Consider the following 114,003-nt stretch of genomic DNA (forward strand, 5'->3'; position numbering starts at 1 on the left):
TGGAGCCGAGGTTGACGGTGAGCGGTGAGTGCGTGGTGAGAGTCATGGTGAAGTCCTAGTTCTTGTCTGCTGCGGAGTCTGCGGGCTCGGGGGCCACTTGCGAGGTTAGGGAGGCCGTGGGGAGCATGGGGATGCGGACGCCGCGTTCCTTGGCGACTTCAACGGCGCGGTCGTAGCCGGCGTCGACGTGGCGGATGACACCCATCCCGGGGTCGTTGGTGAGCAGGCGTTCGAGTTTCTGCGCGGCAAGGTCGGTGCCGTCGGCGACCGAAACCTGGCCGGCGTGGATGGAGCGGCCGATGCCGACGCCGCCGCCGTGGTGGATGGAGACCCAGGTGGCGCCGGAGGCGGTGTTGAGCAGGGCGTTGAGCAGCGGCCAGTCGGCCACGGCGTCCGAGCCGTCGGCCATGGCCTCGGTCTCGCGGTACGGCGAGGCGACGGAGCCGGAGTCGAGGTGGTCGCGGCCGATCACGATGGGCGCCTTGACCTTGCCGTCCCTGACCAGTTGGTTGAACAGCAGCCCGGCCTTGGCGCGGTCGCCGTAGCCCAGCCAGCAGATCCGGGCCGGCAGGCCCTCGAACTCGACGCGCTCGGCGGCGGCGTCGATCCAGCGGTGCAGGTGCTTGTTGTCGGGAAACAGTTCCTTGATGGCCTTGTCCGTGACGGCGATGTCCTCCGGGTCGCCGGAGAGCGCCACCCAGCGGAACGGGCCGAGGCCCTCGCAGAACAGCGGCCGGATGTACGCCGGGACGAATCCGGGGAACTCGAAGGCGCGGTTGTAGCCGCCCTTGCGGGCCTCGTCCCGGATGGAGTTGCCGTAGTCGAACACCTCGGCGCCGGCGTCCTGGAACTCGACCATGGCCTGGACGTGCTTGGCCATCGAGGCCTGGGCCTTTTTGGTGAAGCCCTCCGGGTCGGCGGCGGCCTCGCGGTGCCATTCCGCGACGGTGATGCCTTCGGGCAGGTAGCTCAGTGGATCGTGTGCGGAGGTCTGGTCGGTGACGATGTCGACGGTAAGCTCCCCGGCGTTGTGCCGGCGGAGGATTTCGGGGAAGACGGTGGCGGCGTTGCCGACGTAGCCCACGGACCAGCCGCGGCGTTCTTCCTTGGCCTTCATGACCTTGGCGATGGCGGTGTCGAGGTCGGTTTCGACCTCGTCGAGGTAGCGCTTGCCGAGGCGGCGGCGCAGGTGGCTTTCGTCGACGTCGACGATCAGGCAGGCGCCGTCGTTGAGGGTGACGGCGAGCGGCTGGGCCCCGCCCATGCCGCCGCAGCCCCCGGTGAGGGTCAGGGTGCCGGCAAGGGTGCCGTTCTCGTCCCCGGTGAGCTTGCGGGCGATCGCGGCGAACGTCTCGAACGTGCCTTGGAGGATGCCCTGGGTGCCGATGTAGATCCAGGACCCGGCGGTCATCTGCCCGTACATCATCAGGCCCTCGGCCTCGAGCCGGCGGAATTCGGGCCAGTTGGCCCAGTCGCCGACGAGGTTGGAGTTGGCCAGCAGCACGCGCGGCGCCCACTCGTTGGTGCGGAACACGCCGACGGGCTTGCCGGACTGGACCAGCAGGGTCTCGTCCTTTTCCATGGTCTCCAGCGTGCGGGTGATCGCGTCGAACGCCGCCCAGGACCGGACGGCGCGGCCGGTGCCGCCGTAGACGACGAGGTCATCGGGGCGTTCGGCGACCTCGGGGTCCAGGTTGTTCATGAGCATGCGCAGCGGTGCTTCCGTCTGCCAGCTCTTGGCGGTGAGCACGGTGCCGCGGGCTGCTTTGACCGGGCGGGCACCGGTGGTGAAATCGGCGGGTGCCATGAGGGGCTCCTTCGTGTACTGGTTGGTCAAGCAAGGGCTTGAGGGAAATGAGGTCCTGTATCAACTAAAGCCTGTCGGCGGCCCCGGAAACAGGGCCTGCCGGCGGGTGCTGTCCGGGATTCCAGACGCGCCCGCAGCCTCCCCTCCCCCCTCCCCCCACGTTGCGCTGTCACTTCCGGTTGCCAAAACGCGCCGGTGGGCACCATAAGTGATAGCGCAACCGGGGGGACGCCGGGGGAGGCGGGGGGTGGCCGGTCAGTTGGGCTGGGGCCGGCCGTGGATCCGGACCGAGAGTTCGTCCGCGACCTTCTGCACCCGGGCGGCCAGGGCGGGCCATTCCTCCGCCGGCAGCTTGTCCTCCAGGAAGGTCACGGCGACGGCGGCAGTCGGCCAGCCCACGTGGTCGGTGACCGCGGCGGCAATCGAGCCGAAGCCCGGCGTGACCTCCCCGTGTTCGGTGGCGTAGCCGCGCTGCCGGACCTGGTCCAGATGCGAGGACAGCGCCGAATACTTCATGATCGGCGACTCCGTCTCGTGCCGGGCAGTGAAAGCCGCCGCGTTCGGGTACAGCGCCCGGACCTGCGACTTCGGCAGCGCCGCGAGGATGGCCCGCCCGCTCGCGGTGAGGTGGCTCGGCAGCCGCACGCCGACGTCGGTCACCAGCGAGGGGCGGTTCTTGGCCCGCTCCTCAACGATGTAGAGCACATCGCGGCCGTGCAGCACGGCGAGGTGTGCACTTTCGCCGATCACATCCACCAGCGAGGCGAGCATCGGCCGGCCCAGGCGGGAGAGCGGCTCCTGCCGCGAATACGCCGAGCTGAGCTCGAAGGCGCTGATCCCCAGCCCGTAGCGCTGCTCCTCGTGCAGGTGCAGCACAAAGCCGTTGGCCTCCATCACGCCAAGCAGGTGATAAACGCTGGAGCGCGGCAGCCCCAGCGCGGTGGCAATGTTCGACGCCGCCATCGGCCCCCGCTTCGAGGCCAGCAGCTTGAGGATGCGCAGGGTGTTTTCCGCCGCCGGCACCTTGGAGGCCACCTTGGCCGGGGTGGCTTTGGGCGCCGCTGCGGCGGCCGGCGGGGTGGTGCTGGTGGCAGGCATCGATCCTCTTCAAATAGCGCGTGTCCGGTATCCCGTACTTAAGCATGCGCCCGGTCCGGCGTCACGGACAGCCCGGGCCGCCCCGCAATGTCTGGAATACCGGACAATTGCCCCGGTCTTTCCCTGGCTTCCGCCGCCGGAAGCGGAAATGCTTCTGCGGCGGAGGCGGAAACGGCCCAGCCCGGGGGGGCTTCCGCCCCTTGCCGCACCACAGCGGCGGTGCTTGCATGGACGCGTCGGCCGGGAAACCAGGCTGGGACGCAAGGAGGGCCGCCATGCGCTGGATTGCGGGGTTGTTCGTGATTGCCCACGGCCTGGTGCATCTGGCCATCTGGCTGCCGAAGCCGGACGAGAAGGCGCCGTTCGACGTCGGCCATTCGCCGTTTGCCGGCGACGTCCGCCGGCTGGCGTCCGTGCTGGCGATGGCAGCCGCCGTGATACTCGGGCTGGGCGGCCTGGGACTGATCGGGGGCGCATCCTGGTGGATTCCGGTGACGGTCGCAGGCGCCCTCGTCTCGGCCGGACTGCTGCTCCTGACCTTCAACCGCTGGTGGCTTATCGGGCTCGGGATCAACGTCGCGATCATTGTCCTTGCGCTGCAGCAGGCCGGCTGAGCCCATGGCGAGGTCGCCCTGCGCGACAACGCCGCCTACCTGGCGGACCGTGACCGGCTGGCCGGCGGCGGGTCCGCACAGTGCGAACCCGCGAAGGGCCCCCGCGCCGGTGTCCGGGACGGCCCCCGGGACGGCCGATCGCCCGGCCGGCGCCCGAGCCGGCGTGCGCACGGCCGCCTCAGACCGTCACGACCACCTTGCCGCGGGCGCGGCCCTCGTGCATGTACCGGATGGCTTCCGGAGCGTCGCCCAGCGGATAGCTCCTATCGATGACGGGTGTGACGGAGCCGGCGTCGATGAGCTGGGCGAGAAAACGAAGGTCCTCCTGCCGCTCCGCTGCCATCAGGCCCTTGAGCTTCTGGCCACCGAAAAGGGACAGTATCGGGGCCCGGAGGGAGCGCTCAAATCCCCCGGTCCATCGGCCGCCGCCTTCGCCTCCAACGATCACCAGGGTTCCCCGGGGCTTAAGCGCCCGCCGCAGGACCGAGAGAGGCCGGTTGCCGGCCGTGTCCAGAATGAGGTCGAATTGCCTCGCCCCGTCTGCGAAGTCGTCGTGTTTGTAATCGATGACATGATCGGCGCCGATTGACCGGACCAGCTCCAGCTTCCCGGTGCTGCACACTCCGGTGACCTGCGCTCCGAGCGCCTTGGCGAGCTGAACGGCAAAGGAGCCCACCCCGCCGCCGGCGCCAATGATCAGGACGTCCTGCCCGGGCTGGAGCCGGCCGCTGTCACGGAGGCCCTGCAGCGCCGTGGTGGCGGAGATGGGAACGACGGCGGCCTGCTCGAAGCTGGCGCCCACCGGCTTCAGGGCGATCCTGGCTTCCTTGGCGCACACAAATTCGGCGAAGGTTCCCTCGGCCGTCCCGAAGACCTCATCCCCCGGACGGAACCCGACGACGTTCCGCCCCACCGCCTCCACCCGGCCCGCGACTTCCCGGCCGCGGATCGGGTTCCTGGGTGCCTTGAGCCCAAAGAAAGCACGCGTCAGATACGGCAATCCGGTCATGAGGTGCCAGACCCCCTGCTCGACGCCGGCCGCACGCACCCGGATCAGCACGTCGTCGTCGCCGGGCACCGGAGTGCCGACGTCGCGCAGCTCCAGCACATCCGCAGAGCCGTACACGTCCTGGACGATGGCTTTCATGATGCATCACCTTTACTGTCGGATGGAGTTTCAGGCCCGGGTCGGTTCTACCACGCCCGCAAGCCCATCCGTTAGGACCACGCCCCCCTGCGCGGTGCGGGTCTGTCTGAAATCGATGACACCGGACGGCGCTGTGGGTCCGCGGCCACGGCCGGGTCCGGTCCGAACCGCCGATGACACCTCGCGGCTCCCCCGGATTCCGGCAGGAGCGTAGGGGCGCCGGCGGCACTGCCGGCGGCTGCCCGGCGGAGTTAAACTCAGTTATGGTCCCCGCTCCCAACCTGCTGGCCTTTGCCCTCGCGGCCCTCCTCCTGATCGCGGTTCCTGGCCCCAGCGTGCTTTTCGTGATCGGACGGACGCTCGCCCTGGGACGCAGGGGAGGGCTTCTGAGCGTGCTGGGCAACGCCGCCGGGGAGCTGCTGCAGATCGCCGCGGTGGCGCTGGGGGTGGGAGTCGTGCTGGCCCAGTCCGTAATGCTCTTCAGCTTGGTCAAGTTCACCGGTGCGGCCTATCTCATCTACCTTGGGATCCAGGCCGTCCGGCACCGCGGCCAGTTCCCGACGGCGGCAAGGGAACCGCGCCCGGCGACGGCCTGGCAGATCCTGCGCCAAGGATTCATCGTCGGGGCCACCAACCCCAAATCGATTGTCTTCTTCGTCGCCGTGCTGCCCCAGTTCGCGGACTACTCGGCCGGCGGCATTCCGCTGCAGCTCGCAACGCTGGGTGCCCTGTTCCTCGCGATCGCGCTGGCCTCGGACAGCGGCTGGGCCCTGATCGCGGGGACGGCGCGGCACTGGTTTGCCAACTCGCCCCGTCGGATCGCCGCGCTGGGCACGACCGGCGGCATGATGATGGTTGCACTCGGGGGGACGCTTGCCTTCGTCGGAAACGGCGCGGAACCTCCGTCCGGCAAGTAGTCCGCGGTGCCTCCCAAGTGGTGCCCGGTCCAGCAGGGGTAGAACGTTACTCGTGTGACGAAAGGGGCTGGCGGCTACAGTTGCTTCACGGCGGTATCGGAACGGCCGGGGACACTGGCTGGGGAGCCCTCCCAAGGCTGGTCCGGAACCGCCCACAGTCCGAGTGGCACAGTTCCGAAGGAGTGGTTCCGATGGGGTCCCCAGTATCTCCGCAGGCACAACACCAGCGACGCCGCATGGCCCGCCTACTCTCGAACACGGTGAGCCTCGTCAGAACGCCGCGGGTCCCGTTCCGGGTGGGCGAAGTGTTGATTGGGGATGATCCATTCAACGGCCGGCACCTCGGCACGGTGGCAGTGATCGAGACCCCCTTCGTTGGCATCCGGACAGCCGGCAGCAGCCCCGGGCGCGTCGTCTTCTACGACTACCGGCAACTCCGGTACCCAGAATAGTGGACGGGCCCGAAGACATGAGCTCAGCGAATGTGTCCTCCCATTTCCTGACCATCGCGGAAGTCGCCGCTGCAATGCGGGTGTCCAAGATGACCGTCTACCGGCTGGTGAAAGCGCACGCCATCGCGGCCGTCCGGGTGGGCCGTTCGTTCCGGGTTCCCGAGGAAGCTGTCAACGACTACATCCGCCGCTCCACCGAGCCGGCCACCCAGGACCAGGACCACCAGGACCAGGGCGACGACAAGCCAAGCGATTGATCAGCGGCTGGTCACCGTGCGGACCAGCCGCCGTCCATCGTGTAGCTAGCGCCGGTGACCATGCCGGCATCGCCGGAGGCCAGCCAGGCCACCAGTGAAGCGACCTCCTCCGGCTCGACGAGGCGCTTCACGGCGGCCTCGGTCAGCATGATCTTGCTGAGCACCTCGAATTCCGGGATCCCGTGCACTTTGGCCTGGTCCGCGATCTGGGACTCGACCAGCGGTGTCCGGACGTAGCCGGGGTTAATGCAGTTGGACGTGACGCCGTGCGCGCCGCCCTCCAGGGCCGTGACTTTGCTCAGGCCTTCCAGGCCATGCTTGGCCGAGACGTAGGCACTCTTGAACGGCGAGGCGCGGAGTCCGTGCACGGATGACAGATTGATGATCCGGCCGAAGTTGTTCGCGTACATGTGCGGCAGCGCGGCGCGGATGAGCAGGAACGGCGCTTCCAGCATCAGCGTGATGATGCGGCGGAAGTCGGCCGGGTCGAACTCCTCGATCGGGCTGATCCGCTGGATGCCCGCGTTGTTGACGAGGATGTCGCAGTCCAGGCTGACGGTCTCGAGTGACTCGACGTCGAGCAGGTTGACCGCCCAGGAGGTGCCGCCGACCTCGTCGGCGAGTGCTGCCGCCGCGGCCTCATCCACATCCGCGATCACCACCTTGGCACCCCGGGCCGCGAGCGCGCGCACGCTGGCCGCGCCGATTCCGCCGGCTCCGCCGGTCACCAGGGCCTTGCGCCCGTTCAAGCTGCTCTCCATGTCTGCACTCCTCGAGTTCGCGGTCGTCAACAGCCCAGAGGAGGTGCGATGCACAGCACTGAGCAACTCCACTGAGTATTGCCGCACAAAGTTGGCGATTCAATGGTCAAAGCGGCACCCCGTATGTGCAGAATTGCAGATATGAACGCAAACCCGGATGACCTCCTTGTGCTCCTGGCCGTGTCCCGCTCCGCGAAGTTCACTACGGCCGCGCAATCCCTGGGGCTCAACCACACCACTGTGTCGCGCCGGATAGCGGCGCTGGAGAAGGCCCTGGGCGGGCGGGTATTGTCCCGCGCCTCGGGCGGCTGGGAGCTCACGGAACTGGGTGAGGAAGCCGTGCAAGTGGCCGAACGGGTTGAAGCCGCGATCCGGACCCTCGAAGAGCCGGGCCGGGTCCCGGACCCGATCGCCGGCGTCGTTCGGATGACTGCAACGGACGGCTTCAGCGCCTACATCGCAGCCCCCGCGGTGGCCAGGCTGCGCCGGGACCACCCCGGCCTCAGCGTCGAGATCATCACCGTGACGCGGCGGGCGCTCCAACAGCGTTCCGGACTGGACATCGAAGTGGTGGTTGGTGAACCGCAGGTGCACCGGGCCGCTGCGGCCCGGCTCGGCGAATACATGCTGGGCATGTATGCCTCCCGCGATTACCTGGCCGAGTACGGCACCCCCACAACTGTCGAGGAACTGACCACCCATTCGCTGGTCTACTTCGTGGATTCCATGCTTCAGGTGGACGATCTGGATGCCCCGCGCCGTCTGGTGCCGACCATGCGGGACGGCCTGAGTTCCACCAATGTCTTCGTCCACGTGGAGGCGACCCGCGCCGGCGCCGGGATCGGTTTCCTGCCGTGCTTCGCGGCGGACCTGCATCCGGACCTTGTCAGGCTGCTGCCGGAGGAGTTCGCCGAACTGCTGCCCTACTGGATGGTGCTGCGGCCCGACTCCATGCGACGCCCCGCCGTCGCGGCAGTGGTGCAGGCCCTGCGCGAACAGACGAAGGCCCACCGCGAGGCACTCCTGGGTTGGGGTTCAGCCCGCGGGTAGAACCTCCGGGTCATGGCGGACCGGGGCACCGGCAGCAAAGGCCCGGACCTTGGCGTCATTCCAGATGTGGGCGGGGACGCCGCCGCCCAGTAGGCGCCGCGCCAGCCCGGGGTCGTCGTCGAACGGGATGTCGCTGCCGGCCATGATCATGTTCCCGTAGCGCCGGCCCTTAAGCATGGCCGGATCCGCGATGATCACGGTGTGCTTGAAAGCGTCCGCGATGGTGGCGGCATCCTCGCGGGCGTTCCTCAGGTCCGGCGCGTCACCGGAATTCACCACGTATATCCCCCCGGGAGCCAGGACGCGCTTGGCGTGCTCGTTGAACTCCCTCGTGGTCAGCGGCCGCGGCGTCAGCGAGCCCGCAAAAACGTCGCGGATGATCAGGTCCCGGGTCTGCGGGGTCAGGCTTTCAGTCACCTCGCGGGCCTCCCCCACGCGCAGGCGCATCAGCGGCGCCTTTGGCAGGTCAAACCAGCCTCGGACGTATTCCGCCAGCTTGCCGTCGAGTTCCACAACCACCTGGCGGGCCTCCGGGTAGGCGGCGTGGAAGTAGCGCGCCAGTGAGCATGCCCCGCCGCCAAGGTGCAGGGCGCGCAGCTTCGGCCTGGATTCCCGCGGCCAGCGCGACTCCACCAGGGCCGAGATCCAGCGCATGTACTCGAAGTCGAGGAACAACGGATCCGCCAGGTCGATGTGCGAACTCATTACACCGTTGATCCGCAGCAGCCAGCCGTTGGAGTTGTCCTGGTCAGCGATCAGCTCGCAGTCACCGGTGTCGATGTAGTAGACGCCCTCCACTGGCCCCTCGGGACGGCTGCCCTTCGGCAGATCCACCACTCCGGCGGTCCTTTCGGTGGCGCTCCGGCTGGCAGCCCTGCCCCGCTTCGCCATCAGCCACCGACCGTTTTGTTCATGTTTCAAGCCTAGTTCACCGGCCGGGCGGGCTTCACCCGCAGCTGGGCCTTGGCACCGGGGCTCGAGCGGCGCGGGCCTGCGTCGTTCGCGTCGCGCGGGCAGATCAGGGCGCACCGGCGTCGCGCATCCGCCCTGACCTGCCCACCGGGTGAAGGCCGGGCGGCTGGCGTGCAGTGGGGCCCAGCCGCCGACACGTGAGCTGGCCCGTCGGAAGTAATCGCCGAAAAAAATAAAGCCAAGGGTACTTACTATCTTTAGTAATCATGCTTACTATTAACTCTCCAGTTATTGCTGGTTGTGATCAGCAGCCGATCTTGAAAAGAGAGCGAAGATGACAGAGAACACATGGCCCCAGGACGGAAGCTACGGCACGCCCACGGCCACCCAGCAGACTCCCCTCCGGCCGGCAACCACGTTCCCGCCGACACCGAACGGCGGCGCCCACGGCGCTTCCACCATCTCCCCCGACGGCGGGTCCTCAAAGACCGACGCAGCCAAGGATGAGGCAGCCGACGTGACGCGCCAGGCCGCGGATTCCGCCCAGAACGTGGCCGAGACGGCCAAGACCGAAGTCGCCAATGTGGCGGCGGAGGTCAAGACGAACGCCCGCGATCTGCTGCACCAGGCGAAATCCGACCTCACCGACCAGGCCGGCACGCAGCAGCAGAAGGTCGCCGAGGGTCTGCGCTCCATTTCCACGGAACTGCACACCATGGCCGCAGCCTCCGATCAGCCCGGAGTTGCCACCGACCTCGTGCGCCAGGCCGCCGAGCGGTCTTCCGCCGTCGCCGGCTGGCTGGACGGCCGCGATCCCGGTTCGCTGCTGACCGAAGTGAAATCCTTCGCCCGCCAGCGCCCTGGCACGTTCCTGCTGCTCGCGGCCGGAGCCGGCATCCTGGCAGGGCGGCTCAGCCGCAGCCTCAGCGCAGGCGCCCCGGAGCCCACACCCGCCGCAACCGCCGGCACAGGCATGCCGACCACCCGGGTCCCCGACACCGGAATGGCCGTTCCGCCGCCGCCGGTGCAGATGCCGGCCCCGGAAACCACGACCGCGGGCTTCGTGGACACCTACCCGCCCAATCCGCTCGACGCCGACCCGCTGGCCGGCGGCAACCGGCAGGACCGCTGGGAATCTGAGCCCGTGGTGACCGACCCGCTCCGGCAGGACCCGTTCCGCGATGACCCGTTTGACGGCGGCCGTCGATGACCAGCGAAATGCCCCAGACCGCCGCGCACGCCAAGGCCGAAACCTCGTCCCTTGGCGATCTCCTGGGCGAGGTCACGCGGGACATGTCCACCCTGATGCGGCAGGAAGTCGAACTGGCGAAGGTCGAGCTCAAGCAGTCCGCGACCCGCGCCGGTAAGGGCGGCGGAATGCTCGCCGGCGCCGGAGTCGCAGGCCACTTCGTCCTGCTGTTCCTGTCCCTGGCGCTCTGGTGGGCGCTCGGGAACGTTATGGGGATGGGATGGTCAGGTGTCGTTGTCGCCATCATCTGGGGAATCGTCGCCGCAGTTCTGGCCGCCATGGGCCGCAAGGAACTCAACGCGATCAAGGGCATGCCCCAGACCGCAGAGACGCTTCAGGAAATCCCGCCCACGCTCAAGCCCACCCCCTAAATACAGCGAGGAAACACGATGAGTGAAAACCCGGATGTCATCCGAGCAGATATCGAAGCAACCCGCGCGCGGCTGGGCACGAATGTCGATGCCGTAGCGGACAAGGTCACCCCGTCCCACATCGTCCAGCGGCAAACCGACAGAGTCAAAGAAAACGTGAAAGACGCCGTTTTTGGAGTGAAGGAGAAAGTCATGGGAGCTGCCGACCACACCGCCGGCAATGTCCACTCGGCCACCGGCAGTGCCGGGTCGCACCTCAGCGACGCCGGGGCAGCTATCGGGGATGCCCCCACGCAGGTCAAGGTGAAGACACGGGGGAACCCGCTGGCGGCAGGTCTGATTGCATTCGGGGCCGGCATGCTGGTCTCCTCCCTGATTCCTGCCAGCCAGAAGGAACGCGAAGCCGCAGATTCCCTGAAGACTGCTGCCGAGCCGCTCACGACGGAACTCACGGAGGCCGCCAAGCACGTGGCTGAAGGACTCAGGGAGCCCGCCCAGGCTGCGGTGGAGAACGTCAAGGCCACAGCCACGGTCGCCACCGAGCACGTCAAGGCCGAAGGCCAGGGCGCCGTGGCGGGCGTCAAGGATCGGACCGTCGAGGCCAAGGACAACGTCCAGCAGGTCTGATCCCGTTCGAACCCGGCCGGCCGTCCTGCGCTCACGCGCCGGACGGCCGGCCGTTGCACTTAACCCCAAAGGAAGAATTCCCATGGCCAAGAACCCCGCCCCGGCAGACACCACCGCCGACGCCGAAACCCAGGAAAGCAGCACCGCCAAGGCCCGCACGGCCCCCGACCCGGACGATTCCCGCAAGCCGGACAGCCCCACCGAGGTGACCAAGCCGTCCTGGAAGTACATCGCCAGAAAGACGCTGCGCGAATTCACCAAGGACCAGTGCCCGGACCTCGCTGCGGCCCTGACCTACTACTCCGTACTCTCCATTTTCCCGGCCCTGCTGGCCCTCGTGTCCCTGCTGGGCATCTTCGGGCAGGCCGGGAAGACCACGGCCGCGCTCCTGGACATTGTCCAGGGCTTCGCGCCCGCAGAAACGGTCGATGCCATCCGCCAACCGGTCGAGCAGCTCAGTAACTCCTCCGCTGCCGGGCTCACGCTGGTGCTCGGCATCCTCACCGCCCTCTGGTCCGCGTCCGGCTACGTCGGGGCATTTGGCCGGGCCATGAACCGGATCTACGAAATCGACGAAGGCCGGCCGTTCATCAAACTGCGCGGCACCATGCTCGCCGTCACCATCGCCACCGTGCTGATCGTCCTGCTACTGGCCGCCATGCTGGTCCTGAGCGGGCCGGTGGCCGAGGCCGTCGGCAACGCCATCGGTCTGGGCGGGACTGTCCTCGTTGTCTGGAACATCGCCAAGTGGCCCGTCATCCTGCTGCTCGTGGTGCTCGCGATCGCCATCCTGTACTACGCCACGCCCAATGTGAAGCAGCCCAGGTTCCGCTGGATGAGCCTTGGCTCCTTCATTGCCCTGGCGGTCTTCCTGCTGTCCTCCGTGGCCTTCGCGTTCTACGTAGCCAACTTCAGCAGCTACAACAAGACCTATGGCACGATCGGCGGCGTCATCATCTCGCTGCTGTGGCTCTGGATCCTGAACATGTCGCTGCTCTTCGGCGCCGAATTCGACGCCGAAATGGAACGCGGCCGCCAGCTCCAGACCGGCATCGAAGCCGAGGAAACCATCCAGCTGCCGCCCCGCGACACCAAACAGAGCGACAAGCTGCAGGCCCGTGAGGAGGAAGACATCCAGCGCGGCCGCGAACTGCGTGAGCGGAGCGGCGAAGCTGACGCGGGAGCCGCGGCGCGCTCCGGGCGGACTCAGGACGCGGATCCGCGCAACCCGCGGGACCAAAGCCCCTAGCCCTTTCCTGCCCGCCGCGTTCTACTGGGGGCAAAGTACCGCCCGGAGGCGGACACAGCTGACGGGGAGGACGAATGACGGCACCCGCGGCAGGGCCCGAACGCACCACGGTAGCCGTGGGCTACGACGGGTCAGAGGCAGCGAAAGAGGCCGTCCGGTGGGCCGCGCAGTACGCAGCCGCCGGACATTACCGCCTCCGCGTGGTCCATGCCTGGGTCTGGCCGATGTTCACCAAGAAGCTCGGCCCGGTCAAAGGCGTGGAAGGCAGCGGACTGCGGCACTCAGCCGAGGCGATCCTTGCCGAAGGCGTCGACCTGGCACGCGCGGCCCTCGCGGCTGCTCGAACCCCGGGCGCAACCACGGCTCCGGAGGCCGCACCCGCCGGACCCGGGCCCGCACCCGAGGCCGCCCCCGCCGGACCCGCGGCCGGAACCGGGCCCGACGTCGAGGGCGTCATGGAAACAGGGCTCCCGGCGGCGGTGCTGCGCGACGCAGCGCAGGATGCACGCCTGCTGGTGGTCAGCAGCCGCGGGCTCGGCGGCGTGCTGGGGCAGCTAGCCGGGTCGGTCTGTCTCGACCTGGCCGGTTCCTCCCCGTGTCCGCTGATGGTGATCCGCCGGCTGCGCGGTCCCGGGGAAGCGGCGGGCCCCGTCGTGGTGGGCATCGACGGGACGTCCCGGAGCTCCGCGGCGCTGGCCGGCGCCGCACGGCTGGCGGGAGTGCTCGGCACAACCCTGCAGATCGTCACCATAGACCAGAGCCGTGGCGGAACCCGTGAAATGCATGGACGGCACGGCCCGATGCAGGGCCAGGAACTCCTGGACCACGCGCTGGAGGAGGCCCGGAACCTTGCCCCGCATCTGTCGATCTCAGTCGTCTTGCGGGAAGGCCACGCGGCGTCCAAAGAACTGCTGGCGGCCGCCGGCGGGGCCGAGGTACTGGTCATTGGAACCCACAACCGTGAGGGAGGCCCGGGCAACACCGTCACGGCCGTCCTGAACAAGGCGCGCTGCAATGTCCTGATAACGCGCTGACCCGCTCCACCGGAGCACCGCCTTCAGGGGGAGCTGGAGGTCCTAGCAGAGGAGGACACCCGTGCGAGCCTGGCGGGTCGGACAACCCGGGCCGATGAAGAGCGGCCCGCTCGTGGCAGGCGAGTGCCCGGACCCCCGGCCGGGCCCCGGCGAGGTGCTGTTGCGGGTCCACGTGTGCGGAGTCTGCCGGACCGACCTGCACCTGGCCGAGGGCGACCTCCGCCCGCGGCGCCCCGGCGTCATCCCCGGCCACGAGGTCGTCGGCGACGTCATTGCGTGCGGATCCCGCGCCACGCGGTTCTCCCCCGGAGAACGGATCGGGGTCGCTTGGCTCGGCAGGACCTGCGGCTCCTGCCGCTTCTGCCTGCGCGGAGCGGAGAACCTGTGCCTGACCCCCGTGTTCACGGGCTGGGACCGTGACGGCGGCTACGCCGAACTCATCACGGTGTCCGAGAACTTCGCCTACCGGCTACCGTCAAACTTCTCGGACGAGGAGGCCGCCCCCCTGCTCTGCGCAGGGATCATCGGTTACCGCGCGCTCTCCCGGGCCGAGCTGCCCATCGGCGGACGGCTGGGGATCTACGGCTTCGGCGGATCCGCCCATCTGGCCGCACAGATCGCACTGTTCCAGGGCGCGCGAGTGTACGTCATGACGCGGTCTGCGGAAGCGCGCGCCCTGGCCCTCGAGCTGGGCGCAACCTTTGCCGGCGGCGCCGATGAGCAACCGCCGGATCCGCTGGACTCCGCCATCCTCTTCGCTCCGGCCGGCACCCTGGTACCGGCGGCCCTGCGTGCCCTGGACCGGGGCGGCACCCTCGCCGTCGCCGGCATCCACCTCAGCGACATCCCGCCGCTGCACTACGCCACGGAGCTGTTCCAGGAACGCCAGCTGCGCAGTGTCACCGCCAACACCCGGGCCGACGGCGAGGAGTTCTTCCGCATCGCCGCGGAGATCCCGCTGCGCCCCACCACGGTCTCCTATCCGTTCTCGGCCGCGGACCAGGCGCTGCTGGACCTGTCGGAGGACCGGGTCACGGGCGCGGCCGTGCTCCGGATGGACGCCCCGTAGCCGGCGCTGGGCGCCGGCGGGTTCAGTCGTCCTGCCGCAGGAACACATGGTCCTGGCCGGCCCGGAGCAGCACCCGCCGGGTACCTACCCGCACCAGCACCGGGGCGGCGTCGCCCGGGGCCGCCGACACCGACAGCCGGTCGCGTTCCAGATGGACGGCGAGCATCTGGTCCCGGTAGCGGACCTGGAAGCGCACGCGGCTGAGCTCGACCGGCAGCCGGGGAGCGAAGTCGAGGGCATCGCGGGTGATCCGCAGCCCGGCGAAGCTGCGCTGGACGACGTCGATCGTCCCGGCCATCGCGCCCAGATGGATGCCGGAACTGGTGGTTCCACCCTGGGTGTCATCCAGGTCCGCGTCCAGGGCCTCACGGAACACCGCCCACGCCCGCTCGGGATCCCGCTGCGCCAATACCGATGCGTGGGCCACCCGGCTGAGCGTGGAGCCGTGCGCCGTCCTGGCCAGGTAGAAGTCCACCGTCGCGGCCATCTGCGCTGAGGTGACCGTGTAGCCCATCCGGGCCAGGAACGCGATGAGCTGGTCCTCGCCCAGGACGTACAGCAGCATCAGGACGTCGGCCTGCTTGGCCAGCCGGTAGTGGTTCGCACTGTCCCCCTCCGCTTCCAGGATCAGGTCCAGTCGCTCGATAAGCCCGTAGGTCCGGCGGTAGTGCTTCCAGTCGAGTTCCCGGAGCGCGCTGTAGCCGTCGAACTGGCTGATGACGCCGTCGTCGTGGAACGGAACGAACATGCGGCGGCTGAGGTGTTCCCAGGCCTCGATTTCGGCGGCAGTGACCAGCAGCCGGACACGCAGTTCGTCCATGTCGAACCCCCGGACCGAGTGCATGATCCAGACGGCCTGGTCGAACACCCAGGCCGCCATGATGTTGGTGTAGGCGTTGTCGTTCAGTCCGCCGCCGGGGTCGCCAGGGTTTCCGGTGTGGTATTCATCCGGACCCATGACGCCGCGGAGGTGGAAGCGGTCCTCTTCCGGGTCCCACTCCGCCATCGATGCGAACAACCGGGCGACGTCGACGATGATTTCCGCACCGTGCTCGGTCAGCCACCCGCGGTCCTGGGTGGCCTCGAAGTACTGCCAGGCGTTGTAGGCGACGGCGAGGCCGACATGACGCTGGAGCCGGGAATGGTCCTGCATCCAGTGCCCGGACCGCCGGTTGAACAGCAGCCGCGGCGTCTGTTCCGTGCCGTCGCTGCCGCTCTGCCAGGGGAACATCGCCCCTTTCAGCCCCGCGGCCCGGGCCGCGTCCCGCGCCGCGCCAAGCCGCCGCCACCGGTAATCGACCAGCTCCCGCGCGACGGACGGCAGCCTGGAGTTCAGCAGCGGAAGAACGAAGAGTTCATCCCAGAAGACGTGTCCCCGGTAGCCCTCGCCGTGCAGCCCGCGGGCCGGCACGCCCGCGTCCAGTTCCGCGGTGTGGGTGGTGAGTGCCTGCAGCAGATGAAAGACGTGCAGGTTCAGGATGAGCTGCGCCTGCGAGCCGTCGTCGAGCTCGATGACGAAGGGTTTGAGCAGGATCGCCCACGCGGCCTCGTGCTCGGCCTGCAGCGCCCCGAAACTGCCCGGGGCCCGGGCCAGGGCGGTCCGGGCCGCCGTCAGCGGGGCGGCGATGGCGTGGTCGCGCGAGGAAGCCACGGCCACGGTCTTGAGAACCGTCAGCGGCTCCCCCGCAGCCACGGAAATCTCGAAGCGGTGCGAGTGCAGCCCGCCCAGCACTTCGGGGACTGCCGCACCCTGCGGCCCGCCGGGCGCGCAGACTTCCGTCCGGAGCGCCAGGGCAATCCCGATCCCGCTGGTGACGGTCCGGACTTCCACGGTGAGGCCGGCGACCCCGGGGCCGGGCTCGGAGGCGGCAACCTCCACGGACCCCAGATGCCGGCTGGACAGCGCCGCGTCCTCGGGGACGTTGGAGTTAGTGACGTCCGTGTCGCAGCCGCTGCGGATGCTGACGCCGCCGTCCCAGCCGACAGCCGTGATGACGGTTTCCAGGGCGGCCAGGTTCGGCGTTGCCATCGACACGAGGCGGCGCTGCAGCAGCTGGAGCCGCCGGCCGTCGCTGTCCTCCAGCAGCGCCTCGCGGGTGAGCACCGCACGCTTCAGGTCCAGGGTGCGCCGCTCGCTGCGGAGGGCAAGGCCGCCCTCGGACCACCACGCGCCGTCGCCGATCCGGAGGTCCAGCGGCAGCCAGTCCGGGATGTTGACCATGTGCTCGTCGACCGTTTCCTGGTCCATCACCACACTGCGCAGGCTGTTGTAGACGCCGGCCAGATAGCTGCCCGGATAGTGCACCGCGCCGGCGCGGTGTTCGGGGGCGGCGCCGCGGGTGGCCAGGTACCCGTTGCCCAGGGTGGTGAGGGCCTCACGGTGGCCCTCGTGCGCCGGGTCAAAGCCCTCATAGACCAGCAGCCACGGGTGCGTGATGACGAGCCCGATGTCCAGCTGGCTGACATCTTCGACGACGACGTCGGCGCCCGCCGCTTCCAGCGGATCCCGGCGCCCGGCCCGGTCGATCCCCACGACCAGCCCGAAACCGCCGCGCCGGCCTGCCTCCACGCCGGTCACTGATTCCTCGATGACCATCGCCCGGGCGGGCGCGATCTCGAGCCTGCGCACCGCTTCCAGGGGCAGGGCGGGGGCCGGTTTGCCCGCGACGCCGCGGTCCAGGGCCGTCTGCCCGTCGATGATGTGGTCGAAGACGTCCCCGAGCCCGGCGGCGGAGAGCAGCGCGCCCGCGTTCCGGGCCGAGGTGGCAAGCACCACAGGAATCCGGCCCGCCTTCAGCCGGCCGAGCAGGTCGGCGGTGCCGGGGAAGGCCCGGACCGGGTTGTCGCTGAGCAGCTTTTCGAACACTTCGTGGTGGCGGGCCGCGAGCCCGAAAGCGGTCCAGTCCCCGGAGCCGTCCGACGGTCCGCCGACCGGGATGGCACCGCCGCGGGATTCGAGAAAGGTTATCACCGCGTCCTCCCAGGTCCGGCCCGCGACCAGGTCCTTGTAGTCCTCGGTGCTGAACGGGTCCCGGCGGGTCCCGGCAGGAAGCCGCGGGTCCTGGAGGACTTCGTCGAAGAGTTGCTTCCAGGCCGCCGCGCGAAGCTCCACCGTGTCCGTGACCACGCCGTCAAGGTCGAAGATCACCGCATCGACGGGCGCCAGGGCTGCGGCAAGGGTGGGCGACTCCGTCATGCCCTAGTCGTATCAGGCATTCGGGCGCCGCGACAGTGGCGGCCCTGCGCAATGTCCGGCCGGTCCGGGATTCGAAGGGCGGACATCAGCGCAGCAGCGCGTCGAGGGTGGTGAAGCCGTAGCCGGCCTGGCGGATCCGTTCGATCATCCCGGGGAGGGCGTCGGCGTCGAGGGTGGTCCGGTCATCGGGGTTGGAGCCGATGTGCATCAGCACAATCTCCCCCGGCCGAAGCCCGGCGAGCACCCGGTCCGCCACGATTTGCGCGGTGATGCCTCCGCTGCTGCCCTTCCAGCCCAGGGTGTCCACGCTCCAGCGGACGGGAAGGTAGCCGTAGGCGTTGACGGCGGCGATGGTCCGGGCGTCGCGTTCGCCGAAGGGGAAGCGGAACAGCGGCCGCGGATCCCCGCCGCCGGCCCGGATGGCCTGCTCGGCCCCCGACAGTTGCTGCCCGATCGCGGCGTCCGAGAGCCCGGTGAAGCCCGGATGTGTCATCGAATGGTTGCCCAGCCGGTGGCCACCCGCGACGATCCCGGCGACCCCTGCAGGGTTGGCGGCGGCCCAGTTGCCGGTCAGGAAGAAAGTGCCGCGGACGCCGGTGGCGGCGAGGGTCTGCAGGATGCTCGGCAGCCCTGCCGCGTTGGCTCCGGCGTCGAACGTCAGCGCCACCACTGCCCCGGCCCCCGGGATCACCTCGACGTCACGTCCGGCGAGGGCGGCGGGGAACGGGACGGCGGGTGCCGGGGCCGGCGGTTCCGGAGCGGGCGGTTCCGGAGCGGGGCGTGCTGGGGCCGGGACGGTCGGTGCCGGCCCGGCCGGAACCGTTTCGCTGGGGTTCGGGACCGGGGTGTCCGACGGCGGCACACCCGGCGCCGGGCTGTCCGACGGGCCGGCCGTGGCCGGGCCCGACGCCGAGGAGGGCGCCGGGACCGTCGTCGACGCCGTCGGGCCTGCCGACGGCGGGCCTGCCGAAAAGACGACCGCCAGCACCACGGCGGCGGCCAGCAACAGCACCGCGGCCGCGGCAGGCAGCCAGCGGCGCCGGTCGGAAAAGATCGACCACATGCTTCACTGTGGCACCACCGGCCACAGTCGAACTAGGGCTGAAGTGCCCAGTATCCGCCAACCCCCAAGCAACGCGGGGTCAGATCGCGCCCATGACGACCCCTGGGATGGGCGCGGTCTGACCCCGCGTTGTTAGGCTGAGGCGGAGGGGGCTGCCGCCCCAACATGCGGGCCGGTCAGGCCTGGACGGTCCTGCCCCGCCCCGCTCCAGCGTCTCACGCCCGCGCGGGGGCCGCCCGCCGTTGACCGCGCAACCTGTGCGCCGGGCCGCCCACCAGCGGTGCCCGCGTAATCTGGCCCCGGGCTGCCCTCCCTGAGAGGGCGCCGCAGTAGGATGAAATAGTGAAAGACGCGTAAAGATAACGCGAATGCTAAGGCAGGATATCCGTGAAACTTTTGCTCCGGTATCCGCTTGTTGCGGGCACAATCGCTGCCCTGCTCGCGGTGCTCATACTGCTACTGTCCGGGCAGCCCTTGATTGCCCAGCTCGCGGCCAGCGCCTATGCCCTGGCGGTGGCCGTCTACCTGGGCGTTGGCATGGTCCGGCGCCTGATCGACGGCCAATGGGGCATCGATATCCTGGCCGTCACCGCGATCGTCAGCACCGTGCTGGTGGGCGAGTTCATCGCCTCCATGATCATTGTCCTGATGATGGCCGGCGGCACAGCACTCGAGGACTATGCGGCCGGCCGGGCCAAGAAGGAACTGACTTCCCTGCTGGAGCGCGTCCCGCAGACGGCCCACCGGGAGCGCGGCGGCAACCATGAGGACGGCCAGCACGAGGATGTTGCCGCCACCGCTGTCGAGATCGGTGACATCCTGCTGGTGCGGCCGGGTGAAGTGGTGCCGCTGGACGGCGTCCTGCTCTCTGAGTCCGGCAGTTTCGACGAGTCCTCGCTCACCGGGGAGAGCCTTCCGGTGGAGCGGGTGGCCGGAGACGGGCTGATGAGCGGCTCCCTTAACGGCGAGGCCGCGGTCCGGATGCAGGTCACGGCCCGGATGGAGGATTCGCAGTACAGCCGCATCGTCGCCCTGGTCAAGGAAGCCTCAGAGAGCAAAGCGCCGATGGTGCGGCTCGCTGACCGGTACGCCGTTCCGTTCACGGCCCTCGCCTACATTCTTGGCGCGGTCGGCTGGATCGTCAGCGGCAGCCCGGCCCGGTTCGCGGAAGTGCTGGTGGTGGCCACCCCGTGCCCGCTGCTGATCGCCGCCCCCGTGGCTTTCCTGGGCGGCATGAGCCGCGCCGCCCGGGGAGGCATCATCGTCAAATACGCCGGTGTCCTGGAACAACTGAGCCGGATCAAAACGGTCGCCTTCGACAAGACCGGCACACTGACTTATGGCCGCCCCGCCCTCGTCGGGGTCCGGGCGTCGGGGTCTTTCACCGAGGACGAGGTGCTCGGGCTGGCGGCCTCCGCCGAACAGTATTCCTCCCATGTGCTTGCCGCCTCGGTGATGGACGCCGCGCGGACCCGCGGGCTGGTCTTCGAATCCGCCACGGAGGCCACCGAATTCGCCACCCACGGCGTCCGGGCGCGCTTCGACGGCCGCGACGTGGTGGTCGGCAAGCCCAATTTCGTGGCGGAATCGGCCGTCGGCGTCGAGGAAACGGAGCTGGCCAGCGGCGAACTCGGCATCTACGTGGGCGTGGCCGGCAAATTCGCCGGGTCCCTCGTCATGAGCGACCCGATCCGCCGGGAAACCCGCCGCACCCTGGCAGAGCTCCAGGAACTCGGCGTCACGGAGACGGTCATGCTGACCGGCGATGCGCTCGGCACCGCCCAGCACATCGCGGCCGAGGCCGGGCTCACGGATGTCCGCGCCGAGTGCCTGCCGCCGGACAAGGTCGAAGCCGTCCGGTCCCTGCCGCTGCGCCCGGTCATGATGGTCGGCGACGGCGTCAACGACGCCCCCGTCCTGGCCGTCGCCGACGTCGGGATCGCGATGGGGGCGCGCGGCTCGACGGCGGCCGGCGAGTCGGCCGACGTCGTGATCATCCTCGACGACTTGTCCAAGGTGGCCTCCGCCGTGCGGGTGGGCCAGCGCACCGTCAAGGTGGCGCTGCAGAGCATCTGGATCGGGATCGCGCTGAGTGTGGCGCTGATGGTCGCTGCCGCGGCCGGCTACATCCCGGCGATCGCCGGCGCCCTCTCCCAGGAACTCGTGGACCTGGCCACCATCCTCAATGCGCTGCGCGCGCTCAGCCCGGGAAAGCGGGCCGGAACCAGGGCGCCGGGGCAGAAGGCTGCCGGCGGGGCTACCGGGCCGCAGCCTGTTTCTCGGCTTCCGCGATCCGCGGAACGGTCCTGAGGTAGCTGTCCGGGTTCAGGGAGATCGAGTCGATGCCCTCGCCGACCAGGAACGCCGCGAACTCGGGGTGGTTGCTGGGGCCCTGGCCGCAGATGCCGATCTTGATCCCGGCGGCGTGGGCCTTGCGGATGGCCTCGCTGATCATCGCCATGACGGCCTCGTCCCGCTCATCGAAGAGTGAGGCGAGGTGCGCCGAATCCCGATCCACGCCCAGGACCAGCTGGGTGAGGTCGTTGGAGCCGATGGAGAAGCCGTCGAAACGGGTGGCGAACTTTTCGGCGAGGACAACGTTGGACGGGATCTCACACATCATGTAGACCTGCAGTCCGTTCTCACCCCGGACCAGGCCGTTCTCCGCCATCACAGCCAGCACGTGGTCCGCTTCCTGCGGGGTCCGGCAGAACGGGACCATCACGATGATATTGCCGAACCCGAGCTTTTCCCGGACCCGTTTGAGGGCCACACACTCCAGCGCGAAGCCCTCGCGGTAGCGCTCGTCGTAGTAGCGGGAGGCGCCGCGGAAGCCGAGCATGGGGTTCTCCTCCGGCTCCTCGAAGGCCGAACCGCCGATCAGGTGCGCGTACTCGTTGGTCTTGAAGTCGCTGAGCCGGACGATCACCGGCCGCGGGTGGTAGGGCGCGGCGATCTTGGCGATGCCGAGGGCCAGGGCGTCCACGAAGTAGTCCTTCGGGTCTGCGTAGCCGCTGGTCAGGGCGCGGATCTGCTCGGCTTCCCCGGGATCGGTGACCCGCTCGGGGTGGACCAGCGCCATCGGGTGGACCCGGATCAGGGTGCTGATGATGAATTCCATCCGGGCCAGCCCGACGCCGTCTGCCGGCAGCCGCCACCATTGGAACGCGGCCGCGGGGCTGGCGATGTTGACCATGACTTTGGTGCGCGTCTCCGGCAGCTCCCCGAGGTCCACCTCCTCGGTTTCAAACGCGAGGCTGCCCCGGTACACGCGGCCTTCATCGCCCTCGGCGCATGAGATCGTCACGGCCAGGCCCTCCGCCAGGACGGTGGTGGCGTTGCCGGTGCCGACGACGGCGGGGACCCCGAGTTCGCGGCTCACGATGGCCGCGTGGCTGGTGGGGCCGCCGTGGTCGGTCACGATGCCGGCCGCCCGCTTCATGATGGGAACCCAGTCCGGGTCGGTCATCTCGGTGACGAGGATGGCGCCGTCGCGGAAGTTTTCGATGTCCGCCGCGCTCCTGATCACACACGCCGTGCCCTGCGCGATGGAGTCGCCGATCGCGGCGCCGCGCGCCAGCACGGTGCCGGTTTCCAGCAGGTGGTGCAGGATGAACCGGGAGCCCGACTTCCGCGACTGGACCGTCTCCGGCCGGGCCTGGACCATAAACAGCTCCCCGGTCACGCCGTCTTTGGCCCATTCCATGTCCATTGCCCGGGCGTAGTGCTCCTCGACGCTCACGGCCCAGCGCGCCAGCGCGAGGATCTCGGCGTCGTCCAGGACAAACGCGCGGCGTTCGGCCTCCGAGGTGTCCACCATCTTCGTGCGTGCGTGGCCGCCCCGGCTGTAAACCATTTTCCGGTCCTTGGAACCGAGGGTCTTTTCGATGATCGGCGTGAACTCCGGCTCCGCCAGGAGCGGCTTGAACACGAGGTATTTGTCCGGGTTGATGGTCCCCTGGACCACGGTTTCGCCCAGGCCCCAGGCGGCGCTGACCACGGCCACGCGGGGGAAGCCGGAGTCCGTGTCGATGGAGAACATCACGCCGGAGGCCCCGACGTCGGAGCGCACCATCCGCTGCACCCCGATCGAGAGCGCGACGTCGAGGTGGTCAAAACCCTTGACCTCGCGGTAGCTGATGGCCCGGTCGGTGAACAGCGAGGCGTAGCAGCGGCGGCAGGCGTCCAGGAGTTCGCGTTCCCCGGCGATGTTCAGGAACGTCTCCTGCTGCCCGGCGAAGCTCGCGTCGGGCAGGTCCTCGGCGGTGGCGCTGCTGCGGACCGCGACCGAGAGCCGCTCCAGTCCGGCGCGCTGCCCCAGTTCCCGGTAGTGCGCGCGGATGGACGCTGCGATGTCCTCGGGGAATTCACTGTCCAGGAACAGCTCCCGGATGGCTTCCCCGGTGGCGCGCAGCGAGGTTTCGCCGGAACGGTAGGCCTTGATCCGCGAGCGCATCGCGGATTCGATCCCGTTGGCCTCGATGAACCGGCGGTACGCATCCGCGGTGGTGGCAAAGCCGTCCGGCACCCGCACGCCTTGGGCTTTGAGGGACTGGATGAGTTCGCCGAGGGAGGCATTCTTGCCGCCCACCTGCGGGACATCGCCCATCCCGATCTCTTCAAACCACAGCACCGTGGATTCAGCCATGTCGCAGCTCCTGCTTTCGGCAATAGGAAGGAACGCACCGGACACGGTGGTTACCGCCCGGAGCCCGGCGCCTCTGGACCCATCCTGTGGCGGCGGCCCGTCCGATGAAAGAGGCTTTAGACCTTGGTGGCCGGCGCGGCCTTCGCGACCCGGCGGTGGCGGACGATCTTGTACAGCCAGTCCGCGAGCAGCACCCCGGGAATGGCGGCGAGGGCGACGGCCAGGCCGCCGGGCGACGGCGGCGCGTGGCCCAGCAGGGTGGCGAGCGGGCCGAGGAACAGGAACACCGCCAGCAGACCCAGTTCCGCCAGCACGGCCCAGACCAGCAGCCGGTTGCTGAACCAGCCGAGCCGCCACGGTGGTACGGAGGCGCTGCGGCAGGCGAAGGCGTTGGCCAGCTGGGCCAGGACCACGGTGGTGAACGCAGCACCGGAGGCAGCCATCAGCACGTCCGACGCCGGCAGTTCCGCCCCGGGGGTCCAGCCGGCACCGAGGAGCACCGCCGTGTACGCCGTCATTTCGAAAAGTGCCTCGACCGGGCCCAGCAGACCGAACACCCGGATGATCAGCGCCCGGTCCATCAGGTGCCTGCGCTCCGGCGGCCGTTTCAGCGTTCCCTTGCTCGGGGCCTCGCTGCCCAGCGCCAGCGCGGGGAGCAGGTCGGTGCCGATGTCGAGGGCGAGGATCTGCAGCACGCTCAGCGCCAGCGGGAACCGGCCGCCGGAAAGCGCCCAGATCACAAAGGGGGTGAGCTCGGCGACGTTGTCCGTCAGGTGGTACGTCAGGAATCGCCGGATGTTCGCGTACGTGGCGCGGCCCTGCTCCACCGCCGCGATGATGGTGGCGAAATCGTCGTCCAGCAGCACAAGGTCGGCCGCCTCACGGGCCACGTCCGTGCCGCTCAGCCCCATGGCTACGCCGATGTCGGCCTGCTGCAGGGCCGGCCCGTCGTTGACGCCGTCGCCGGTCATTGCCACCACATGGCCGCGGCGCTGGAGCAGGCGGGCCACCCGCAGTTTCTGTTCCGGGGTGACCCGGCTGACCACCACACCGTCGCGGTCCAGCAGCGCGGTCAGGACGGCGTCGTCCTCGGGCAGGTTGTGTCCCTCCAGCACCAGTTCGGGCGATCCGATCAGCCCGGTTTCCCGGGCGATGGCCGCCGCGGTGAAGGCATGGTCGCCGGTGACCATGGCCACTTTGATGCCGGCGTCGCGGGCCGCTTCGAGTGCCACCCGCACCTCGGCCCGGGGCGGGTCGTGCAGGCCGATCAGCCCCAGCAGCGTCAGTCCGCTCTCAACGTCCTCAAGCTTGAAGCTGGCGCCGGGCGGGCCGGGCAGGCTCCGCTCGGCCACGGCCAGGACCCGCAGCCCGTGGGAGGCCATCTCATCCACCATCCGCAGGGCGCGGCCGGCGCCGTCCTCGCCACACAGCGGGATCACGGACTCCGGGGCACCCTTGACATACAGGGTGGTCCCGACGATGGCGGACTCCCGCAGCCGGCGGGGATCGAAGGCAAAGCGGTGCGAGACCTCCAGCTCCCCGGGGCCTTGCCCGGGGTCCGCCAGCCGGGCGGCCAGGGCGTGGATGGCGGCCTCCATCGGGTCGCCCTCGGCGACCCACTTGCCCTCGTGGAGCACGGCACGGCCCACGGAGGCGGCGAGCGCGGCGGTGCTGAGGTGCTGCGCCTCCACGGTTCCCTTCCCGGTAACCTCCGCCTCCGGGCTGTAGCCTGCGCCGATGATGCTGAGCACCCCGGACGGGGTCCAGACCTCGACGGCATTCATCCTGTTCTGGGTGAGGGTGCCGGTCTTGTCCGTGCAGATGTAGGTGGTGGAGCCGAGGGTTTCCACCGCTTCGAGGTTGCGGACGAGTGCGTTGCGCTGCGCCATCCGTTGCGCCCCGACGGCAAGGGACAGGGTGACCGTGGGCAGCAGGCCCTCGGGCACCAGCGCCACCATCACACCGATGGCAAAAAGAAACGCGTCCCGCCACGAGATCCCGACGAGGAGCGAGAGCACGAAGAACAGCGCGCCGATCCCCAGTGCCATCGCGGCGGTGATGCGGACGATCCGTTGCAGTTCCCGGGCCAGCGGGCTGGGCGGCGCCTCGACCTTTCCCGTCAGGGCCGCGATTTCGGCGAGCCGGGTCTGACCGCCGGTGCTCGCGACAATGCCTTCGGCCTGGCCGTTGACCAGGAAAGTCCCGCCAAAAACGGTGTCGCCGGGAACCTTGGCAAGGGCCTCGCTTTCACCGGTGAGCATTGATTCGTCCACTGAACAGCTCGCCGCGACCGCCAGCCGCAGATCCGCCGGAACCCGGTCACCGGCAACCAGCACGACGGCGTCGTCCGGGACCAGCTCGGTGGTGTGGACCTTGATGACGCGGTTGTCCCGGCGGACCGAGACCATTGCCGGGAGCAGCTCGCGGAGCTTCGCGGCGGCATGCTGGGCGCGTTCCTGCTGGATGTAGGCGAACACCCCGTTCACCAGGATCACGATGACGATCGCGATGGCCAGCTGCGGCATGCCGGCCAGGTAGGCGAGCACGGAGGCACACCAGAGCAGGATGGCGAAGAAGTGGGTCAGTTCGGCAAGCAGCCTCCGCCAGCCGGGGACCGTGCCGGCCTCCGGCAGCTTGTTCGCCCCGACCTGTTCGAGCCGCCGCGCCGCCTCCGCGGAGCTCAGCCCGGGAGCGGCCCGGAGGGCCTCGGCGCTTTGCCCCCCGGCGGGGGCCTCGGGCGTCACGGCCGGCCGCGGCCGCTTAGGCGCAACACCGTGGACCGGCCCTGGTCAGGTAGCTCATGGATTGAGGGTGCGCCTTCACCGTCGGCCCACGTTAGGGCCAAAGGTCACGGCGGCGTGCCGTCCCGGCCTATCCGAGGGCCAGCGCTACGGCTGGTGGACCGCCACGGGGCAGCTCACCGCCGGCAGGTTCCGCTGGATCTGGCCGATCCCCCCGGTTCCGGCCGCTTTCGCGCTCGGCGCGGCCATGCAATCGGCATCGCCGTGCTCGGCGCACTCCCCGTGTCCACCCCGTAGTGCGCGGCCCGCGGTGGCGAGGCTGGCGAGTCGGCTTTCTGGCCGCACCAGTCTTTATTCGTTGTAGCGTGATGGGATGGTCGAGGACGAGCAGGAACTGACGGGCGGAAATGCGTCCGAAAGTGTTGTGCGCGTTGGTCACAACGTACGAAAACCCTGGTTGGAAAACTCTCCCGTCGTACAGAACTACCTTGCTCCGGTCATCCGGCGTGGATGTTCCGGAGCCGCTGGGCAGGGACGCCAACGGCCGACACGTAGTCGAGTACGTTGAAGGCGAACTCGCGCTGGATCAATCCCCGCTCGGGCCTGACAGCTTGCTACGGGCGGGCCGAATGATTCGACAAATCCACGACGCGAGCGAAACAGTCGTGATTTCTAACCCGGGCGACTGGAAGATGCTGCTGCCAGCTGAAAATCCGAACCTGATGTGCCACAACGACCTCGCTCCGTGGAACCTCATCAGCGAAGGTTGCACCGTTGGTGGCCAGGACATACTCGTTGTCCTGGCGGCAGGCCGGGCCAGTACTGAGCCACGAAGCCCTCAGCCGGCTGATAGGCCGCACGTAGTTCTGCGCCATTCCGTGCGTGGATACTTGGATGATGAATTCGACCAGTCCCTCCCACGGAGTAACTACCGACACGGAATCGATGTTGCATCTGCCTGCCCAGATCAGGGCTGTGCTCAACGGCATTCCGGCCATGGTGGGGTATTGGGACAAAGACCTGCGCAACCGCCTCGCTAACGATGCGTACGGGGAATGGTTCAGCGTCGACCCGCGCGAGATGCACGGATTGCACATCCGTGAGTTGCTGGGCGAGGAACTGTTCGCGCTAAACCGGGTGTACATCGAGAAGGTTCTCGAGGGAACGCCGCAGCTTTTTGACCGGACCCTGGTCGATGCCAGCGGCAACACCCGCTATACCCAGGCCTCTTACGTGCCTGACCTGCAGGGTTCCGATGTTCAGGGGTTTTTTGTTCTGGTTACTGACATCACGGAACGGGTGCTCTCCGAACAGCGCCAACGACATGACATGGACCGTTACAGGGCGCTTGCGCGCAGCATACCGGGGGTGTTCGTCCTCCTGTTCGATGCCGATTTGCGGTACCTCATCGCAGAGGGCCAAGAGCTGGAGAGATTCGGGTACCGCCGGGAGGAGATGGAGGGCCGGCTGATACACGATGTCCTCCGAGACGGGTTGGCGGACGAGCTGGAGCCCCGCTATCGCGCGGCTCTGGCGGGTAAGGAAGTCTCCTGGAGCCGCCGGATAAAGGACCGCACGTACCGGCTGACGGCCGGCCCGGTTGCCTCTGACGGAGAGACCGCCGGGATGGTGGTGGCTGTCGACGTGACAGAACGCCAAAGGCAAGAAAAGACGTGGGCCGGGCTGCACAACATCTCTTCGGCAATCGCCCGCAACGCGTCGCCGGACGACGTCGCCGAGCAGGTCGCGTCCGTGGTGCGCTCAATCTTTGATGTGGATTCGGCGGCGGTCACCCGCTTCACCGGCCCTCTGGCTGCAGAAATCGTGGCGATGGCGCCAGCGCTCCCGTCGACCCTGAGCCGCCGGCAGGCCTATACGCCAACGGATGCCCCCGCGAGCGTGCGAGTGGCCATGACGGGCAAGCCTGCCCTGGCGGTTTACCTCCCGGGAGGGGGCCTGGCCGCGGAACAACTGCTGGAAGCTGGATTCCGGTCCTCGGCAGCAGCTCCGGTCCGGGTGTCCGGCTCGCTCTGGGGCGCTGTGGCGCTCACCTCCAAGTCGGAGACCAACCTCACCGCGGCGGTCCTCGATCAGCTCTCCCAGTTTGCTGAACTCGTGGAGATTGCCATCGGCAACGCCGAGGCCCGTACGAGTCTTGAGCTTCAGGCCAGCACCGACGTCCTAAGCGGCCTGCCCAATCGCCGGGTCCTCGAAGACAGACTTGCCAGGGAAACCGAGCTCGCCGCCGCCCGTGGATCCAGGCTGAGCGCCGTGGTTCTCGACATCGACCATTTCAAGATGGTCAACGATTCGTTCGGCCATCTGGCCGGAGACAAGGTGCTGGCGGAGGTCGCGGCGCGGCTTCGGGACGTTGCCCGGCAGGGCGAGATTCTTGCCCGTTTCGGTGGTGAAGAGTTCGTCTGGTTATTGCCCGGCAGCAGCAGCGAAGAGGCCTTGCAGGCTGCTGAGCGCGCCCGGCTGGCGGTGGCCTCCCGGCCCTTCGATGGCGTCGGAACCATTACGCTGTCCGCTGGCGTTTGTGAACTGCAAGACGCCGGAACGCATGCGTTACTCGCTTGTGCGGACAACGCCCTGTACGCATCAAAACACGCCGGCCGGAACCGCAGCAGCCGTTACGGAGCTGCCACGGAACCTGATCGGGCCCTTGTGCCTTAGCCCTGGGACCCCCAGCGGCGTGGCAACCCCAGAGCTGCCGGGTTGACGCGGCAGCGTCCTGCGCCAACGGCGGGCGGTGCCATCCGGACTTAGCGAGACCTCGCAACGCTTCGCTGCTAGGGCCCGATTTTGGCTCACTCGTTGGCAGCCGCACTGCTTCTAGTCAGCCGGATACGGTGCCGTCGACTTCGCCGGGCCGGCCCCCGCACCTCCGAGGTTGACCGCTCATGAACTTCGGTTCACCGTGTGGCAGAGCCTCGGCCGACTGCTCAGTTGCGCCTTCGATCGTGTTGAGGAAGTCATATTGATCTGCAGTTGCCATGCTTGCCCGCAGCCCTCCAATGCCGAACGATTCAAACCTCCCCGGTAACCTCGCGTCCGCTGCCGCGTCGAGCGAGAGTTTTTTGCGCGCGAATACCGCCAGTTCCGCAGCTTCAAGAGACTCTTCCAGGGAACTTGGCATCTCCGAAGCCTAGCCCGCGGGCGCGGACCGGACCGGCGCCTCCCCCGGGTCAGTCGACCGCAGTTGGCCGGTGCCGTCCCAGGGTCCGGAGGTACGCGCCGAAGCCGTGCGGCGCCCGGGCGTGGATCCGGCCCGAGGTCAGCACGCGCATGCTGTCCGTGGCGGTGACGGTGAAAGCGCGGTTCCGGAGGCTTTGCACCAGGGTCCGGTCCTCGTGCGAGGCGAGCTTCGGGAAACCTCCGGCGGCCAGGTAGGCAGAGGCCCTGACGCCGAAATTGGCCCCGTAGATGTGCGGGTGGTCCTCCTCGAAGGGGTGGCGTTCCAGCCAGCGCCGGAGCAGCTCCGGGTCCATTCCGGCTGGGTCCGGTTCCACCGAGCCCAGCACGGCGTCGGCGCCGGCTTCGGCGAATTCCAGCTGGCGGACGAGCCAGTTTTCCGGAACCTGCGAGTCCGCGTCCGTGTTGGCCAGCCAGGTCCGTCCGGCCCACGGCGGCGGGGTCCACCGCTTGCCGGGCGGCCTGTTCCGGGATGTTCCGACGCCGGCGGCCCGGATTCCGGCCGCGCGGCTGGCCCCGGTGTTGCGGACGGCCACTTCGAGGGCGCTGAACCGCTGGTCCGCCGCGACGTAGCGGGCCGTGATGCCGGCGGACCCGTCGGTGCAGCTGTCCAGCACCACGGTGACCCGGGCGTCCACGTCGGGTCGGATCCGGTGCAGGGCGTCGGCGGCACGCTGCACCGCATTCAGGGCCCGGCCCAGGTGCTCGTCCTCGTTGTGGGCCGGGATCACGACGGCGATCCGGTCAATGCTGTGTCCGCGGGGCAGCGGCAGGGCCAGTGCGGCCATTCCGCTCAGCTTTCCGGGCCGGGCGCGGTGGTGGCTGCCGGCCGCGGGTCCCCGCCGGACGCGGGGGCGATCAGGACCTCGAGGATGAAGTCGCGTTCCCGGTAGAGCCCGGCGTCGGCCCAGCCGAGCTGGCGGCGCGCGGCGGCGTGGACGGAATCGCCGTCGAGCTCCCATCCGGAGATGGGGTGGCGCCAGTGGCACAGGGCCAGGGTGCCGCCGGGCAGGAGTGCGGCCTCGACCCGCTCAAACAGCTCAGCCAGCTCCCCGGGGGCGAGGTAGTAGCCCACCTCGGACACCACGATCAGGTCGAATCGGCCCTCCGGCCAGTCCTGCGGGACGGTGAGGTGGCGGGTCCGGGCGTCGGGCAGGTGGTTGAGGCGCCGTGCGGCGTGGGCCAGTGCGGCACTGCTGGCGTCGACGGCCAGGAAGCTGGCGCAGCGCTGCGCGAGGTCCACGCTGAGGGTCCCGATCGAACAGCCGATTTCGAGTCCTGCTGTGTAGTTCAGGCCGGGCAGCGCCGCGAGGGTGAGCGCGCGTTTGCGGTGCTCGTACCAGCTGGTGGTGTACTGCCAGGGGTCGTCGGTTCCGGTGTGGACTGCGTCGAAGACACCTTCCGCGTCGGCGGCGGCGTAGGAACTGGCGCCGGTGCCCCGGGCGGCCGGGCGCTGCCATGCGAAGGTCTCGAACGGCCGTTCAAAGTGTTCCAGGAAGGCCGGCGGGAGCAGCACCTCGTCCCCCGGCCGGGAGGACAGGGCCCGGACTTGAGTGGTGTGGGAGGCCAAGGCCGAAGCCTTGGCCTGCCGTTCGGCGGGCTCCAGCGGTAGCCGCAGCCAGGACTGCCAGGCCGGGTCCGCGGCGTCCGCCCAGAGCCAGTACCAGATGGGGTACTCCAGCAGCCCGTGGCCGCCCGCGCCAGCGGCCTCGGCGGCGGCGGAGCCCAGTGCCTCGTGGTCGGTGTGGCCGTCGTGCCGGTAGGGCGCCACGAGGGTGATGCGCTCCGCCGGCAGTCCCGAAGCGGCCGCTTCGGCGATCGCGAGCTGCAGCGCCGCGTGCACCTCCGCCCGGTGGTCGGCGAGCCTGCCGTCCGGCAGGGCGAGGAACCGCCAGTCCGGGTCCTGGAGCAACTGCGTGAGCGCGCCGCCGAATTCCTGGAGCCGCACAGCCGCGAGTAGTTCCGGCGTCGTGGTGGGTGAGTCCGGGTGGGAGGCCTCCCCTGCCGTGCACAACAGCACCGTGACGCGGGCCCCGAGCCTCCGCAGCCGGGCCATCAGCCCGCCGGCCCCGAGGGATTCGTCGTCCGGGTGTGCGGCCAGGACGATGAACGCCTGCCCGGCGAGTTCCCCGGCGTCGAGCGGGAGCTCCGGGAGGGCCGCCAGTCCGCTGGCTGCCCAGTCGTCCTCGCTGGTTCCGGTGTCCTGGTGGGTGAAGCTCACCACGGGTGGTCCCCCTTGAGTGTGAGGGCACCGAGCTGGGCGTCGTCGCGCATGCCGTGGTGCTGGCGGATATAGAGCGAGAGGTCGGCCATGCGTTTTCCGTAGACGGGGTCGAAGGCGAGCGGGCCGGGGCCGAGGTTCTGGCTGACCAGCGTCTGGATGCGTTCGACGGCGGTGGCGACGTTGCCGCGGACGCGGAGGGCCTCGCTCCAGGCCCCGGTGCCGGAGAGTTCCCCGGCATCGATCCGCGCGGCGGTCCCGGCGAGGTATCCGGTCAGGGCAGCCAGTGTGCGGTCGATCTCGCCCAGGTGGGCAAGCGCCAGCTGGTCCGGTTCGCGGCCGCCGCTGGCCGCTTTGCGCAGGGAATCCTTGAACCCGCGGGCCACCGCGACGGCGCCGCCCAGCCAGCAGGCCGCCACGCCCATGCCGCCCCAGGCGAAGCCGGGCCGGCGGTAGTACCAGCCGGAGCCGCCCAGCGGCACGGCCGGAACGGCGTCGAAGTGCACGGTGCCGCTGGGGATTTCCGTGAGTCCCCGGCTGGTCCACTGCGGATCCTCGAAGCTGACACCGTGGTCATGGAGGTCGACGGCGAAGGCGGCGCGGCCCCCGTCCTCCAGATGGGCGGTCACGACGGCGTGGTCCAGCTGGGCGGCCAGGGAGCACCAGGGTTTGGACCCGTGCAGCAGGAAACAGCCGTCCGCCGGCTTGGCCTCGAGCCGCAGGCCTGCGGCTTCTGCGGCAAACACACCCCAGGCGCCGTCGAAGTGGACGCCGTCAACGTCCGGGCTGTCCCCGCCGTTCAGGACCGCCTGCCCGGTGGCCTGGGCGAGGATTGCGGAGGCATCCAGGTGGGGTTCGATGGCCCGGCCCGCGGCGACGTCAATGGCCGTGACGGACGCCAGGATTTCCCACAGGAACGCGGTCCGGCCCCCGCCGGGATTCGGGGCGGCTGCTGCGGCGGTTTTGGCCAGCTCCAGCAGTGCCGGGACGTCGCCGACGGCGGACGCGGCCGCCGCGAGCAGGGGGCTGAGCCCGGCCAGGTGATCCGGTGCGGAGCTGATCCGCACGGCGAGGGGCCGCTGGGAATCGGGGGTCCGGTTCATGTGGTGGCCTGTTCTCCTTCGAGGTGCGTCTGCTGCTGTCGGCGTCCATGCCTGCGGCCGGGCCACTGCCGGGTAGTTCCAGGCCGCTCCATAAATCTAAGCACACTTAGCACTTTTGGGATTCCGCTCGCAGCTCCTGCGCCGACGCGATGCCCGCCACGCGGCTACACCACCCGCGCCAGGGCGAAGCCGTCCCAGCCTTTGGAGCCCACGGTCTGGATCACGGTGCCGTCCAGCCGGGGGTCCTCGCCCAGCATTTTCACGGCGCTGATGATGCCCGGGGCGTTGACGGCGTCCAGTGCGGGGTCCAGCACGGCTCCTTCCCAGACCACGTTGTCCATCACGACGGCGGTGCCCGGCCTGCCGAGGCGGATGGCCCAGTCGAGGTAGTGCGGGTTGTTTTCCTTGTCCGCGTCGATGAAGACGAAATCGAAGGGCTCGGCACCCTCGTCGGCGAGCGCCTGCAGGGTTTCGAGTGCCGCTCCGACCCGGATCTCAACGCGGTGCCCCATCCCGGCGAAGTCGACGTTGGCGCGGGCCACGGCGGCGTGTTTGGGGAGGTATTCGCACGTGATCAGCCGGCCGCCGTCGGGCAGCCCCTGGGCCATCCAGATGGTGCTGAACCCGGCCAGCGTCCCGATTTCCAGCACCCGGCGGGCACCGGTGAGCTGGACGAGGAGTTTGAGCAGTTTGCCGGCGGTGGGTGCGACTTCGATGGGCGGCATGCCTGCCTCGAGGGCGGTGCTGACGGCGCGTTTCAGGGTGCTGTCAGGGCGTACCACAACCTCTGACAGGAAATCTTCGACGGCGGTCCAGCGTTCGGTGGGCTGATGCTCGAACATGCCCCAAGTCTTACAGCTGACCCGTCCGGGCGGTAGGCCGCCGGCCCCCGGGGGTGGTTAGCCCCGGCCTTCCATCTTGGCCTTGAGCAGGTGCATCCACTGCACGCCCAGCCGGTCCACCACCCATTCCGCGACCTTGCCAACCAGGGGGATCCGCTCGATCCGGAACTCGTCGCGCTCATCGACCACCGTCAGCACCATCCCCGAACCCACCGGCTCGAACAGGAAGGTTTCGGTCTCCGGGGCTTCGCCCATGCGCCCTGTCATGCGCCAGACCAGGCGACGGTTGGGAATGGCCTCGATGTACTCACATGTGCCTGCCATGTCTGGCACCCCGGGCATCTTGCCCACATACGAGAAAGTCGTGCCCGTCAGCTCCGGTGTGAGCACCATGTCCGTGTATTCGGTGTGCAGCCACGACGGTTCAATCTCGGTCATGTTCCGCGGGTCCTTGTAGAAGTCAAAGACCTTCTCGACCGGGGCGTCGATGTAGATGCTGTCCGTGGTCCGGATCATGGCAAGTCCTCTCGTCGGGACTACCAGTCCAGTCCCAGCGCCGGCCGCCTACCAGAGCCGAACGTCCCGCGGCACTGCCGGACTAATCGCCGAGGGCCTGTTCCAGGCGGTCCAGCTTCCCGGTGAGTTCTCCCGTGTAGCCCGGGCGGATGTCTGCCTTGATGACGAGGGAGACCCTGCTGCCGTAGCGGCCCACTGCCTCGGTGGCCCGTTTCACGACGTCGAAGACTTCATCCCACTCCCCCTCAATCGTGGTGAACATCGAGTCGGTGTGGTTCGGCAGGCCGGATTCACGGACGATCCGGACGGCTTCGGCGACGGCGTCGTGGACCGAGGCCTCGTCCGCCGCTATGGCCGCCGAACCGGCGGGTGCGTCATCGGCCTGGCGCGCGGGACGGCCTGAGGGTGCGACAGAAAATGCAAGCAACATGTCACCAGTCTTTCACGTCCTCCCAGTTCGTGGCGGTGTGAAACGGGCCCGGATCTGTCCTGGGCCCGGTCCGGACGCGGCCTGGAGCACACCGCGGAATCCGTCACATTAGTCACTACCCGGGAGTAATCTCCCGGCCCCGCCCGTGCGTTGCTAACCTAGGCAAATGAACCGGGTAGCAGACCGCAGGCCGCTCCGCGCCGATGCCGCGCGGAACGTGGACAAAATCATCACGGCCGCCCGCCAGTGCTTCCGGGAGCACGGCCCCGAGGTCCCGCTGCAGACCATCGCCGTGACCGCCGGAGTGGGACCGGCCACGCTGTTCAGAAACTTCGCTGACAAGGAAGAACTGGTCCTCGCGGCACTGCACCGGCAGCTCGGGCTGATCGTCGATCCGGTCATCGAGGAGGCCCTCGCCGGACCGGACGCCGCCGATGGCCTGTTCCGCGTCATTGATGCGCTCATGGGCGTGGCCAGCGAAGAAGCCAACCTCTTGGGAGCCGTCGCCGGCCGGCGCGGGCTGCTGACCGGCATCACGGGCGACCTGATCGAATCCGTGGCTGTGCTCCTGGGCCGCGGACAGGGCCAGGGCACCCTGCGCAGCGACATTTCGATGACGGACCTGATCCGATTGCTGGCCATGCTGATCGGCGTCGTGGACACGATGGAGGCAGGTTCGGATGCCTGGCGCCGTCCGGTCGCCCTCGTCGAGGACGCCATCCGCACGGAGCGTCCGCACCGTCCGCTGCCGCCCCAGGCGCCGCTGCCGGGCACCGCCTTCGACGCTGTCCTCGGCTAGAGACCGGTGTTCTGGGAAACGATGGCCGGCGTGGTCGGCGGCCTGCTGCTGGTCTATGCCGTCCTCCTGCTCCTCCTGTGGGGCTATGCGCGCAGGCATCCGGAAACGGTGACGATGAAGGATGCGCTGCGGTTGCTGCCGGACCTGTTGAGGCTCCTGCGGCGGCTGGTCGCTGACCGGACCCTGGGCGCCGGGGTGCGGATCCGGCTTGCCCTGCTCCTGGCCTACCTGCTCTCACCGATCGACCTTGTCCCGGATTTCCTGCCCGTGATCGGGTACGCCGGCGATGTGATCATTGTGGCGTTCGTCTTGCGCGCTGTGATCGCACGGGCGGGCGGGGATGCCCTGCGCCGGCACTGGCCGGGAACGCCCGACGGGCTGCAGCTCATCCTCAGGCTCGCCGGGCTCGGGGCACCGCTGTAGGAGTAGGAATGCAGGCGCTGCGGGACGTCAGGCGCTGAAGGCCGTTGCCGCGGGACCGCCGTCGAACCTGCGCAGGATCTCCTCGGCCACGATCCGGAGCTTGACGTTCCTCGTGTTCGAGACCTTGGCCAGCAACGCAAACGCTTCCGACTGCGAACAGCGGCTCTGCGCCATGAGGATGCCGGTGGCCAGGTTGATCTCGGTCCGCGACCGCATGGCCATCAGCAGGTCACGGTTCACCGCCCGGGCGGCGTCGAACCGGATGGCCAGCCTCGTCACTCTGGCGGCGCGGACGGCGAACGCCCCGCAGGCTGCCACGGCGCCGTCGTCGAAAGCCTCGGGGGATGTCGAAAGGAAGGTCAGGGTGGCCGCTGCGTCCGCGTCCGCAAGCAGCGCAACGGCAAAAATGCTGCGGTTCCCGCGCTGGGCAGCCGCCCGCTGGTAGCGCCTCCAGCGGGGATCCATCGTCGTGTCCGGCACCAGCGCCGCCAGCCCGGTCCGCTGCGCCTCCAGCCCGGGGCCCTCCCCGACCTCGTCCTGCAGCCGGTCCAGCACCCGGGCGTCGGTGTCACCGGCGGCCAGGGCCAGCGGCCTGCGCCTCCGGGCCACCCGCACCGAACAGACCACCGGGCGCCCGGTTTCAGCTGCGGCGCACTCGGCCGCAAGGTCGGACAACTGACGGAGGAAATCCTCCAGGACGTCACTGTCCAGCAACAGATCCTGCAGGTGCTCCGAGAGCCGGGTTCCCAGCATCAATCCTCCGCGGGCTTCTCTTTGGCTTCCAGCAGGTGGTGCTGCAGCTTCTCCTCAGCCTCCCGCCGGCGCCGTGCCATCTCCCTTAGCTCGCGGGTGGACTCGGCCCCCGGCGGGACGAACGGTTCGTGCGGCTTGGAGTGCTGGCCTTTGCCGGGCGCAGGGGTAGCCGGATCGTCGTTGTCGCTCATATCCGAATGCTCCCACGGGGATTCGGCGGCAAGTAGGGACTAAAGACCGTTACGGAGCGGTACGGCAGAAGGTGGCGGGCTGCTAGCCCCAGCCAAGCAGCCGGAGCCCGGCTGCCGCGCCGGCGCCGGCGAGGACAACCACCAGGAAAGGCGCCCGGAAGACCAGGGCGATGCCGGCCGCGGCCAGTGCCCCGAGGCGCGCATCCAGTGCCAGCGTCTGCCCCGACGCCACGGTGTTCACGATCGTCAGGGACGCCAGCAGCCCGATGGTCATGGTCCCGGCGATCCGCGACATCCGCGGGTCACGGAGCACGCTGGCGGGGACCAGGTAGCCCAGCAGTTTCCAGGCGTAGGCCAGCAGGCAGGAGAGCAGCAGCCACATCCACAGCGTCATGAGGCCTCCCCGGAGGGCCGTGCAGGCTGGTGCGGGTGTTCGGCGTAGGGGTCCATGTCCGGTTCCAGTCCCTCGTCACTGCGGCCATGGCTGAACCAGCCGATGGCTGCCGCAACCACCGCGGCCACCAGGATCGGCACCCCGGCCGGAACGAAGGGTACAGCGAGCACGGTGGCGAGGGCGCAGACGACGGCGATCGCCACCGGTTCGCGGCCCTTGAGCCGGGGCCAGAGCAGGCCCAGGAACGCCGCAACCGCGGCCCCGTCGAGGCCCCACTGCTTGGGATCGCCCAAGGCCGCGCCGGCCAGCGCGCCCACTGCGGTAAACAGGTTCCACAGGACGAAGATGCCCAGGCCGGCGGTCCAGAAGCCGCGCTTCTGCTCGGACGGGTCCGTCTGTCCGGTGCTCGTGGCGGTGGACTCGTCGATGGTGACGTGGGCTGCCGCGAACCGCAACCAGCCCTTCGGCTGCAGCAGTGCGTTGACCTGCATTCCGTAAATGCCGTTGCGCATGCCCAGCAGTGTGGCTGCGCCCATCGCGGCGACACCGGATCCGCCCCCGGCCACCACGCCGATGAAGGCGAACTGCGAGCCGCCGCTGAACAGCAGCAGGCTCAAAGCCATGGTCTGCCAGAAGTCGAGCCCGGAGGTGACGGACAGGGCACCGAAGGAGACGCCATAGAGGCCGGTGGCGATGCTGATGGAAAGCCCGACCCGCACCGCCGGGGACTGCAGGAGTCTCATTGCCGGACCGGCTGCCGCGGGTGCGGCGTCCCCGGAACGAGGTTCCGCAGGCTCCAGGCCCAGGCAATGAGCGGTGCCTGCAGCGGCAGCCGCAGGGTGTGCGCGCGTCGCTGGCCGGGGGTCCCCTCCGGGCCGTAGGCCTTGCGCAGCGCGTCGATGTGTCCGGCGAGGAAGAGGGTGAACATGACCGCGGTGCAGCCCGCGGCCGCGCGGCGGGTCGCCGGGATCAGGAGTCCGACGGCGGCTCCCGCCTCGAGCAGGCCGCTGAGCGCCACCCATTCCTCCCGGGACAGCACCGCGAGCGGGCTGTTGGACTGCTCCCCGGTGTCATCGCGGCAGAGGAAGTCCGGAACCACCGGGCTGAAGAGGCCGGGGTCGGAGAAGTGCTTCGCGGCGCTCGCCAGGAGCAGGGCGCTCATCGCCACGGCGGATAGGGTCTGGGTGTCCCGGCCGGACCAGCGAAATGGCATGGAACAACTCAATCACAGCCACGGACCCTCCGCTAACCGCGGCTGGCGTGCGGAAACGGGACTTTCCGCAGGGGTCACCGTCCGCCGATCGGCGTACCTTGATGACTATGAGCGGTGTCGTGGAAATGACGGGTGTCGTGAAGCGTTTCGGGGCCGTGACAGCCCTGGACGGACTGGATTTCGAGGTGGCCGCCGGCGAGGTGCACGGCTTCCTCGGCCCGAACGGGTCCGGGAAGTCCACCACCTTGCGCCTGCTGCTGGGTCTCCTGCGCTCCGATGCGGGTTCCATCAGGGTGCTCGGGCTGGACCCGTGGCGCGACGTCGCGACGCTGCACCGCCGGCTCGCCTACGTCCCCGGGGACGTGGCCCTCTGGCCCAACCTGACGGGCGGCGAGGTGATCGAGCTGCTGGGCCGGCTGCAGGGCGGCCAGGACCGCGCGCGGCGGGACCGCCTGCTGGAACTGTTCGAGCTCGACCCCACCAAGAAGGCGCGCACCTACTCCAAGGGAAACCGGCAGAAAGTGGCCCTCGTTGCGGCCCTGGCCACCGACGCCGAGCTGTTCCTGCTGGACGAGCCAACGAGCGGGCTGGACCCGCTGATGGAGGACGCGTTCCGCGGCTGTGTCCGCGAACTGCGCGCGCAGGGGCGCACCGTCGTGCTGAGCAGCCATATCCTCAGCGAAGCCGAGGCGCTCTCCGACCGGGTCAGCATCATCCGCTCCGGGAAGGTGGTGGAGACCGGCCCGCTTGAGCAGCTGCGGCACCTGACCCGCATCTCGGTCACGGCCGACGTCGCGGCGGTCCCTCCGGGGCTGGAGCTGCTGCCCGGCGTCCACGACGTCGTCATCACCAACCACCGGGTCAACGCCCAGGTCGACCCCGCCGGCCTGAACCACCTGATGCAGGCGCTGACGACGGCGGGACTGAAGTCCCTCACGAGCCATCCGCCCACGCTGGAGGACCTGTTCCTGCGCCATTACGGTGACATCCCCGCGGGGGTTCCTGCCGCGGCCGTCGGCTCTTCCCCGGGCCGGTCCACCGTTCCGGGTCCGGGCGGGCGGAGGCCCGGCGGTGTCTGAGACCCTGGCCGGAACGGGCATCCTGATCAGGCTCGGACTGCGGCGGGACCGCTGGCTGCTGCCGCTCTGGATCGCCGGGTTCGCCCTGATCGCCTATTCGACGGCGCTGGCCGGAACGGAGCTCTACCCCGATGTGGCGAGCCGCGTCGAGGCCGCCACCGCCCTGAACGCGACCGCCTCGATGGTGGCGCTCTTCGGACGGATCTACGATCCGACGTCCATCGGCGCCCTCTCGCTGATCAAATACACCGCGTTCATGACCGCCATCCTCGCCGTCCTCATGGTCATCCTCGCCATCCGGCACACCCGCAGCGATGAGGAGAGCGGACGCCTGGAACTGCTTGGCGGCGGGAGGCTGGGCCGGGACGCCCCACTGGCGTCCGCCCTCACGATCAGCCTCGGCGCCAACGTGCTGCTCGGGTTACTCTCGGCGGCCGCGCTGGCCGCCGGCGGGTTACCGGCTGCCGGCTCCCTCGCGTTTGGGCTGGGCTGGGCCGCCACGGGCATGGCGTTCAGCGCCGTGGCCGGGCTGGCGGCCCAGCTGACCGCCAGCGCCCGGGCCGCCACCGGACTCAGCATCGGCGTCGTCGCCGTCACGTACGCGTTGCGCGCAGTCGGAGACCTCGCCGAACCGGGGCCCTCGGTGTTTTCCTGGCTCTCGCCCATCGGGTGGAACCAGCAGATCCGGGCGTTCGCCGGGGACCACTGGTGGGTGCTGGCGCTGCCCGTGAGCCTGTGCCTGGTGCTGGTCCCGGCCGCTTTTGCGCTCCGCGCCCGGCGCGATCTTGGCGCTGGCCTCCGCGCTGAACGCCCGGGCGCGGCCGTCGGTTCGCTCTCCGGGGTCTGGGACCTGGCGGTGCGCCTGCAGTACCGCGTCCTGCTGGCCTGGGCCGTCGCCTTCCTCGTTTTCGGCGTCGTCATCGGATCCCTGGTCAGCAACGTGGCTGAGCTGCTGAGTTCACCGAACGCCCAGGACCTGATCAAGATGCTGGGCGGCCGGCAGGCCCTGACGGATGCTTTCCTGGCCGCCGAGATCAGCATCATGGGGCTGCTGGCCGCCGCCTACGGGGTGTCCTCGGCCGGCCATCTGCGCAGCGAGGAGGCCGCGGGCCACACCGAAGCCCTGCTGGGCACAGCCACCACCCGGATCCGCTGGGCGAGCAGCCACTTCACGTTCGCCCTGGCCGGCGTGGCCCTGCTGCTCCTGCTGGCGGGGGTCTCGATCGGCGTCGGCGCCGCCTTCGCCGTCAACGATGCGGCGCTGGTGGGCAGCAGCACCGTGGCCGCCGTGGCCCAGATCCCGGCCGCGTGGGTGGTGACCAGCGCAGTGCTTGCGGTGTTTGGCTGGGCGCCCCGGCTGGCCGGGGCGGTCTGGGGCCTCCTGCTGGCTTTCGTTGCCCTGGGCGAATTCGGGGTGCTCTGGAACGCCCCGGACTGGATCATGGGCCTTTCGCCGTTCCGTCACTCCCCGTTGCTTCCGCTGGGCTCCGGGAGCGTGCCGGAGCTGGCCGGGCTCACCGTGGCGGCTGCGGTCCTCGCGGCGGTGGGCTACGCCGGCTGGCGGCGCCGCGACCTGGCAGCCTAGGGGGCGACGCTGCCTGTCTAGTGGAGGCTCCGGGATCCGGCCGCCAGCTGGGCGAGGACCTGCGCGGGCCGGTTCGTGGTGATCTCGTGGATCCCGAGCTGCTGGCAGAAGGCCACATCGTTTTCCGAGTCGACGGTCCACACCCGGAAGCGGCGGCCGGAGTCGAGCCAGCGCCGGATGGTGCGGGAATGCCCGCGGACGTAGTCGATGCCCGGGCCGGCCAGGCCCGTCTCGCGGTCGTCCAGGATCCGCTCGGCTTCGGTTTGCGCGGCCTTCATCACGTTCGCCAGCGCCGCGCCGGTGAGCGCCCCCAGGCCGAGTTCCTCCCGGATCTCCTCGACGTTGACGTCGTCCACGAGCTGGCACACGGCGGACGCCGGGACTTTCTTCAGCAGGTGCTTCACCGAGTCCGGGCTGAAGCTCATGAACGACACCGTGATGTTGCCCAGCCGGGACGTCGCCGGGTCCCAGCCTTCGGACTGGAGGACTTCAAGGACGCGGTCCTCCAGCTTGAGCTGGAAGGGGCTGGGGTGTTTGAGCTCAATCGCCAGCCCGACCTCCCGCCCTGCGGCGCGCAGCAGTACCAACAGCTCCGGCAGTGTCAGCAACTGGGTGGACCGGGCGCCGTATATCTCCGGAATCCTGGCGCCTTTCCAGGAGGAGAAGTCCAATTCCCGGAGCTCCTCGAGGGTCCGGTCCGCCACCGGGCCGGTCCCGTCCGAGGTGCGATCCAGGTTCGAGTCGTGCAGCAGCACCGCGTGCTGGTCCCGGGTGAGGTGGATGTCGCACTCGACGCCGTCGGCGCCGTCGGCGAGGGCCTGCAGGTAGGCGGCGCGGGTGTGCTCGGCGAAGGCCTCGCTTGAGCCGCGGTGGGCGTAGACCAGCGGGCGGGCTGCGGCGGACAGGTCAGGCGTCACGCTGCCACGTTAGCCGACAGCCGATACCAAACCGGGGCTAGGCTGGGCACATGCAGGTGAATACTGAGCCAAATACCCGTTCGGAGCGCCCCGGCGGCGCCGGGGCAGCCGCGGACGACCGTCCCGGCCCCCGCCAGACCGTGGCCACCGGCGACGCCGCGAAGGCGGCCGCGCTGCGGAAGATGAAGCTGCTGGCGCTCTCGCTGCTGATCCTGATGGCGATCATCTTTGTGGTCGCCTTCGCCTTGCAGAAGCAGTACCCCTGGCTCGAATACGTCCGGGCCGCGGCTGAGGGCGGCATGGTCGGCGCCCTCGCCGACTGGTTCGCCGTGACGGCCCTGTTCAAGTACCCGATGGGCCTCAAGATCCCGCACACCGCCATTATTCCCCAGCGCAAGGACCAGATCGGCGCCTCGCTGGGCGAATTCGTGGAAACCAATTTCCTGTCCGAGCAGGTTGTCCAGGAAAAACTGGCCTCCGTTGACATCGCCCGCAAGGCCGGCGTGTGGCTCTCCGGGCCCGGCGGCGCCGAACGTGTCGCCCGGGAGGGCGCCGCCGTCATCCGCGGAGCCTTCACGGTTCTCAACGACGACGACGTCCAGGCCGTGATCGAAGGCATGGTCCGCCGTCATCTGCTCGCCCCGCCGTGGGGCCCTCCGGTGGGACGGGTCGCCCAGCGGATCTTCGAGGACGGGCACCACCACGCCCTGGTGGACGTGCTCGTGGACCGCACGGTGGACTGGGTCCGGGACAACCAGGACACGGTCAACCGGCTGGTCACCGACCGTTCCCCGACGTGGGTGCCGTCGTTCGTGGACGGGCTCGTGGGCGACAAAGTCTATGTGGAGATCCTGAAGTTCACCCGGGCCGTGCAGTCCGATCCGCAGCACCAGGTCCGCCGGTCGATCGACAAGTACCTCAAGGACCTCGCCCAGGACCTGCAGCATGACCCGGTGATGATCGCCCGGGCCGAGGGAATCAAGGCCCAGGTCCTCGGCGACCCCGAGATCCGCGAACTCGCGTCCCGCACCTGGGGCACCATCAAGGCCGCGCTGCTCTCCGCCGTCGACGATCCGCACAGCGAACTGACCGTCAGGTTCAAAGCAGCCGTCCACGACTTCGGCACCCGGCTGGTGGTTGACCCCGAGCTGGCCGGCAAAGTGAACAAATGGATCGGCGACGCCGCCGGGTACCTCGTCAAGACGTACCGCTCGGACATCGCGGGCGTCATCACCGATACCGTGGCCCGCTGGGACGCCGAGGAGACCTCGCAGAAAATCGAACTCCAGATCGGCAAGGACCTGCAGTTCATCCGGATCAACGGCACCGTGGTGGGTGCCCTCGCCGGGCTGGCGATCTTTACGGTGGCGCATCTGGCCTTCGGCTAGCAGTCCGGCGGTCCGCGGTTCCGGCTAGGCGGCCGCGACCTCCGCCTTCGCCCGGCCCGGCATGACAAAGACGGTGAAGGCCAGCGCGGCAAGCGCCGTGACCACAAGCAGCATCAGCCCGATCGAGTAGCTGTGCGTGGCGGCGTCATACGTCGCTCCCATGACCAGCGGCGGAAAATAGCCGCCCAGTCCCCCGGCCGCGCTGACCACGCCGCTGATGCTGCCGACTTTCCCGGGAGGGGCGAGCACACCGACCCAAGCGAACACCCCGCCCGTTCCGAGTCCCAGGGCCGCCGCCATGGCGACGAACGTCAGCCCGGCGGGGACTTCCCCGTCGGGCTGCAGGTTCACCGCCCAAGCGAGGACCGCGACGCCCGTCAGTGAGGTGATCACGACGGGTTTGGGACCGAACCTGTCCGCGAGCACGCCGCCCACGGGCCGTGCCAGCACGGCCGCCAGTGCGAAGCCGGCGGTGCGCGCCCCGGCGCCGCTTGGATCGAAGCTGTAGACGTCCCTGAGGTAGGTGGGCAGGTAGGTGGCGAAAGAGACGAAGCCGCCGAAGACCACGGCGTAGAGGAAGCACATTTTCCAGGTGACCGGGGTCTTCGCGGCGTCAACCAGTTTGGGCAGGACGGGGAGGCTGTTGCGGGTCCAGCCAGGGGCTTCCTTCATTCGGAACCAGACCAGGGCCGCCATGCCGGCCAGGATCGCGGCGATCAGCAGGTGAGTGGGGAAGTATCCGATCGCCGCGACCAGCCGCGGGTTCAGGAACGCGGCCAGCGCCGTGCCGCCCATCCCGGCGCCGAAGACGCCGGTGGCGAAGCCGCGCCGGGACGGCTCATACCAGGCGCTGACAAAGGGGATCCCGACGGCGAAGACCGTTCCGGCGACGCCCAGCAGCAGCGCGGAGGACAGCACCAGGGCGAAGGAGCGCATGGTGCCGCCGACCGCCACGAGCAGGATCGGCACGATGGACGCCAGCAGCACGAAGGTGAACATCGCCCGGCCTCCGTATTTGTCCGTCAGGGCGCCGACGACGATCCTGCCCAGCGAGCCGACGAACACCGGCATGGCGACGAGCACGCCGGTGGTGGCCGGATTCAGCTGCAGGTTCTGTGTGTAGAAGGCTCCGAGGGTGGCCACGGAGTTCCAGGCCCAGAACCCCACCACCGACGCCGAAGTGGCGAGGACGAGGTTGAGTGTCCGCCCGGCGGGGGCGGCCGAATGAAGGGGCACGGATCCGGCCACAGGTTTCCTTTCAGCTCGACGTTCTCTGGGGCGGGCTTCCGCCCGGTTCAGCGGTTCCGGGTGTCCCGGTCGCGGGTTCCGACGGCAGACCAGCCGCGGCGGGCGGCGGTGCCGGAGGACCGCGCCGCCGCGGCGCCTGCCCGGCTGCCGTCCCGGTCCCTGTCACGGGAACGGTAGACGATGTAGGGACGGAAGAGGTAGTGGAACGGGGCGGTGAAGGCATGGACCAGCCGGGTGAAGGGCCAGATCACGAAGAGCGCCATGCCCACCAGGGTGTGCAGATGGAAGGAGAACGGCGCGGCCGCCATCGCCCCAAGATCCGGCTGGAACACGAACAGGGAACGGAACCACGGGGCGACGGTCTCGCGGTAGTTGTGCCCGTGCTCGCCCTCGAAGACACTGGCCAGGGTGGTCCACAGGCCGAACACAATGGCTGCGGTGAGCACCACGTACATGGTCTTGTCGTTCCTGGTGGTGGCCATGAAGACCGGCCCGGTGGTGCGGCGGCGGTAGATCAGCAGGAGGATCCCGCCCAGGGTCCCCACCCCCGCGATCCCGCCCACCAAGAGCGCGTTGAAGTGGTAGAACTCCTGGCTCATCCCCACGGCCTGGGTCCAGGCCATCGGAATGACCAGGCCGAAGAAGTGGCCCGCGATCACGGCGAGGAGGCCAAAGTGGAACAGCGGTGAGGCGATCCGCAGCAGCCGGGACTCGTAGAGCTGGGAGGATCTGGTGGTCCAGCCGAACTGGTCGTATTTGTAGCGCCAGAGAAGCCCGCCGACCAGGACAACGACCATCACGTACGGGAGCACGCCCCAGAGCACGATGTCCAGTGCGGAGATGTCGAGGACCGATCCGGACGCGGCTTCGGATGCGAGCATGGTCAGGCCCCCTTCACGGGCAGCAGGCGCGGATCATAAGGGTCCAGGCCCACCGCTTCGGTGGGTGGGCCGTAGCCGGCCATCCGCATCACGGCCTGCTCGTCGGCCGGGGATTTCCCGGGCAGGGTGGCGCAGACCGCCTGCAGGATGCGGGCGTGCGGAAGCCCGTCCCGGAGCAGCCCGAAGCGGAGCATTTCCAGACTGGCCCGGAAGCGGGTCAGCAGCTCGCGGCCGGCGGCGAGGTCCACCCGGGCGGCATATTCGAGGACCATCGGCAGGTAGTCGGGCAGTTCCCCGTGCGTGTCCACCAGGATGTCGCTTTGCCGGTAGGTCTTCTTGAAGTTGCCCAGGACTTCGCCGCGGCGCCGCGTGTCCCCGTCCGTCCAGTAGGACAGGTGCAGGGCGTGGCGTTTGCCGAGGTCGAACTCGCGCACGTAGTGGGCCTGGCTGTCCATCGGCGGGGTGGATTCCAGCGCGCCCAGCACCTCCCGGAAGTCCTCGACGGCGCCGGGGAACTCGCCGAGCGCCGCGCGCATGAGCGGCACCCGTTCGATGAGGTCCTCGTCCGGGTAGGACAGGCACCAGGCGGCCGCGAGGTAGATGACCTGTTCGCGCCGGCTCACGGCTGGTCCCCTGGCCGGCTGCGTGGAGCAGGAGCGGGGGCGGCCGGCGTCCCCGGGAGGACGGCCTTCTCCGGGAACAATCCCGGCGGCGCCCCGGTGCCGTCCCAGTTCAACAGGTTAACGCGTCCCCGGAGGGTTGTTTCGCCGGGAGCCTCGTCTGAGGTCTGCCGGTCCCGGAGGGCGTTGAAGGTTTCCACCGCCACCGGGACAGGCCTGCCGCTGGCCTCGCCGAACGGGGAGGAATCCTGCATTCCCGGGCCGCCCTCGAAGTCCAGCGAGCAGCCCATTTCCTCCAGGTCATGGGCCTGTTCCACATGGGCTTTGGGGATGACGTAGCGCTCCTCGTACTTCGCGATCGCCATTAGCCGGTACATCTCGTACATGGTCTGCCCGTCCATGCCCACGGCTTCGGGGATGGAATCGTCGGGGTCGTTGCCCATGGTGATGCCGCGCATGTAGGAGCGCATCGCCGCGAGTTTCTTCAGCACCGTGGTGACCCGGTCCGCGTCCCCGGCGGTGAAAAGCTCCGCAAGGTATTCCACCGGGATGCGCAGCGCGTCGATGGCGCCGAAGAGGTTGCCGGCGTCCTCGCCGTCGTGCCCCTGGTCCCGCAGCAGGTCCACCACGGGTGAGAGCGGCGGCACGTACCAGACCATCGGCATGGTCCGGTATTCGGGGTGCAGCGGCAGGGCGACCTTGTAGACCTTGGCCAGGGCGTAGACCGGCGAGCGCCGGGCGGCGTCGATCCAGTCCTCCGGGATGCCCTGGGCCCGGGCGTCGGCCTGGACGGCGGGGTCGTTCGGGTCCAGCAGCACATCCATCTGGGCGTCGTAGAGTTCCTGGGGATCAGTGACGGCGGCCGCAGCGGTGACGGCGTCGGCGTCGTACAGGAACAGCCCCAGGTACCGCAGCCGGCCCACGCAGGTTTCCGAGCAGACCGTCGGCAGCCCCACCTCCACCCGCGGGTAGCAGAAGGTGCACTTCTCGGCCTTCCCGGTCTTGTGGTTAAAGTAGATCTTCTTGTAGGGGCAGCCGGTGACGCACTGCCGCCAGCCGCGGCACTTGTCCTGGTCCACCAGCACGATCCCGTCCTCCACCCGCTTGTAGATCGCGCCGGAGGGGCAGGAGGCCATGCAGGACGGGTTCAGGCAGTGCTCGCAGATCCGCGGCAGGTAGAACATAAAAGTCTGCTCGTAGGCGAACTTGATCTTGTCCTCGGACTCCCGCCGGACCTTCTCCACAATCGGGTCCAGGTGGCCGTACTCGGCGGAGCCGCCCAGATCGTCGTCCCAGTTCGCCGACCAGGTGATTTTGGTGTCCTCGCCGGTGATCAGGGACTTGGGCCGGGCCACGGGGAAATCGTCGCCCAGCGGCGCGTCCACGAGCGTCTTGTAATCGTAGGTCCACGGCTCGTAGTAGTCCTTGAGCTCGGGCTGGACCGGGCTGGCGAAGATCCCGAAGAGCTTCTTGACCCGGCCGCCCGCCTTGAGTACCAGTTTGCCGCGCTTGTTCAGCACCCAGCCGCCCCGCCACTTGTCCTGGTCCTCGTAGCGGCGCGGATATCCCTGCCCGGGGCGGGTTTCGACGTTGTTGAACCAGACGTATTCGGTGCCCGCACGGTTGGTCCAGGCCTGCTTGCAGGTCACGGAACAGGTGTGGCAGCCGATGCATTTGTCCAGGTTCATGACCATGCCCATTTGAGCCATTACACGCATCAGTACTGCACCTCCTGGGAACGACGGCGGACGGTGGCAACCATGTCGCGCTGGTTTCCGGTGGGGCCAAGGTAGTTGAACGCGTAGGCCAGCTGGGCGTAGCCGCCGATCAGGTGCGAGGGTTTGACCAGCAGCCGGGTGACGGAGTTGTGGATGCCGCCGCGCCGGCCGGTCGCCTCGGACTTCGGCACGTCGATGGTGCGTTCCTGCGCGTGGTGGACGTAGACCACGCCGGCCGGCATCCGGTGGCTGACGATCGCCCGGGCCACCAGGACGCCGTTGGTGTTCAGGCATTCCACCCAGTCGTTGTCCCTGACCTTGATGGCTTCGGCGTCAGCGGGGCTCATCCAGACCGTCGGGCCGCCGCGGGACAGCGAGAGCATCAGCAGGTTGTCCTGGTATTCGGAGTGGATGGACCATTTGGAGTGCGGTGTCAGGTAGCGGACCACCACCTCCAGCTGCCCGTCCCGGCCGAGTTTGGGTTCGCCGAAGAGCCGGTGCATGTCCAGCGGCGGCCGGTAGATCGGCAGCGACTCGCCGATGTCGATCATCCAGTCGTGGTCAAGGAAGAAGTGCATCCGCCCGGTCAGGGTGTGCCAGGGCTTGAGCCGCTCCACGTTGATGGTGAAGGGGGCGTAGCGCCGGCCGCCCGTTTCGGAGCCGGACCACTCCGGCGAGGTGATGACCGGGACCGGGCCGGCCTGGGTCTGGGCAAAGGTGATGAACTTTTCCTCGGACCCTTCGGAGAGGTCCGCCAGCTTCCGGCCGGTGCGGACCTCCAGGTCCTTGAAGCCCTGCACGGAGAGCGCGCCGTTGGTGGTGCCGGAGAACGCCAGGATGGCCTCCGCCATTTTCGCGTCGGTGTCGATCGCGGGACGGCCGTCCGCGGCGCCGCCGAGCATCACGCCGTTGGAGCGGCTGAGCCGGTTCAGCGGGCCGGCGAGTTTGTAAGTGACGTTCTTGACCGTGAAGCCCAGCTTGTCGGCCAGCGGCCCGACGGCGGCCAGCTTGTCCGCGATGGCGGTGTAGTCCCGCTCCACCACGGAAAAGATGGGCATGTTCCGTCCCGGCACCGCGGGGATGGACGTGTCCCGCCAGTCCCGCACGATCCCGCCGGGCTGGGCGAGTTGTCCGGGGGTGTCGTGCTGCAGGGGCACGCTGACCAGGTCGCGGCGGACGCCCAGGTGGGTCTTGGCCTGCCGGGAGAACTCCTGGGCCAGCAGGTGGAACATGTCGAAGTCTGTTTTGGTCTCCCAGGGCGGGTCGATCGCCGGGGTGAAGGCGTGCACAAACGGGTGCATGTCGGTGGAGGACAGGTCGTGCTTCTCGTACCAGGTGGCAGCCGGGAACACGACGTCGGAGAGCAGCGTGGTGGAGGTCATCCGGAAGTCGGCGGAGACCAGCAGGTCCAGTTTTCCTTCCGGCGCCTGTTCGTGCCATTTCACATCGCGGGGCTTGAGGCCCTCGGCGTGGTCCTTGCCCAGGACGTTGTTGTGGGTGCCCAGCAGGTTCCGGAGGAAGTACTCGTTGCCCTTGGCCGAGGAGCCGAACAGGTTGGAGCGCCACAGCACGAGGGTCCGCGGCCAGTTCTCCGGGGCGTCCACGTCCTCGATTGCCGGGTTCAGGGTGCGGTTCTTGAGCGCGTCCGCGATGTAGCTGGGGGTGTCTTCCGCGGTTCCGGCGGCGACGGCGGCCTCCGCCTCGTCGGCGAGGTCCAGCGGGTTGCGGTCGAACTGCGGGTAGAACGGCATCCAGCCCAGCCGGGCCGACTGGGCCAGTGCGTCCGCGGTGTGCATGCCGTCCAGGGCTCCGGTGGACAGCGGTGACTTGAGTGCGTCCGCGGAGTAGCCGTCCTGCCGCCACTGGTCCGTGTGCATGTACCAGTAGCCGGTGCCGATCATGGTCCGCGGCGGGCGGGACCAGTCCAGCGCATTGGCCAGCGACACCCAGCCGGTGGCCGGCCGGGTCTTTTCCTGCCCGACGTAGTGCGCCCAGCCGCCGCCGTTGCGGCCCATGCAGCCGGTCAGCATCACGAGCGCCAGGACCGCCCGGTAGGTGGCGTCGCCGTGGAACCACTGGCAGATCCCGGCGCCCATGATGATCATGGAGCGGCCCTTGGACTCCTCGGCGTTCCGGGCGAACTCCCGCGCCACCCGGATGCAGGCCTGGGCGGGGACGGACGTGATCTCGGCCTGCCAGGCCGGGGTATAGGGCGTCGCGGCGTCGTCATAGCCGGCGGCCCACTCCCCCGGGAGCCCGTCCCGTCCCACACCGTACTGGGCCAGCATGAGGTCGAACACGGTGGTGACCAGCTGGCCCTCCACCTCGATGACAGGCACCCCGCGCCGGAGCACACTGCCGGTGCCGTCCGCCTGCTCGAAGCACGGAAGCAGGATCTCGGCGCTCGCCGCGGAGACCTCGCGCAGCGACAGCGCCGGCTCGATCCCTTCGAGGTCCAGGTTCCATTTGCCCTCGCCGCTGCCGGAATAGCGGAATCCCATGGAGCCGTTGGGCACGGCCGGACGCCCGGCCTTCTTGTCGAACAGCACGGTGCGGAACGCCGCGTCCTCGGCCAGGGACTCGGCGGGGATGTACTGGGCGGTGAGGAACTTCGACGGGGTGAGGGAGCCGTCGTCGCGCCGTTCCAGCCGGACCAGGAACGGCAGGTCCGTGTACTGGCGGACGTAGTCGGAGAAGAACGGGACCTCGCGGTCGACGAAGAATTCCTTGAGCATGACGTGCCCCATCGCCATGGCCAGCGCGGCGTCCGTTCCGGCCTGGGCGGGGAGCCATTCGTCGGCGAATTTCGTGTTGTCAGCGTAGTCCGGGCTGACCGTGACCACCTTGGTGCCGCGGTACCGCACCTCGGCCATCCAGTGCGCATCCGGGGTCCGGGTGACGGGGACGTTGGAACCCCACATCATGAGGTAGCCGGCGTCCCACCAGTCGCCGGATTCCGGGACGTCGGTCTGGTCCCCGAAGACCTGCGGGCTGGCCACGGGCAGATCCGCGTACCAGTCGTAGAAGGAGGTCATCACCCCGCCGATCAGCTGGATGAAGCGGGCCCCGACCGCGTGCGAGACCATGGACATCGCGGGAATCGGCGAGAAGCCGGCGCAGCGGTCCGGCCCGTAGGTCTTGATGGTGTTCACGTGGGCGGCGGCCGCGATCTCGATCGCTTCCTGCCAGGACACCCGCACCAGGCCGCCTTTGCCGCGGGCCTGCTGGTAGCGGCGGCGGCGTTCCGGGTCCCCCGCGACGTCGGCAAAGGCCAGCACCGGGTCGCCAAGCCGGGCCTTGGCCTCGCGGTACATCTCGACGAGGACACCCCGCGCGTACGGGAACCGGACGCGCGTGGGCGAGTAGGTGTACCAGGAAAAGGCCGCCCCGCGCGGGCAGCCTCTCGGTTCGTATTCCGGGCTGTCCGGACCCACTGAGGGATAGTCCGTCTGCTGGGATTCCCAGGTGATGATGCCGTCCTTGACGTACACCTTCCAGGAACATGAGCCGGTGCAGTTCACCCCGTGGGTGGAGCGGACCACCTTGTCGTGGCTCCACCGGTCCCGGTAGAAGATATCGCCCTTGCGGCCACCCTCCCGGAACACCGCCCTGCCGTCCTCGGTCTGGTCCCATTTCGTGAAGAAACGGCCCAGCTTCAACATTGCGTCCGAGGCGGGTCCATCTAACCCCGCGGGGCCTCCGGCAGTCATGCCCTCAAGCTATGGGCCATACTTGGGCCCCGATAGGGCCTTACGGCACTGGGCAGGAGCCGTGCGGGCGGAGTAACTTAACGCGCTGGTCAGGCGGGGCTCAGACGGGGCTCAGGCGAAGCTCTCCAGCTCCACACCTGCGCTCTCGAGGGCCGCGCGGATAGCGGCGGCGCTGGCGACGGAACCGGGAGCGTCGCCGTGGATGCACAGCGAGTGCGGTTCGATCCGGAGTACGGTCCCGTCCACGGCCTCGACTTCGCCTTTAGTCGCAAGGCGCACGGCGCGTTCGGTGATCTGGCCGACGTCGTGCAGCTGGGCGCCGTCCTGCGAGCGCGGCATCAGGGTGCCGTCGGGCAGGTAGGCGCGGTCGGCGAAGGCTTCGGCGAAGACCGGGTGGCCGGCCTCCTGGGCGATGCCGAGCAGGGCGGAGCCCGGGAAGCCCAGCACGGGAAGTCCCGGATCGTAGGCCTGGATGGCGGCGACGACGGCGGAGGCCTGCTCGGCGTCGCGCACTGTCCGGTCGTAGAGCGCCCCGTGCAGTTTGATGTAGTCCACCGAGGCCCCGACGGCGTGCGCCACCCCGTCCAGGGCGCCGAGCTGGTACAGCACGGCGCCGAAGAGATCGTCGAAGGTGATGTCCATGGCCCGGAGGCCGAACCCGGCGAGGTCCGGGTAGCCGAGATGCGCGCCCACGCGGACGTCGAGCTCGTAGGCCGCCCGGCAGGTGTCCAGCATGGTCACCGGGTCCCCGGCGTGCAGCCCGCAGGCCACGCTGGCGCTTGTGACCAGCGGGAACATCGCGGCGTCGTCGCCCATGGTCCAGGTCCCGAAGGACTCACCCAGGTCAGCGTTCAGATCCAAAACGTGCCGCCTGCGTTTGCTTTTTTGTCTTTGGCGTCCTTGGGGTCCCGGCCGTGCACTGCCGCCGGGGATTCGGCCTCCGCCATGGCCCCCAGTTCTCCGGGGATAATCAGCGGCATCGGGCCGAAGGCCTCCTTGGCGTTCGCGACCACGGCGCGGCCCATGATCCGGTTGCCCACGCCGCCGACGACGGCGCCGATGCCGAACGGCAGCGCACGCCCCAGCAGGGCCGTACCCTGCTTTTTCAGCAGGGTCCGCAGGAACATCGTCTGCATCCGTTCCCGCACGGAACCAAAGCCGGCCAGCGGGGCCCGGCGGGCGAAGAGCGAACCCCAGGCCTGCGTGGGGCCCTTGCCCTGCCCCGCGGCCTGCCCGCTCAGCGAGCTCAACAGTGCGGTGCCCTCCTCGCCCAGCATGATCGCCATGACCAGGGTGCTGGCCCGCTCGGGATCCACCATCCGGACGCCGTGGAGTTCCGCGAGGGACGTTGAGAAGAGGGCGGTGGCTTCGAGGAAGCCAACGGTGGCGGCCGCCGAGAGGCCGAGCGCTGCTGCCGTCCCGACGCCGGGAATCACGGCCGCTCCGCCCACGAGTGCGCCGCCGCCGGTGACGGCGATGATGTAGTCCCGCTCCAGCGTCGCGGCGAGCTGCGCCGCTGTGGCGTTCGGGTGCTTCCGCTGGAGCCTGCGAAGATTCGCGAGCACCAGCGGGCGCTGGACTTCAACAGCCCGGAGCAGCACGTTGTGGACGCCCGGCTTGGGCTTGCCCTGGGCGTCGAACATCGCGTTGTGTGCTGACTGCTGGGCAATTCGCATTGCCGGGTTGCTTCGCTTGGCCATCATCGCCTTTCCCTGAACCGTAAGTGTGCTGAGCTTCATCCTGGGTTAACACTAGGGCACGGGCCCGCCCGCCCGCTCCCGGGCAGGCACGGGAGCGGGCGGTTGGGGGCGGACGAGCGTCGCGCATTCACCCCCAACTGCCCGCAGGATCCCGCCTTATTTAGCGCGGGGTCCGGATGAGCTTCTTGTTGACGAACTCATTCATGCCGAACCGTGCCAGCTCGCGCCCGACGCCGGAGCGCTTAACTCCGCCGAACGGCAGGTCCGCCTGGGTTTCGGCCACGGAGTTGATGAACACCATGCCCGTGTCCAGCCGGTCCGCCACGGCCTTGGCCTTCTCGGTATCGGTGCTGAAGACCGCGCCGCCGAGGCCGTACGGGGAGCCGTTGGCCAGCTCGATGGCTTCCTCCACGCTGGCGACCTTGTAGATGACCGCCGCCGGGCCGAACAGTTCTTCCGAGAACGCCCGCATTCCCGGGGTCACATCGGTCAGCACGGTGGGCTCGACGTAGGCGCCGGGGCCCTCCACGTGGTGTCCGCCGGTCCGCAGGGTGGCGCCCTTGTCCACGGCGTCCTGGATCTGTTCGACCAGGCCGTCGGCGGCGCTCTGCGAGGAGAGCGGGCCGAACCGCGTGTCAGCCAGCAGCGGGTCGCCGGGCTTGATCGCGGACATCCTGGCGGTGAACTTCTCCACGAACGAGTCATAGAGGTCCTCGAGGATGATGAAGCGTTTCGAGGCCGTGCAGGCCTGCCCGGCGTTTCCCATCCGCCCGCTGACCGCCGCCTTGACGGTGGCGTCGAGGTCACCGGAGTCCAGGACGATGAAGGGATCGCTTCCACCGAGTTCCAGCACGTACTTCTTCAGGTTCCGGCCGGCCACCTCGGCAACCGCCGAGCCGGCCCGCTCGCTGCCGGTCAGTGAGACACCCTGGACGCGGTCATCAGCGATGACCTCGGCAACCTGCTCATTGCTCAGGAACAGGTTGATGTAGGCGCCCTCGGGGAGTCCGGCATCCTTGAAGATCTGCTCGATGGCGAGGGCAGACTGCGGGCAGCTGCCGGCGTGCTTGAGCAGGATGGTGTTGCCGAGGATCAGGTTGGGGGCCGCGAACCGCGCCACCTGGTAGTAGGGGTAGTTCCACGGCATGATGCCCAGGAGCGGCCCCACCGGCGCGGAGCGGACAATGGCCTCTCCGCCGCCCTTGACGTTGAGCACTTCGTCCTGGAGGAAGGCCGGGCCTTCTTCCGCGTAGTACGAGTAGATGTCGGCCACGAGGCCCACTTCGCCCCGGGACTGGGCGAGGGGCTTGCCCATCTCCGTGGCAATCAGCCGGGCCAGTTCGTCGCGGCGTTCCCGGTACAGTTCGGCCACGCGGGCGATTACCTTGGCCCGCGCCTCCACCGGCGCCGTCTGCCAGTCCCGGAAGGCATTCTTCGAGGCCGCGAGCGCGTGCTCGACCTCGCCCGCGGTAGCGAGCGGGAATTCCTTCAACGTTTCTCCGGTCGCGGGGTTCACTGTCTTGTAGGCAGTCATTAATCCACCATCTCCGATTCTGGGTAGTCGAGCTCAATCAGGCCGGCGGCCGCCGCCGCGTGGTGGCGGCAAGGCGACTTTCCGGGCCCAGTACGTCGGAACGGGCTGCCCCGATAAGGTGGCCCGTCCCACTAGGCGGCAACCCGGACGCCCCGCCGCCTATTCCATCGGACGCTCCGCGGCGGGAAAACCAACGCGGGGTCACCAAGCGCCCATGCCGGTGTGGATCATGGGCGCTAGGTGACCCCGCGTTGGTCTGGCGGAGGTTAGACCGCGGCGCGCACGATCGGGATCGACGCCGTCGGAAGTCCGCTCGGGAAGATGGTCGGCTCCGGTGTCGCCACCGGTGCCAGCTGAACCCGCACCGTGTCGCCGTCGACCGTGAGCAGCTCGCCGCGCACATCGACCTCCAGCGGTGCGCCCTTCCGCACGGTCAGGCTGATGGCGCCCTGTTCGAGGTCGAGCTCCAGCAGCCGGCCCTGGATCTTCAGGTGGAAGGACAGCCCGTCCCATTCGGAGGGCAGCCGCGGGTCGAAGTACGGCACCGCACCCTGGTCGCGCAGGCCCGCGAAGCCGCTGACCAGCGAGCTCCACACGCCGCCGGTGGAGGCGATGTGCACGCCGTCGATCGTGTTGCCGTGGGTGTCGTCCAGGTCGATGAAGAGCGCGTGCGTGAAGTGCCCCAGCGCCGCGTCCGCGTAGCCGACCTCAGCGGCCATGATGCCCTGCACGCAGGCGGACAGGGTGGAATCGCCGGTGGTGATCGGATCGTAGAAGTCGAACGCGCGGCGCTTTTCCTCGGCGGTGAAGTCCTGCCACTGCAGGAACATGGCCAGCACGCTGTCCGCCTGCTTGAGGACCTGGTGGCGGTAGATCACCAGCGGGTGGAAGTGCAGCAGCAGCGGGTACTTCGAACGGGGCGTGGCCCAGTCCCACGGTTCCAGGGTCATGAAGTCGTTGTCCTGCGAGTACACCTGGAGGTCCTCGTCGTAGGGCAGCTGCATCCGGTTGGCGGCCTGCTCCCAGAGCTGGCGTTCGGCGTCGTCGATCCCCACATGGTCCAGGGCAGCCGCCGCGCGCAGGTTAAACCGGGCCATGACGTTGGTGTACAGGTTGTCATTGACGACGGCGGTGTACTCGTCCGGGCCGGTCACGCCGTGGATGTGAAAGAGGCCGTCCTTGCCGAAGAAGCCCAGGGAGACCCACATCCGTGCGGTCTCGATCAGCAGTTCGGAGCCCAGGGATTCCTGGAATGCATGGTCGCCGGTGGCCCAGATGTAGCGGTTGGTGGCGAAAGCGATGGCGGCGGCGATGTGGAACTGCGCCGTGCCGGCGGCGTAGTAGGCGCTGGCTTCGAGTCCGTTGATGGTGCGCCACGGGAAGAGGGCGCCGTCCACGCTGAGTTCCTCGGCGCGGACCTTGGCCTCGGGGAGCATGTCGTGGCGGAACTCAAGGACCTGGCGGGCGTTGCCCGGGCTGGTGTACGTCAGGTACGGCATCAGGTACACCTCCTGGTCCCAGAAGTAGTGCCCGTCGTAGCCCGAGCCGCTGACGCCCTTGGCCGGGATGCCGGCAACGTCGGCGCAGGCCGTGGCCTGGGCCAGCTGGAAGAGGTTCCAGCGGACGGCCTGCTGGAGTTCGGTCTGGCCGGCCAGGACGATGTCGCTCGTGGTCCAGTACTCGCGGTAGTGCGCCGCGCTTTCGGCGAAGATCTCCGCGAGCGGCCTAAGGCCTGCCTCCGCGTCGTCGGCGAGGTCCTCGGATGACTGCCCGACGGCGTAGCTGACGCTCTTCTCGAGGAGGAACGGCTCGTCGGCGCCGACGGCCAGGACGTAGCGGACGCTGCTGTCGTCCTCGTGCACCTGGGTGTCGAAGGGCTGCACCCCGGCGTTCGTCCAGTGGTCCACGGCCAGGCCGATGCGCTGCTTGGATTCCGCGGTCTCCCAGGACAGGCGCAGCGAGCCGTCGCCGCCGTCGAGCCGGATGGGAAGCAGCACCCGGCCGGCGTGCCGGCCGGCACGGCGCGGGTCATGGGCCGAGTGGTCATCCACCGCCTGGTCCTGGCGGTTGATCACCGAGGAGGTCACATCCGCGGAGATGTCACGGTCCGCGGCGAGTTCCAGCGAGATGCCGAGCGCACCGCGGGACTCGTAGCCGACGGCGCGGCGTTCGGTGGTGGTGACGGTGGCGCCGGAACGGCACAGCCAGGTGATCCGGCATTCGTAGACGCCGGTGGCGAAGTCGACGCTGCGCCGGTAGTCCAACACGGTGGATTCGTCCAGGCTGAGGGTCTCGCCGTCGATGACCACGGTGAAGTTGTTGGCATCCGGGATATAGAGGATCCGCTGGCCGGTGCGGGCAAAGCCATAGGCGTTCTCCGCGTGTTTGATGTCCCAGGTCTCATGGAAGCCGTTGATGAAGCTGCCCGGAAGATCGGCGTCGGCGGCCGACCAGTGGGCGCCGCGGATTCCGAGGTGGCCGTTGCCCAGGCTGAAGAGCGTCTCCAGCGTGCCGGCGTTGCCGGGGAGGTGGACGGTCTCGACCAGCTGCCAGGGGTCGTTGGGGAACCGTGCTCGGTCCGAGGTGATAAGAGCCATGGTGGGGTTTCCTTCAGGCGGTAAAGTCTTGCGGTGAAAAGCGTTCGCTGGGGGCAGTGCGGGCGGAAGCCGGGCTAGAGGAGCTCGTCGAGGTCATTGACCACGAGGGTGGCACCGGCGTCCAGCAGGGTCTGCCGGCCCGCGCCGCGGTCCACGCCGATCACCGAGTGGAAGCTCCCGGCACGTCCGGCATGGACCCCCGAGACCGCGTCCTCGATGACGACGCAGTCCTCGCTGGGCAGGCCCAGGAGCCGGGCCGCGTACTCGTAGGTCGCCGGGCTGGGCTTGCCGGGCAGCCCCTCGGCGACGGCGACGACGCCGTCGACCACCACCGGGAAGTAGTCGGAGAGTCCTGCGGCCTTGAGGACGGCCGGGGCGTTGCGGGAGGAGGAGACGACGGCGACCTTGAGTCCGCGGGCCAGTGCGGCATCGATGAAGCGCACGGAGCCTTCGTAGGGTTTGACGCCGCCGGCCTCGACGATGTCATTGAAGACCTTGTTCTTGCGGTTGCCCAGGCCGTGGACGGTGTTGTGCGCCGGGTCATCATCCAGCGGGCCCTCCGGCAGGACGATGTTCCGGGAGGCCAGGAAGTCGCGGACGCCGTCGAAGCGCGGCTTCCCGTCGATGTGGTCGAAATAGTCGCTTTCCCGGTAGCCGGGTACCCCGGGCACGGTCGCGAGGAATCCGTCGAAGAGTTCCTGCCAGGCGCGCTCGTGCACGATTGCGGTGGGGGTCAGGACGCCGTCGAGGTCAAAGAGGATAGCGGCGGCCCCGGTCCAGCTCGACGGGGTGCTGTTGGGAAGCTCAGTCATGGATCGGTTGTCCTTTCAGACAGCGGTAGCGAAGTGGGCGGGGCGCGTGGGCGGGCCGGCGGCGGGAGGCGCAGCGGAGCGGGGCAGCCCCGGAGGTTTCCGGGCCGCGGGAGTGCCGCGGCCACCGGGCCGGGCGCTGTTCAACGCCGGCGGCGGGTGTTCCTGCGATCAGCCTGTTTGGTCTCCAGCACGTGGCTGGATGGGGGATGTGGAAGTCCGTGGCCGTGGAGTCTTTCAATCAGCAATCTGGGTGCAATCGCGCCTTGCTGGGCGGCTGGCCGGGAGACGTTCGGCGGGTTCCGGAGGGGCCGGGAGATGGTGTTCCGGAGGGGCCGGGGGACGGTGCAGATGGATAGTGCGGCGGCCTCCTGAATGGTGGCACGCGGCGTCCTGGCCTGCAGCACGGGCTCAGCCCTTTCTTCCCCCTGAAGTAGTGGGCCGTGAACATGGCCAACGTCAATTCTAAACGCTGACAAAATCGGCGCGCAACTGGATAAAAAAACCGGGGCCCTTCGACCCTGTCTCGCGGGCTCGCCGCGGGCTAGGGCCCCTGCCTGTTCAGCCGTTCTGGCGCAGCACGTAATGGCGGAGGAAGGCGCCGACGTCCACCAGTTCGGCCGCCGAGATGGCGTGGCCCATTCCGGGGTAGGTCCGCGCCGTGAGCTGCGTGTGCTCGTGGAGCCATTCCTCGGTGTGGTCCGTGGCGGCGTCGTTGATCACCAAGTCCTCCCGGTCCCGGCCCCAGAAGAAGGGCGGCCGGGAGTCGAACGATTCGCTCATCGCCAGGAGTTCGTTCTCCAGGACAAACCCGGACAGCCCCACGACGGCCTGGAACTGCGCCGGCCGCAGCCGCAGCAGGGTGGTGGCCATGGCCATGCCCTGGGAGTAGCCGAGCAGGCTGACGCTGCTGTGCTGGGCTTTGACGGATTCGATCCAGTTGAAGACCGCGTTGGTGGAGGAGATGACGTCGGCGAAGTCATGGGTCAGGAAGTAGTCCAGCAGGAACCAGCCGTAGCCGTCCCCGATCACCTTGGGGCCGCGCAGCGCGGCGCAACTGAACCCGGCGGGCAGGCGGTCGAAGAGTTTCACCATCCGGGATTCATCCCGGCCGTAGCCGTGCATCATCACCAGCAGCGGAGTGCCGGCGCGTTCGTGTTCCGGCTTGGACCAGACGACTGTCTCCATCGGGACAGCCTAGCTTTCGGTGATCACCAGCGCGGTGCTGTGGCCGCCGAATCCGAAGGCATTGGTGATGCCCGCCCGGGCCGGCTGGCTCTCAACAGTCCTGTGGAGGAGGTTGAGGTCGATCCCGTCGTCCGGCCGGTCCAGGTTGCTGATGCCGGGAACCGCCCCGGTCTTCAGGGCCTGGATCATGACGATGGCTCCGAGCGCACCGGCGCCGCCGAGGAGGTGCCCGGTGAGGGATTTCGTGGACGTGACAGGAACCTGGGTGCCGAGCACGGCCTTGATCGCTTCCGCTTCCAGGCGGTCGCCGACCGGCGTGGAGGTTGCGTGCGCGTGGACCAAACCGATGTCGGCAGCACCCAGGCCAGCGGCCGCGATCGCTTTTTCCATCACCCGGCGCTGGGTGGCCGGATCGGCAGCGACGATGTCGACGGCGTCGGACGTCACCGCGGTCCCGGCCACGACGCCCAGGATTTCGGCCCCGCGGGCGCGGGCGTGGTCTTCACGTTCCAGGACCAGGACCGCGGCGCCTTCGGCCAGCACGAATCCGTCCCGGTCCCGGTCGAAGGGCCGGGAGGCGGCCTGCGGGTCCCCGTTGCGGGTGGACAGGGCCCTGATTTGCGCGAACCCGCTGACAATCAGGCCGTTGATGCAGGAATCCACGCCGCCGGCGATCACGACGTCCGCGGCGCCGGAACGGATCATGTCCGCCGCCTGCGAGATGGCTTCGGCCCCGGAGGCGCAGGCGCTCACCGGGGTGCGCGCACCGCCTTTGGCGCCGACGTCGATGGAGACCCAGGCCGCGGGGCCGTTGGCCATGATCCGGGTGAGGGTGTGCGGGGAGACCCTGCGCGGACCGCTGGCATCCAGCGTCCGGGTCTGCTCCAGGGTGGTGTCCAGGCCGCCGTAACCGGATCCGATCACCACCGCCAGGCGCTCCGGGTCAGGCTCCGGCCGGCCGGCCTGCGCCCACGCTTCACGGGCTGCGATCAGGGCCAGTTGCCCGCACCGGTCCATCCTCTTGTATTCGGGGATGGACAGGAGCGATGCGACGTCAACGCTCACGCGGCCGGCCATGCGGACGGGCAGCGGCTGGGCCCAGTCGTCGTCGAGGGGCACGATTCCGGAGCGCCCGGCCAGCAGCGCGGCCCGGGTCTCGGCCGCGGTGCCGCCAACTGGGGTCACCGCCCCCAGTCCGGTGACAACGACTCTGGGTGAACCTTCAGGCATGGGTAACCGGTATTTCTGTGAGACCTGCCGCGGACCCGCGGGATGTGCGGGGCGGGAAGGGTGCGGGAGCGGGCGGGGATGCGGGGTGCGGGCGGGGATGCGGGGGTGCGGGGGGGCTACAGCCGGGGCGGGGGCGGGGTGAGGTGCATGGAGCGCTACCGCGCTGCCCTCTTAAGAATACGTGCGATCGGCCGCGTCTGGCGGCCCGAAGGCGCGAGGTTAAGCCCCGGGCCGGGCAAGACTGACCGGTGTGGCGGCGCCCAGATCGTTGAAACAACACACACCGGGCTGTAGCGTGACGCTGGACAGCATGCTTAGTAATACCTATCCGTCATACCGGACACAAGGAGCAAGTCATGAGAATCGGTTCCGCCATCTTCCTCATCGCCCTCGGCGCCATCCTGGCGTGGGCCGTCACCCCCGGACTGATCCCCAATGTTGACCAGACCATGATCGGCTACATCCTGATGGCGGTGGGCGTGATCGGACTGATTGCATCCCTGGTCCTGGCCTCCCCGGGTCGCAGCCGCACCCGCCGGGTCAGCGAAACCCGCTCCGTCGTCGATCCCAACACCGGCGAGACCATCACCCGCAATGAGAGCCGCGACGCCGGCATCTAGTTCCACGGCGCCACAATGCACCGCGGCGCGCCGCCGCACGAACGACCCGGACGCCGGGCCGGACCCAGGGTCTGGCCCGGCGTCTGCCATGTGGGCAGCCCGGCCTTCCGCGCGGGCCCCCGGCCGCAACCCCGGAGAGCGCATGCCCAGCCCACGGAGCCGCGGCTGGACATAGTCCCAATATGCCCACTCCCCGGCGCGGACACTGGACATGCCCCCCGGCCTAGGGGCCCCCAGCACGCGCACGCTCCCCCGGCCGCAACCCCCCGAGAGCGCATGCCCAGCCCGCGGAGCCGCGGCCGGGCATAATCCCAATATGCCCACTCCCCGGCGCAAAGACTGGACATGTCCAGCAGCTCACCAGCCGCCCGCCCGCGCATGCCCAGCCCGCGGAGCCGCGGCTGGACATAGTCCCAATATGCCCACTCCTCACCCTGAACACTGGGCATGTCCCCCGGGAGGGGATGTGACTTTTCTGCGTTCATGTTGTTTTCCATTGACAAAGCCACAAATGCAAAGATAAAGTCAATCAACTCCACCATCTGTGATGGCAATCACGGGAGTGGCAGGAAGGCCCGCTGTACTGACGCAAGGGAGAGCCAGTGTTCGCCGAAGAACGCCAACAGCTGATCGTTGGGCTCATCACCGCCAGCGGCCGGGCCAGCGTCACGGACCTCGCCGAGCGTTTCAGCATCACCACCGAGACCGTCCGCCGGGACCTCGCAGCCCTCGAAGCCGCCGGCAGTGTGCGCCGGGTCCACGGCGGCGCCGTGTCCCCGGACCGCTTCAGCACCAACGAGGAAAGCATCCTGGTCCGGACCGACCAGCACCAGCCGGAAAAAACCCGGATCGCCGAAGCCGCCCTGGCGCTCATCCCGCAGGACCGGACCGGCAGCATCCTGATCGACGCCGGTTCCACCACCGAGTACCTCGCGGAGCTCCTCGCAGCCCGGACGGCAGCAACGGCGGCCATTTCAGGACCGGCTGCGGAACTCGTGGTCATCACCCACTCGCTGCCCGTCGCGGCCAGACTGTCCGGCGAACCCGGCATCGCCCTGCACCTGCTGGGCGGGAAGGTCCGCGGAATCACGCAGGCCGCCGTTGGCCAGTCCACCGTGGAAGCCGCCCGCCGGATCCGCCCGGACATCGCCTTCATCGGCACCAACGGCATCCACGCAGCCTTCGGGCTGAGCACACCCGATCCTGAAGAAGGCGCTGTCAAGGCTGCCTTCGTCCAATCAGCGCGCCGCATTGTGGTGCTGGCTGATGCCTCCAAGCTGGACACCGAAACACTGGTCCAGTTCGCCTCGTTGAAAGATCTGGACACCTTGATCACTGACACGAAACCCAGCCAGGAGCTGGCCGACGCCCTCGCAGATGCCGGAGTGGAGGTGGTGGTCGCATGATTGTCACCCTGACCGCCAACCCAAGCCTGGACCGCACCGTGGCGCTGCCCGGCCCGCTGCTCCGCGGCGAAGTCCAGCGGGCCGTCTCGGTCCGGCAGGAATCCGGCGGCAAGGGAGTCAACGTCTCCCGCGCCCTCGTCGCCTCCGGCCTGAAAACGGTCGCCGTCCTGCCCGGAGCCGAGGCGGACCCGGTCCTTGCCGGGCTCCGGGAAGGCGACGTCCCGTTTGCCGCCCTCCCGATTGGCGCGCCGCTGCGCAGCAATGTGGCGCTCACCGAGCCCGGGGGCGTCACCACCAAAATCAACGAACCCGGCCCGGTGCTGAGTGCGGACCAGCAGGAAGCCCTGATCGGGCTGCTGCTGGACCACTCCCGCGGCGCCAGCTGGGTTGTCCTGGCCGGCTCGCTCCCACCCGGGGTCCCGGCCGACTTCTACGCCACCGTCACCCGGCGGCTGCGCTCCATGGATCACGGCAACGAGGTCCCCCTCATCGCCGTCGATTCCTCCGGCGAACCGCTCGCCGCCGCGATCTCCGGCGACGCGCTGGGGAAACCGGACCTCCTCAAACCCAACGCCGAGGAACTGGTGGAACTGGCTGCCGCAGCCGGGTTCGCCACGCACAAATCCGCCGAGGAACTCGAAGCGGATCCGGAGGCTGCCGCGGTGGCCGCCGCCGCCGTCGTGCGGTCCGGAGTGGGTGCCGTGCTCGCAACGCTCGGCTCCAGGGGTGCGGTGCTTGTAACGGCCGACGGCGCGTGGCTGGCCACGCATCCGCCGGTTACTGCGGTGAGCACGGTGGGCGCCGGCGATTCCTCGCTGGCCGGCTACCTGCTCGCCTCCAGCCAGGGCGCCGCCCCGGCCGATTGCCTCCGACAGGCTGTGGCCCATGGTGCCGCCGCCGCTTCGCTGCCGGGCTCCACAGTCCCGGCGGTCCACCAAACCACCCCCGACGCCGTAACCATCACGGCCCTCCGGAAGGATTGACAGTGACTGAGCTCATTACTACCGACCTGGTCGAGCTCGACCAGAACCTGGGCAGCTCGCCCGAGGACGTGATCCGGCACCTGGCAGGCAAAGTTGCCGCCAACGGACGCGCCACCGAAGTCGAGGGCCTCTTCGCGGACGCCTTCGCCCGGGAACAGAAGACTGCCACGGGTGTGCCCGGCGGCATCGCCATTCCGCACTGCCGCTCGACGGCGGTCACGGAACCGACGCTCGTGATGGCCAGGCTTTCCCAGCCGGTCGACTTTGGCGCCAAGGACGGGCCTGCGGACCTGATCTTCTTCATCGCGGCCCCCGAAGGCGCGGACCAGGAGCACCTCAAGCTGCTCTCCAGGCTCGCCCGGTCGCTGATCAAGAAGGACTTCACCGCGTCCCTGCGCGCCGCCCGCTCAGAGGCCGAGGTCGTCGAGCTCGTCGAAGGCGCCCTCGCGGACAAGCCCGCAGCCCACTCCGCCGCTGCCCCGGAAGCCGCCGGCGCTGCTGCTGACTCCGGTTCAACTGCGGCCGGCGCGGCCGCCAAACCGGAGACCGCCGGGGCGCCCCGCCCCAAGCGCCTCGTCGCTGTGACCGCCTGCCCCACCGGCATCGCCCACACCTATATGGCCGCCGATTCGCTCGTGGCAGCCGCCAGGGAAGCCGGCATCGACCTCCAGGTGGAAACGCAGGGGTCCTCCGGCGCCAAGCCGCTTGATCCCGCCGTGATCGCCGCCGCCGACGCGGTGATCTTCGCCGTCGACGTGGACGTGCGCGGCAAGGAGCGCTTCGCCGGCATGCCCGTCATCAACGCCCCGGTCAAGCGCGGCATTGACGAGCCGGACAAGATGGTCCAGGAGGCCCTCGCCGCCGCGGACAATCCCAACGCCCGCCGGGTCCCGCATTACGGTGAAGAACAGGCGCAGCAGGAGGCCGAGGAAAAGGGCGAGCACCTCGGCACGAAGCTGAAGAAGGCCCTGCTCACGGGTGTCAGCTACATGATCCCGTTCGTGGCAGGCGGCGGTCTGCTGATCGCCCTTGGCTTCCTGCTGGGCGGCTATGACATCACCGGTTACGCGGACAAGATCCTGGCGTCGAACGGCCTCTTCAACCTGCCGACGGAATACCCGGAGCTCGCCTGGGGCCCGCTGGGCGCCTACTTCGGCGCAGTGCTCTTCAAGATCGGGGCGCTGTCCCTGGGCTTCCTGGTCCCGGCGCTGGCCGGCTACATCGCTTTCGCCATCGCCGACCGGCCGGGCATCGCCCCGGGCTTCGTTGCCGGCGCGGTTGCCGGGTTCATGGGCGCCGGCTTCCTGGGCGGCATCGTGGGCGGCCTGCTGGCCGGCTATGTGGCACATTCGATCGGCCGGCTCAGCGTTCCCCGTTGGCTGCGCGGCCTGATGCCGGTGGTCATTATTCCGCTCGTGGCATCCCTGGTGGCCTCCGGCCTGATGTTCGTGGTCCTGGGCGGCCCGATCGCCGCCATCACCGTGGGCCTCAACAGCTGGCTGTCCAGCCTCACCGGCGCCAGCGCCATCGCCCTCGGCGTCATCCTCGGCCTGATGATGTGCTTCGACCTCGGCGGCCCGGTCAACAAGGTCGCCTACGCCTTCGCCGTCGCCGGCCTCGGCGCAGCCTCCGTCACGAACCAGGCACCGTGGCAGATCATGGCGGCCGTCATGGCCGCCGGCATGGTCCCGCCGCTGGCCATGGCCCTCGCCTCCACTGTTCTCAACAAGCGGCTCTTCAGCCTGGCGGAGCAGGAAAACGGCAAGGCCGCCTGGCTGCTGGGTGCCTCCTTCATCTCCGAAGGCGCCATCCCCTTCGCCGCGGCCGACCCGCTGCGCGTCATCCCCGCGTGCATGCTCGGCGGGGCCGTGACGGGTGCCATCTCGATGGCAGCTGGGGTGGGATCGAAGGCCCCGCACGGCGGAATCTTCGTCTTCTTCGCGATCGACAACTTCCTGATGTTCGTCGTCGCCATCGCAGTGGGCACCGTCATCTCTGCCTTCGCCGTCATCGGGCTCAAGCGCTGGGCAGTCAAGAAGCCGGTTGATACGGTGGAGGCGGTTCCCGTAGCCGCCTGAGCCGTCCAGGAAGACCTTTCCTAGCTGATATTCCGCACGCTGAAACCAAGGAGCAACAATGACCGAACGTAACGCCACCATTGCCAGCCGCGTCGGGCTGCACGCCCGCCCGGCCGCCATCTTTGCCGAGGCTGCAGGCGAGTTCGATCTCGAAATCACCATTGCCCGGCTGGGCGAACCCGTCGACGAGGCCATGGATGCCGCCAGCATCCTGTCCCTCATGAGCCTGGGCGCGTCCCACGGCGAAGTTGTGGTCCTGCGCGCCGAGGGCGACGGCGCCGACGCCGCCCTCGAACGCCTGGTCCAGATCCTCGAAACGGACCACGACGCCGAGTAGCATCACCTCCCGGCGGCCCTGCCGCCGGGACGACGAGGCCCGGCCGCACCCTGGAAAGGGTGCGGCCGGGCTTTCGCGTTAAGTGCAGGCGGCGCCGCCTCAGACACCCCGCCCTGGCACTTCTGCTGGTCGCGCTGTTCAACGCCACCCCTGCCGGCGTGGTCTGGGTGCTTGCCGTGTACAACGCCAGCGGCTTCGTCGCCTCGCTGCTGGTGCCGGCCTACGCCGACCGCACCGGGGACTGCCTGCGGCCCGGCCGGTGCTCGTGTCCGACGTCGGCGGCTCGGGGCCATCGCATCCGGGCCGATCATCGGTTTCGCGGCCGTGACGGCGCTGGGTATATCACGGCGTTTTCGCTGCCTGCGCCGTGCTCACCGTTCTCGCGCTGGCAGTCATCGAGCTGACGGGATGGCGTGCCCGCCGAGTGCAGCGTGGGGGCACTGCTGCTGTCGCGGCGGGTGATCCGGCGGGCAACGATGCCGTACCGACCCGCCGCTAAGCATCCTTAGTAAATGCTTGTCATGGCCCGGCGTCGCCGCTAGTTTGGAAAACGCGGCACCGCCAACGGCGGTTGCCGCAGGACGGATTCCCGGCAGAAGGAGCAAGCCCCGTGGCAAGCGTGCAGGAAAGCATCGAAGTCGACGTCCCGGTGTCCACCGCGTACAACCAGTGGACGCAGTTTGAGACGTTCCCGGAGTTCATGAAGGGGGTCGAGGCCGTGGAGCAGATCGACGAGACCTCCCTCCAGTTCCGCACGGACATCGCCGGCGTCCGGCGCGAATACCTCGCCCAGATCACCGAGCAGACCCCGGACCGGACGATCGCCTGGGTCAGCACGGACAAGCCCCGCAACGCGGGCACCGTGACGTTCGAACCCCTCGGCACCGAACGGGCCCGGGTCAGCGTGGATCTGGAGTGGGAGCCCGAGGGGGTCGTGGAAAAGGCTGGCTCGGCCGTGGGTGCGGACAGCCGTCAGGTCACCGCGGACCTCGGCCGCTTCAAGCAGTTCATCGAATCCCGCGGGATCGAAACCGGCGAATGGCGGTCCTCAGTCGACCGGGGCGAAGTGGACGACACAGCCGGGCCCGCCAACACCGAGCGTCCGAGGTAGCCATGCCCACCAAGAAGAATTCCCGGCGCGGTTCCGAAAGCCCCAGCATCAAGGACCCTGAACTCTACGAAGAGCTACTGGACGACGGTGCGTCGAAGCAGAAAGCCGCCCGCATCTCCAACGCGGCCGCAAAGAGAGGCCGGTCGGCCGTTGGCCGCAAGGGCGGAAAGGCCGGCGACTACGAGGACTGGACCGTCCCCCAGCTCAGGGAACGCGCCAGGGAGATCGGCCTGCGGGGCTGCTCGGGGAAGAAGAAAAGCGAGCTCATTTCCGCCCTCAGGAATTCCTGATCCCGGTGGCCGCCGGCCGGAGAACCGACTGCTCAGGCCTCCTTCCGCGCGCGCCGGACCGGGGCCTTCGCGGCAGCTGTCGTCGGGGCGGTCTTCACAGTGGTCTTCGGGGCGCTGGTCTTGGGCGCGGCCTTGGCAGCAGTCTTGGGCGCGGCCTTGGCAGCAGTCCGGGAAGCCGCCTTCGGGGCCGCCTTGGCCGCGGCTGGCTTAGCAGCGGGCTTGGCGGCGGACGTGTCGCCCGCGGACGAGGCCCCTGCCCCGCGCTTCTTCTCCAGGCTCCGTTTCAGGGCCTCCATCAGGTCGATCACCTCGCCGCTGCCGGCCTCGGCGGCCGGAACGCCAAAGGTTTCCTCGGTGTCCAGCGATTCACCCTTCTCCAGCTTCGCCTCGATGAGCTGGCGCAGCTGCAGCTGGTAGTCGTCGGTGAACTGGTCCGGTTCGAAGTCCGCTGCCATCGAATCAACCAGCGCAGCGGACATCTCGCGCTCCTGGGCGGAGATGCGGACGGGGGTTTCGAGCGCGGGAAAGCTGGCCTCCCGCACCTCGTCGGCCCAGAGCAGAGCCTGCAGCACCAGCACGTCGCCGCGGATCCGCAGGGCACCCAGCCGGGTTTTGTCCCGCAGCGCGAACTGGACTACGGCCACCCGGTCGGTGTCCTCCAGCGCCCGGCGCAGCAGGACATAGGCCTTGGGCGATTTGGAGTCCGGCTCCAGGTAATAGCTCTTTTCGAACATCATCGGGTCCAGCTGGTCGGCCGGCACAAACTGCACCACGTCGATCTCGTGGCTGTTCTCAGCCGGGATGGACTTGAGCTCCTCGCGGCTGAGGACCACCGTGCGGCCGTCGTCCTCGTAGGCCTTGTCGATGTCCTCATAGTCCACGATCTCGCTGCAGACCTCGCAGCGGCGCTGGTAGCGGATCCGGCCGCCGTCGGCGTTGTGGACCTGGTGCAGGCTGATGTCGTGGTCTTCGGTCGCGCTGTAGACCTTGACGGGCACGTTGACCAGCCCGAACGCTATTGCGCCTTTCCAGATGGCTCTCATGGATCAAGTGAACAGCACAGTTGGGCGGAGGTGAAGCCCCTTGGCTGAAAGGACACCGGCCAGGAGCAGGGAGCGCGTCCGGGTCGGCGGCCGCGAACTGGTGGTCACCAATCTGGACAAGGTCATGTATCCGGAGACCGGAACCACCAAGGCCGACGTGCTGGCCTACTACGCCGCAGTGGCGCCCGTGCTGATCCCGGCCGCAGCGAACCGCCCGGCCACCCGGAAACGCTGGGTGCACGGGGTCGGGACGGCCGATGCCCCCGGCGAAATGTTCTTCCAGAAGAACCTGGACCATTCGACGCCGGGCTGGGTGCCGCGGGCCTCCATCACGCACAAGGAGCGGACCATCCAGTACCCGCTGGTCAACGATCCGGCCACCCTCGCCTGGCTCGCGCAGATCGCGGCCCTGGAGATCCATGTGCCGCAGTGGCGCGTTGATTCCCACGGCAACCAGTTGCCTCCGGACCGGCTGGTGCTGGACCTGGATCCCGGCGAGGGGGCCGGGCTGGCCGACTGCGTGGAGGTGGCGAAGCTCGCCCGCACCATCCTGCAGGACGTGGGGCTGGACCCGGTGCCCGTGACCAGCGGCAGCAAGGGCATCCATCTGTACGCTGCCCTCGACGGGACGCAGAGCTCGGAGCAGATCTCTGAATTCGCCCATGAACTGGCACGCTCGCTGGAAGCCGACCACCCGGAGCTGGCCGTGAGCGACATGAAGAAGGCGCTGCGCAGCGGAAAGGTCCTGGTGGACTGGAGCCAGAACAGTGCCGCGAAGACCACCATCGTCCCCTATTCCCTGCGCGGGCGGCTCCGGCCAATGGTGGCGGCACCCCGGACCTGGCGCGAACTCAACTCACCGTCCCTGCACCAGCTGGACTACCTGGAGGTCCTGAAACGGGTGAGGTCCGGCAAGGATCCTTTCGCCGCCATCTCCGGCGGCAGGCGCCCGCCAGCCCAGCCGGACGGCCCGCCGGGCGGCGCGGCCGCCGGAGCAGCGCACGCCGGAGAAATGAACGCCGACGGCGGCGACACCGACCCGCGGCTGGAAGAGTACCGCGCCAAGCGGGACGCGGCCTCGACCCCGGAACCGTTCACCGCGGAACGCCACCGCGCGGGGACGGCAGCGGCGACAGAAAGCGGCACGCTCCGGGAGAAGTTCGTCATCCAGGAACACCACGCCAGCCGGCTGCACTATGACTTCCGGCTGGAGCGCGACGGCGTGCTGGTGTCCTGGGCGCTGCCCAAGGGGGTGCCCACCAGCAAAACGAGGAACCACCTGGCGGTCCAGACCGAGGACCACCCGATGGACTATGCGGCCTTCGAAGGCACCATTCCCAAGGGCGAGTACGGCGCCGGGACCGTCAGCATCTGGGACCACGGCTCCTATGAGTGCGAAAAGTGGATCGCGGGCAAGGAGGTCATTGCCACCCTCACCGGCCAGGACGACGGCGGCCTGGGCGGCGTCCGCAGGTTCGCGCTGATCCACACGGGCCGGGGCGACGACCAGTGGCTCATCCACCTGATGGACCCGCACGACGGGAGGAAGCGGCCGGCCCCGGCGGAGGCGCCAACGCCGGAGCCGGAGAGCGCCGTACCCGAACCGGCGGACTTCAGGCCGATGCTGGCCAGCGCCGGAACCGCTGCGGAGCTGCCGGGCAAGGACTGGCAGTTTGAGCTCAAGTGGGACGGCGTGCGGGCCCTCGTCGTCGGGGACGCGGAGAAGATCCGCCTGGTCAGCCGGAACGGCAACGACATGTCCGCGACGTACCCGGAACTGACGGACCGCTCCTGCTGGCCGGAGCAGGATTTCATCGCCGACGGCGAGGTCATCGCCGTCGGCGTCTCGGGACGGCCCGACTTTGGGCTGCTGCAGGGGCGGATGAAGCTCACCCGGGCCCTGGACGTCGCGAAGGCACAGTCCACGACGCCCGTCCGGCTGATGCTGTTCGACCTCCTGTCCGAGAATGGCCAGGACCTGCGCCGCCTGCCGCTGCGCAAACGCCGGGCCAGGCTGGAAGCGTTCTTCACTCCCTCCGGCTGCCCGGCGGAGCTTTCCCCGCTGATCGAGGGCGATGTCCGGCACATCCTGGAAAGCGCGGAGGAGCTGGGGCTGGAGGGCGTGATGGCCAAGCGCACGGGCGGCCGGTACGTCGGGCAGCGCAGCAGGTCCTGGCTCAAGCTGAAGTTCGAACGCACCCAGGAGGTGGTGGTCGGCGGCTGGCGGCCGGGCAAGGGCGAGCGCGGGCAGTCCGTGGGCTCGCTCCTGCTGGGGATCCCGGACGGTTCCAAGCTGCGTTACGTCGGGCGCGTCGGCAGCGGCTTCAGCACCCGCGAGCTCCAGGAACTCCGCGAGAAACTCGATGCCCTCCCGCGGAAGACCTCGCCGTTCGAGGAGGTGCCCGCTGCCGATGCCTCGGACGCCCACTGGGTGAGCGCCAGGCTGGTCGGGGAGGTCACCTACGGGGAATGGACGGGCAGCGGCAAGCTCCGGCACCCGGTCTGGCGCGGCTGGAGGCTGGACAAAAAGCCTGAAGACGTGGTGCTCGAATAGGGCCGGGCCGGACTCAGCGCCGGCCCGGCCGCACTCTCATTTGTCGCGGTGCGGGATATCCGGGCGGCTGGTCCGGTGCTCCGCGGCCTCCACAACCTGCTGGCTCTGCAGTCCGCGGACCTCATCGCGGTCCTTCGGGTGGCGGTGTTTGCCGCTGCCATCCGGCCAGGAATGCCCCTCGGATGCGGGGGGCGGGAGGTGATGCACCGGCTCGGGACCGGGAGCCTCATCCATGGACTCAGCCAAGTGGCTGGCCACCTCGGGCTCGATCTCTTCTCCTGAGTGATGATCTGCCATTGCTCTTCCTTTCCCTGTGCAATTACCGCTGTGAAATGAAGTGTTCACCCATCGTAGGTCGGCCGGCTTGCGATGTCTGTAGGGCTACCAGCGGACTTTCTTCTCGGCCGGGCCCTGCTTGCCGCTGACGTGCGTGGGCTTGTGGCTGTGGCCGACGCTCTGCGAGGCGGCCCCGCCCCGCGACTTGCTGGCGAGCATCTCCTTCTGGGCGTCGGTGAGGCGGGACTTAATGCCTTTCCCTTCCTCCTGCTTGGCCCGGGACTTGTCGTCCGCCTCGGCTCCGCTGCCGCTGCTCTTCTTGCTCTCTTTGCCGGTCATGGGCTGTTCTCCTCGTGTGGCTTGTGATCAGCACTCCGCTGGATTCAACCCTAAGCGCTTTCCGGATCCCTTGGGTACCCCCTTCTGCGCGGTCCCGCGGGGCCTCATTGCGGGTGAACGGCGCCGCCCCAAAAGGCTGATTCCGGCCGAAAAAACGGCTGCCGGCCGGGTTTGCGGGAAAAAGTTTGCGCAGGCTCCGGCGGACGCGGGGTTTCCCAACGTTGGCGCGGTGAAACAGCGGAAAAGAAAGCCGCCAATCCGGCCCGATCGGGGCCGAATCACCGGATCATACGGCACCAAACTCCGAAACACCATAGAAATCGCGTAAAATTGGAGGTCTGCCCAGAGCGGGGCAGCTACAAGTCGCAAGCAAATGACCTCCATAGGAGCGGCCCAAATGCCCAAAGACCGAAGCACGACCGACTCTTCAGCAGGCGTTATGAACGCCAGCGGAACCAACCAAATTGCACCCACGGGTGTGAGAAAACCAAAGCTACGGACGCGCCGTCGACTCAAAGAGTCCGACGTCAACGTCGTCGACAAGCCGATGCTCAAGAAAGCACTCGGCGGCACCATCGTGGGTAACACCATGGAGTGGTACGACGTCGGCGTGTTCGGCTATCTAATCACCACCATGGGACCTGTGTTCCTGCCCGAGGCGGACAAGTCCGTTCAGACCCTGTTCCTGCTGGGAACTTTCGCCGCCACCTTTATTGCACGTCCCCTCGGCGGAGTCATCTTCGGCTGGTTCGGCGACAAGGTCGGCCGCCAGAAGGTTCTGGCCACCACCCTGATGCTGATGGCCGCGAGCACGTTCGCGATCGGCCTCCTGCCCGGCTATGCGCAGATCGGCATGTGGGCTGCTGCCCTGCTGGTGCTGCTCAAGGTGGTTCAGGGTTTCTCCACCGGCGGCGAATACGCCGGCGCCACGACCTTCGTGAGCGAATACTCCCCGGACAAGCGCCGCGGGTTCTTCGCCAGCTTCCTGGACATGGGCAGCTATCTCGGCTTCGCCCTCGGTGCCGCCCTCGTCTCCGTACTCCAGCTGACCCTGGGTCAGGGCGCCATGGAGGAGTGGGGCTGGAGGATCCCGTTCCTGCTTGCCGGCCCGCTGGGCCTGATCGCGGTCTACTTCCGAAGCAAGATCGAGGAATCCCCGCAGTTCCAGGCCACCCTTGATGCCCAGGAGAACCTCTCCAAGGACGCCGCGTCCACAGACTCCAGCGCGTCCAAGAGCCCCATCGGCATCGTGAAGGCCTACTGGCGTTCACTCATCGTTGCCATGATCCTGGTGGCAGCCGCGAACACGGCCGGTTACGCCCTGACGTCCTACATGCCGACCTACCTCACCGAGTCCAAGGGCTACGACCCCGTGCACGGCACCCTGCTGACGATCCCGGTGCTGGTCATCATGAGCCTCTGCATTCCGCTGACCGGAAAGCTGTCCGACCGGATCGGCCGCCGTCCCGTGCTGTGGATCGGCGCACTCAGCACCGTGGTCCTGGCCGCACCGGCGTTTATGCTGATCGGCGTCGGCGAAATCTGGTCCACCCTTCTGGGTCTCGGCATGATCGCCTTCCCGGTCACGTTCTACGTGGCCAACCTGGCCTCGGCGCTGCCGGCGCAGTTCCCGACGGCGAGCCGTTACGGCGCCATGGGCATCGCGTACAACTTCTCCGTGGCAATCTTCGGCGGCACCACGCCGTTCATCGTCGCGGCCCTCATCGGCGCGACCGGCGATGACATGATGCCGGCGTACTACCTGATGGCCACCTCGGCGATCGGTGCCGTGGCGATCTACTTCCTCAAGGAATCGGCCCAGCGCCCCCTGCCGGGTTCCATGCCCAGCGTGGACACCCAGGCGGAAGCCAAGGAGCTTGTTGCCAACCAGGACGAGAACCCGCTGATCGACCTGGTGGAAATGGACATGCCCTATGCCTCCGCCACGGCAGGTGCTGATTCGACGGCGCTCCGAGACACCGACAAGGTTCCAGCCGGAGCCTAAGCTTGCCCTCTGGCAGCCCGGCCGTGTTCATCCTGAGCCCGGCCGGCTAACCCGGATTCTGTAGCAAAGTCCCGCCCATTGAGGCCTGCCTTGCGTGATTGCCCATTGGGGGAAGCACGCAAGGCAGGCCTTAGGCGCGTCCGGCAGCAGGCCGGGCGGCCAACCCTCCCGGCAAGACCGGCCAACCCGAAATTAGGAGGCGCCCGTGCAGTCCCTCAGCGCGCAGCTTCGCAGCCTGCACCGCCTGGCGCCGGCCAACAAGGACCATGTCTCGGCGGTGCGCGTGGCCGTGAGCGTGGCCGTCCCGTCCCTCGTGCTTCTCGCCGCGGGCCGCCCGGAATTGATGATCTATGCGGTGTTCGGCGCACTGACCGGCATGTACGGCCGGAACGAGCCGCATCAGTTGCGGCTCCGGCACCAGGGCCAGGCTGCCCTCCTGCTGGTGGGCGGGCTGGCCGTCGGCGTCTTCCTTTCGGTGAACCAGCTTCATTCCTGGGTGCTCGTCGTCACCGAAACGCTCCTCGCGGCAGCGGGGTCACTGTTCGCGGACAAGGTGGCGCTGAAGCCCGCCGGCCCGTTCTTCGGCATCCTGGCCCTGGGCGCGTGCGCCTCCGTCCCCACCAGTGTGCACTGGCACACGGCAGTCCTGATCGGCGCGCTGTCCGCCGCCTTTTCCATGGTGGTGGGCTTTGGCGGCTGGGTGCGGGGCCGGGCCTGGGAACGCGGCGCGGGACGGGACATCCCGCCGCTGCGCGGGGCCCGGCGCCGGGCCGCCTGGATCCATGCCGCCCGGTACCTCACCGCCGTCGGGGCGGCGGGCTCCCTGGGGGTGCTCAGCGGAAGCGGGCACCCGCACTGGGCCATGGCAGCCGCCGCGGTGCCCCTGGCGGGGGCGGACATGCCCAGCAGCGTGCACCGCGGCCTGCACCGGATTGTTGGCACCCTGGTGGGCCTTGTGGTGGTTGCCGGGGTGCTGTTTCCCTGGGCTTTCTCGCCTCTCCGGCTGTTTCCCGGCCACGAGGCAGCCGCCCTGGCACTTCTGGTTATTGTCCTGCAGTTCACGACGGAGCTGTTCATGACCAGGCACTACGGCCTGGCCATGGTGTCCTTCACTCCCGTGATCCTGCTGATGACGCAGCTCGCCGCCCCTGCCGACCCGCAGCTGCTGGTGACCGAGCGCGCCGTCGAGACCATCGTGGGAGCCGGGCTGGGCATCCTTGTCGTGGTCCTGATCCGCCGACGCCGGCCACAAGCCCGCCCGCACTGACGGGTTATTTGGCCTGAGGGTTATTTGGCCCGGCGCGGCGGCCCGGCCACGAGCCGGTCCGGCAGGACGCGGGCGGCCGTGGTCAGCACCTTGTAGCGCTTCGTCGGGATGGAGACGGCCTTCCCCTTTTCATTGTCGGTGAGGCCTTCACGCACGACGCGGTCCGCCTGCAGCCACATCCAGCGCGGCGTCACCGTTTTGTCCATGCCCATCCGGTCGTGGAACTCGGTGTGGGTGAAACCGGGGCAGACGGCCGTCACCTTCACCCCCTGTTTGGCGTAGGCGAGGTTGGCCCAGCGGGAAAAGCTGAGAAGCCACGCTTTCGCGGCCGAGTAGCTTCCGCGGGGAAGGAACGCGGCCACGCTGGCGACATTGATGATCCTGCCGGAGTGCCGGCCGAGCATGCCCTGCAGGGCGGCGTGGGTCAGTTGCATGGCCGTCTCGACATGTAGCTTGAGATGCCTGGTTTCCGCCGCAATATCGTTTTCCTCGAAGGAGTGCAGCAGGCCCATCCCGGCGTTGTTGACCAGGATTTCCACCGGACGCGCCGGGTCCGTGAGCCGGGCGACGACGGCTGCCACTCCGGCGTCGTCCGCAAGATCGGCGGCGAGCACCTCGACGCCGACGCCATACCGTTTCTCCAGCTCCCCGGCAGTGGCCTTGAGCCGGGCGGCGTCGCGGGCGACCAGCACCAGGCTGTGCCCCTGTTCGGCGAGCTGGCGGGCGAATTCCGCCCCGATCCCGGCGGTCCCTCCAGTGATCAGGGCGGTCGTGGGGGCCGGTGTCGCAACAGGTGCAGTCATGGCGATAGCCTAACCCGGCCAGGTCCTGGAGCCTGCCCGGCGGCCAGTTCACCCCCTGCGGGGGCGGCCGCGGCGCTGAGGTTCCGGTTCTGCAGCTCTTCGGTCGCCAGCTCGTACCAGGTGTGCGCGCCGAAAGCCGGGCTTTTGGTATCGAGGTGGCGGTACAGGGCGTCGGACAGCTGTCCCAGGGCGGCATCGGACAACGCACGGACCGCTGCGGCCGGGTCGAGGGTTTCTTCGAAGTATTCGGACAGCTCCTGGCCGTTGAAGGTGTTGAGCTCGGCAGCGATCGGGGTGCCGACCTCGCACAATCCCGGACGCAGCGGCCCCCCAGGGGGAAGACCCGCGGTCTCCCCCTCGAGGCCAGCAAGGACCAGGCCGTCGGATCCGACGTGCAGCAGGCAGATCGGCAGCTCCGCGGGCTCTGCCAGCGTGACGCGGAACGGCTCCCTGGCAGGGGAGTCGACGCCGGGAGCGGCGGCTGCAGCGCTGGCGTCGGCGATGGACCTCAGCTGCAGGAGGATCTCCGGGTCAAGGTGGGACGACCCGTGCAGGTCGATGAAGACGTCCGTGCCGGCACCGAGCCGGCCCGCGCGCCGCATAATGTGCACCAGCGCGGGGAAGTCTGATTGGGTAAGGCAGCCGGTGACCTCGAGGGTCACATGTCCGGGATCGACATCCACACGGACAAGCACACGCAGTTTATGGTTCACGGGGTTCTCCAAAGGGACACATCCAAGAGCCAGCTGCATAACTCTGTTCAGAACTTTACGAGGTTGTTGCGCCGCTCACAAGCGGGCGCCGCCGGTCCCTGGGGTGCCGGTGGCAGCCGGCCGGGAGTCAGGCTCCGGCCGGGGGCTGCTCCGGCCAGTCGATGTACTGGGTATAGGAGTCATGCTTGCGCAGGTACCGGTACATGAAGGGGCAGTTCGGGATGATCCGCTTGCCGGACGCCACGACGTCGTCCAGCGCGAAATGGGCCAGCACCTTGCCGAGCCCCTGGCCCTGGAACTGCTCCGCCGTATCCGTGTGGATGAAGTCCACATGGCCGGGTTCGTCGATGAAGCGGATCTGGACGGCCAGCTTGCCGCCAACGTGGAGCTCATAGCGGTGCAGCTCATCATTCCGGGTGGTGGTTACGTCCGGGCTGAACGTGTCTTCAGTGGCTGCCGAGTTCTCCGTCATGGTTCGACATTGGCACTTAAAGGCGGACGTGGCAATGGCGGGCCCGATCCGCCGGGACCCGAACCGGCCACAAGCCGGACCGGGATCCGGCCCAGCAGCAGCACAGCGAGCACGAAACACGCCGCTCCCCCGCCAAGCAGTCCCAGCGTGAGTCCGTTGAGCGCTGCGTCGGCCACCGGGACATAGACGACCACCGCGGCCAGCACCACGGCGGCCGCCGGGCGGGACGGTGCGGTTGCCGGCGACGTCGGGCGTTCCTCGAGCCGGCCGAAGAGCGCCAGGACCGGCAGCAGGAAGCCGATCAAGGCCAGCAGCACCAGCGGACGCCCCCACCACCAGGCGGCCGTCCCCCCGGGCGGCTGGGGAAAGTCGGTCAGCAGCAGCAGACCGGACATCGCCGCGAGGAGGGGCAGATGCCAGAGGTAGACGGTCATCGACCGTTGTCCGGCCACTGCGATGAACCGCCGCACCCGCGCCAGGGACCCGAGCCTCGCCAGCCCGGGCCGGAAGAGCTGCAGCGTGGCGGCCTGTGAGAATCCCAGCAGCAACAGGGTCAGGTTGGGCGGGTTGAGGTTCACCAGCATGTTCCCGGAGTACAGTCCCAGCCACACGAGCAGCCCGAGGACCAGGTTGCTGCCGAGGATGATGCCCGCCAGCGCGGGGCGGCCGGGGGCCATCGGTCCGCCGTCGGCGAGGAAGAATCCGAGTTGCTGCACGGCACACCACAGGAAAACCATGTTGAGGTTGGCCAGAGCCGGCAGGGTGCCGCGCAGGCAGTCGACCGCTACCACCAGCGAGGTGAGAACTGCCAGGGTCAGCCAGGGCGCCCGGGCGTGCAGCCTCGCCAGCAGCGGAAGGTTCAGCTGCGCCGCAAGGTATGCGGCGAGGAACCACAGCGGCATGCCTGCTCCGGCAACGATCAGCTCGACGACCTGCGGGGCGACGCCTGCAAGCTGCGCCACCCAGAGCCCGGCAAACATGAGGGCGAGCAGCACAGCCGCCGGGCGGATGAGCCGCAGCATCCGCGCCTGCATGAAGTCGAAGGTGTTGCCACCCCGGGCACGGAGTCGGCGCCAGGACTGCACACCGGTGATGCCGCCGGCGACAAAGAAGAGGGGCATGACCTGAAGCACCCAGACCACGGGTTCGAACCAGTGCTCGTTGCCGAGGGTGTTGTAGGAGGTCACGGTGCCGTCAGGGTGCAGCACGGGGCTCACCATCATGGTGTGCGCCACCACCACGAGCGCAAGGCAGAAGAACCGGGCGAGATCGATCACCTGGTCGCGTTCCGGCTGCAGGACTTGGCCGGCCCCTGCACGCCGCGGTGGAACCATGAAGCCCCCTATGGAACCGGCCAACGCACCCTCCTGGGCTGTTGAGCGCCAACGCTGCTGTGTTTGCCCCCCCATTGTCGGCCTTATCCGGGCGGGCGGCCAGTGCCGTCGGTCCGGGCCTCCGCTGCCGGCCAATACGTTCGGCGGCCAGGCCCAGGCGTGCCGGCTCAGGCGGTCGGCAGCCCCAGCACCGCGAGGACGACGGCGAGTAGCGGCGTGGCGCCCTGGGTGGCGGCCGCGCGGTGTCCGCGTCCTCCTGCGAGGTGCTGCTGAACCGCTTCCACGTCGCCGGCTGTGTCCAGGTTATGGACTCCATCGTGAAGATGTAGACGTGCAACAGGGCAGCAAGCAGCACGAAAACGAGGGAGGCCAGGATCATGGCCTGATCCTGGCCTCCCCCGGTTCCCGGCCCGTCAGCCGGTCACCTGGTCACCTGGTCAGCGGGTCAGCGGGAGAGCGTCGCCAGCGCCGTGGCCGCGAAGGCACCGGCCGAGGCGTCCCATTCGGCCAGCAGCCCCTGAAGGTTCTCGCCATCCCTCCGGTGCGCCGCCGTGCGTGCGTCGAGGGTTTCAAGCACGCCGGTGCGCAGCTCGGTGTTGAAGTTGACCTTGCCCACGTTCATGGCGGCGGCCTTGACGAGCTCGGAGGCGGGGATTCCGGAGGCGCCGTGGAGCACCAGGGGCAGGCGGGTCCGGACGGCAATGTCCTGCAGCACGTCCCACCGCAGCTCCGGCTCGCCCCGGTACTTGCCGTGGACGTTGCCCACCGCGACGGCGAGCAGCCGGGCGCCCGTCCGGGCCACGAAGTCCTCCACCTGGGCGGAGTCGGTGAGCCCGGCCGTGCCGGCCGCCGGGGCGCTGCCTTCGGCGTCGGATCCGAAGGCCCTGTCCTCGTCGCCGGCCAGACCGCCAAGTTCCGCCTCGATCACCGTGTCCGTTCCGGCGGCGTCGAGCAAGGCCCGCGCCGCCAGGACCAGCGCGATATTGTCCTCATAGGGCAGCGATGATCCGTCCACCAGGACGGAATCGGCCCCCGCGGCGACGGCACCGGCAATCACACCGAGGTCCGAGGCATGGTCCAGCTGCACAGCAACCGGAACGCTGGCGCCGTCGGCGAGTCCGCGCAGCGCCGCGATCAGCCGGAGACCGCTGGTCGTGGCCGCGGTGCTGGGCGAGACTAGCAGGATGGTTCCGCGTCCGGCCGCTTCGGCGGCCCCCACCACGGCGAGCGCCGTGGTGAAGTCGTAGCAGGTGAACGCCGGAACGGCTGATCCCTGTTGCAGAGCGGCACTGACCAGGGTGTCGAGACGGGCACGCATCAGGCGCTCAGGCCTCCCACCAGCATCCAGGCCAGGAACGTCAGGGCGAAGCCCGCCAGTCCCAGCACGGTGGTGAGTACGGTCCAGGTCCTGAGGCCGTCGGCGACGCTCAGGCCGTAGTACCGCACGACCACCCAGAAGCCGGCGTCGGTCACGTGGGAGAGGCCGAGGGCGCCGAAGCCGATGGCGATGACAATCACGGCAATCTGCGCCGGGGTGTAGCCGCCGCCGGCAACGGCGGAGGAGAGCAGGCCTGCCGTGGTGACGATCGCGACCGTGGCCGAACCCTGGGCGGCGCGGAGGGCCAGCGAGATGATGAAGCCAAGCAACAGCAACGGCACGCCGAGCGTGTCGAGGGATTCGGAGAGCGCCTTGCCGATTCCGCTCACCTGCAGCACGCTGCCAAAGACGCCGCCGGCGGCAACCACCATCAGGATGGAGGCGATCGGGGGCAGGGCGCCTTCGAAGATTTCGCCGGTTTCCGTCAGGGACCACTGGCGGCGGACGGCCAGGAGGAAGAAGCAGAGCGCAACGGCCACGAGGAGGGCGAACACGGGATTGCCTGCGAAGGCAGCGACGCCGTACCAGAAGCTGTTCTTGTCGATCACGAGGGTGCCCACGGTGCCGAGGAGGATCAGCGCGATCGGGGTGGCGATAAGGAAGATGATCAGTCCCGGGCGGGGCGGGGCGATGGCTTTGCTGCCCGGGCCGTCGTGGCCAACACGGACCAGGGAGGCGGAGCCGAACTCGTCAACCTGCTTTTTGACGGCGGGCAGGAGTGCGTATTCCTTGCGGTTCATGATGGCTGCGACCCAGTAGGACAGGAAGCCCAGCGGCACACAGATCACCAGCGAGATCAGGGCGATGAGCCCGATATCGGCGCCGAGCACGCCGGCACCGGCAACAATCCCCGGGTGCGGCGGTACGGCCACGTGGATGGCGAGCATGATGCCGGCCATGGGCAGGCCAAACTTCACCGGATGGACGTTGGCGATCTTGGCGAAGGCGTAGACGATCGGCACCAGGACGATGATGCCGACTTCGAAGAAGACCGGAATCGCGACGAGGAAGCCGACGGCGGTGAGGGCTACGGCCACCCGCCTGGCACCGAGTTTGGCCGTGAAGTGGTCGGCGAGGGACTGCACGCCGCCGGAGACCTCGATCATCCGCCCCAGGATCGCGCCGAGGGCGATCAGCAGGGCCACCTTGCCCATGGTGCTTCCCACCCCGTTGGCCACCACGGTGAAGACGTCTTTGAGCGGGATCTGCGCGGCCACGGCCACCAGGACGCTGACGGTCAGCAGGGCCACGAAGGCCTGGATCTTGTAGCGGATGATCATGAGCAGCAGCAGGGCGACGCCGGCCACAGCGATGGTCAGCAGCAGCGGAGTTCCCAGCTCCACGGCCGGCTTGATGACAGGCGCGTCGGCCGCGCGCACCACCAGGGAATTGAGCAGGGCATTCATGCGGGTGTCTCCTTTGACGTCACTGTAGCCAGTGAGCGGGTGTTTCGACGACGACGGCGGAGGGGGGATCCGCCGTCGTCGGGCTTACGGGGTCTGGACTTGCTGAGGGGAATCTAGGCGGTGCGCTTCGTGGGCGCGAGGACCCTAATGACGGCGGAATCGTCGGCGGCGGCGAGGCCCTGGGCCTGGCCGAGGAGGTACAGCTGTTCGGCGGCGGCGGCCACCGGGGCGGCCAGGCCGGCGGCGCGGGTGGCCTTCCCGACGATGCCCATGTCCTTGACAAAGATGTCCAGGCGGCTGAGGACTTCCGCTCCGTTTTCCGTGTAGGCCTCGAGGATGCGGGGTCCACGGTTGGACAGCATGAAGGACCCGGCGGCGCCGGCCTCCAGGGCTGCGAGCGTCTTGGCCTGGTCCAGGCCGAGGGCGTCCGCAAGGGCCATTGCCTCGGCCGCGGCAGCGATGTGGATCCCGCAGAGCAGCTGGTTGACGGTCTTGAGGGCCTGCCCGTCGCCGGGCTTGTCCCCCACCACGGTGAGGGTGGAGGCGAGCAGCTCCAGGACCGGGCGGGCCGCTTCGAGGGCCTGCGGTTCGGCGCCGACGACGATCAGCAGATCGCCCTCCCCGGCGCGCTTGGGTCCGCCGGAGAGCGGCGCGTCCACGAGGGAGACGCCGAACGCCGCGAGCCGGGCGACGGTGGCGGGTATGGCGTCGGTGCCGACGGTGCTGCCCAGAATCACGACGGCGCCCGGCAACAGCACCGAGGCGACACCGTTCTCGCCGAAGAGGACGTCATCCAGCTGTTCACCGTTGCGCACGGCGAGCAGCAGGGCGTCGGCGCCCTCGGCCGCTTTGCGGGCGGACGCAAAAGTGCGGACGCCGGCCTGCTCGGCGAGCCGCAGGCGCGGTTCGGCGATGTCGAAGCCGTGGACGGTCAGCTGGGTGGCCAGCCTGGTGGCCATGGGCAGTCCCATGGCGCCCAGGCCGAGGACGGTGACTTTGTAGTTCATGGTTTTCTCCATTGAAATGAGGGTCTTGGGGTGGGGATTAGAAGGTGTTGCTGAGCTTGCGGGTGACCTGGGCCAAGGACTGGTCGTCACCGACGTTGCCGGCGAAGACGATGAACGGAATGCCTTTGGCGGGGCCGTCCACCGGCTCCCACAGGCTGACGATGCCCGGCAGCATGGGGCCCCGGACAATGGCATGGCGGATTTCCAGGCCGTGGGCGGCGACGTCCGAGGACGTGATGCCTCCCTTCGCGATCACAAAGCGCGGCGGGAAGGTTTTCAGGGTCCGGTTCACCACGGCGACGACGGCGGCGGACACGGTGCGGGCGATCCGGAGGCTCTCGGCGGCGTCGTCGGTCTTGATGAGCAGCCGGCTCGTGTGGAGGATAACGTCGGCGCTGTGCAGGGACTCGACGACGTTCCGGACGAGATCGTCCAGGTAGCTTCCAGCACTGCCGCCGAGCAGCTTTTCGACGTCGATCTCCACGATGCGCGCGGAACTGTGCTGTTCGACGAGGGCCTTGAGCTGGCGTGTGGTGACACCGACGTGCGAGCCGACCACGATCAGGCCGCCGGCGTCGGACGGCGTGTTGCCCGCGTAGGCTTCCTCGCCGCTGAGCTCGGCGCGGATTTCCTGGCCGATGCAGCCTCGGACAAACGGCGGACCCACCCGGTAGAGCAGCTTCTTGCCGCGCCGTTCCGCTTCCTGCAGGCCCAGAGCCAGGGCCCGGAGGTCGTTTTCAGTAACGATGTCGGCCACGACCGGGGTGGAGCCGGTGGCGGGATCGATGGCGTCCGCGATGGCCTTGGCCGAGACCTGGGGGTCACCGTCCGGGCCCGCGGCGCGGATGACGTCCAGGGTCAGCACGATCACGGATTCCGCCGCAAAGCGGCCCTGGGACTTCTCTTCGACGTACTTGGCCAGTTCGGAATTGGCGAAGCCGAAGCTCGCGTCCCTGGCGAATTCGGTCTCGGCCACCGGGGTGAGCTTGCCGGCGTCCTCGCCGGTGCCGCGCATGAAGTGCACGCCGCCGATCGTGACGCGTCCGGCGTCGGGGAACGCGGGGACGATCACGACGCCGTCCGTCACCTCGCCGCTGACAGCGGCGACGGTCGCCGCGATCGTGTCCGGTTCCAGCGGGTAGTGGCCGCGGAGGGTGGAGTCGCTGCGGCTGACGAACCCCAGGCGCAGCCTGGTACCGGCACTGCTGGAACCGGCAGCATCGGAACCGGCGCCGTTACTTTCCAGGGCGGCGGCCGCGAGGGCGTTCCGGACTACCTCTTCGTTGCGGGCGGCAGCCTCGGCGGGGTCAAGGCTGCGCGTGTTGGTGAGGACGTACACGGCGTCCGGGCGGCGGCCGTTGATGCGGTGGGTAAAGGCCCAGGTGAAGTCGGAGACGTCCCAGCGGGTGAGGACCGGCAGGTCCGCGACGGACTGCGTACCTGTCGGATCGTCGTCGAGCACCACCAGAATCCGGGGGGACGACTCAGCGGCGGCATCGAGGGCCGCGGCGACGGCCCGCGCGGGAATCCGGATCTCCGCCGGGAAGGCGGCCAGCACATCTGCTTCAAAAAGCTCTGATTCAAAAGGCACTTGCACTCCATTGTGGGAACTCTGCTACGTCAGTGATTTGTAAGATGTCTGACATCTAACATTTGAATGCTAGTGTGGCACAAGGCACAAAGACGCGCAAGTAGACTTGTCAATCACGCAACTCGGCGACGGCGAATGGGGACAATTGGCTAGGAAATCGTTGGTCGGCGTCGTGGCCGACGAACTGCTGGACCGCATCATTGCCGGCGAATTCCCGCCCGGGTCAGCGGTCCCCGGCGAGCTTGAGCTGAGCGCCCGCCACGAGGTCAGCCGCATGACGGTCCGCGAGGCGATGAAGACCCTCGAGGCCCAGCAGATCCTCAGCGTGGAGCGCGGCCGCGGCACCTTTGTGAACCCGCTGAGCCGGTGGGCGTCGCTGGAGGCCGTACTCCGGGCAGCCTCGGAAGGAAAGAACGATGCCGCCGCCGCCGTCCAGCTGATCGAGCTGCGCCGGATGCTGGAGTCGGGCGCCTGCGAGCTGGCGGCCGCGCGGATCAGCGACTCCGAGCTCAAGACCCTTTACGGGGAGCTGGAAGCGATGCGCACGGCGCATGAAAAACACGATGTTGCGGCGTTCGTGGCAGCGGACCTTGCGTTCCACGACCTCATTCTGCGCGCCGCGGAGAATGTCTTTGTTGCCGTGCTGTTCGCGCCGCTGCACCGCGTGCTGGAACGGCGGCGGACCCAGACCTCGGAAGTGCGCGAGATCCAGGCGCATGCGATCGGCCACCACCAGAAGATCGCGGATGCGCTGTCCACGCGGGATCCGCACCGGGCGCGGGACGCCATGGATGCGCACATGCAGCAGACCCTGGATGACCTCAAGGCCTACGTGCTGGCGGACCGCCCGGCCTGACGGCCGGAGCGGCCCGGGTCAAGCGGGGCTCAGGCCAGCGAGAGGAAAAGCTTCTCGAGTTCGGCCCGGTCCAGGCTGGGGTCCTCCTGCTGCATGCACTGCTGCAGGCCGGTGGCGATGATCGAGAATCCCGCCTTGTCCAGCGCACTGGAAACGGCTGCCAGCTGGGTGACGACGCTCTTGCAGTCGCGGCCCTCTTCGATCATCCGGGTGACGGCGGCAAGCTGCCCCTGGGCGCGGCGAAGCCGGTTGATGACGGGCTTCATGTCGGCCGGATCGAGTTCCATTTGTTCCTCCGTGTTTCACAGGGTTTGATTTCCATGATATACCCCCCTACGTATCAGAAACCACCCGGCGGCGTCCGGCCGACCGCACCTCCGCCGGGCCGCGCAGCCCCGTGCCGGCGCGCAGGCACCGCCCGGCTAGGGACCTAAGTACCTAGCGGAACATGAATATTCGGCGTAATTCTGGGGATGTGAACGCCGCCGGTTTCTTGGATCCTGGCGCCGGGCAGCCCGGCACCGGTAACCCCGCCACGGGGCGGGTCCCCGTCCCGCAGCCGGGCCGGGAGTTGGGCCAGAATTCCGGGCCGCGGAGAGCGGGCCCGTGGAGCCGGTATGTCGCCATGGGGGACTCGTTTACGGCGGGCCTCGGGGACCCGGAACCGCTGAGTCCGGGCGGCATGCGGGGCTGGGCGGACCGCATCGCCGAGGAGCTCAGCGGCGGGAGGTCGGATTTCCGCTACGCCAACCTCGCCGTCAGCGGCCTCGTCCTGCAGGAGATCCTCAACCGGCAACTCGGGCCCGCGATCGCGCTGCAGCCGGACCTGGTCACGCTGTCAGCCGGCGGGAACGACCTTGTCTTCCACCGGAGGGACCCCGACCGCCTGGCCGCCAGTCTCGACGCCGCCGTGGGCATGCTCAGCGCCACCGGCGCCACTGTGGTGTTGTTCACCGGCCCCGACTGGGGCGACACGCCGCTGCTGGGCCACAACCGGGGAAGGGTCGCCGTCTTCAACGAGAACATCAGGACCATCGCCATGCGCCATCACGGCGTGATCGCTGACCTCTGGGCCTTGCGGCAACTCTCGGACCCGCGAATGTGGGATCCGGACCGCCTGCACTTCTCGCCGATGGGGCACCACACCATCGCGGCCATGGTGCTGGAATCCCTCAGCGTCCCGCACACGCTGAGCCCGCTGGAGCCCAAGCCCATGCCCGCCGGAAGCTGGCGGGAAAGCAAGGCCGGAGACATCGCCTGGTTCACCAACTACCTGCTTCCCTGGATGGTCAGCCGGGTCCGGAAACGCTCGGATGCCCCGCCGCTGGCGCCCAAGCGTCCCGAGCCGGGCCCCGTCTACGGGTCCTGAGGCCCAGCCTCCCGCCCCTAGTCCCGCTGCGATCTGTCCGCTAATCTGCAGGAACGGCCCACTGCCGGGTATCGATGGCGATCACGAGGAGCGAAGTTGCCTAATCACACTTACAGCATTTCTGAAATTGTCGGAACGTCGAGCGAAGGCATTGATGCCGCCGTCCGCAACGGCATCGCAGAGGCGGCCAAGACCCTGCGGCACCTCGACTGGTTCGAAGTAAAGGAAGTCCGCGGGCACCTTGAAAACGGCGAGATCGCCGATTGGCAAGTGACCATCAAGATTGGGTTCCGCTTGGAACGCTGAGCTACGGCGCCAGGCAGCCCGGGCCCGTTCAGCCCCGGTCCACCCACCGCGGGGCCGGGCCGCGAAAAGGCGCGCCCCGTGGACCGCGTCCTGCTCCTGACTGGCACTTTTATACTAAGCATGATTACTATTGAGGCAGAAGGATGTAGCGCACCCGGCAATCCGGGTGCCTCCTCAATGAAGAAGGAACGATAAAAATGGGTTTTTTCGCATTTCTGATTCTGGGCCTTATCGCCGGTGCAATCGCTAAAGCAATCCTCCCGGGCCGTCAGGGTGGTGGCATCATCATCACGCTGATCCTCGGCGTCGTTGGCGCCATCCTCGGTGGCTGGATTGGCGGAATGCTGTTCGGCACCGGCATCAACGAGTTCTTCTCGCTTTCGACCTGGCTGCTGGCCATCGGCGGTGCGATCATCGTCCTGCTGGTTTACGGCATGATCTCCAAGCGTTCGGCCCGCTAAAGCTGGCGCGACCCAAAAACCGGTCCCGGGATTTTTCCCGGGGCCGGTTTTTTGCACCAACACCTACACGTTTATTGAAACCACATTTTGAGCACCACCAAAGAGCAGGGGTACAGCATGAAAGGCAAACTTCTTTTCGGCGCCGGAATCGCCGCAGGCTACATTCTTGGGTCCCGGTCGGGGCGGGCAGCCTACGAAAAGCTCAAGGCGCGCGCTGCCGCACTTTGGGAAAGCCAGCCGGTCCAGGACAGGGTGGCCGCGGCCACTGATGCGGTGAAGGAGAAGGCACCCGAGGTGACGGAGCAGCTTGGCGAGGCAGCCCGGCGGGCCGGCACGGTCATCGGTTCAGCCGTCCGCGGCGACAACTCCCCCAAGGGATCAACAAGCGATCGCCTGCCGGCCGGCGGCAGCGCTGCTGCTGCTTCGGGCGCAGGCATCCCGGCACACAGCACCCACCCGGAGACCGTGAACCTCGGGACCTCCGCTGCGGCCGCCGCTTCCGACGTCGAGTCCGACCCTGCGCTGAACGACCAGCACGGCCAGGACTGGTCCGATGAAGGCGGGGCCACCCCTGCCGGAGCCGCAACCAACGTCGATCCCGACAAGGTCGCTTAACTACAACGGCCGCTTAACTACAACGGCCGGCCAGTCCCCGCTCGCGGATCTCTCAGCGCTGTTCCGATGACGATTGTGGAGTCCAGCTCCCCGGAGCCGGCCACCCGTGCCGTGAGCCCGCTGCGGGAGAACAGCCCGGCGGTCCGCGGCGCCTGCCGCCGGCTCGTCTCGATCAGCAGTGAGCCGCCCGGGGCCAGCCATTGCCGCGCGGTGGCGGCTACCCGCCGCTGCACGTGAAGCCCGTCTTTGCCGCCGTCGAGGGAAACCCGCGGTTCGTGGAGGCGGGCTTCCTGCGGCATGGTGGCAATTTCTTCCGATGGCACGTAGGGGGCGTTGACGGCGAGGATATCGATCCGTCCGCGCAGCCGTTCCGGGAGGGCCTCGTATAAGTCCCCCTCGTGGACCGCGCCCCCGAGCGGCACGATGTTGCGGGCCGCGCACCGCACCGCGGCGGGGTCGATGTCGGAGGCGTGAAGCTCCAGGGGACCGGCCAGGGCCGCGAGTGCGGACCCGACCGCCCCTGACCCGCAGCACAGGTCGACGACGACGGGCAGCGTGCCGGTGCCGCACGACTGGACGGTGCTGTTGGATTCGCTGAGGATCCGCAGGGCCTGCCGGACGAGGAACTCGGTCCGGCGGCGGGGCACAAAGACTCCGGTACCCACTTCGATCCGAAGTCCGCAAAACTCCGCCCAGCCCAGGATGTGCTCGAGCGGGAGCCCGGAAGCCCGCAGCTCCACGAGGGCGTCCAGCTGATCCGGCGTCGTGGCGGCGGCGGCCAGCAGCAGGGCCTCCTCCTCGGCAAAGACGCAGCCGGCCGCGCGGAGCCGGGTGATGGCGGAGGGATCGGGCGCGGGAAGTGCCGTCATGCCAGGGACCCCCTTCCCGCTTACCGTGCCGGAATACCATGCTATCCAAGTGGCAAGATGGCACCATGTCCAGCCCAAGAATGCCCTCCGAGTCTTCGCCGCCCGCGCCGGGGAACCCCGCAACGTGGTTCCCCGTGCCGTCGAACGAGCTGATCTGGACCGGTTGCTACACCGCGGACGGCGGCGGCCGCGGGAACGGGATCGGGATCGGGGCGCTGCGGGCCGGCACTGACGGAACCCTGCGGTGGCTCGGAGTGGCCGCCCCGGCCGACTCGCCGTCGTTCCTTGCCGCGCACCCCACGCTGGACATGGTTTATGCCGTGGGCGAGACGGCGCGGAGCGTCCGGGCGTACCGCCGGTCCGGCGGATTCGGCCTGGAGCCGGCCGGCCGCGCGTGGCCGGCCGGCGACGCTGCATGCCATGTCGCCGTCGACCCGCAGGGCCGTTTCCTCGTGGTGGCCTGTTGGGGCGACGGCCAGGTCCTGCTCTACGAACTGGACGACGAGGGCCGCATCTCGACAAGGTTCGCGGCCGCCGCCTCAAGCGTTACCGGGCGGCCAAGCCGGGCCCACGCGAGCCTGATGCTCGACGACGGCAGGGTGATGACCACCGACCTCGGGCACGATGTCCTGCGGGTCTGGAACTACGTGCCGTCCCAGGGGCTGAACCTGGACCACGAACTGGCGCTCCCCCGGGGCTGCGGCCCCCGGCATCTTGTCCAGCATCCCGGCGGGAGCGTGCTGGTGGTGACCGAATACTCGATTGAGGTGGCCGTGGTGCGGCGCTCCCCCGGGTCCGGACTCTTCGGCCTGGCCGGAATGGGACCGGCCACCAGGGCGGGCGCGCTTGCCGGGGACTCCGCGGCCGAGATTGCCCTCGCGGCGGACGGCAGGCATGCTTACGTGGGGGTGCGCGGCTCCAACCGGATCAGCGTGCTTGAGGTGGATGCGGACGGAAACGCCCTCCGTCCGCTGGCCGACGTCCCCAGCGGCGGCGACTGGCCGCGGCATCATCTGGTCCGGAACGGCCGGCTGCACGTGGCGCACGAACGTTCCGGGGATGTGGTGTCCTACCCGCTGGACCCGGAGAGCGGACTCCCCGGCCCGGCCGCGGGCAGGCTGGAGGTGGCCTCCCCCACCGCGCTGGTCCCGGCGGTCCGGGGAGCGCAGCCGGCCGCAGGCTAGCCCGGGCCGGGGTCCGCAGTCCAACCCTGGCCCGGGGCCCGGGCAGGCTCTGCAACACCCCGGCCCGGGGGGACATGCCCATTTCCCGCGCCGGGGATTGGGCATACAGGGACTATGTCCAGCCTCGCCCGCGGCAGGAGGGCATGTCCCGCGGGAAAGATGTGCGCGAGCTGCAAATTATCTGACCATTCGCTGGAAAAACTTCCGCGCAAGCGCTTACAGTTGTGACTTGGCTCTCAGGAGTCTCTCCACGCATCACCCTTCACAGAGGCAACGTCGCTTACCGGAAGGTCCTCCACCGTGTTGATCCGCAGAACCACCCTGGGCAAAAAGCCCGCACGCAGCCACCGGCAGTGGCTTGCCGCATTCCTTCCCGCCGGCGCCGCCGTGACGGCGACGCTCGTTGCCGCGGCAGCCGTCGTCCTCCCGGCGCAGACAGCGCGGGCCGCACCGGACCAGGACGCGCCCCCGGCCGCCCACTCGCTCCGCGGCCCGGTGACGGACGAGCAGTTCTACTTCGTGATGGCCGACCGGTTCAACAACGGCAGCAGCGCCAACGACGACGGCGGCCTTGGACCCGACCCGATGGTCTCCGGCTTCGACCCGACAAAAAAGGGCTTCTACAACGGCGGGGACCTCAAAGGCCTGCGGGACAAGATCGACTACATCCAGGGCCTTGGAACCACTTCGATCTGGCTGACCCCGAGCTTCAAGAACAAAGCGGTCCAGCCGGAGGACAAGTCGGCCGGGTACCACGGCTACTGGGTCACCGACTTCACCCAGATCGATCCGCACCTGGGCACCAACGACGAGCTGAAGGCACTCATCGACGAGGCCCACTCCCGCGGCATGAAGGTCTACTTCGACATCATCACCAACCACACCGCGGACGTGATCGGCTACGAGGAGGGCGACCGCACCGCCTACAAATCCAAGGACGCCGCACCCTACCTGACCGCCGCCGGGGTCCCCTTCGACGACCGTGACTACGCCGGAACGGACAGCTTCCCCGCCCTGGACGCGGCGACGTCCTTCCCCTACACGCCGAAGCTGGCGCCCGGGGAAAAGAACCTCAAAGTCCCCGCCTGGCTCAACGACCCCACGCTCTATCACAACCGCGGCGACACCACCTTTGAAGGCGAAAACTCCTCCTACGGGGACTTCTTCGGACTCGATGACCTGTTCACGGAGCAGCCACGGGTTGTCAACGGCATGATCGACATCTACGAGAAGTGGATCGGCGACTTCGGCGTGGACGGCTTCCGGATCGACACCATGAAGCATGTCAATGACGAGTTCTGGCAGAAGTTCGGCCCCGAGGTCCTCCAATACGCCAAAGCCCATGGCAAGGACGAGTTCTTTATGTTCGGCGAGGTCTTCGACACCTCCAAGAGCTTCACCTCGCAGTTCACCACCCGCAACAAAATGCAGGCGGTGCTGGATTTCCCGCTCCAGGACGCGGCGCGGAACTTCGCATCCCGGGGCCAGGCAGCCACGGGCCTTGAGTCCTTCTTCGCCGGGGACGACTGGTACACCGACGCGGACTCCAACGTCTACGAACTGCCCACCTTCCTCGGCAACCACGACATGGGCCGGATCGGCAGCTTCATCACCACGGACAACCCGGGTGCGGACGACGCCGAACGCGTTGCCCGGGACCGGCTCGCCCACGAGCTGATGTACTTCTCCCGCGGCAATCCTGTGGTCTACTACGGCGACGAACAGGGCTTCACCGGCCCCGGCGGGGACCAGGACGCCCGCCAGACGCTGTTTGCCAGCAAGGTCCCGGACTACCTCGACGATGATCTGCTCGGCACGGACGCCACCCATGCGAGCGACAACTTCAATCCGGCCCACCCGCTGTACCGCGACATCAGCGAGCTCGCGGCGCTGACGAAGGAGCACCCCGCACTGCGGAACGGCGCCCACCAGAACCGCTACGCCTCCGACGGGCCGGGCATTTACGCCTTCTCCCGGACCGACGCCAAGGACCAGCGCGAGTACGTGGTCTCCATCAACAACAGCGAACAGCCACAGACGGCCGCCGTGCCAACCTATGTCGGCAAGCGGACGTTCAGCCGGATCTACGGGCAGGCGGACGCCGAGGTCAAGACCGCAGCGGACGGGGGCCTGACCGTATCGGTGCCGCCGCTGTCCGCCGTCGTCTACGAGTCCTCGGGCCGCATCCCGCGCTCCAAGGCAGCCCCCGCCGTAACGCTGCAGGTTCCGGCGGCAGCAGCCTCCGACAACAGCCGCGTCCGGGTGGCGGCCGACGTCGGCGGCAACTCCTTCTACGAGGTCACCTTCCAGGCCCGCACCGCCGGCGGCGCTTGGGCTTCCATCGGCACGGATGACACGGCGCCGTACCAGGTCTTCCACGACGTCTCCGCAGTGCAGTCGGGCACCGCGGTGGAGTACCGCGCCGTGGTGCTGGACAACGGCGGGCACACCGCCGTGAGCGAGCCCCGCAGCGGCACCGTCCCCGCCCCGGTCCTGAGCCTGGTCTCACCCAAAGAGGACAGCAGCGTCCGGGACAAGGTCGAGGTCAGTGCGGTCGCGAGCCCGGAAAAAGCCGACTACACCGTGCATTTCGAGCGCAGCATCAGCGGCGGGGCGTGGTCGGAAATCGGCCAGGACAGCTCCTCCCCCGTATACACCGCCGTCGACGATCTGGGGCCGCTGGCCCTGCCGGACGGCACCGAGCTCCGCTACCGGGCGCTGATGAGCGTCCCGGGCGCGGGCGAAGTGGCCAGCGATACCCGCACCGTCGTGGTCGGGGAGCTACCGCAGCCCTCGTCAGTCACCGTTGCGGGCAGCCTGAACTCGGAAATGGGCTGCCCGGGTGACTGGCAGCCCGATTGCCGTGCAGCGTTCATGACGATGGACCCGGCAGACAAGATCTGGCGGCTGACCGCCGACCTGCCCGCCGGCAGCTACGAGTTCAAGGCCGCCCTCAACGGATCGTGGGATGAGAACTACGGTGCGGGCGGGGCGCTGAACGGCAACAACATCACCCTCGTCCATCCCGGCGGCCCGGTCATCTTCCGCTACGACAACAGCACGCACGTGCTGAGCGCCGTGTACGCCTCGCAGCAGCCCGGGGCCGTCGCGGCCGCCGGCGATATGAACTCCGAACTCGGCTGCGCGGGTGACTGGATGCCCGACTGTGACCTGGCCCAGCTGACCCTGGATCCCACGGATCTGGTCTGGAAGCTGACCGCCACCCTGCCCGCCGGAAGCTACGGGTTCAAGGCGGCCCTCAACCGCTCCTGGACAGAGAACTACGGGGCCGGAGGCGCCCCCGGCGGCGGGAATGTCAGCTTCACGCACGACGGCGGGCAGGTTATCTTCCGGTACGACCACTTCACCCACCTGATCAGCGCCGGCTAGCCCCCGCCTCCCCGCCCCGTCGGGACATGCCCATTGTTCACGCCGGCAACTGGGCACAACGGGATTATGTCTAGCCCTCCCCGCAACGGGAGGGCATGTCCCGCGGGGGGCGGCGTGCCCGCGCCTTCAGCTCCCCGGCGCGGCCCACTCCAGCAGGCGGTCCAGGGGCCAGGTGGTGACGATCCGCTCGGCCGGCACACCGTTGCGTTCCGCGCGCTCGGCACCGTACTGCAGGAAATCGAGCTGGCCGGGGGCGTGGGCATCGCTGTCGATGCTGAAGAGGCAGCCGGCGTCGAGGGCCAGCCCGATGAGGGCGCCCGGCGGGTCCTGGCGTTCCGGTCGGGCATTGATTTCGACGGCGACGTTGTGTTCGGCGCAGGCGGCGAAGACCTCTTTCGCATCGAACTCCGACGGCGGGCGTGTGCCGCGGCCCCCTTGCACGAGTCGGCCCGTGCAGTGGCCGAGCACGTTCGTGTGCGGGTCAGCGATAGCGCCGAGCATCCGGCGGGTCATGGTCCGTTTATCCGAGCGAAGCTTGGAATGCACGCTGGCCACCACGATATCCAGCCGGTCCAGCATCTCCGGAACCTGGTCCAGGGAGCCGTCCTCCAGGATGTCGACCTCGATGCCACGCAACAGGCGGAAGCCGCCGCCGGAGCCGGCGTTGATCCCGGCAACGACGCCGAGCTGCTCCTCCAGCCGCTCGGCGCTCAGCCCGTTGGCGATCCTGAGGTTGGGTGAATGGTCGGTCAGGGCGAGGTACTCGCGGCCGAGCAGCCGGGCGGCATCCACCATGGCCTCGACCGGGGAACCGCCGTCGGACCAGTCGCTGTGGCTGTGCAGGTCACCGCGGAGCGCGGCGAGCAGCCCGTGCCCTCCCGCTGCCAGCGGCTGGGACCCCCGGCTGCGCAGCCCGCTCAGGTATTCCGGGACCTCTCCATCGAGCGCCTCCCTGATGACCTGGAAGGTCCGGTCACCGATCCCCTTGGTCCGCTTGAGCCGTCCGTCACGGGCCCGGGCCGCGAGCTCCTCAGCCTCCAGGCCGGCGATGATTCCGGCGGCTTTCCGGAACGCCTGGATTTTGAACGTCGGGGCAAGCTCGCGTTCGAGCCAGAAGGCAATCTCGTTGAGGGCGTCGACGGCTTCCATTGCACCATCTTGCACCCCCCGCCCGCCGCGCGGGGACCCCCGCGACGCGCCGTTACCCCGCCGCTTTGGGCAGCGGGGCCTGTTCTGAGAGACTTGTCCCGGCCGGGCGTGATCCGGTGGGGAACTACGCCGGCGGTCCATGGGGAGGACCCTTCCGGCAGCTGGGAATCATCAATTCATGGTGCCGCTCGACAGGTCAACGCTCATGGTGGTCTTCGCCGTGATGACGCTGACGATGCTGGTCCTTTTCTATTTCGACACCTACCGCAAGAGCCGCGCGCCCTTTGCGGGCTGGTGGTGCGGGGCCGTCGCCTCGTTCTTCCTGGCCGCGGTCTTCTACTTCCTGGGCGAGGTCCAGGACGTGGTGTGGTCCCCCAGCGTGGGCAACGGTGTGATGGTGCTTGGTTCCGGTTGCGTCTGGGCCGGAACCCGCTCGTTGGCCGGCCGGCAGATCCGGCCCGGGCTCCTGGCGATCCCCGCGACAGCGGCCGCTGCCGTCGACGCCGCCGTCCGCTACTCAGACAACGCCCGGATCGGCAACATTGTCCTGTTGGCGCTGATGGGGACGGCCATAGGTCTCGCTTCCGTGGAGCTGTGGCGCGAGCGGGCCGAGTCCTGGCATCTTGTCCGCTCGCTCGCCATCGCAACCGCAGTCAGCGCGGGTTATTACCTGAGCCGGATGGCTGGGCTGGCACTGCTGGGGCCGGCCGATCCGCTGTTCCAGGTGCTCTTCGGCACCGGCGTGACCCTGCTGATGGCCATGGTCCTGCTGGTGGTCGTCTCATCCAGCATCACCTCGCTGAACTACGCCCGCCGGACCGAAAACCTGCAGGAGCTGGCCTACCGTGACGGACTCACCGGGCTCCTGAACCGCGGGGAGTTCATGCACCGGGCGCAGCGCAGGCTCCGGGCCAACCTCGCGGCCGGCATCGGCTCCGCGGTGGTAATGGCAGATCTGGACCGCTTCAAGGCAATCAATGACCGCTTCGGGCATGACACGGGCGACGCCGTCATCCGGGCTTTCGCTGAGGCCTGCCGTTACGCCATGCGGGACGGTGACCTGGTGGGCCGCTACGGCGGCGAGGAATTTGCGCTGCTGCTCGACGGCGTCGACGCCGAAGAAGGCGTCCGGGTCGCCGGCCGGATCAACGCCGCGCTGGCCGGACAATGCTCCCTGCCCGGGGGCGTGAATGCGCCGACGGCGAGCTTCGGCGTGGTCGATGCCCGCGACCGGACCGCGGGCCTGCCGCGCCTCCTCCGGGAAGCCGACCGTGCGCTGTATGACGCAAAAGCGGCGGGCCGCAGCCGGGCGGCAATCAGTTTCACCGCCGCGGGGAACCAGGCGCCCTAAGCGCCGGGCTGCTCAGCGGCTGCTGAGCCCGGACAGGATGCCGGTCGTGCGGGGGACGCCGTCCAGCTGGAAGCCGCAACCGCAGCGCCAGACCGGCGGCAACTCCGCCGCAGCATCGACCGGCGCAAAGGAATAGGAATACACGCCCCTGGTGGCAGAGGCCCTCCACTCCATCTCCATCCCGCAGTGGCTCGGCGCTGCCAGGGACTGCACCGGAGAAACGCGGGCGGGGGCCAGCTTAGCCACTGCTAAGCCAGGAAAACGAGTATCAGACATAGTTAGTAAGCATACGTATAGCTAGCCTTACTAGCGAGTTTTTGGGCGCAGGCTAATCCATGCCCTCGCTTCCGGGCTCCGCGATGGCTTCACTCATCCGGCGCAGAAAGCTGACCACGGTCCGCGCCTCGTCGGCGCTGAGGCCCTCCGCGACGGCCATCATCCTGCGGTGCATGTCCCCCAGCGTGGCCCGGACCTCCGCGTCCGTGGCCGTCGTTGGAACGATCACCAGCGAGCGCCGGTCCGTGGGATGGGGCTCGCGGCGGACGTGGCCGCTGCTCACGAGCCTGTCGATCAGCGAGGTGGTCGAGGCCGTGGTGATTCCCAGGACGCGGCTGAGGTCCTTGGGCCCGACCCGCTCGCCTCGGGACTGGGCGCGCAGCAGGTGGCGCAGCGCCAGCAGGTCCGTCTCGCCCATCCCCATGGAATCCCTCGCGGAGCGCCGCCGGGCAACTTCCACCGTGCGGTACTCACGCAGCGCCTGCAGCACGGCACCGGGAGGGTCGAGCCTGTCGTCGGGTCCATACCAATACCCGGAGCCGGAGGGGCTGTGCGCGTCCATCCGGCAATACTAGCGGACCTGATAACTAGGCCGCCGTGGGATTTCCAGGGTGCCGGGGCAACAAAAAACCCCCGGCACCCTGTCACCAGGATGCCGGGGGTTTCCACTCTTCGCTAAAAGAGTGGGCCCTGTGGGGATCGAACCCACGACCCACGGATTAAAAGTCCGATGCTCTACCAACTGAGCTAAAGGCCCCAGCTGAAGACCTCAAACGGCGGATAATCCACCCTTCAAAGGCCGATCAGCCCAGTCCATTTCTGGACGTTAATACTGTACCCCAGACCGGCGGGTGTTTTTCGCACCGGGGCCGATGCCGCCTGCGCGCGCCGGAGTGCGGCCCTGTGGCCGGCCCGCAGGGGTGAGGGCCGGTTCAGCCCTTCCGGCCCCACGCTCGATTCCCCGACAGCACAGGAGTAGCGTGGTGGCATGAGCGAGCAAGCAGGATCCAGCGCCCCCGGACCGCACCGGCACCACAAGCCGAAGCCCTTCGCCCCCATTGACTTTGAGCCCTTCGCGGGCGGCGCCGATCCGGCCAGGGTCTCCGAGGCCGCCCACCTCGCCGCGCAGGCACTGGTGCGCCGCGGACGCGACAGCGACGACCCCGTCGTGACCAGGCGGCTCGTGAAGCTCGCCGACGAGCAGGGGCTGGAAGCCATCGCCGAGATGTGGGCCGAAAGCCCCGCCCGTTCCCTCCCGGGGGCCCTCTGGCGCCTGTACGCCCTCCGCGCGGCCACGATCCAGGATCCCGAGCGGATCTCCGTGTACTTCAAGGCCGGCAAGGACACCGCACAGGTCTCACACGTGGTGGCCGGCGCTGCCGAGCCGCCCGGCGCGGATGAGATGAAACTGATGGCGGATGCCATCCTCTCCGGCGCGTTCGACGGCGACTTCGACGTCGCGCTGGAACGCTCCGCCGCGTTCTGCCGTGTGGTGGCGCTGGGACAGGCCACACTCGCCGACGGCGCTGAGCACAGCAACGAGAACCACGCGAGCAAACTCACCCGGAACTCCCACCTTCTCGTCAAGACCGCTGAGGACCTCGAACACGCCGCCAACGCGTGGCGTCTGGGCGAGTTGGACTGAGCCGGCCGGACGGCGCCGGACAGCCGGTACGCATGCCGCCCACGGACTGTCAATGTTGACTTGTCCCCAAGCACGTAGAAAACTAAAAGCGGTGCCGAACCGCGAAACCCCCGGGCTTCAACATCTAGCCGCCTAGAGCGGCCTACCGCCGAGAGGCGTATCCGGTTCGGCACCATTTTCATGCCGTTTTTCCGGGGCGCCTTCCGGCCGCAGACCCGCAGCAGCGTGGCCTGGCTCACCGGACTTCTGTCATATTCTGGGCCGCCGGGGCGCTTTCCCGCCGCGTTCTGGCGGCGTTCAGGCCGGACGGTAAAGTATTACTCATGCGCGGGCCGTCATCACCTCACACGCCCGGCAGACTCAACCCGTGCACCTCCCTCCCGAAGACCGGTAATCACACGTGAAGCTGCGCCTTTTCCCCCAGGAGCCCGCCGGGCTGAAACTTCTTGCCCAGCTGGCAAACCAGATTGTGCTCGCCACGGGCACCCTGTCGGAGATCCTTGGCGCCCCGGCCAGTGAGAACGCCCGGCTGGTGGAAGACATGCACAACCATGAGGCCAGGTCGGCGGAGCTGCACTTCGCGCTGCTGACGCATATGCGGACCTCCTTCGTGAACCCGCTCCCCCGCGAGGACATGTACGCCCTCTCCCGGTTCCTCAACGAGGCGCTGGAGAAACTCGATGCCGCCGCGGAGCTGGTGTCCCTCTACAAGCTGGACCGGCTACCGAAACGCGCAGCGGACCAGCTGGAGATCATCAGCAGGCAGGCCGAACTCACCGTGGATGCAATGCGGAAACTGGACAACCTGGACGACCTCGAGGACTACTGGATCGAGGTCCTCCGCCTCGCCAAACGGGCAGAACGGTCCCACCGGGTCTGGGTGGCGGACATGCTCCACGAGATGAAATGGGCCCAGTACGCGCGCAACCGGGACATCGCCGACCAGCTCGTGGGTGTCACCAGGGACATGCGCCGGATCGCAACCCAGGTGGGCAGCATCATCGTCAAGGAATCCTGACGTGACGATATTCCTATTTGTCCTGGTGGTGGTCTTCGCCGGGGCATTCGCCTTTCTGAACGGCTTCAGGGACGCCTCGGCGGCGGTGGCACTGGCGGTGCGGACCCGCGCCCTCACTCCCACCGTCGCGGTGCTGCTGGCCGGTTTCTTCAATTTCATCGGTGCCGGGCTGAGCGCAGCCCTGGCCCTGGCAGTCAGCCGCGCCTGGATCCAGCTGCCCAAAGGGGAAAACGGGCTCACCATCCTGATGGCGGGACTCATCAGTGCCGTGCTGTGGGGGATCTACACCTGGTGGCGGGGCATCCCCTCGTCCTCGACGCACGCCCTTGTCGGGGGGCTGGCCGGCGCGGGCGTCGCGAGCGTCGCCGTCGGCGGGAACGGCGTGGGGGGCGTTGACACCTCCCTGCTCGTCCAAGTGGTGCTTCCCCTGCTGCTCTCACCGGTGATCGCCTTCGCCGGCGCCTACCTGCTGGTCTGGCCCGCGACGTGGGCCGCCCGGTATACGCCGCCGAACATCGTGAACAGCCGCTCACGGCGCGCCCAGAGCATTGCCGTGGGCGCTGTGGCGTTCGCCCACGGGCTCCAGGACGGCCAGCGCACCAGCGCCGTCCTGGTCCTGGCGCTGCTGGCGTCCGGGCTGTCCGACGGCGCCGGGATGCCGGTCTGGGTGGCGCTGTTCACCGCGGTCCTGCTGACCGCCGGAACCCTGGCCGGCGGCTGGCGGATTTCCTACACCATCGGCTACCGACTGGTCCGGATGGATCCCCTGCGCGGCTCCATGGCCCAGCTGTTCAGCTCCGCCATCCTGCTGGTCGGCGCGATTGGACTGCAGTGGCCCATCTCGACCACGCACACTGTCACCTCGGCAGTCCTGGGTTCCGGCACCCACCAGGGATTTCCCGCCACCAACCGGAAAGTGGTGATCCGGGTCCTGATGTTCTGGGTGCTCACCCCGCTCGTCACCGCCGCAGCGGCCTTCGTGCTGGCCCTGTCGCTGTCGCCGCTCGCAGGCCTCTAGGGGCGCAGGACGGCTTATCCGAAGCGGCCCGAGACGTAGTCCTCGGTGGCCTTCACACTCGGGTTGCTGAAGATCGTGTGGGTGTCGCCGTATTCGATCAGCCTGCCCGGCTTTCCGGTGCCCGCGATGTTGAAGAACGCGGTCTTGTTCGACACCCGCGCGGCCTGCTGCATGTTGTGCGTCACGATCACCACCGTGTAGTCGTCCTTGAGCTCATTGATGAGGTCCTCAATGGCGAGGGTGGAGATCGGGTCCAGGGCCGAGCAGGGCTCGTCCATCAGGATCACCTGCGGTTCGACGGCGATCGCCCGGGCGATGCAGAGGCGCTGCTGCTGGCCGCCGGAGAGGCCGGATCCGGGCTTGGCCAGGCGGTCCTTGACCTCGTTCCACAGGTTGGCCCCGCGCAGGGAGCGCTCCACGAGCGCGTCCGCCTCGCCCTTGGACATCTTCCGGTTGTTCAGCTTCACGCCGGCCAGCACGTTGTCCCGGATGGACATCGTGGGGAACGGGTTGGGACGCTGGAAGACCATGCCGATCTGCGAGCGGACGGTGACCGGGTCCACGCCGGGGCCGTACAGGTTGTCGCCGTCGAGCAGCACCTCGCCTTCGACCCGGGCTCCGGGGATCACCTCATGCATCCGGTTCAGGGTGCGCAGGAAGGTGGACTTGCCGCAGCCGGAGGGCCCGATGAAGGCCGTGACGGACTTGGGCTCGATGCTGATGTTGACGTCTTCGACGGCCAGGAATTTGCTGTAGTAGACGTTCAGGTCTTTGACGTCGATGCGCTTAGACATGATGTTCCTTCACTTGCTGGAGGTACGGGCTGAAGAGTTGGGTTGCCGGCAGGCTAGCGGCCGGTCTTGGGGGCGAACATGCGGGCAATCAGGCGGGCGCCGAGGTTGAGCAGCATCACCAGGATGATCAGGACCAGGGCCGCTCCCCAGGCGCGCTGGGAGGACGGATCCGGGTTGGACGGCGAGGTGGGGTTGAGGATCTGCGTGTAGATGAAGGTCGGCAGTGAGGCCATCCAGCCGCTGAACACGTTGTAATTGATTGACGTGGCGAAGCCGGCTGTGACCAGGATCGGGGCGGTTTCGCCGATCACCCGGGCGATCGCGAGGGTAATGCCGGACGCGATGCCGGAGATCGCCGTCGGGATGACCACCTTGAGGATAGTCCGCCATTTCCGGACACCGAGGGCGTAGGCAGCTTCACGGAGTTCGTTCGGCACGATCTTCAGCATTTCCTCGCTGGAGCGCACCACCACGGGGATCATCAGCACCGACAGGGCGACGGCGGCGACGGCGGCGGTTTTGGTCCCGGGGCCGACGATGGCGAAGAAGAAGGCTGCGGCGAAAAGCCCGGCCACGATCGAGGGGATGCCGGTCATGACGTCCACGAAGAAGGTGATGGCGCGGGCCAGCGGGCGGTCGTCGCCGTATTCCACCAGGTAGACGGCGGTCAGCAGGCCCACGGGCACCGAGATGACAGTCGCCAGCACCGTGATCAGCAGGGTGCCGATCAGGGCGTGGAAGATGCCGCCCACCACCGGGGCGCCCTGCTCCACGCTCTTGTTGTCGTAGGCGCCGGTGACGCCGTTCATCGAGGTGGTGAGGAAGCCGGGGTCCGTTAGCCCGGGCAGCCCGTTGACCAGGACCGTCCAGATCACGGAGAACAGCGGAAGCAGCGCGATCAGGAACGCCCCCGCGACGAGGCAGGTGGCGAGTTTGTCCTTGGCGCGGCGGGTGCCCTCCACGGCGGCGCTCCAGCCGACGAGCCCGACGGCGAAGAAGACCGCGGAGACGATGCCCCAGCCCAGGGCGTCGAAGCCGATGAGGGCCAGGACGGCGGCGCCGAGAACGAGGGCGATGCCGAGCACCAGATAGGGGGCCCACTTGGGCAGCTGTCCCTTGGTGAGGGCCGAGCGTTTTTTGACGGGGGTCAGGGTGGCGGTCATTTAGTTGGCTCCCGAGAATTCTTTGTGCCGGGTGATGACCCAGCGTGCGATCATGTTCACGCCGAGGGTGATGACGAACAGGACCAGGCCGGCGGCAATCAGCGTGTTGACTTTCAGTCCGCCGGCTTCCGGGAAGTTCAGCGCGATTTCGGCGGCGATGGTCTGGTTGCCGGACTGGATGAGGCTCGCGGTCAGGGCCCCGGAGGACAGCACCAGCGCGACGGCCATGGTCTCGCCGAGGGCGCGGCCCAGACCCAGCATGACGGCACTCACAATGCCGGGGCGGCCGAACGGAAGGACGGCCATCTTGATCATTTCCCAGCGGGTGGCACCGAGCGCCAGCGCGGCTTCCTCGTGCAGCTTGGGGGTCTGCAGGAAGATTTCGCGGGTCAGCGACGTGATGATGGGCAGGATCATGACGGCGAGCACGATTCCTGCGGTCAGGATGGTCTTGCCCGTGGCCGAGGCCGGCCCCTGGAATATCGGCAGCCAGCCGAGGTTGTTGGCCAGCCAGTTGTAGGCCGGCGAGATTTCCTTGGCCAGGAAGGCGGCACCCCACGCGCCGTAGACGACAGAGGGGATCGCGGCCAGCAGGTCGATCACGTAGCCCAGCCCGGAGGCGAGCTTGCGCGGGGCGAAGTGCGAGATGAAGAGCGCGACGCCGATCGCGACCGGCGTTGCGATCACGAGGGCGATGGCGGCCGCGATCAGGGTGCCAATGACGATCGGCCAGATGTAGGCAAAAAAACCTTCGCCGCCCTGGATCTTGTCCGGGGAGGCCACAAGGGCGGGGAATGCCTGGATGACGAGGAAAAGCGCCACTCCGAAGAGCACGGCCAGGATCAGGCACCCAGCGGCCAAGGTGGCTGCGGAAAAGACCTTGTCTCCGGCGCGGCCTGCGCCCCGGGACGTGGTCAGGGAGGTGGTGGTCACTTAACGATCCTTCAGATCTTGGGGTACTTCGGACAAACGCGTCGGTTCCCCGCCCCGGTGCGGCCGTCGGTGGACAGCTTTATCGGGACAGGGAACCGGGATCAGGCGGGTGTTTCCACTATGCCTGCAGACGCTAGGTTTTCCCTAGGACTTGACCTTGATGGACTCAATGGACTTGAGGGCCTTGTCCTGCAGGGTCTTGGACAGCGGGGCCGACTTGGCGGCATCCGCTGCTGCGGTCTGGCCGGCGCTTGAGACCACGTAGCTCTCGAACGCCTTCACGAGGTCCACGGTCTTCTGGTCTGCGTAGGTGCTGCAGACGATGTGGAAGGAAACCAGGACCACCGGGTAGGCGCCCTCGATGGTGGTCTTGCGGTCCAGCTTGATGGACAGGTCGTTGGCGTTGCGGCCCGCGACCGGTGAGCCGGCGTCGACGGCCTTGGCTGCTGCCTCGGCGGAGATCTTCGTGAACGTGTCGCCCACCTTGATCTGCGCGACGCCCAGCTTGCCGCTGACGGCGGAGTCGTCGGCGTAGGTCACGGCGCCCGGGGTGTCGGTGACGGTCTTGACCACACCGGAGGTGCCCTTGGCGTTCTCGCCCTGCAGGGTGGCCGGCCAGACGCCGGAGGCCTTGTCGGTCCACGCCTCGGGCGCGGCTGCGGCCAGGTAGTCCGTGAAGTTCTGCGTGGTGCCGGAATCATCGGACCGGTTGACCGGGGTGACCTTGAGGTCCGGGAGCTTGGCGTCCGGGTTCATGGCGGCGATGGCCGGGTCGTTCCACTTGGCGATCTCGCCGCGGAAGATCTTGGCAACGGTGGGCGCGTCGAGCTTCAGTTCCTTGACGTCGGGCAGGTTGAAGGCCACGGCGATCGGGGAGATGTAGACCGGGATGTTGAGGGCGCCGTCGGCGCCGCACTTGGCGGTGGAGCTGGCGTACTCGTCGTCCTTGAGGTAGGCGTCGGAGCCGCCGAACTGGGCCGAGCCGTCCAGGAGTGCCTTGCGGCCTGCACCGGAGCCGTCCGGGGAGTACTGCACCGTGGCACCCTGGTTCGCGGAGGCGAAGTTGGTCTTCCATGCGTCCATGGCGGCGCCCTGGGCTGACGAACCGATGCCGGTCAGCGTGCCGGTCACCTGGGGGCCGGAAGCGGACGGCGCGGCGGACTGGGCCGTGTTGGTTGCGTTGTCCGAACCACAGGCGGTCAGCGCGAGAGCGCCGACTGCGATGACAGCGATGGCCGCGTGGCGGCCGAAGCGGAGTGCCTTCACTAGATGTACCCCTTCCAGGGATTTTCTGTGCGTGCCGGACCGGAGAAGGCCGGGCAGGGATGCGTACGGTTTGTACCTTTATCGAACTTAGGCGGCCCAGGTGAAGAGAATGGCGGTGCAAGGTGAACGGACGGTTAACGACGCCGGGACATTGGCTTACATCGGCCGGGTCCCTCTTGCGTTAGCTGCATCACTTCCGTAGGGATGGTGGCGCGGGGCGGCACTCGCAGACCAAGCAAATAGACTGGGGCGCATGGCCCCCGCAACTGGACTCTCCGCAAGCGCCCGATTCCTGCGCGGACGGGTCCGCACGGGGCTGGTCCGGAGCCGGAATTCGCTCGTGCCGGCCATCCAGATGACCGCCTGCGCCGTCGGGGCCTATGCGTTCGCGGAATACGTGCTGGGCCACAGCGGCCCGCTCTTCGCCGCCACGTCATCGCTCATCGCCCTGGGCTTTTCCCGGGACCCCAGGCTGCGCCGCGTGATCGAGGTCGGGCTGGGCTGCACCATCGGCATCGTGGTCGGGGACCTGCTGCTGCACTGGCTGGGCGCCGGGATCTGGCAGGCCGCCGTCGTGCTGCTCTTCTCGATCCTGCTGGCACGCTTCCTGGACAGCGGCACCATCTTCACCACCCAGCTGGGGCTGCAGTCCCTGCTGGTGGTCCTGCTGCCGGCGCCGGCCGGCGGGCCGTTCACCCGCAGCATCGACGCGATTGTGGGCGGGGTGTTTGCCCTGCTGGTGACGTTCCTGATCCCCAAGGACCCGCGCCGGGAACCCCGCAATGATGTCAAGAAGCTCCTGCACGAACTCGCCGAAGTGCTGCGCGAGTGCGCCTCCGCGCTGAGCGACAGCGACTCCACCCAGGCCTGGCACGCCCTCATCCGGGGGCGGAACTGCCAGCCGCTCGTTGATGCCATGCGGCAGTCGCTCCGGGCCTCCGGGGAGGTGGCGACGCTGGCTCCCGCCCAGAGGCGGCACCGGGAGGAACTGGACCAGATGGAGCGGTCGCTGGACTTCATTGACCTCGCACTGCGCAACAGCCGCGTCTTTGCCCGCCGGCTGACCAGCGCCATCAACCATGCCGCGCTGTCCGACGAGGCCACCCAGAACATCGCCGACGTCCTGCAGGACACGGCCGACGCCGTCGAGGAACTGTCCCTGGGCCTGGCGGAGGTGCACGACGGAGTCCGCCGCGCGCACCTGCGGACGGCGCGGGCGGACCTGCGGGAGATCGCCGGCCGGCTGCACCCCCGGCTGCTGGACGTGCAGCGGCTCGAGGGTGAAACGGTCGTCATGCTGTTCCGGCCGCTGATGGTGGACCTGCTCGAGGCGGCCGGCGTCGACTCCCGGGAAGCCCGGGACATCCTGCCGCCGCTCTAGCGGCCGTGGCGCGGAAGGGCGGTTGTCGCTGGGCGCGGATAGTGTGGAGCGATGGCTACCAAGACTTCGTCCCGGGCTTCCAAGGCGCCGGGCTACAAATGCGCCGAGTGCGGCTGGACCACGGCCAAATGGGTGGGCCGCTGCGGCGAGTGCCAGGCCTGGGGCAGCGTTGAGGAAACCGGCGGCGCCGTGGCGCGCACGACGGCGGCCGCCGCCGTCCTTGAACCGGCCCGCCGGATCTCGGACGTGGACGCCAGTTCCGCGGCCTTCCTGCCCACCGGCGTGGACGAACTCGACCGTGTGCTCGGCGGCGGGCTGGTTCCCGGCGCCGTGATCCTGCTGGCGGGCGAACCCGGCGTCGGCAAGTCCACCCTCCTGCTGGACGTCGCGGCCAAGTTTGCCCGCACCGCCCAGGACGTCCTCTACATCACCGGCGAGGAATCCGCCGCGCAGGTCAAGCTCCGCGCGGACCGGATCGACGCCGTCGCCGAATCCCTGTACCTCTCCGCTGAAACGGACCTCGGCCAGGCCCTGGGCCAGGTGGAGAAGCTGGAGCCCCGCCTGCTGATCGTGGACTCCGTGCAGACGCTGAGCAGCGCCGATGTCGAGGGCAGCGCCGGCGGCGTCTCGCAGGTCCGCGAGGTCGCCGCCTCCCTGATCGCCGCGGCCAAACGCCGCAATATGACCACCCTGCTGGTGGGCCATGTGACCAAGGACGGTTCCATCGCCGGGCCCCGGCTGCTGGAGCACCTGGTTGATGTGGTGTGCCAGTTCGAGGGCGAGCGCCACTCCCGGCTGCGGCTGCTGCGGGCCGTCAAGAACCGGTACGGCCCCACCGACGACGTCGGCTGCTTCGACCTGAATGAGGACGGGATCGTGGGCCTGGCCGATCCGAGCGGATTGTTCGTGTCCCGGACCAAGGAACCCGTGTCCGGGACCTGCATCACCGTCACCCTCGAGGGGCGCCGTCCCCTGCTGGCGGAGGTGCAGTCCCTGCTGGCCGAAAGTGCCAACGCGCAGCCCCGCCGGGCCACCAGCGGGCTGGACAGCTCCCGGGTGGCAATGCTGCTGGCCGTCCTCCAGCAGCGGGCCGGCTGCCTGCTGAACAAGGACGATTCCTACGTCGCAACCGTCGGCGGCGTGAAACTCAGCGAGCCCGCCACTGACCTCGCCGTCGCACTGGCCGTGGCATCGGCCAAGGCCAGGAAACCCCTGCCGCAGCGGCTCATCGCGTTTGGCGAAGTGGGCCTGGCCGGTGAGGTCCGCCCCGTGCCCGGCATCAACCAGCGGGTCCAGGAGGCCCACCGGCTGGGGTTCACCCACGCCGTGGTGCCCGCCAGCCCGAACGGCCCGGGTCCGGTGCCGGCCGGCTTCTCCGTGCGGGAAGTCGGGCACCTCACCGAAGCCCTGGACCTGCTGATCGGCTGAGGGCCCAGCCCTCGGCCCGGTGTCCCCAAGGGCGACTTAGGACCCTAGCCCCGCCCCGTTTATCCGGCGGAGAATGGGGACGAGGAACGGTCACCGACGGAGGGAACTGCCATGATGGGGTACTACGGAAACGGCTTCGGCTGGATGTGGCTCTGGGGCCTGCTCCTGCTGATCGGCATCGCCCTGCTGGTGCTGCTCGCGGTCCGGCTCTTCTCCGGCGGGGGTCACCGCGGCGGCGCCGCCCAACCCGGACCCTACGGCGCGCCGCCCTACGGCCAGCCGGGGTTCCGCCCGGGCGGAAAAAGCCCGGCACGGCTGATCCTGGATGAACGCTTCGCGAGGGGCGAGCTGACCGCGGAACAATACCGCGAAAACCTGAAGGTACTCGGCGAGCAGCAGTAATGCGCCCGGTCAGCCGACGCGAGGCCCTGCTGCTGGGCGGCCTGGGCACAGCAGCCACAGTGGCGGGCGGCGCCGGGCTGTGGTGGTCTCTGGCTTCCACGCCGCAGCCGTTCGGCGGTGCAGGGCCCGCACAAGGTCCCGAGCTGCGCAGTCCCGCCGAACTTCGCAGCACGGACGGGAGGCTCCAGCTCACCCTCGACGCCGCACGCGGACAGGCTGAACTCGGCGGCCTCACGGCCAGGCCGCTCTCCTACAACGGCATCTTCCCGGGCCCCACCCTCCGTCTGAGGCCGGGCGATGAGCTCGCCGTCAGACTGGTGAACCACCTCGACGAACCGACGAACCTGCACGTCCACGGGCTGCACGTGTCCCCGCAGGGCGACGGCGACAACGTGTTCATCGCGGTCGCGCCCGGGGAGGGGCACGACTACAGCTACCGGCTGCCGGCGGACCATCCCCCGGGCGTGTACTGGTACCACCCGCATCACCACGGCATGGTCGCTGACCAGATCTTCGCCGGACTGTTCGGTGCGATCATCGTCGAGGATCCGGAAGCCATCCCCGTAAGCAGGGAACGGGTGCTGCTCGTCTCGGACACCACCCTGGACAACGCCGGAAACATCGCCGCGGTGTCACCGATGGGGCGCATGGCGGGCCGGGAAGGAGTGCTGCTCCTGCTCAACGGGCAGAGCCGCCCGCTCCTCACAGCCCGCCCGGGGGAACGGGAGCGGTGGCGGATCATTAACGCCTGCACGGCCCGTTTCCTTCGGCTCCGGCTTGACGGCCAGTTGCTGCAGCTGATCGGCATGGATTCGGGGCGGTCCGCCGAACCCGAACCCGTGCAGGAGCTCCTGCTGGCGCCGGGCAACCGGGCGGACCTGCTGGTCACCGCCGCCGCCGGCGAATCCGTACTGCAGGCCCTCCCCTACGACCGCGGCGCCATGCCGGGAATGATGGGGCAGGGTCCGGGCCCCGCCCGCAGGGTGGCCGCGCTGGCGGGATTCCGGGTAGCCGGCGAATCCACGACGCCGGCTGGTGCTGTCCCGGCGCGGCCGGCCCCGGAGGACCTCCGCAACGCGGCCGTGGCCGCCCGCCGGCAGCTGACCCTGGCCATGGGTGCGGGGTCCGGAGGAATGGGCGGCGGAATGGGCGGCATGATGCGGTTCACCATCAACGGCCGTGAATTCAGCGACGCGCGCACGGACACAATCGTCGCGGCCGGAACCGTCGAGGAATGGACGCTTGTTAACACCAGCCCCATGGACCACCCCTTCCACCTGCATGTCTGGCCGATGCAGCTGCTCGAGGACAACGGCCGGTCACTGGATTCCGTGGTCATGCGGGACGTCGTGAACGTGCGGGCGAACGGACACGCCACGGTCAGGATCGCGTTCCGCGACTTCAGTGGCCGCTCGGTCTACCACTGCCACATCCTGGACCACGAGGATCTGGGAATGATGGGCGTGATCGAGGTCCGCTGAACCGACGGACATCTTGCCAAAGATACCCCCTAGGGGTATGTTGAAGCTGAATCCAGGTATCGATGAATCTCCCCGGGAGCGCATCATGGAGCATCAGCACAGCAGCCAGGCCGTCGGCGGCCGGCAGCCGAACCGCCAGCACGAAATCAGCAGCGGGCACAGCACCGGCGCCGGCCCGCACGGACGCGGCGCGCATGGAACCGTGCCGGACCACCGGCCAGACGACGAGCACCTTGTGCACAGCCATGGCCAGCACGCCGGCCACAGCGTCGCGATGTTCAAGAACAGGTTCTGGCTGACCCTCGTCCTGGCCGTCCCGGTGGTCTTCTTCAGCCCGATGTTCGGGGACTTGCTCGGCTACCAGCCGCCGGTTTTCCCCGGCTCCGCCTGGATTCCTCCCGTTCTGGGGACTGTCATCTTCTTCTACGGCGGGCAGCCGTTCCTCAGAGGGGGCCTGAATGAGCTGAAAACCCGCAAGCCGGGGATGATGCTGCTGATCGCCATGGCCATCAGCGTCGCCTTCACCGCCTCGTGGGTGACAACGCTGGGGATCGGCGGCTTCGACCTCGACTTCTGGTGGGAACTGGCCCTGCTGGTGGACATCATGCTGCTGGGGCACTGGATCGAGATGCGCGCGCTCGGCTCGGCACAGGGCGCCCTGGACGCCCTCGCGGCGCTCCTGCCGGACGAGGCCGAGCGCATTACCGGGTCCGGCACCGAGACCGTCGGCGTGTCCGAACTCAGCAGCGGCGACACCATCCTGGTCCGTTCCGGCGCGCGGATGCCGGCGGACGGAACCGTGGCCGAGGGGCAGGCCGAATTCGACGAATCGATGATCACGGGCGAGTCGAAGACCGTCCTTCGCTCCCCCGGCGACCCGGTGGTCGCGGGAACCATCGCCACGGACAACAGCGTCCGCGTCCGGGTAACAGCCATCGGCGAGGACACCGCACTCGCCGGAATCCAGCGGCTCGTGGCAGAAGCCCAGGCCTCCTCCTCGCGCGCCCAGGCCCTCGCGGACCGTGCCGCCGCCTTCCTGTTCTACTTCGCCGCCGGGGCGGGCGTTATCACCTTTGTCGTCTGGACCCTGCTGGGCAGCTTGCCCGACGCCGTGGAGCGCACCGTGACGGTGCTGGTGATCGCCTGCCCGCACGCCCTGGGCCTCGCCATCCCGCTGGTCATCGCGATCTCCACGGAACGGGCAGCCCGGGCCGGAGTGCTGATCAAGAACCGGATGGCACTGGAGCGGATGCGGACAGTCGACGTCGTGCTGTTCGACAAGACGGGGACCCTGACCAGGGGCGAGCCGGAAGTGAAGGACGTTGCCGCCGCCGCAGGAACGGGCGCGGACGAGCTGCTCGCCTTGGCCGCCGCAGCGGAGTCGGACAGCGAGCACCCGCTGGCCCGGGCGGTCGTGGCGGCCGCGCGCGGCCGCGGGCTTTCCGTGCCGCGTGCGACCGACTTCACCTCCCTGACCGGCCGCGGTGTCCGCGCCACGATCGGCGGCCGGACGGTCGGGGTGGGCGGCCCTGCGCTGCTGAGGGAACTGCGGGCAGACGAACCCCCGGAACTCGCCGCCACCACTGCGGCCTGGCGGGACCGGGGCGCGGCGGTGCTCCATGTGGTGGACGGCAACACCGTGCTGGGTGCCGTGAGCCTTGAGGACGCTGTCCGCCCGGAGTCCCGCCAGGCCGTCGCGGCGCTGCAGCGCCGGGGCGTCAAGGTGGCCATGATCACCGGCGACGCACGTCAGGTGGCCCAGGCCGTGGCCGCCGAGCTGAACATCGATGAGGTCTTCGCCGAGGTCCTCCCGGCGGACAAGGACAAGAAGGTGGCCGAACTCCAGTCCCGCGGGCTCCGGGTGGCCATGGTGGGCGACGGCGTCAACGACTCCCCCGCCCTGGCCCGCGCCGAGGTGGGAATCGCCATCGGTGGCGGGACCGACGTGGCGGTGGAGTCCGCCGGGGTGGTCCTCGCCGGGAACGACCCCCGGGCGGTGCTTTCCATGGTGGACCTGTCCCTGGCCAGCTACCGGAAGATGTGGCAGAACCTCGTCTGGGCCACGGGCTACAACATCATCGCGGTGCCGCTGGCCGCCGGTGTCCTGGCCTTTGCCGGGGTCGTCCTCTCCCCCGCCGCGGGCGCCGTCCTGATGTCCGCCTCGACGATCGTGGTGGCGCTCAATGCCCAGCTGCTGCGCCGCCTGAAACTCAACCCCGCCGAAGCGCACTGAGCCGGGGAGTCCCATGCCGGAGAGCACCCCCCGCAGTCCCTCGTTCGGGAGATCCTTCGCCCGGGCGGGTCCGCGGATGGACGCCCGCGGGGCAACGGAGCACCGCCGCCGGCTCCTGGCCGCGGCGCACGGCGCCGTCGTCGAAATCGGGGCGGGCTACGGGGCGACCTTCCCGTTCTATCCGTCCGCGGTGACGGGCGTGCTGGCGCTCGAACCGGACCCGACCCTCCGGGCCCTGGCGCTGGCCGCCGCGGCCCGGGCGCCGGTGCCGGTCACCGTGCGGGACGGCGTGGCGGAAGCGCTGCCGGCGGCGGACGCCTCGGTCGACGTCGTCGTGTCCAGCCTCGTGCTGTGCAGCGTCGCGGACCAGTCCGCGGCCCTGGCGGAGGTGGTCCGGGTCCTGCGGACGGGCGGCCTTCTGCTGTTCTATGAACACGTCCGGTCGGAATACCGGGTGCTGGCGGCGGCCGAAGACCTGCTCACGCCGCTGTGGAGCCGGATGGCAGGGGGCTGCCACCCGAACCGGAACACCCCCGCGACGATCGCAGCGGCGGGCCTCACAGTGCAGGGACTGGAACGCTTCGGCTTTTCGGTGCTGCCCGGCAACCCCCGGCTGGCCCATGTTCTGGGGGTGGCCAGCAAACCCTGAGCACCATCCCCGGCGCGGCGTTTCCGGGTCCGGCCCGTTTCCGCCGGATCCTCAACGAACAGACGACGGTCAGCCGCCGCGGCGCAGGTGCTGGGAGTTCAGTTCATCGAGCTGCTGGTCCGTCAGGTCATCGAAGCTGCGGGCCTCGCGTTTGTCGCTCCGGGAGAAACGCATGAACATCAGGATGATGAGGGGCAGGTCCACTATTTCGCAGATGAACCAGAGGAAGTCGCCCGCCAGCTGCTGGTCGCGCAGGGGGCCCGGGAACCAGGCCAAGTCGGACTGCGTCGTCATGACGTGATCGAGCACCTGCCCGTTCAGGCGCAGCAGGATCCCGGGGACCGCGTCGATCAGCAGTTCGATGAAGACGAAGACAATCTCCAGCGTGATGTATGCGCTCGAGCGCTGGAAGTCCGCTTCCTCGATGATCGGAAGTGCCATGAGCAGGCCCAGCAGCGGTATCCCGACGGTCAGCAGGGCCTCGGCCAGCGGATCGGCGCGCAACGTGTGGAACGCCGGGGTCAGGAATGTGGAGAAGAGCGCCAGCCCCAGCAGTGGCGCGACCATTGAGTTGCTCACAAACCGCACCATTGGGTGGGCAAGGGCACCGTTCAGCCGGGTGATGCCCCGCGGTGGCAGGGCCGCGCGGGCCAGGGAGATCGGCTTGCCTAGGCCGATCAGCAGGGGAACGACGAAGAGGAGCAGGGAAATCTTGAGCGTAAACGCCCAGCGCAACTGGGTGCTGTATACGCCGGGGAACCCGCACGTGAGCACGGTAAGGGAGCCAAGGCCCAGGAGATAGAACGCCAGGGTCCGCCACAGCGGCCAGCGGCGCCCGCGGGCGGCTGCGGCCTTGAGCCCCAGCGCGTAGAGCACCCCGGAGCCGCCGATCATCACCATGGCGGTCCAGTCAACCTGCCAGGCGCTCACAATTTCGTCAAGGGGTGGCACCGGCCCATGATAGCGCCCCAACCTTGGGAGGACGCCCACGAAGATTCATCGGCCGTCCGCCGGCCGCGAGGCCGCGACACGCGAAAGGGACGCCTGCCGCAACGGCAGACGCCCCTTTCGAAAATCAGTCAAACCGGTCTAAGCCGGTGCTAGGACTTCTTGGGCGGCAGCGCCAGCTTGAAGACCTTCGCCCAGGTGGAGCCGACCTGCTTCCAGATCGGACCCGTGGTGTACGGCAGGCCGTAGCGCTTGCAGATTTCCTGCACCTTGGGAGCCACCTCGGCATAGCGGTTGGACGGGATGTCCGGGAAGAGGTGGTGCTCGATCTGGTGCGAGAGGTTGCCCGTCATCAGGTGCATGAACTTGGACCCGGAAATATTGGCCGAGCCGATCATCTGCCGGACGTACCAGTCACCGCGGGTCTCGCCTTCCACCATTTCCTCGGTGAAGGTGTCGGTCCCCTCAGGGAAGTGGCCGCAGAAGATCACCGCGTGCGCCCAGACGTTCCGGACCGCGTTGGCCGTCAGGGTGCCGTACAGCGCCTGCTTGCCGGAGCCGGTGAGCATGGCCACAGCGGGAGTGGCGGCGTAGTCCTTGGTGAATTGCGTGAGGGCCTTGCGTCCAAGGGCCTTGAGGTCCTTGGTGAGGGCCTCCTTGGACTTCTTGCCCTCTTTGTAGTCGTTCAGCTCGAGATCGTAGATCGCGATGCCCCATTCGAAGACCGGCGCCAGAATCGCGTTGTAGAGCGGGTTGCCGAGGTTGAACGGCTTCCACTCCTGCTGGGCGTCCATCCGCAGCAGGTTGTACCCGACGTCGTTGTCCTTGCCGACGACGTTGGTCCAGCGGTGGTGCAGGTCGTTGTGGGTGTGCTGCCAGGAGCGCGCCGGGGTGACGAAGTCCCACTCCCAGGTGGTGGAGTGGATGTCCGGGTCCCGCATCCAGTCCCACTGGCCGTGCAGGATGTTGTGCCCGAGCTCCATGTTTTCCAGGATCTTGGCGAAGCTGAGCAGTGTGGTGCCGGCGACCCAGGCGGCCTTGTTCTTGCTGACTAGGAGCGTGGCACGGCCGGAGATCTCCAGTCCGCGCTGGATCTTGATCATCCGGCGGATGTAGGCGGCATCGGACGCTCCGCGCTTGGCGAGGATGTCGTCCTTGATGGCGTCGAGTTCGCGGCCCAGCTCGGCGACCTGCTCGTCGGAGAGGTGCGCGGCAGCCGGCGGGCGGACAGTCGGGCTGCCGGTTTCGGCGAGGGCGCCGGGCCGCGTCTTCACGGTAGCCGGAGCCTTGGCAGAGCCGGTGCCGGCTTTGTCGGATGCAGCGCCGTCGTCGGAAACGTCAAGCTTGTCGGAAACAATCGTCATGCGGTGGTACTCCTCAGATGTCGAGGTTAACGGGTCCGGCGGCTGCCGAGACACACGTCTGGATTAGTTGGCCGGGCTCGCCGTGGACTTCGTCCGTGCGCAGGTCACGAACCTGTCCGGCCCGGAGGGGGGTGAGGCAGCTGTGGCAGATGCCCATCCGGCAACCGCTCGGCATCAGGACGCCGGCGTCCTCGCCGACGTCAAGCAGCGGGGTGTCGCCGTCGGCTTCGACTTCGCGGTCGGACGCCTCGAAGGTGACCAGTCCGCCGTCGTGCCCTTCGCCGCCGGCAAGCTTGGTGCTGAAGCGTTCAATGGTGAGGGTGGAGTTAGAGGAGGGACCGGCGGTTGCGGTTTCCGCAGCCCAGAGCGCCTCGGCGTCGTCCAGGAAGCCTTCGGGGCCGCAGGCGTACGCGGCACGCTGGCGCCAGTCCGGGCAGAGCTGTTCCAGCGCGGCTGCGGAACTGAAGTCCAGCCGCCCGCGTTCGCCGGTGAACCAATGGATCACGCGGAAGTTGGGAAACTGGTCCGCCAGTTCGGCCAGTTCCTCACGGAAGATGGCATCTGCCGGAGTCTTTGCGGTGTGGATGAGGACGACGTCGGAGTCCGGGCGGTGCGGCACCAGCGTGCGGATCATGGACATGACCGGGGTGATTCCGCTGCCGGCAGTGAGCATCAGCAGGGGCCGCGGGTGCTCCGGCAGGACGAAGTCGCCCTGCGGCCGGGCCAGGAAGAGCACGTCGCCGGGTTTGGTGCTGCGCACGAGGGTGCCGGAGACAGCACCCATGTCCGTGACAGTGATGGCAGGGTCCATGCCGGCGGGGGCGCTGAGCGAGTAGGACCGCCAGTGGCGGACGCCGTCGAGCTCGACGCCAATACGGGCCCACTGGCCGGCAAG

At 68.6% G+C, this 114,003-nt stretch carries 102 protein-coding genes, 1 tRNA gene and 1 pseudogene (2 of these 104 running past the window's edge); 45 read left to right on the forward strand and 59 right to left on the reverse strand.

Going from position 1 to position 114,003, the window contains the following annotated elements; genetic code table 11:
• The 3 genes from hutH to AC1MFL_RS07595 form a co-directional block, all read right to left on the reverse strand.
• Positions 1–46: the 5' portion of a histidine ammonia-lyase gene (gene hutH, locus AC1MFL_RS07585; protein WP_479814477.1), read on the reverse strand. Its footprint begins 1,547 nt before the window's first position; the window shows 46 of its 1,593 coding nt (coding positions 1–46); its start codon is at positions 44–46; the stop codon falls past the left edge of the window.
• A 9-nt stretch (positions 47–55) separates the two neighbouring features.
• Complete coding sequence (locus AC1MFL_RS07590) at positions 56–1,807, reverse strand: urocanate hydratase (protein WP_479814479.1); 1,752 nt, start codon at positions 1,805–1,807, stop codon at positions 56–58.
• Between the two features lie 255 nt (positions 1,808–2,062).
• On the reverse strand, positions 2,063–2,905 hold the full coding sequence (locus tag AC1MFL_RS07595) for an IclR family transcriptional regulator (RefSeq protein WP_479814480.1): 843 nt from the start codon (positions 2,903–2,905) through the stop codon (positions 2,063–2,065).
• A 275-nt stretch (positions 2,906–3,180) separates the two neighbouring features.
• Between AC1MFL_RS07595 and AC1MFL_RS07600 the strand changes: the two genes are divergently transcribed.
• Entirely contained in the window at positions 3,181–3,519 is a 339-nt protein-coding gene (locus tag AC1MFL_RS07600) for a hypothetical protein (protein WP_479814482.1), read from the forward strand.
• Between the two features lie 178 nt (positions 3,520–3,697).
• Here the strand turns inward: AC1MFL_RS07600 and AC1MFL_RS07605 are convergent, their stop codons facing one another.
• Positions 3,698–4,666 carry an NAD(P)-dependent alcohol dehydrogenase gene (locus AC1MFL_RS07605; RefSeq protein ID WP_479814483.1) on the reverse strand — a complete coding sequence of 323 codons (969 nt, stop codon included), beginning with the start codon at positions 4,664–4,666 and terminating at the stop codon, positions 3,698–3,700.
• 263 nt (positions 4,667–4,929) lie between these two features.
• Here AC1MFL_RS07605 and AC1MFL_RS07610 point away from each other — a divergent pair, with 263 nt between their 5' ends.
• The 3 genes from AC1MFL_RS07610 (at position 4,930) to AC1MFL_RS07620 (ending at position 6,292) form a co-directional block, all read left to right on the forward strand.
• Positions 4,930–5,583 carry a LysE family translocator gene (locus tag AC1MFL_RS07610; RefSeq protein WP_479814485.1) on the forward strand — a complete coding sequence of 218 codons (654 nt, stop codon included), beginning with the start codon at positions 4,930–4,932 and terminating at the stop codon, positions 5,581–5,583.
• A 260-nt stretch (positions 5,584–5,843) separates the two neighbouring features.
• Entirely contained in the window at positions 5,844–6,035 is a 192-nt protein-coding gene (locus tag AC1MFL_RS07615; RefSeq protein ID WP_479814487.1) for a hypothetical protein, read from the forward strand.
• A gap of 17 nt (positions 6,036–6,052) precedes the next feature.
• The gene (locus AC1MFL_RS07620; protein WP_479814489.1) at positions 6,053–6,292 is read left to right on the forward strand and encodes a helix-turn-helix domain-containing protein; all 240 of its coding nucleotides are present in this window, start codon (positions 6,053–6,055) and stop codon (positions 6,290–6,292) included.
• Between the two features lie 11 nt (positions 6,293–6,303).
• Here AC1MFL_RS07620 and AC1MFL_RS07625 read toward each other — a convergent pair whose 3' ends face one another.
• A complete protein-coding gene (locus tag AC1MFL_RS07625; RefSeq protein ID WP_479814490.1) occupies positions 6,304–7,053 on the reverse strand; it encodes a 3-hydroxybutyrate dehydrogenase in 750 nt (249 codons plus the stop codon).
• Positions 7,054–7,194: 141 nt separating this feature from the next.
• Between AC1MFL_RS07625 and AC1MFL_RS07630 the strand changes: the two genes are divergently transcribed.
• Positions 7,195–8,103: a LysR family transcriptional regulator gene (locus AC1MFL_RS07630; protein ID WP_479814491.1), complete on the forward strand. Its 909-nt coding sequence runs from the start codon at positions 7,195–7,197 to the stop codon at positions 8,101–8,103.
• On the opposite strand, the gene AC1MFL_RS07635 is transcribed toward AC1MFL_RS07630, so the two are convergent.
• Positions 8,089–8,994, reverse strand: coding sequence for a spermidine synthase (locus AC1MFL_RS07635; protein WP_479814492.1), 906 nt, complete (start codon positions 8,992–8,994; stop codon positions 8,089–8,091). The two genes, AC1MFL_RS07630 and AC1MFL_RS07635, sit on opposite strands and share 15 nt — an antisense overlap.
• Positions 8,995–9,349: 355 nt before the next feature.
• On the opposite strand from AC1MFL_RS07635, the gene AC1MFL_RS07640 reads away from it, so the two are divergent.
• From AC1MFL_RS07640 to AC1MFL_RS07665, 6 genes are all read left to right on the forward strand, one after another.
• Entirely contained in the window at positions 9,350–10,225 is an 876-nt protein-coding gene (locus AC1MFL_RS07640) for a hypothetical protein (RefSeq protein WP_479814494.1), read from the forward strand.
• Positions 10,222–10,635: a phage holin family protein gene (locus AC1MFL_RS07645; protein WP_479814496.1), complete on the forward strand. Its 414-nt coding sequence runs from the start codon at positions 10,222–10,224 to the stop codon at positions 10,633–10,635. The genes AC1MFL_RS07640 and AC1MFL_RS07645 overlap by 4 nt, the downstream gene beginning before the upstream one ends.
• A gap of 18 nt (positions 10,636–10,653) precedes the next feature.
• Entirely contained in the window at positions 10,654–11,262 is a 609-nt protein-coding gene (locus AC1MFL_RS07650; RefSeq protein WP_479814498.1) for a DUF3618 domain-containing protein, read from the forward strand.
• Positions 11,263–11,344: 82 nt separating this feature from the next.
• Positions 11,345–12,511, forward strand: coding sequence for a YihY/virulence factor BrkB family protein (locus AC1MFL_RS07655; protein ID WP_479814500.1), 1,167 nt, complete (start codon positions 11,345–11,347; stop codon positions 12,509–12,511).
• Positions 12,512–12,585: 74 nt separating this feature from the next.
• Complete coding sequence (locus AC1MFL_RS07660; protein WP_479814502.1) at positions 12,586–13,545, forward strand: universal stress protein; 960 nt, start codon at positions 12,586–12,588, stop codon at positions 13,543–13,545.
• A 61-nt stretch (positions 13,546–13,606) separates the two neighbouring features.
• Positions 13,607–14,614 (forward strand): zinc-dependent alcohol dehydrogenase family protein, encoded by a 1,008-nt coding sequence (locus tag AC1MFL_RS07665; protein ID WP_479814504.1) that lies wholly within the window; start codon positions 13,607–13,609, stop codon positions 14,612–14,614.
• Between the two features lie 22 nt (positions 14,615–14,636).
• Here AC1MFL_RS07665 and AC1MFL_RS07670 read toward each other — a convergent pair whose 3' ends face one another.
• Together AC1MFL_RS07670 and AC1MFL_RS07675 are read right to left on the reverse strand one after the other, a co-directional pair.
• Positions 14,637–17,810, reverse strand: a complete 3,174-nt coding sequence (locus AC1MFL_RS07670; protein ID WP_479814505.1) for an HAD family hydrolase — start codon at positions 17,808–17,810, stop codon at positions 14,637–14,639.
• An 85-nt stretch (positions 17,811–17,895) separates the two neighbouring features.
• Positions 17,896–18,873 carry a polysaccharide deacetylase family protein gene (locus tag AC1MFL_RS07675; protein WP_479814506.1) on the reverse strand — a complete coding sequence of 326 codons (978 nt, stop codon included), beginning with the start codon at positions 18,871–18,873 and terminating at the stop codon, positions 17,896–17,898.
• 387 nt (positions 18,874–19,260) lie between these two features.
• On the opposite strand from AC1MFL_RS07675, the gene AC1MFL_RS07680 reads away from it, so the two are divergent.
• Positions 19,261–21,183, forward strand: coding sequence for a heavy metal translocating P-type ATPase (locus tag AC1MFL_RS07680; protein WP_479814508.1), 1,923 nt, complete (start codon positions 19,261–19,263; stop codon positions 21,181–21,183).
• Here the strand turns inward: AC1MFL_RS07680 and ppsA are convergent.
• Positions 21,131–23,521 (reverse strand): phosphoenolpyruvate synthase, encoded by a 2,391-nt coding sequence (gene ppsA, locus AC1MFL_RS07685; protein WP_479814510.1) that lies wholly within the window; start codon positions 23,519–23,521, stop codon positions 21,131–21,133. The two genes, AC1MFL_RS07680 and ppsA, sit on opposite strands and share 53 nt — an antisense overlap.
• Before the next feature lie 116 nt (positions 23,522–23,637).
• Positions 23,638–26,265 carry a cation-translocating P-type ATPase gene (locus tag AC1MFL_RS07690; RefSeq protein ID WP_479814512.1) on the reverse strand — a complete coding sequence of 876 codons (2,628 nt, stop codon included), beginning with the start codon at positions 26,263–26,265 and terminating at the stop codon, positions 23,638–23,640.
• Positions 26,266–27,159: 894 nt separating this feature from the next.
• On the opposite strand from AC1MFL_RS07690, the gene AC1MFL_RS07695 reads away from it, so the two are divergent.
• Complete coding sequence (locus AC1MFL_RS07695) at positions 27,160–28,938, forward strand: sensor domain-containing diguanylate cyclase (protein WP_479814514.1); 1,779 nt, start codon at positions 27,160–27,162, stop codon at positions 28,936–28,938.
• Between the two features lie 163 nt (positions 28,939–29,101).
• On the opposite strand, the gene AC1MFL_RS07700 is transcribed toward AC1MFL_RS07695, so the two are convergent.
• The 7 genes from AC1MFL_RS07700 to AC1MFL_RS07730 form a co-directional block, all read right to left on the reverse strand.
• On the reverse strand, positions 29,102–29,401 hold the full coding sequence (locus AC1MFL_RS07700; RefSeq protein ID WP_479814516.1) for a hypothetical protein: 300 nt from the start codon (positions 29,399–29,401) through the stop codon (positions 29,102–29,104).
• A gap of 49 nt (positions 29,402–29,450) precedes the next feature.
• The gene (locus tag AC1MFL_RS07705) at positions 29,451–30,245 is read right to left on the reverse strand and encodes a glycosyltransferase family 2 protein (RefSeq protein ID WP_479814518.1); all 795 of its coding nucleotides are present in this window, start codon (positions 30,243–30,245) and stop codon (positions 29,451–29,453) included.
• Between the two features lie 5 nt (positions 30,246–30,250).
• Complete coding sequence (locus tag AC1MFL_RS07710; RefSeq protein ID WP_479814520.1) at positions 30,251–31,681, reverse strand: PIG-L family deacetylase; 1,431 nt, start codon at positions 31,679–31,681, stop codon at positions 30,251–30,253.
• Entirely contained in the window at positions 31,675–32,781 is a 1,107-nt protein-coding gene (locus AC1MFL_RS07715) for an acyl-CoA dehydrogenase family protein (protein ID WP_479814522.1), read from the reverse strand. The genes AC1MFL_RS07710 and AC1MFL_RS07715 overlap by 7 nt, the downstream gene beginning before the upstream one ends.
• Before the next feature lie 164 nt (positions 32,782–32,945).
• The gene (locus AC1MFL_RS07720; protein WP_479814524.1) at positions 32,946–33,623 is read right to left on the reverse strand and encodes an O-methyltransferase; all 678 of its coding nucleotides are present in this window, start codon (positions 33,621–33,623) and stop codon (positions 32,946–32,948) included.
• Between the two features lie 57 nt (positions 33,624–33,680).
• Positions 33,681–34,139 (reverse strand): SRPBCC family protein, encoded by a 459-nt coding sequence (locus tag AC1MFL_RS07725; RefSeq protein WP_479814526.1) that lies wholly within the window; start codon positions 34,137–34,139, stop codon positions 33,681–33,683.
• Positions 34,140–34,221: 82 nt separating this feature from the next.
• Entirely contained in the window at positions 34,222–34,569 is a 348-nt protein-coding gene (locus AC1MFL_RS07730) for a thiamine-binding protein (RefSeq protein ID WP_479814528.1), read from the reverse strand.
• 166 nt (positions 34,570–34,735) lie between these two features.
• Between AC1MFL_RS07730 and AC1MFL_RS07735 the strand changes: the two genes are divergently transcribed.
• Together AC1MFL_RS07735 and AC1MFL_RS07740 are read left to right on the forward strand one after the other, a co-directional pair.
• Positions 34,736–35,368 carry a TetR/AcrR family transcriptional regulator gene (locus tag AC1MFL_RS07735; RefSeq protein ID WP_479814530.1) on the forward strand — a complete coding sequence of 211 codons (633 nt, stop codon included), beginning with the start codon at positions 34,736–34,738 and terminating at the stop codon, positions 35,366–35,368.
• A gap of 6 nt (positions 35,369–35,374) precedes the next feature.
• On the forward strand, positions 35,375–35,791 hold the full coding sequence (locus tag AC1MFL_RS07740; protein WP_479814532.1) for a YkvA family protein: 417 nt from the start codon (positions 35,375–35,377) through the stop codon (positions 35,789–35,791).
• A gap of 27 nt (positions 35,792–35,818) precedes the next feature.
• Here the strand turns inward: AC1MFL_RS07740 and AC1MFL_RS07745 are convergent, their stop codons facing one another.
• The 5 genes from AC1MFL_RS07745 to AC1MFL_RS07765 all read right to left on the reverse strand — a co-directional run bounded on the left by AC1MFL_RS07745 (position 35,819) and on the right by AC1MFL_RS07765 (position 38,342).
• Complete coding sequence (locus AC1MFL_RS07745) at positions 35,819–36,544, reverse strand: ANTAR domain-containing protein (RefSeq protein ID WP_479814534.1); 726 nt, start codon at positions 36,542–36,544, stop codon at positions 35,819–35,821.
• A complete protein-coding gene (locus AC1MFL_RS07750; RefSeq protein WP_226760627.1) occupies positions 36,544–36,735 on the reverse strand; it encodes a hypothetical protein in 192 nt (63 codons plus the stop codon). Before AC1MFL_RS07750 ends, AC1MFL_RS07745 begins: the two co-directional genes overlap by 1 nt.
• Before the next feature lie 82 nt (positions 36,736–36,817).
• The gene (locus AC1MFL_RS07755; protein ID WP_479814536.1) at positions 36,818–37,129 is read right to left on the reverse strand and encodes an AzlD domain-containing protein; all 312 of its coding nucleotides are present in this window, start codon (positions 37,127–37,129) and stop codon (positions 36,818–36,820) included.
• Positions 37,126–37,872, reverse strand: a complete 747-nt coding sequence (locus AC1MFL_RS07760; protein WP_479814538.1) for an AzlC family ABC transporter permease — start codon at positions 37,870–37,872, stop codon at positions 37,126–37,128. Before AC1MFL_RS07760 ends, AC1MFL_RS07755 begins: the two co-directional genes overlap by 4 nt.
• Positions 37,869–38,342 (reverse strand): DoxX family protein, encoded by a 474-nt coding sequence (locus AC1MFL_RS07765; RefSeq protein ID WP_479814540.1) that lies wholly within the window; start codon positions 38,340–38,342, stop codon positions 37,869–37,871. Before AC1MFL_RS07765 ends, AC1MFL_RS07760 begins: the two co-directional genes overlap by 4 nt.
• 107 nt (positions 38,343–38,449) lie before the next feature.
• Here AC1MFL_RS07765 and AC1MFL_RS07770 point away from each other — a divergent pair, with 107 nt between their 5' ends.
• Both AC1MFL_RS07770 and AC1MFL_RS07775 read left to right on the forward strand, forming a co-directional pair.
• Positions 38,450–39,421 (forward strand): ABC transporter ATP-binding protein, encoded by a 972-nt coding sequence (locus AC1MFL_RS07770; protein WP_479814542.1) that lies wholly within the window; start codon positions 38,450–38,452, stop codon positions 39,419–39,421.
• Entirely contained in the window at positions 39,414–41,006 is a 1,593-nt protein-coding gene (locus AC1MFL_RS07775; RefSeq protein ID WP_479814544.1) for an ABC transporter permease, read from the forward strand. The genes AC1MFL_RS07770 and AC1MFL_RS07775 overlap by 8 nt, the downstream gene beginning before the upstream one ends.
• A 17-nt stretch (positions 41,007–41,023) precedes the next feature.
• On the opposite strand, the gene AC1MFL_RS07780 is transcribed toward AC1MFL_RS07775, so the two are convergent.
• A complete protein-coding gene (locus tag AC1MFL_RS07780; RefSeq protein ID WP_479814546.1) occupies positions 41,024–41,923 on the reverse strand; it encodes a glycerophosphodiester phosphodiesterase in 900 nt (299 codons plus the stop codon).
• Positions 41,924–41,973: 50 nt separating this feature from the next.
• On the opposite strand from AC1MFL_RS07780, the gene AC1MFL_RS07785 reads away from it, so the two are divergent.
• The gene (locus AC1MFL_RS07785; RefSeq protein ID WP_479814548.1) at positions 41,974–43,311 is read left to right on the forward strand and encodes a DUF445 domain-containing protein; all 1,338 of its coding nucleotides are present in this window, start codon (positions 41,974–41,976) and stop codon (positions 43,309–43,311) included.
• A gap of 24 nt (positions 43,312–43,335) precedes the next feature.
• Here the strand turns inward: AC1MFL_RS07785 and AC1MFL_RS07790 are convergent, their stop codons facing one another.
• The 12 genes from AC1MFL_RS07790 to AC1MFL_RS07845 form a co-directional block, all read right to left on the reverse strand.
• Entirely contained in the window at positions 43,336–44,559 is a 1,224-nt protein-coding gene (locus AC1MFL_RS07790; protein ID WP_479814549.1) for an MFS transporter, read from the reverse strand.
• A gap of 47 nt (positions 44,560–44,606) precedes the next feature.
• Positions 44,607–45,440, reverse strand: a complete 834-nt coding sequence (gene narI, locus AC1MFL_RS07795) for a respiratory nitrate reductase subunit gamma (protein WP_479814551.1) — start codon at positions 45,438–45,440, stop codon at positions 44,607–44,609.
• A 2-nt stretch (positions 45,441–45,442) separates the two neighbouring features.
• Complete coding sequence (gene narJ, locus AC1MFL_RS07800; RefSeq protein ID WP_479814553.1) at positions 45,443–46,063, reverse strand: nitrate reductase molybdenum cofactor assembly chaperone; 621 nt, start codon at positions 46,061–46,063, stop codon at positions 45,443–45,445.
• Positions 46,060–47,778: a nitrate reductase subunit beta gene (narH, locus tag AC1MFL_RS07805; RefSeq protein WP_479814555.1), complete on the reverse strand. Its 1,719-nt coding sequence runs from the start codon at positions 47,776–47,778 to the stop codon at positions 46,060–46,062. Before narH ends, narJ begins: the two co-directional genes overlap by 4 nt.
• Positions 47,778–51,488 carry a nitrate reductase subunit alpha gene (locus AC1MFL_RS07810; RefSeq protein WP_479814557.1) on the reverse strand — a complete coding sequence of 1,237 codons (3,711 nt, stop codon included), beginning with the start codon at positions 51,486–51,488 and terminating at the stop codon, positions 47,778–47,780. The genes narH and AC1MFL_RS07810 overlap by 1 nt, the downstream gene beginning before the upstream one ends.
• Before the next feature lie 111 nt (positions 51,489–51,599).
• Positions 51,600–52,349: a LamB/YcsF family protein gene (locus tag AC1MFL_RS07815; protein WP_479814559.1), complete on the reverse strand. Its 750-nt coding sequence runs from the start codon at positions 52,347–52,349 to the stop codon at positions 51,600–51,602.
• Positions 52,340–53,188 (reverse strand): hypothetical protein, encoded by an 849-nt coding sequence (locus AC1MFL_RS07820; RefSeq protein WP_479815380.1) that lies wholly within the window; start codon positions 53,186–53,188, stop codon positions 52,340–52,342. The genes AC1MFL_RS07815 and AC1MFL_RS07820 overlap by 10 nt, the downstream gene beginning before the upstream one ends.
• 160 nt (positions 53,189–53,348) lie before the next feature.
• A complete protein-coding gene (locus AC1MFL_RS07825) occupies positions 53,349–54,722 on the reverse strand; it encodes an NAD-dependent succinate-semialdehyde dehydrogenase (protein ID WP_479814561.1) in 1,374 nt (457 codons plus the stop codon).
• A gap of 266 nt (positions 54,723–54,988) precedes the next feature.
• Positions 54,989–57,319: a glycoside hydrolase family 65 protein gene (locus AC1MFL_RS07830; protein ID WP_479814562.1), complete on the reverse strand. Its 2,331-nt coding sequence runs from the start codon at positions 57,317–57,319 to the stop codon at positions 54,989–54,991.
• A 74-nt stretch (positions 57,320–57,393) separates the two neighbouring features.
• Positions 57,394–58,131 carry an HAD family hydrolase gene (locus tag AC1MFL_RS07835; protein ID WP_479814564.1) on the reverse strand — a complete coding sequence of 246 codons (738 nt, stop codon included), beginning with the start codon at positions 58,129–58,131 and terminating at the stop codon, positions 57,394–57,396.
• A 558-nt stretch (positions 58,132–58,689) separates the two neighbouring features.
• Entirely contained in the window at positions 58,690–59,316 is a 627-nt protein-coding gene (locus AC1MFL_RS07840; RefSeq protein ID WP_479814566.1) for an alpha/beta hydrolase, read from the reverse strand.
• A 9-nt stretch (positions 59,317–59,325) separates the two neighbouring features.
• Positions 59,326–60,546 carry a beta-ketoacyl-[acyl-carrier-protein] synthase family protein gene (locus AC1MFL_RS07845; protein ID WP_479814568.1) on the reverse strand — a complete coding sequence of 407 codons (1,221 nt, stop codon included), beginning with the start codon at positions 60,544–60,546 and terminating at the stop codon, positions 59,326–59,328.
• A 356-nt stretch (positions 60,547–60,902) separates the two neighbouring features.
• Here AC1MFL_RS07845 and AC1MFL_RS07850 point away from each other — a divergent pair, with 356 nt between their 5' ends.
• The 7 genes from AC1MFL_RS07850 (at position 60,903) to AC1MFL_RS07880 (ending at position 67,371) form a co-directional block, all read left to right on the forward strand.
• Entirely contained in the window at positions 60,903–61,166 is a 264-nt protein-coding gene (locus AC1MFL_RS07850; RefSeq protein WP_226759824.1) for a DUF6458 family protein, read from the forward strand.
• A 602-nt stretch (positions 61,167–61,768) separates the two neighbouring features.
• A complete protein-coding gene (locus AC1MFL_RS07855) occupies positions 61,769–62,572 on the forward strand; it encodes a DeoR/GlpR family DNA-binding transcription regulator (protein WP_479814570.1) in 804 nt (267 codons plus the stop codon).
• Positions 62,569–63,555 (forward strand): 1-phosphofructokinase family hexose kinase, encoded by a 987-nt coding sequence (locus AC1MFL_RS07860; RefSeq protein WP_301225374.1) that lies wholly within the window; start codon positions 62,569–62,571, stop codon positions 63,553–63,555. The genes AC1MFL_RS07855 and AC1MFL_RS07860 overlap by 4 nt, the downstream gene beginning before the upstream one ends.
• A gap of 2 nt (positions 63,556–63,557) precedes the next feature.
• Entirely contained in the window at positions 63,558–65,633 is a 2,076-nt protein-coding gene (locus AC1MFL_RS07865; protein WP_479814571.1) for a PTS fructose transporter subunit IIABC, read from the forward strand.
• Between the two features lie 58 nt (positions 65,634–65,691).
• Entirely contained in the window at positions 65,692–65,970 is a 279-nt protein-coding gene (locus AC1MFL_RS07870; RefSeq protein ID WP_056428072.1) for an HPr family phosphocarrier protein, read from the forward strand.
• A 610-nt stretch (positions 65,971–66,580) separates the two neighbouring features.
• Entirely contained in the window at positions 66,581–67,081 is a 501-nt protein-coding gene (locus tag AC1MFL_RS07875; RefSeq protein WP_479814573.1) for an SRPBCC family protein, read from the forward strand.
• A 2-nt stretch (positions 67,082–67,083) separates the two neighbouring features.
• Positions 67,084–67,371 carry a DUF7218 family protein gene (locus tag AC1MFL_RS07880; protein WP_479814575.1) on the forward strand — a complete coding sequence of 96 codons (288 nt, stop codon included), beginning with the start codon at positions 67,084–67,086 and terminating at the stop codon, positions 67,369–67,371.
• A gap of 32 nt (positions 67,372–67,403) precedes the next feature.
• Here the strand turns inward: AC1MFL_RS07880 and ku are convergent, their stop codons facing one another.
• Complete coding sequence (ku, locus tag AC1MFL_RS07885; protein WP_479814576.1) at positions 67,404–68,414, reverse strand: non-homologous end joining protein Ku; 1,011 nt, start codon at positions 68,412–68,414, stop codon at positions 67,404–67,406.
• Positions 68,415–68,454: 40 nt separating this feature from the next.
• Here ku and AC1MFL_RS07890 point away from each other — a divergent pair, with 40 nt between their 5' ends.
• Positions 68,455–70,968 carry an ATP-dependent DNA ligase gene (locus tag AC1MFL_RS07890; protein ID WP_479814578.1) on the forward strand — a complete coding sequence of 838 codons (2,514 nt, stop codon included), beginning with the start codon at positions 68,455–68,457 and terminating at the stop codon, positions 70,966–70,968.
• Positions 70,969–71,004: 36 nt separating this feature from the next.
• Here the strand turns inward: AC1MFL_RS07890 and AC1MFL_RS07895 are convergent, their stop codons facing one another.
• Together AC1MFL_RS07895 and AC1MFL_RS07900 are read right to left on the reverse strand one after the other, a co-directional pair.
• Complete coding sequence (locus AC1MFL_RS07895) at positions 71,005–71,265, reverse strand: hypothetical protein (protein ID WP_226759815.1); 261 nt, start codon at positions 71,263–71,265, stop codon at positions 71,005–71,007.
• A gap of 84 nt (positions 71,266–71,349) precedes the next feature.
• Complete coding sequence (locus AC1MFL_RS07900) at positions 71,350–71,583, reverse strand: hypothetical protein (protein ID WP_479814580.1); 234 nt, start codon at positions 71,581–71,583, stop codon at positions 71,350–71,352.
• A 397-nt stretch (positions 71,584–71,980) separates the two neighbouring features.
• On the opposite strand from AC1MFL_RS07900, the gene AC1MFL_RS07905 reads away from it, so the two are divergent.
• Positions 71,981–73,588 carry an MFS transporter gene (locus AC1MFL_RS07905; RefSeq protein ID WP_479814582.1) on the forward strand — a complete coding sequence of 536 codons (1,608 nt, stop codon included), beginning with the start codon at positions 71,981–71,983 and terminating at the stop codon, positions 73,586–73,588.
• Between the two features lie 205 nt (positions 73,589–73,793).
• Positions 73,794–74,855 carry an FUSC family protein gene (locus AC1MFL_RS07910; protein ID WP_479814584.1) on the forward strand — a complete coding sequence of 354 codons (1,062 nt, stop codon included), beginning with the start codon at positions 73,794–73,796 and terminating at the stop codon, positions 74,853–74,855.
• Between the two features lie 20 nt (positions 74,856–74,875).
• Here AC1MFL_RS07910 and AC1MFL_RS07915 read toward each other — a convergent pair whose 3' ends face one another.
• From AC1MFL_RS07915 to AC1MFL_RS07955, 9 genes and pseudogenes are all read right to left on the reverse strand, one after another.
• Positions 74,876–75,658, reverse strand: coding sequence for an SDR family NAD(P)-dependent oxidoreductase (locus AC1MFL_RS07915; protein WP_479814586.1), 783 nt, complete (start codon positions 75,656–75,658; stop codon positions 74,876–74,878).
• Entirely contained in the window at positions 75,655–76,371 is a 717-nt protein-coding gene (locus tag AC1MFL_RS07920; protein WP_479814588.1) for a hypothetical protein, read from the reverse strand. Before AC1MFL_RS07920 ends, AC1MFL_RS07915 begins: the two co-directional genes overlap by 4 nt.
• 127 nt (positions 76,372–76,498) lie before the next feature.
• A complete protein-coding gene (locus AC1MFL_RS07925) occupies positions 76,499–76,843 on the reverse strand; it encodes a GNAT family N-acetyltransferase (protein WP_301225402.1) in 345 nt (114 codons plus the stop codon).
• Positions 76,840–78,177 (reverse strand): acyltransferase family protein, encoded by a 1,338-nt coding sequence (locus tag AC1MFL_RS07930; protein WP_479814590.1) that lies wholly within the window; start codon positions 78,175–78,177, stop codon positions 76,840–76,842. Before AC1MFL_RS07930 ends, AC1MFL_RS07925 begins: the two co-directional genes overlap by 4 nt.
• 232 nt (positions 78,178–78,409) lie before the next feature.
• Positions 78,410–78,556 (reverse strand): annotated as a pseudogene (locus AC1MFL_RS07935) (DUF1304 family protein); the annotation flags it as partial.
• Between the two features lie 66 nt (positions 78,557–78,622).
• A complete protein-coding gene (locus AC1MFL_RS07940; protein WP_479814592.1) occupies positions 78,623–79,495 on the reverse strand; it encodes a class II fructose-bisphosphate aldolase in 873 nt (290 codons plus the stop codon).
• On the reverse strand, positions 79,495–80,961 hold the full coding sequence (locus tag AC1MFL_RS07945; protein ID WP_479814594.1) for a GntP family transporter: 1,467 nt from the start codon (positions 80,959–80,961) through the stop codon (positions 79,495–79,497). Before AC1MFL_RS07945 ends, AC1MFL_RS07940 begins: the two co-directional genes overlap by 1 nt.
• 113 nt (positions 80,962–81,074) lie before the next feature.
• Positions 81,075–81,980, reverse strand: a complete 906-nt coding sequence (locus tag AC1MFL_RS07950; RefSeq protein WP_479814596.1) for an NAD(P)-dependent oxidoreductase — start codon at positions 81,978–81,980, stop codon at positions 81,075–81,077.
• Between the two features lie 25 nt (positions 81,981–82,005).
• The gene (locus tag AC1MFL_RS07955) at positions 82,006–83,559 is read right to left on the reverse strand and encodes a four-carbon acid sugar kinase family protein (RefSeq protein WP_479814598.1); all 1,554 of its coding nucleotides are present in this window, start codon (positions 83,557–83,559) and stop codon (positions 82,006–82,008) included.
• Between the two features lie 145 nt (positions 83,560–83,704).
• On the opposite strand from AC1MFL_RS07955, the gene AC1MFL_RS07960 reads away from it, so the two are divergent.
• Positions 83,705–84,415, forward strand: coding sequence for a FadR/GntR family transcriptional regulator (locus AC1MFL_RS07960; RefSeq protein ID WP_479815382.1), 711 nt, complete (start codon positions 83,705–83,707; stop codon positions 84,413–84,415).
• 29 nt (positions 84,416–84,444) lie between these two features.
• Here AC1MFL_RS07960 and AC1MFL_RS07965 read toward each other — a convergent pair whose 3' ends face one another.
• Complete coding sequence (locus AC1MFL_RS07965; RefSeq protein ID WP_069950339.1) at positions 84,445–84,702, reverse strand: metal-sensitive transcriptional regulator; 258 nt, start codon at positions 84,700–84,702, stop codon at positions 84,445–84,447.
• Positions 84,703–85,040: 338 nt separating this feature from the next.
• Here AC1MFL_RS07965 and AC1MFL_RS07970 point away from each other — a divergent pair, with 338 nt between their 5' ends.
• The 4 genes from AC1MFL_RS07970 to AC1MFL_RS07985 all read left to right on the forward strand — a co-directional run bounded on the left by AC1MFL_RS07970 (position 85,041) and on the right by AC1MFL_RS07985 (position 87,166).
• Positions 85,041–85,784 (forward strand): SGNH/GDSL hydrolase family protein, encoded by a 744-nt coding sequence (locus AC1MFL_RS07970; RefSeq protein ID WP_479814601.1) that lies wholly within the window; start codon positions 85,041–85,043, stop codon positions 85,782–85,784.
• Between the two features lie 96 nt (positions 85,785–85,880).
• Positions 85,881–86,090 (forward strand): dodecin, encoded by a 210-nt coding sequence (locus AC1MFL_RS07975; RefSeq protein ID WP_479814603.1) that lies wholly within the window; start codon positions 85,881–85,883, stop codon positions 86,088–86,090.
• Between the two features lie 197 nt (positions 86,091–86,287).
• Positions 86,288–86,551, forward strand: coding sequence for a GlsB/YeaQ/YmgE family stress response membrane protein (locus AC1MFL_RS07980; protein ID WP_226759801.1), 264 nt, complete (start codon positions 86,288–86,290; stop codon positions 86,549–86,551).
• 117 nt (positions 86,552–86,668) lie between these two features.
• On the forward strand, positions 86,669–87,166 hold the full coding sequence (locus AC1MFL_RS07985; RefSeq protein ID WP_479814605.1) for a hypothetical protein: 498 nt from the start codon (positions 86,669–86,671) through the stop codon (positions 87,164–87,166).
• Between the two features lie 17 nt (positions 87,167–87,183).
• On the opposite strand, the gene AC1MFL_RS07990 is transcribed toward AC1MFL_RS07985, so the two are convergent.
• A complete protein-coding gene (locus AC1MFL_RS07990) occupies positions 87,184–88,035 on the reverse strand; it encodes a putative protein N(5)-glutamine methyltransferase (protein ID WP_479814607.1) in 852 nt (283 codons plus the stop codon).
• 80 nt (positions 88,036–88,115) lie between these two features.
• On the opposite strand from AC1MFL_RS07990, the gene AC1MFL_RS07995 reads away from it, so the two are divergent.
• The gene (locus AC1MFL_RS07995) at positions 88,116–89,219 is read left to right on the forward strand and encodes a lactonase family protein (protein ID WP_479815384.1); all 1,104 of its coding nucleotides are present in this window, start codon (positions 88,116–88,118) and stop codon (positions 89,217–89,219) included.
• Between the two features lie 387 nt (positions 89,220–89,606).
• Positions 89,607–92,609: an alpha-amylase family glycosyl hydrolase gene (locus AC1MFL_RS08000; RefSeq protein ID WP_479815386.1), complete on the forward strand. Its 3,003-nt coding sequence runs from the start codon at positions 89,607–89,609 to the stop codon at positions 92,607–92,609.
• Between the two features lie 126 nt (positions 92,610–92,735).
• Here AC1MFL_RS08000 and AC1MFL_RS08005 read toward each other — a convergent pair whose 3' ends face one another.
• Complete coding sequence (locus AC1MFL_RS08005; protein WP_479814609.1) at positions 92,736–93,758, reverse strand: PHP domain-containing protein; 1,023 nt, start codon at positions 93,756–93,758, stop codon at positions 92,736–92,738.
• Between the two features lie 178 nt (positions 93,759–93,936).
• Here AC1MFL_RS08005 and AC1MFL_RS08010 point away from each other — a divergent pair, with 178 nt between their 5' ends.
• Positions 93,937–95,109: a GGDEF domain-containing protein gene (locus tag AC1MFL_RS08010; protein ID WP_479814611.1), complete on the forward strand. Its 1,173-nt coding sequence runs from the start codon at positions 93,937–93,939 to the stop codon at positions 95,107–95,109.
• A 328-nt stretch (positions 95,110–95,437) separates the two neighbouring features.
• Here the strand turns inward: AC1MFL_RS08010 and AC1MFL_RS08015 are convergent, their stop codons facing one another.
• Positions 95,438–95,947, reverse strand: coding sequence for a MarR family winged helix-turn-helix transcriptional regulator (locus tag AC1MFL_RS08015; protein WP_479814613.1), 510 nt, complete (start codon positions 95,945–95,947; stop codon positions 95,438–95,440).
• Positions 95,948–96,069: 122 nt separating this feature from the next.
• A tRNA-Lys gene (locus tag AC1MFL_RS08020) sits at positions 96,070–96,142 on the reverse strand.
• A gap of 231 nt (positions 96,143–96,373) precedes the next feature.
• Between AC1MFL_RS08020 and AC1MFL_RS08025 the strand changes: the two genes are divergently transcribed.
• The 3 genes from AC1MFL_RS08025 (at position 96,374) to AC1MFL_RS08035 (ending at position 99,066) form a co-directional block, all read left to right on the forward strand.
• Positions 96,374–97,030, forward strand: coding sequence for a hypothetical protein (locus AC1MFL_RS08025; protein WP_479814615.1), 657 nt, complete (start codon positions 96,374–96,376; stop codon positions 97,028–97,030).
• Positions 97,031–97,430: 400 nt separating this feature from the next.
• A complete protein-coding gene (locus tag AC1MFL_RS08030) occupies positions 97,431–98,048 on the forward strand; it encodes a DUF47 domain-containing protein (protein ID WP_479814617.1) in 618 nt (205 codons plus the stop codon).
• A 1-nt stretch (position 98,049) separates the two neighbouring features.
• Positions 98,050–99,066 carry an inorganic phosphate transporter gene (locus AC1MFL_RS08035; RefSeq protein WP_479814619.1) on the forward strand — a complete coding sequence of 339 codons (1,017 nt, stop codon included), beginning with the start codon at positions 98,050–98,052 and terminating at the stop codon, positions 99,064–99,066.
• 14 nt (positions 99,067–99,080) lie between these two features.
• Here AC1MFL_RS08035 and pstB read toward each other — a convergent pair whose 3' ends face one another.
• The 4 genes from pstB to pstS form a co-directional block, all read right to left on the reverse strand.
• Positions 99,081–99,860, reverse strand: a complete 780-nt coding sequence (pstB, locus tag AC1MFL_RS08040) for a phosphate ABC transporter ATP-binding protein PstB (protein ID WP_301227020.1) — start codon at positions 99,858–99,860, stop codon at positions 99,081–99,083.
• Between the two features lie 53 nt (positions 99,861–99,913).
• Positions 99,914–101,023 carry a phosphate ABC transporter permease PstA gene (gene pstA / locus AC1MFL_RS08045; RefSeq protein ID WP_479814620.1) on the reverse strand — a complete coding sequence of 370 codons (1,110 nt, stop codon included), beginning with the start codon at positions 101,021–101,023 and terminating at the stop codon, positions 99,914–99,916.
• Positions 101,024–101,956, reverse strand: a complete 933-nt coding sequence (pstC, locus tag AC1MFL_RS08050; RefSeq protein WP_479814622.1) for a phosphate ABC transporter permease subunit PstC — start codon at positions 101,954–101,956, stop codon at positions 101,024–101,026.
• A 144-nt stretch (positions 101,957–102,100) separates the two neighbouring features.
• Entirely contained in the window at positions 102,101–103,222 is a 1,122-nt protein-coding gene (gene pstS, locus AC1MFL_RS08055) for a phosphate ABC transporter substrate-binding protein PstS (RefSeq protein WP_479814624.1), read from the reverse strand.
• A 253-nt stretch (positions 103,223–103,475) separates the two neighbouring features.
• Between pstS and AC1MFL_RS08060 the strand changes: the two genes are divergently transcribed.
• From AC1MFL_RS08060 to AC1MFL_RS08085, 6 genes are all read left to right on the forward strand, one after another.
• Positions 103,476–104,603, forward strand: a complete 1,128-nt coding sequence (locus AC1MFL_RS08060; protein ID WP_479814626.1) for an FUSC family protein — start codon at positions 103,476–103,478, stop codon at positions 104,601–104,603.
• 51 nt (positions 104,604–104,654) lie between these two features.
• Positions 104,655–106,031: a DNA repair protein RadA gene (gene radA / locus AC1MFL_RS08065; RefSeq protein WP_479814628.1), complete on the forward strand. Its 1,377-nt coding sequence runs from the start codon at positions 104,655–104,657 to the stop codon at positions 106,029–106,031.
• A 111-nt stretch (positions 106,032–106,142) separates the two neighbouring features.
• Entirely contained in the window at positions 106,143–106,433 is a 291-nt protein-coding gene (locus AC1MFL_RS08070) for an SHOCT domain-containing protein (protein ID WP_479814629.1), read from the forward strand.
• Positions 106,433–107,914, forward strand: a complete 1,482-nt coding sequence (locus AC1MFL_RS08075; protein ID WP_479814631.1) for a multicopper oxidase family protein — start codon at positions 106,433–106,435, stop codon at positions 107,912–107,914. Before AC1MFL_RS08070 ends, AC1MFL_RS08075 begins: the two co-directional genes overlap by 1 nt.
• Positions 107,915–107,999: 85 nt before the next feature.
• On the forward strand, positions 108,000–110,147 hold the full coding sequence (locus AC1MFL_RS08080) for a copper-translocating P-type ATPase (protein ID WP_479814633.1): 2,148 nt from the start codon (positions 108,000–108,002) through the stop codon (positions 110,145–110,147).
• 13 nt (positions 110,148–110,160) lie between these two features.
• A complete protein-coding gene (locus AC1MFL_RS08085) occupies positions 110,161–110,796 on the forward strand; it encodes a class I SAM-dependent methyltransferase (protein ID WP_479814635.1) in 636 nt (211 codons plus the stop codon).
• Positions 110,797–110,865: 69 nt separating this feature from the next.
• Here AC1MFL_RS08085 and AC1MFL_RS08090 read toward each other — a convergent pair whose 3' ends face one another.
• From AC1MFL_RS08090 to AC1MFL_RS08100, 3 genes are all read right to left on the reverse strand, one after another.
• Positions 110,866–111,747, reverse strand: coding sequence for a cytochrome c oxidase assembly protein (locus AC1MFL_RS08090; protein WP_479814637.1), 882 nt, complete (start codon positions 111,745–111,747; stop codon positions 110,866–110,868).
• A 149-nt stretch (positions 111,748–111,896) separates the two neighbouring features.
• On the reverse strand, positions 111,897–113,108 hold the full coding sequence (locus tag AC1MFL_RS08095; RefSeq protein ID WP_479814639.1) for a fatty acid desaturase family protein: 1,212 nt from the start codon (positions 113,106–113,108) through the stop codon (positions 111,897–111,899).
• A gap of 13 nt (positions 113,109–113,121) precedes the next feature.
• Positions 113,122–114,003, reverse strand: partial view of a ferredoxin reductase gene (locus AC1MFL_RS08100; RefSeq protein WP_479814641.1) — the 3' portion only. The gene runs 192 nt beyond the window's last position; 882 of the gene's 1,074 nt are visible here — the last part of the coding sequence; the start codon falls outside the window, past its right edge — the gene reads right to left on this strand; the stop codon is at positions 113,122–113,124.

Source organism: Arthrobacter sp. BG3 (genome assembly GCF_056680185.1).

Coding starts and splice junctions, on each gene's coding strand:
- AC1MFL_RS07590 (WP_479814479.1), bottom strand. CDS start 1,807: ATGGCACCCGCCGATTTCACCACCGGTGCCCGCCCGGTCAAAGCAGCC.
- AC1MFL_RS07595 (WP_479814480.1), bottom strand. CDS start 2,905: ATGCCTGCCACCAGCACCACCCCGCCGGCCGCCGCAGCGGCGCCCAAA.
- AC1MFL_RS07600 (WP_479814482.1), top strand. CDS start 3,181: ATGCGCTGGATTGCGGGGTTGTTCGTGATTGCCCACGGCCTGGTGCAT.
- AC1MFL_RS07605 (WP_479814483.1), bottom strand. CDS start 4,666: ATGAAAGCCATCGTCCAGGACGTGTACGGCTCTGCGGATGTGCTGGAG.
- AC1MFL_RS07610 (WP_479814485.1), top strand. CDS start 4,930: ATGGTCCCCGCTCCCAACCTGCTGGCCTTTGCCCTCGCGGCCCTCCTC.
- AC1MFL_RS07620 (WP_479814489.1), top strand. CDS start 6,053: ATGAGCTCAGCGAATGTGTCCTCCCATTTCCTGACCATCGCGGAAGTC.
- AC1MFL_RS07625 (WP_479814490.1), bottom strand. CDS start 7,053: ATGGAGAGCAGCTTGAACGGGCGCAAGGCCCTGGTGACCGGCGGAGCC.
- AC1MFL_RS07630 (WP_479814491.1), top strand. CDS start 7,195: ATGAACGCAAACCCGGATGACCTCCTTGTGCTCCTGGCCGTGTCCCGC.
- AC1MFL_RS07635 (WP_479814492.1), bottom strand. CDS start 8,994: ATGGCGAAGCGGGGCAGGGCTGCCAGCCGGAGCGCCACCGAAAGGACC.
- AC1MFL_RS07640 (WP_479814494.1), top strand. CDS start 9,350: ATGACAGAGAACACATGGCCCCAGGACGGAAGCTACGGCACGCCCACG.
- AC1MFL_RS07645 (WP_479814496.1), top strand. CDS start 10,222: ATGACCAGCGAAATGCCCCAGACCGCCGCGCACGCCAAGGCCGAAACC.
- AC1MFL_RS07650 (WP_479814498.1), top strand. CDS start 10,654: ATGAGTGAAAACCCGGATGTCATCCGAGCAGATATCGAAGCAACCCGC.
- AC1MFL_RS07655 (WP_479814500.1), top strand. CDS start 11,345: ATGGCCAAGAACCCCGCCCCGGCAGACACCACCGCCGACGCCGAAACC.
- AC1MFL_RS07660 (WP_479814502.1), top strand. CDS start 12,586: ATGACGGCACCCGCGGCAGGGCCCGAACGCACCACGGTAGCCGTGGGC.
- AC1MFL_RS07670 (WP_479814505.1), bottom strand. CDS start 17,810: ATGACGGAGTCGCCCACCCTTGCCGCAGCCCTGGCGCCCGTCGATGCG.
- AC1MFL_RS07675 (WP_479814506.1), bottom strand. CDS start 18,873: ATGTGGTCGATCTTTTCCGACCGGCGCCGCTGGCTGCCTGCCGCGGCC.
- ppsA (WP_479814510.1), bottom strand. CDS start 23,521: ATGGCTGAATCCACGGTGCTGTGGTTTGAAGAGATCGGGATGGGCGAT.
- AC1MFL_RS07695 (WP_479814514.1), top strand. CDS start 27,160: ATGAATTCGACCAGTCCCTCCCACGGAGTAACTACCGACACGGAATCG.
- AC1MFL_RS07700 (WP_479814516.1), bottom strand. CDS start 29,401: ATGCCAAGTTCCCTGGAAGAGTCTCTTGAAGCTGCGGAACTGGCGGTA.
- AC1MFL_RS07705 (WP_479814518.1), bottom strand. CDS start 30,245: ATGGCCGCACTGGCCCTGCCGCTGCCCCGCGGACACAGCATTGACCGG.
- AC1MFL_RS07715 (WP_479814522.1), bottom strand. CDS start 32,781: ATGAACCGGACCCCCGATTCCCAGCGGCCCCTCGCCGTGCGGATCAGC.
- AC1MFL_RS07720 (WP_479814524.1), bottom strand. CDS start 33,623: ATGTTCGAGCATCAGCCCACCGAACGCTGGACCGCCGTCGAAGATTTC.
- AC1MFL_RS07725 (WP_479814526.1), bottom strand. CDS start 34,139: ATGATCCGGACCACGGACAGCATCTACATCGACGCCCCGGTCGAGAAG.
- AC1MFL_RS07730 (WP_479814528.1), bottom strand. CDS start 34,569: ATGTTGCTTGCATTTTCTGTCGCACCCTCAGGCCGTCCCGCGCGCCAG.
- AC1MFL_RS07735 (WP_479814530.1), top strand. CDS start 34,736: ATGAACCGGGTAGCAGACCGCAGGCCGCTCCGCGCCGATGCCGCGCGG.
- AC1MFL_RS07745 (WP_479814534.1), bottom strand. CDS start 36,544: ATGCTGGGAACCCGGCTCTCGGAGCACCTGCAGGATCTGTTGCTGGAC.
- AC1MFL_RS07750 (WP_226760627.1), bottom strand. CDS start 36,735: ATGAGCGACAACGACGATCCGGCTACCCCTGCGCCCGGCAAAGGCCAG.
- AC1MFL_RS07755 (WP_479814536.1), bottom strand. CDS start 37,129: ATGACGCTGTGGATGTGGCTGCTGCTCTCCTGCCTGCTGGCCTACGCC.
- AC1MFL_RS07760 (WP_479814538.1), bottom strand. CDS start 37,872: ATGAGACTCCTGCAGTCCCCGGCGGTGCGGGTCGGGCTTTCCATCAGC.
- AC1MFL_RS07765 (WP_479814540.1), bottom strand. CDS start 38,342: ATGCCATTTCGCTGGTCCGGCCGGGACACCCAGACCCTATCCGCCGTG.
- AC1MFL_RS07770 (WP_479814542.1), top strand. CDS start 38,450: ATGAGCGGTGTCGTGGAAATGACGGGTGTCGTGAAGCGTTTCGGGGCC.
- AC1MFL_RS07785 (WP_479814548.1), top strand. CDS start 41,974: ATGCAGGTGAATACTGAGCCAAATACCCGTTCGGAGCGCCCCGGCGGC.
- narI (WP_479814551.1), bottom strand. CDS start 45,440: ATGCTCGCATCCGAAGCCGCGTCCGGATCGGTCCTCGACATCTCCGCA.
- narH (WP_479814555.1), bottom strand. CDS start 47,778: ATGCGTGTAATGGCTCAAATGGGCATGGTCATGAACCTGGACAAATGC.
- AC1MFL_RS07810 (WP_479814557.1), bottom strand. CDS start 51,488: ATGACTGCCGGAGGCCCCGCGGGGTTAGATGGACCCGCCTCGGACGCA.
- AC1MFL_RS07820 (WP_479815380.1), bottom strand. CDS start 53,188: ATGGCCAAGCGAAGCAACCCGGCAATGCGAATTGCCCAGCAGTCAGCA.
- AC1MFL_RS07825 (WP_479814561.1), bottom strand. CDS start 54,722: ATGACTGCCTACAAGACAGTGAACCCCGCGACCGGAGAAACGTTGAAG.
- AC1MFL_RS07830 (WP_479814562.1), bottom strand. CDS start 57,319: ATGGCTCTTATCACCTCGGACCGAGCACGGTTCCCCAACGACCCCTGG.
- AC1MFL_RS07835 (WP_479814564.1), bottom strand. CDS start 58,131: ATGACTGAGCTTCCCAACAGCACCCCGTCGAGCTGGACCGGGGCCGCC.
- AC1MFL_RS07840 (WP_479814566.1), bottom strand. CDS start 59,316: ATGGAGACAGTCGTCTGGTCCAAGCCGGAACACGAACGCGCCGGCACT.
- AC1MFL_RS07845 (WP_479814568.1), bottom strand. CDS start 60,546: ATGCCTGAAGGTTCACCCAGAGTCGTTGTCACCGGACTGGGGGCGGTG.
- AC1MFL_RS07850 (WP_226759824.1), top strand. CDS start 60,903: ATGAGAATCGGTTCCGCCATCTTCCTCATCGCCCTCGGCGCCATCCTG.
- AC1MFL_RS07860 (WP_301225374.1), top strand. CDS start 62,569: ATGATTGTCACCCTGACCGCCAACCCAAGCCTGGACCGCACCGTGGCG.
- AC1MFL_RS07870 (WP_056428072.1), top strand. CDS start 65,692: ATGACCGAACGTAACGCCACCATTGCCAGCCGCGTCGGGCTGCACGCC.
- AC1MFL_RS07880 (WP_479814575.1), top strand. CDS start 67,084: ATGCCCACCAAGAAGAATTCCCGGCGCGGTTCCGAAAGCCCCAGCATC.
- ku (WP_479814576.1), bottom strand. CDS start 68,414: ATGAGAGCCATCTGGAAAGGCGCAATAGCGTTCGGGCTGGTCAACGTG.
- AC1MFL_RS07895 (WP_226759815.1), bottom strand. CDS start 71,265: ATGGCAGATCATCACTCAGGAGAAGAGATCGAGCCCGAGGTGGCCAGC.
- AC1MFL_RS07900 (WP_479814580.1), bottom strand. CDS start 71,583: ATGACCGGCAAAGAGAGCAAGAAGAGCAGCGGCAGCGGAGCCGAGGCG.
- AC1MFL_RS07905 (WP_479814582.1), top strand. CDS start 71,981: ATGCCCAAAGACCGAAGCACGACCGACTCTTCAGCAGGCGTTATGAAC.
- AC1MFL_RS07915 (WP_479814586.1), bottom strand. CDS start 75,658: ATGACTGCACCTGTTGCGACACCGGCCCCCACGACCGCCCTGATCACT.
- AC1MFL_RS07925 (WP_301225402.1), bottom strand. CDS start 76,843: ATGACGGAGAACTCGGCAGCCACTGAAGACACGTTCAGCCCGGACGTA.
- AC1MFL_RS07930 (WP_479814590.1), bottom strand. CDS start 78,177: ATGGTTCCACCGCGGCGTGCAGGGGCCGGCCAAGTCCTGCAGCCGGAA.
- AC1MFL_RS07940 (WP_479814592.1), bottom strand. CDS start 79,495: ATGCGTGCCCGTCTCGACACCCTGGTCAGTGCCGCTCTGCAACAGGGA.
- AC1MFL_RS07945 (WP_479814594.1), bottom strand. CDS start 80,961: ATGAATGCCCTGCTCAATTCCCTGGTGGTGCGCGCGGCCGACGCGCCT.
- AC1MFL_RS07950 (WP_479814596.1), bottom strand. CDS start 81,980: ATGGAGAAAACCATGAACTACAAAGTCACCGTCCTCGGCCTGGGCGCC.
- AC1MFL_RS07965 (WP_069950339.1), bottom strand. CDS start 84,702: ATGGAACTCGATCCGGCCGACATGAAGCCCGTCATCAACCGGCTTCGC.
- AC1MFL_RS07970 (WP_479814601.1), top strand. CDS start 85,041: ATGGGGGACTCGTTTACGGCGGGCCTCGGGGACCCGGAACCGCTGAGT.
- AC1MFL_RS07980 (WP_226759801.1), top strand. CDS start 86,288: ATGGGTTTTTTCGCATTTCTGATTCTGGGCCTTATCGCCGGTGCAATC.
- AC1MFL_RS07985 (WP_479814605.1), top strand. CDS start 86,669: ATGAAAGGCAAACTTCTTTTCGGCGCCGGAATCGCCGCAGGCTACATT.
- AC1MFL_RS07990 (WP_479814607.1), bottom strand. CDS start 88,035: ATGACGGCACTTCCCGCGCCCGATCCCTCCGCCATCACCCGGCTCCGC.
- AC1MFL_RS07995 (WP_479815384.1), top strand. CDS start 88,116: ATGCCCTCCGAGTCTTCGCCGCCCGCGCCGGGGAACCCCGCAACGTGG.
- AC1MFL_RS08005 (WP_479814609.1), bottom strand. CDS start 93,758: ATGGAAGCCGTCGACGCCCTCAACGAGATTGCCTTCTGGCTCGAACGC.
- AC1MFL_RS08010 (WP_479814611.1), top strand. CDS start 93,937: ATGGTGCCGCTCGACAGGTCAACGCTCATGGTGGTCTTCGCCGTGATG.
- AC1MFL_RS08015 (WP_479814613.1), bottom strand. CDS start 95,947: ATGGACGCGCACAGCCCCTCCGGCTCCGGGTATTGGTATGGACCCGAC.
- AC1MFL_RS08025 (WP_479814615.1), top strand. CDS start 96,374: ATGAGCGAGCAAGCAGGATCCAGCGCCCCCGGACCGCACCGGCACCAC.
- pstB (WP_301227020.1), bottom strand. CDS start 99,860: ATGTCTAAGCGCATCGACGTCAAAGACCTGAACGTCTACTACAGCAAA.
- pstA (WP_479814620.1), bottom strand. CDS start 101,023: ATGACCGCCACCCTGACCCCCGTCAAAAAACGCTCGGCCCTCACCAAG.
- AC1MFL_RS08060 (WP_479814626.1), top strand. CDS start 103,476: ATGGCCCCCGCAACTGGACTCTCCGCAAGCGCCCGATTCCTGCGCGGA.
- radA (WP_479814628.1), top strand. CDS start 104,655: ATGGCTACCAAGACTTCGTCCCGGGCTTCCAAGGCGCCGGGCTACAAA.
- AC1MFL_RS08070 (WP_479814629.1), top strand. CDS start 106,143: ATGATGGGGTACTACGGAAACGGCTTCGGCTGGATGTGGCTCTGGGGC.
- AC1MFL_RS08075 (WP_479814631.1), top strand. CDS start 106,433: ATGCGCCCGGTCAGCCGACGCGAGGCCCTGCTGCTGGGCGGCCTGGGC.
- AC1MFL_RS08080 (WP_479814633.1), top strand. CDS start 108,000: ATGGAGCATCAGCACAGCAGCCAGGCCGTCGGCGGCCGGCAGCCGAAC.
- AC1MFL_RS08085 (WP_479814635.1), top strand. CDS start 110,161: ATGCCGGAGAGCACCCCCCGCAGTCCCTCGTTCGGGAGATCCTTCGCC.
- AC1MFL_RS08095 (WP_479814639.1), bottom strand. CDS start 113,108: ATGACGATTGTTTCCGACAAGCTTGACGTTTCCGACGACGGCGCTGCA.